Genomic DNA, 86,054 nt, shown 5'->3' on the forward strand with positions numbered 1-86,054 from the left:
CCTCGACCCGCCCCTGCCCACCCGCACGGTCACCCTCCTGCACCGCGAAGGCGGCTACCGCAGCGCCGCCGCCCACGCCTTCACCCGCCTCGCCCAGGACCTCGTCCGGGCCCGCGGCTACGCCCCACCGCCATAATCCCGCCGCACTCGGCCGGCTTCGGCACGTACGCTCCGCTCATGGACGACCCCGTGCTCACCGCCCGCGCACTGATTCGGGACCGCTTTCCCACCGCCCGGACGGTCTTCCTCGCCGGCAGCGTGCTGACCGAGCGCCGGACGCCGACGTCCGACCTGGACATCGTGGTCCTCCTGGACGGGCCGCCCGCCCCCAGCCGGGAGAGCCTGGTGTACCGCGGCTGGCCGGTGGAGCTGTTTCTTCAAACGGAGACCGTCTGGCACGACTTCGCAGACCGGGAGACCGCGAAGCGGAACTCGCCGCTGCTCGCCATGTGCGCCGACGGCATGCTCCTGGTGGACGCGGACGGGCTGGGCGCGTCGCTCCAGGACGAAGCGCGAAGGCGTTGGGCGGCGGGCCCGCCGCCGCTCTCGGACCGTGAGCGGGACCAGGCGCGGTACGCCCTGACGGACCTGCTCGACGACCTGCGCGGCTGCACGGACCGCGCGGAACGCCTGTACCTGGTCGCGCACATGCTTCAGCACGCCTCCGAGCTGGTTCTCCTCGTCGGCGGGCACTGGCTCGGCCGGGGCAAGTGGCTGTCGCGGCGGCTGGCCGCTGCCGACCCCGGCGTGCACCGTGCGCTGTCCGAAGCAGCCCCGCAGGCGATCGCCGGAGATTCCGAGGCCTTCGCCGCCGTCGTGACGGACGTGCTGGAGAGGGCGGGCGGCCCGTTGTGGGAGGGGTACGCCGGCCGATGAGTCGGCGTTTCGGCCAACCCGCTTACGGGACATAGGCGTTGCCGCACAGGGATGGGTGTATCCGCCATCACCCGGCACCGGCGCTGTTCCGGCGTTCCGGAGCGACTGAAACACCCCAGTCCGAGAGGGCGGACGGCTCGTTGAGCCTCACAACCGTGCCCGACGCATCCCTAGGTGATCACGTGCCGCTCTCCCGCTCCCACATCCGTGACACCGTCGCGGCGCACCTGGAACGGCACGCGGCGGAAAGCGGCGCCCTGTGCGGGCTGCCGACCGCTCTCGACGGCGTCGCCGAGCCGGCCGACCGCGCCGGAACGGTCTTCGACGACGGCCGTCTCACCGCGGCGCGGATCCGGCGCATCACTCTTGGTCCGCATGAACACGATGACGTATGTGTCCTGCCCCTGGCGGATTGGGAGGCCCTGATGCCCGCCCGTGACTTCGCGCGCCTGAGCGCGCTGGACCGGGCCCGCGGCACCGGTGAGGCCGCGTACGTCGGCGACTGGGACTGGGGGACCGCATGAGTCCGTGGTTGCGTTCCCGCGCCAGGAGCCGCACCCGTACCGCTCACGATGACGGGCCGTCCGCAGCCGAGCGCCGCCTCTTCGGCGACCGTCTCACCTACGATTTCGGGTTCGCCCGGCACGAACAGGTGGGATCCGAGGCCACATTGAGGCGGGTCGCGCGACAGATTCCGGCCATGCTGCTGCTCGCCTGCCGGCTGTCCTGGCGGGCCAACCGGCGGGCCCTGCTCGCCGTGGTCGCCGCCGAGACCGGCCAGGCGGCCGCCGGAGCGCTCGCGCTGGTGGCCACCAACCGGGTGCTGGCCCAGCTCGTCGGCGGCGGAAGCCCCGAGCAGATCCTGCACCGTGCCCTGGTGCCCCTTCTGGTGGCGGCCGCCGCGACCGGGGCCGTCAGCCTGCTGAACACCGCCTCCACCTGGGCGGCCGCGGTGCTGGAGCCGACGGTCGAGCGGGCCACCACGCTCACGCTCCTGCGGCACGCGGGCGGGGTGGAGCTCTCCGCCCTGGAGGACCCGGAGTTCAACCGCGTCCTGGAGTCGGCCCGCTTCGGGGCGGACTCCGTACGCCGGCTGACCTCCGAGGCCACCTCCGTCCTCGGCTCGCTGCTCACCATGGCCGCCACCGCCGGGGTCATCCTCTCGTTGCACGTGGCCCTGCTGCCCATGCTCGTGCTGATCGCCCTGCCCCGCGCCTGGGGGGCGGTACGCACGGCCCGGCGCCGGCACGCCTCATTGATGGCCTGGCTCACCCATGCCAGGGCGTCCAGCCTGATCAGCCAGCAGATGACCAGCACGCACACCGCCGCCGAGCTGCGGGTGCACGGGGTGGGCCGCATGCTGCTGGACGCGTACGACGACATGGCGCGGACCTCGGAGCGCGAACGGCACCGGCTGGCGCGCGGCGCCGCCGGAACCTCCGTCGGGGCGTCCGTCCTGTCCGGCGCGGCCTCGGCCGCCACCTTCGGGATGCTGGCCTGGCTCGTCGCCACCGGCCGGATGCCGGTGGCCGCCGCCGTCACCGTGGTCGTGGGCATCCGCAGCGGCGCCGCCTCCGTCTCCACCCTGCTGACCGGCGTCAACCGCATGTTCGAGGAGTCGCTGTACGTCCGGGACCTGGAGCGGCTCGGCGTCGAGGCCCGCGAGCGCGCGATCCCGGCCGGCGGCGCGGACCTTCCCGAGCACCCGGCCGTGATCCGTCTGGAGAACGTGTCCTTCACCTACCCCGGCCGGGACGAACCGTCGCTCAGGGACCTGACCCTGGACATCCCCCGCGGCCAGGTCGTCGCACTGGTGGGTGTCAACGGCGCCGGCAAGAGCACCCTGACCAAGCTGCTGTGCGGGCTGTACCAGCCCGACACGGGGCGGATCCGGTGGGACGACGTGGACGCCGGCACCGCCGACCGGGCCCAGGTGTTCGACTCCGTGGTGGTGCTGGCCCAGGACTTCGTCCGGTGGCCGTTCACCATCGGCGCGAACACGATCGCCGGGCGCCCGGAACGCGCCGGCGACAAGGACGCCCTGGACAAGGCCATCGACTTCGCCGACCTGGCCCCGCTCCTCGAACGCCAGCCGAACGGCCTCGACACCCTGGCGGCCAAGGGCTACACCGGCGGGGTCGAACTCTCCGGCGGCCAGTGGCAGCGCATCGGTGCCGCCCGTGCCGGCTTCCGCGCGGCCACCCGCGGTACGGGGGACCGGCCGGCGCACCTGGTGATCGCCGACGAGCCGACGTCCGCCCTCGACGCGGCTGCCGAGGTGGCCGCGTTCGACCGTATCCGCTCCCTGGCGGACGGCGGCCGGAGCGTCGTGCTCGTGACCCATCGCCTCGCGGCCAGCTCCGCCGCCGACCTGATCTACGTACTCGACGGCGGCCGTCTCGTCGAGCAGGGCACCCACGACCAACTCATGGCCGCGCGGCCCGGCCCGGACCGGCCGGGTGCCGGCAGCTACCGCACCGCCTACCTCCTCCAGGCCCAGCAGTACACCGCGCGGCCACCCCGCCAACGCACGGACCACGACACCGCTTCCGAGCAGAACAGCCCGGGAGCATGACGATCGCCGCCGCCTCCGCATCCGGCCGAGGCGAACCCCCACTGGACCCATGCGCAGAGGAGACGCCCCGATGAACACCACCCCCGCCGGCAACGACCAGCAGGACGGGCCATCCGAGGTACGCACCGGCGGCTGCCTGTGCGGCCGTGTCCGCTTCACGACCCGGGGCCCGGCCGTCTTCCCCCACACCTGTGCCTGCGGGCACTGTCAGAAACTGGGTGGCGCCCCGGTGATGTGGTGGGTTGGATTCGAGTCGGTCACCTGGAGCGGCGACACCGAGCCGACCTGGTACGAGACGTACGAAGGTGAGGCCAGGCGTGCGTTCTGTCCCACCTGTGGCAGCCGGCTCGCGGCCGTCGACAGCGACGTCCCGGAGACCGGTATCAACGTCACCGCCCTGGACGACACCAGTGGCCCGGACCTCGTGCCGGTCCACGCGTCGTTCCGTGACAACGCCGCGCCCTGGCTGTCCCCGGCCGCGGCGACCGACCGCGACGCGCAACCGACGCGACCAGGAGATGCCTCATGACCCGGAGCAGCCCGCCCGACGCCACGGATGCGGACACCACGCGGTCCGTGCTGAGCGAGGCCAACCGCGCACATGGCACCGGGTTCCGGCTGCTGCGCCGGTTCGATGACGGGGTCCAGTCGGGGGCCTGGCTCCTGACCGACGACTCGGATCGGCGGGCCGTACTGAAATGGAGCCCCGACCTCGCGTGGGCCGGCCGGATCGAGCGTGCCGCCGAAGGCGTCGCGAAGGTACGGGCTGCCGGGTACCCCACACCGGCCTGGCGTGCCGTCGGCACGAGCACGGACGGCTTCGGGTACCAGATCCAGGACTTCGCCGCCGGCCGCAGCCCGCACCAAGTGGCAGCAGCCGAGGCCCGGTTGCTGATCGGTCTCCTGGAGACGCACGCAGGGCTCGATCCCGATCCGCAGAGGTGCTGGTCGCGGTACGTGACGCACTGCATGTCCGACCGGAGTGCGGGGCTGTGGGCGCAGGCGGCGGCGACCGGCCCGGCCGGGCAGGCCCTCGTCGACGCGTGCGCACGCCTCCTCTCCGCCCACGGCCCCGTCACCCTGCCCACCGGCGACCTGGTCCACGGCGACTTCCGCCCCGGAAGCATCCTGATCCAGTCGGACCGGGTGAGCGCGGTCCTCGACATCGAGGCGCTGGGCAGCGGCACCAGGGTCTTCGACTACGCGACGCTTCTGAGCGCGCCCGACATCACCCCCGAGGCGTTGCGGATGCTCTTCGACGCGGGCGCGCGGGTCGCGGGCCCCGGCGTCCTCGCCCACTGCTTCGCCCATGTCGTGCTCGACCTGGCCGTCTTCGTCCACCAGCGAGAACTTCAACAAGGCATCCAGGGCCTCGGCACACTCCATGAGCGCGTACGGACGCTTCTGAACCGCTCTCCCTGAGATCGCGGGGCCGTCGGCGTGCCGTGCGGCGAGCCTTCGGCGGGCGCGTGTACAGATGGTGCGCGCCAACGAAGGAGTGAGATGACTCTTCAGCACCGCCCGGCTCCGGACGTCATCGTCGTCGGGGCGGGTCTCGCCGGACTGGCCTGTGCGCTGGATCTGTGCCGGTCCGGACGGCGGGTGGCGCTGCTGGAAGCGTCCGACGCCGTGGGCGGCCGGATGCGTACGGACCGGCGGGACGGGTTCCTGCTGGACCGCGGCTTCCAGGTGTTCAACACCTCGTACCCGCAGGTGAAGCGGCGGTTGGACCTGCCCGCTCTGCGGCTGCGGCCCTTCACGCCCGGGTTCGTGGCGCGTACGGCGACCGGCTCGGTGCGGGTCATGGATCCGACGCGGCGGCCGGCCGCGGGCGCGGAGCTGCTGCTGAGGCGGTCCGTGCCGCCTCGCGACCTGGTCGCGCTGACGGTACTCACCGCGCGCGACGCCCTCCTGCCCGCTCGGCTGCCCAAACGGCGCCCGGACCGCAGTACCGCGGACGAACTGGCCGCGGCGGGGCTGTCGGACGGGGTGACGGCCGAGCTCCTGCGTCCTTTCCTGTCCGGTGTCTTTCTCGAGGACCGGCTGGAGACGTCGGCGCGGTTCTTCCGGCTGGTCTGGCGGAGCATGGTGCGAGGAACGCTCTGTCTGCCCGCCGCGGGTATCGGGGCCGTACCCGCGCAGCTCGCCGAGGGGCTGCCCGCAGGCGTTCTGCGTCTGGAGACCCCGATCGCCGGGCTGACGGCGGAGGGGGTGCTGCTGGCCGACGGCCGGGAGCTGCCCGCGAGCGCCGTCGTCGTGGCGACGGACGCGGCGGCCGCGTCCCGGCTGCTGCCCGGCCTGGCCACACCGGCCGGGCGGACCGTCACCACGTACTATCACGCGGCGCCGGGCACGCCGTTCGCCGAACCGACTCTGGTCGTGGACAGCACGGGGCTCGTACTGAACACCTGTGTGCTCAGCGAGGTCGCCCGCACCTACGCGCCCCGTGGCAGAGCTCTGGTCTCCACCTCCGTGCTCGGCGGGGACGGGCCGGGCAGGGCGGACGACGTGCTCCGGCGTCTGGCCGAGCTGTACGACACCGACACGAGCGGCTGGCAGCAGATCGCCGCGTACACCGTCGAGGGGGCTCTGCCCGCGATGCCGCCGCCCTGGCCGCTGAGCCGTACGACCCGGTTCGCTCCGGGGCGCCATGTCTGCGGCGACCATCGCGCCACCGGGTCGGTGCAGGGGGCGCTGGCCTCGGGCACGCGCGCCGCCCGTGAGGTGCTGGCGGAACGGCCCGCCCGGTGAGCCGACGCCCCGACATCGCTTCGGACGTGGTCGTCGTGGGCGGTGGCGCGGCCGGGCTCAGCCTGGCGCACCGGCTGGCGGTGGACGGCACCGCCACGGTGACGGTCGTCGAGGCTCCGGACGGACCGCTGCGGCCGCCCGGACGCACGTGGTGCTACTGGGAGGAGGGCCCGGGGGACTTCGAGGAGGCGGTGGAAGCCTCGTGGACGCGTCTGCGGGTGCACGGCGCCGACGGGGGCGCCGTGACGGTCGCTCCGTTCCCGTTGCGGTACCGCATGCTGCGCTCCGAACGGTTCGAGCGGCTGGTCCACGCCCGGCTGGCGCGGAGCCCCGGGGCGCGGGTGGTGCGGGCGACGGCGGGCGCGGTGCGCGAGGAGGGCGACGGGGCGGAGGTGCTGTGTACGGGGCCCGACGGCGGGGCGTTGAGGCTGCGGGCCCGTCTGGTCTTCGACTCGCGGCCCGTGGCCGCCCTGCCGTCGGCCCGTACGCGGTTGCTTCAGCATTTCCGGGGCTGGTTCGTCCGCACGGCCGGGGACCGTTTCGATCCGGAGGTGGCGGACCTGATGGACTTCCGGGTGCCGCAGCCCCGTCATGGGCTGGCCTTCGGTTATGTGCTGCCGCTGGCCCCGGACCGGGCGCTCGTGGAGTACACGCAGTTCTCCCGTACTCCGCTGGACACCGACGCGTACGACGCGGCGCTGGACCACTACAGCCGGGAGGTCCTGGGGCTGGGGGCCTGGAGCGTCGAGGCGGTGGAGCAGGGCGTCATCCCGATGACCGACGGGCGGTTCCCGCGCAGGGTGGGGCGCCGCGTCTTCCGTATCGGCGCCGCGGGCGGCGCCACCCGGCCGGCGACGGGGTACACCTTCGCCGCGGTGCAGCGCCAGAGCCGGGCCGTCGCGGCCGGTGTCCGCGCGGGGCGGGCGGCCGTGCCGCCCGCCCATGGCCGGCGGGCGCTGGCGATGGACGCGGTGCTGCTGCGGGCCCTGGACACCGGCCGGATCGACGGCCCCGCCTTCTTCACCGGGCTGTTCCGGCACACACCCGCGCCGCGTCTGCTGCGCTTCCTGGACGGCGCCACCACTCCGTGGGAGGAATGGGGCATCGGACTGCGCTGTCCCGTGGGCCCGATGCTGCGCACCGCCGTGGAGCTTCCCTTTCTGCGCCGCCGCCCGCAGCCGGCGCCGGTCACCGTTGCCCCTCGCGAAAGGAGCCGTTGATGGATCTGCTCCACGACCGCGACCTGGCGGACGCCTTCGACGAAGCCGCCCCCGCCTACGATCTCCTCACCGCTCTGAATCCCGGCTACCGGGCCGATCTGGCCCGTTCGGCGCGCCGGCTGCAACTGCCGCGGGCGGGGGCGGGGTTGCATGTGCTGGATCTCGGCTGTGGGACCGGTGCCTCCACCCGCGCCCTGCTGCGGGCCGCGCCGCTCGCCCGCATCACCGCCGTCGACGCGTCGGCCGGCATGCTCCGTCGCGCCCGCGCCAAGCGCTGGCCGGCTCAGGTGCGCTTCCTGCACCGCAGCGCCGAGCAGCTGCCCGACCTGCGGGAAGGGCCTTTCGACGCGGTCTTCGCCGCCTATCTGTTCCGCAACGTCACGGATCCGGACCGGGTCCTGGCAGCCGTCCGCGACCGGCTGCGGCCCGGCGGGAGACTGGCCGTGCATGAGTACAGCCTGAGCGGTTCGGTCGTCCACCGTTCGCTCTGGACTGCGGTGTGCCAGGGCGTGATCCTCCCGCTGGGGACGCTCACCGGGGACCGCGCTCTGTACCGGCACCTGTGGCGCAGCGTGCTCGGTTTCGACACGGCCCCGGCCTTCGCCGGCCGCCTCTCGCGCGCCGGGTTCACCGGTGTGCGGGTCGCCCCGGCAGCGGGGTGGCAGACGGGCATCGTGCATACGTTCCTGGCGGGCAACGGCACCCGCGTCGGCGCGGGGCACTCCCGGTGACCGCCCGCCCGCTCGCGGCCCGGCGCGGCCGTGACCGCAAGGCCGAGGTGCTGATGCCCGCGGAGGGCCGTAGCCGGTTCTCCCGCGAGGATGCGCCGGCGGTGGCCGTGATCGGGGGCGGCATCGCCGGTCTGGCCGCCGCGACCGCGCTGGCCGAGCGCGGTGCGCGTGTCACGCTGTACGAGCAAGGGGAAGCGCTCGGCGGCCGGGTGAGCGGGTGGCGCACCCGCCTGGCCGACGGCTCCACGGCGACCATGAGCCGTGGCTTTCACGCCTTCTTCCGTCAGTACTACAACCTGCGCGGTCTCCTGCGGCGCACCGATCCCGCCCTCGCCCGGCTCACGCCCCTGCCGGACTATCCCCTGCGCCACAGCGGCGGACTCACGGACAGTTTCGCCCGTGTCCCCCGGACACCGCCGCTGAGCGCCCTCGGATTCGCCGCCCTGAGCCCGACGTTCGGCTGGCGCGATCTCGCCGCGATGAATCCCGGGGCGGCGCTGCCTCTCCTGGATGTGCGCGTACCGCAGGTCTACGAGCGCTTCGACTCGATCGGTGCGACGGCCTTCCTCGAACGGGTCCGCTTTCCGAAGGCGGCCCACCATCTGGCGTTCGAGGTGTTCTCGCGCAGCTTCTTCGCCGATCCCCGCACCTTGTCGGCGGCGGAACTCGTGCTCATGTTCCACATCTACTTCCTCGGGTCGGCCGAGGGGCTGCTCTTCGACGTGCCCGACGCCCCGTTCCCGCAGTGTCTCTGGGAGCCGCTGGGCGACTACCTCCAGAGCCTGGGGGCGGAGATCCTGACCGGAACGCCGGTGCGCGGGGTGCGGCCCGGGGACGGTGCGGGAGCCGAGGTACGTACGGACTCCGTCGTACGGCCGTACGACGCGGTCGTCCTCGCCCTCGACGCACGGGGGCTGCGCCGACTCGTGGCCGGGTCGCCTGGGCTGGGTGCCCCGGCGTGGCGCGATGACATCGCCGCTCTGCGCACGGCGCCGCCGTTCCTCGTCTCACGGCTCTGGCTCGACCGCCCCGTCGACCCCGGCCGCGCCGCGTTCCTCGGCACCAGCGGTTACGGAGGCCTGGACAACATCAGCGTTCTGGAACGCTACGAGGACGAGGCCGCCCGTTGGGCGGCGCGCAGCGGTGGTTCGGTGGTGGAGCTGCACGCGTACGCCGTCGACGGCGGTGCGGCACGCGGTGAGGTGGAGGCGCGGCTCGCCGGCCAGTTGCACGAGGTGTACCCGGAGACCCGGCGGGCCCGGGTGGTGGACGCCCGGCACGAGTGGCGGTCCGACTGCCCGCTGTTTCCCGTCGGCTCGTATCACCGGCGCCCCACGGTACGCGGACCGCACCGCTGGCTGACCCTCGCCGGTGACTCGGTGCGCTGCGACCTCCCCGTGGCGCTGATGGAACGCGCCGCCACCACGGGGTTCCTGGCCGCCAACGCCCTGCTCGCCGACTGGAACGTGCGGGGCCAGGTGCTGTGGACGGTGCCCCGGGCAGGGCGCTCGTCGTTGCTGCGCGCACTCGGCCGCCTCGCGGCGCGCTGACGCCGGCGCCGCGGCCGGGTCACCCGGGGAACCGGCCCGTGCTGCGCAGGGACCACCGCCGCTCCGCGTAGGCGAGGTCGTCGCGCCACAGACGGCCGGCGGTGCGGCGCATCAACGGCCGCAGCACGGGGGCGGCGGCCCGTGCCAGGGCGAAGCCCCTGCGGTCCGACGCGGCGACGACAGCCTCGACCACCGCCGTCCTCGGTCGTACGGCGTGGGCGGCAGTGAGCGGCGTGGCATGGGTCTCCACCACCGAGGAGGCGCCCTCCCCCTCGGTGATGCGCATAAGGACCGTACGCGGACCGGGTGCGGTGAACTCGGCTCGTACCGGCACGACCAGACGGGCCGTCACCCGGAAGGAGACGTCCACGACGAAGGCATCGTCGTCCTCGTCCCCCGTCGGCGCCCGCTTCACCGTCAGGTCCGCGAACGAGTAGGGGTGGAACCACGATCCGTGCCAGGGGTCGAGCCGGTTGGCCACGACATCCTGCGGTTCGCAGCGGCCGACCGCGGTGAACACGGCCTCCAGCGCGGTGCCCGGCGCGGGACGGTCCACCACGTCCGGGCGTTCGGTGGGTACTTCGCCCCCGACCCCGTCCAGCCGCACCCACAGCAGCACTCCGTCGTCGTGCACGGGGTACGGCTTCCAGCCGGCGTACGGGCGGCCGTCGAGCGCGAGTCCGTGCCAGTGGCACACCAGCGTGCCGCACACCACCCGGCTGTCGCGCAGCGGGGCGCCCAGATGGGGGCAGACGCCCGGCCCGGCATGCGGTTCGCCCTTGTCCGAGCGCCACAGCACCACTTCGACACCGCCGACGGTCCTGCCGTACGGGCCTCCGCCGGCCCGCACGTCCCGGGAGGCTCCCACGACGAACCAGTTGCCGGAGGGGCGCGCCGAGGCGCGTTCGAGCGCTGCGGAGATCAGGGCGGGGCGGGCCGCCTGCCAGGTGGGCGTCTGCGACGCCCAGCCGGGCCCCCGGCGCCGGCGCAACGGCGGTGTCCAGCGGGCCCGGTGCTCATGGTCCGTCACTGCCCCCGCCCTCCCGCCGGAACACCGGCCCCGGCGCGGGCGCGGCAGCGCGCTCCCACGGTGCGCAGGGCTCCGTACGCGGCTGTCGTCGCACGGCGCCCGCGGGACACCACGGCCCGGCGGTGCAGCACGGCGTAGTCCTGGCCGGCGATCGCGTCGAGGATGCCGCCGTACAGAGTGAACGCGGTGCGGATGCAGGGGCGCACCTGCGGATCGAGTATCGCGATGCCCGGCTCCGCCTCCCGGTACACGCCCCGCGTCAGGGCTTCGGCCGCGATCAGGGCGGCACGGATCCGGCGGTCGCGCCGTCCCGTTCGCCGGCTCCACTCCAGCAGCGCCCGGTCCACGCCGTGGGCGGCGAGCAGGTCGGCAGGGAGGTAGACCCGGCCCCGGTCCAGGTCCTCGCCCACGTCCCGGAGGAAGTTGGTGAGCTGGAAGGCCACGCCGAGAGCCGCCGCGTGCGGCGCCGCCTCCTCCCGGGGCCCGGTCGTGCCGAGCACCGGCAGTATCTGCAGTCCGATGACCGCGGCGGAGCCGTGCATGTAGGCGAGGAGGTCGGAGTAGGCGGGATAGTCGGTGACGCTCAGGTCGCTGCGCATGGAGACCATGAAGTCGGCGAACAGGCTGTGGTCGATGGCGTAGCGGGCGGCCGTGTCGGCGACGGCACGCACCACAGGTTCGTCGCCGCCGCCCGCACGCAGGCCGTGTGCCAGGTCGGCCTCCAGGCGTCGCAGCAGCCGGTCGCGCGCGGGCCCCGTCAGCCGGCGGTCGAGATCGTCGACGATGTCGTCCGCCCAGCGGGCGAAGCCGTACAGCGCGTGGACCGCGGAGCGGCGCTCCACCGGCAGCAGCCGGGCGGCCAGGAAGTAGGTTCTGCCGTGCCGGGCGTTGAGCTGCCGGCAGTGTGCGTAGGCGGCGCGCAGTGTGGGGTCGGTGATGCCTGCGGCGTCGAGTTCACGACGGGTCATGGACACCTCCCGCGAGGGCGGCGGGCGCGGCGTGGCGGACCGGCGCGGCGGACGGGGTGCGGCGGCTGCTGCCCACGACGCGCGCCGCGGCGAGCTTTCCGCTGATGAGCACGGTCGGCACCCCCACACCCGGAGTGGTGCCGCACCCGGCCAGTACGACGTTGTCCAGGCCGCTCACGAGGTTGCGGGGCCTGAACGGACCGGTCTGGGCGAACGTGTGGGAGACCGAGAAGGGGCTGCCCGCCGCGTGCCCCTGGGCGGCCCAGTCGAGGGGTGTCACGAGCAACTCCTCCTGGACGCTGTCCCGGAAGTGCTCCAGGCCACGGCGTTCCAGGGTCGCGGCCAGGTCGTCGCGGTAGCGGGGTCCGAGGGTCCGCCAGGCGGTGGTGGAGGGGCCCACTTCGGTGTTCGGGCAGGGAGCCAGTACGTAGTGCAGGTGCTTGCCGGGCGGTGCCAGGGCGGGATCGTGGGCCGTGGGGCGGGTGATGAGCAGCGACGGGTCGCTCATCAGCCGTCCGGTGCGGGTGAGCTCGTCGAAGGTCCGTTCCCACGCGGTGCCGAACGACAGTGTGTGGTGGGCGAGGCCGGGCCACGTGCGGTCGGTGCCGGCGTGGAGGACCACCGCCGAAGGCGCGTGGCGCAGCCGGACCGGGCGGCGCGGTGAGCGTCCCATGAGCCGGTAGGCGGAGGGCAGTTCGCAGGAGAGCACCACCGCGTCGCAGGCGATCCGCTCCCCGGTCGCCAGGTGCACGGCCCGTACCCGGCCGGCCCGCCGTTCCAGGGTGTTCACCTCGGCCGACCACCGCAGATCGGCACCGGCGTCGCGCGCGGCATCGGCCATCGCGCGAGGGAGCGCGTGCATGCCGCCCTTGGGGAACCAGACGCCGGCCACGGTGTCCATGTAGGCGATCACGGCGTACGCCGCGAGCGCCCGCGCGGGGGCGACTCCGGCGTACAGGGCCTGGAAGGTGAAGACACGGCGCAGCCGGGGGTCGGAGAGGAAGCGGCCGATGCGGCGGTCGAGGCGCCCGAAGCCGCCGAGCGCCGCCAGCCGGGCCAGATCCGGGTGGAGCAGCTGGAAGGGGGAGTCGAAGTTGGCGTCGATGAACCGCCGCATCTGCGCCCGGTGGAGCCGCTCCAGCCATGTGCGGAGTCTGCGGTAGCCCGCGGCCTGGGTCGGTCCGGCGAAGCGCCGGACCTCCTCCTCCATCGCCTCGCCGTCGGTGTGGACGTCGAGTGTGCTCCCGTCGGCGAAGTTCGCCCGGTAGGCGGGGTCCAGGGCGATCAGTTCCACGCGTGCGTACAGGCTGTCGCCCACGGCGGCGAAGGCCTCGTCCGCCAGGTGGGGCATGGTCAGCACGGTCGGCCCGGTGTCCAGCTGGAAGCCGCCGAGGTCCAGGCGTCCGGCTCTGCCGCCCGGCCCGGCGTCCCGCTCGACGACCGTGACCCGGCGTCCGGCGCCGAGCAGGTGGAGCGCGCAGGAGAGGCCGGAGAGCCCCGCGCCGACGACCACGACGTGATCGGTGGGCCCCGGGACCGTTCTCACCGCCCCTCCCGCATGGGGGGCGCCGCGCGCGCGTCGCGCGGCACGGTCGGGCGCTGCCGGTCTCGCCATGCTTCCGGTCATCTGCCCACCACCACTTCCGCCGCGAACCGAAGCCAGAATCCGCTGATTCCTGCTCGGTGGGCGTGGTGCCGGGCCCCCGCTCACGCGATCGGCCCAGTCGGCCCACGCTTCTGGCGGTGCGGTACCCGTCTGCGCGGCATGTCCGGGGCTGCCGGGGCCCCGTCAGCCCCGTTCGCTCCCGCTGCGGCTCAGGGGCCGCGCCAGACGTTGGCGAAGGCGGCGTTCTCGATCGTGCGCCGCTGGCGTACGGCTTCCAGCTCCATCACCGCGTCGTGGACGGCGGCCATCACGGTCGTCACCGCCTCGTCCTCGAAGCCGGGCTCGTCGCCGAGTCGTGCGCCGTCGACGCCGACGGCCGAGGCCAGGGCGGCGAGGACGGGCTCCTTCTCCGCCCAGCGCTCGGCGGCGCGCCTCCCCGTGGGCGTATCGGCCGGCTGCACGCGCTCCGCTCCGAGGGAAAGCCGGCCGGTTCGCTTGCGCGTCAGCTCGCCGTCCTCCTCCAGGGCGGCCTGATAGGTGGCCGCGAGGTCCCGGCCGCGTCGCCAGAGCCAGTCCTCCACCGGCTCGTGGGGTGCCTGCGGAACAAGCCCGCCGGCTGCTTCCCGCAGGAGCCGGTCGTCCGGCGCCGGGGACTCGCCCGGCACGATGCGGTCGCCGTCCACGACGACCGCGCCCGCTCCGGCGAGATCGATCAGCTCGGCTCCCGCCAGAGCGAGCGAGAGGTCGCCCTGCCCGACGGAGTGGTCCGGGTCCATGGCGATGATGAACAGGTCTTTCGCCGTGGTCATGAACGGCCCTCCTCGGGAACATCGACACAGGTCAGTGGCCGCCGGCCGGCCGGGCCCCTGCGGACCCGCCCGTGGAGACAGCCGTCACGATCAGTATCGCCCCGCGCCTCGCCGCCGCGTCACGTTTCGCGGACGACGGGGCCGCTCATCGCCGCCGCGTCACCTTTTGCGAACGACGGGGCCGCTCGGCTGCCGGGACCCGGACCTGGTGGCGGACGCGTAGCTCCGCGTGGGGAGCGGCACGCGACGCACACGCGTAGACAGGCTTCATGCAGACATTCCTTCCGTTTCCGGATTTCACGGAGTCGGCCCGCGTCCTGGACCCCAGACGACTGGGCAAGCAGCGGGTGGAGGCCCTGCAGGTGTTCCGCGGACTGACCGTGCCGGGGTACGGGTGGCGCCGGCATCCGGCGGTCCGTATGTGGGCGGGGTACGAGGAGGCGTTGGTCCGGTACGGGCTGGACATCTGCGCGGTCTGGACGGCCGAGGGGCGCGCCGACACCTGCGCGGACACCCTGGTACGGGACTTCCGGGCCCACCGGGCCGCCGTAACGGTCCGGTCCCAGGACCGGCTCGGCGCGGACGGAGATCTACCGCAGTGGCTGGGTACGACGGACTTCCACCGGAGCCACCAGTCGGCGCTGGTCCGCAAGGACCCGGAGCACTACCGCGACCGCTTCCCTCACGTACCGGACGACCTGCCCTACGTATGGCCGGCGTCGGACCGCTCCTCCGATGCGGGGCCGGGATGAGCCGGCCCGGGGCGTGCGCTCGCCGGCTTCCCCAGCGACGCGGGCCCGGTCGAGTCTCCGACGCTCCTGGAGTCGGCCCGTAGGGCGCCGGCGCAGACCATGCGGCCGACCCGACCACGGTGCAGGAGGTCTACGTCCGGACCGGCGGCGCGGGAGCGGCCAGGGCCGGGATCCAAAGCCCCGCCCCCGGTCCGGAAGGACCCGTACGCGACCGGAGCGGGAGCCGGTCGCACGGCCTCCTTCTCAGGGAGCCCGTCCCAGCCGGTGGGCGAGGTCCCGGCGGGAGAGCGCGCTCGTCTTCGCAGTGACGCGCGGGGGTACGCCCGACGCCGACCCGGCGTCACCCGGGCGAAGCCGAGCGGGTGGCGGGTGCGCGGCGCGAACAGCGTTCCCCGGAACCGAGTCGAGCGCCGACTCGCCCCTCGCGCGGCTAGCATTGCTCGCTCGCACGGATGAAGGCCTCGCAGTGCTCGTCGACTCCTGCCCTCCCGCGCCGCGCCCTCAGGGACACGTCCGACGCCAGTCTTCGCGAAAGCTCCCGCAACTCGCCCGGGGGCGCCGTTCCCTCCCCGTACTCCAGAAACGCCTGCAGTGCTCGCAGTTCTCCCCGGCGGAAGGCTACTTCGACGATCTCCTGCTGCCCCGCTGTCAGGGCGCTCACCGCCCTCGTCCGGTACGCGTCGGCACGCAGGCCGGCGAACCGTTCCTCGTAGGACGACGGCCCGGCCGCACCGTCGTCCGTGGCGAACACCGCGAGCCGTTCCAGCAACGCCTGCGGCTCCCTGTGCGCGGCGCGGTAGAAGGGCCGGTCCTCGCTGCCCGCGAAATCCGGATCCAGTTGCACCTCGGAGAAGAACGCGGCCACCCGGCCGGGTTCGGGGGTCAGTCCGCCACCCATCCACCGGGCGGATTCGATGAGGCCCTGGCCGGAGCCTTCGGGGACACGGAAGAAACACCAGCCCGACACACCGCACCACAGAAGGCCCGCGTCCCGGCCCTCGCCGAACATCGTCCGCCTGAAGGCACCGGTGAACTCCACGCTTCCTTCCACGTCCGCACCGAACTCGTCCTGGGTGTCGTCGTCATAGGCTCCGAACGCCGAGATCCCGGCCACGGGCAGACCCTCGTCCAGCAGCGTGCTCGCGACGGCCACCATGTAGTGCCCTATGCCGGCTTCGAGGTCGTCTCTGACCTGCTGAATGCAGTCCTGCGCGTCTGTCACGTTCGTTCTCCCGAGTCGACTCCGGTTGCGGACCTTGCCTCAGAGCCGTTCCCCGAGAACCTGCCGGTACACGCGGGAAACTCCCGACGAAATGATTTAACTACTTTTCATCCAAGGCCCATGGCACCGGAATTATTGCGCCACATACGACCGAACGGACTCTTTCGTGGCCTCCATCGACTTCTCTAGAATCGGTGGGCTGTCCGCTCGAATGGCCCGGGAGGTCATGTGAAGCCTGGAATCATGTACTGCTATACCTGCGATTCCGAAGAGAGGCACCGCCCTCTCACAGCCGACGAGAAGACCTGGCTGAAAGGCAAGACCGGACGCGGCAAGGTCGATGAGTTCCATATGTGCGAGGCGGAGGGGTGCCGCAACGTCCGGAGCGGGTACAACAAGCACCCCTTCGAGCCGGTCATCCGTGTCCCTCTGCCCTGAGGTGCGGGTCCCCGGACCGTGCGGGTGAACCACCTCCTCAGCCACGACGGCGCATCACCACTCGCCCGGCGGGCGCGGTGGCTCACCTGCGTTCATGTCGCGGTGCCGTGCGGGCGATGGCCCGTGACGACTTGTCAGTCCGGCAGGTTGCCGTCGCCACCGAGGTTGGCGACCATGCGGCGCAGCACGTTGATCGTGGTTGCGAAGTCGGCCGTGCCGACGCCTTCGTGCACCTGCTGGTGCACGCGCAGATTGCGGTCCCCGGCCCGGATGCGCCCGTCCTCCCCCGCCTCGGTCAGCGTCATGAGTCCCCTGTCCTCCGCCAGCCAGCCCCGGTCCACGAGGTCGTCGAAGACCTTGTCGAAGTCGGTACCGAGGTCGTCCCACTTCGCCAGCCGTACGGCCAGCGCCGCGCGGGTCCACGTACCCGGTTCCCCGGCCACGTGATTGAGCGTCCACCAATGCGGCTGTGTGAGGTCCTCCACCGCCAACTGCTCGCGAAGGGCTCCGACCACCAGCCTGCTCGCCATGCCCGCCCATGCCCCGATGGGCTGGGCGGCCAGCTCCTTCTGCGAGTACTCCCTGAGCGTCGTGCTCATGTGCCCCCCTCGTGATCAACGGAATGCGATCACCGTAAAACCTCAAGCCGAATTGAGGTCAAGGGAGTCTCCGGGGCGGCTCCCGGCGTGGTCGGCGCCCGCCTCAGGGGGTCGGGTCCCAGAGCCCGCCGGCCGCGCCCCGGGCGAGGTGTTCTTCGTAGACGCCGACCTTCCAGGCGATGACGGACCGGCACTCCTCCAGCGCCTGGATCTGCGCCTCGACGCGCTGTCGGTGCCCGTCGAGCAGTCGAAGGCGCTCCGCCTCGTTGCCCGGTCCGCGGCGGACCAGTTCGGCGAAGTGCCGGAGGTCGGCGAGGGGCATCCCGGATTCGCGGAGCTTGACGCAGATCAGCAGCCATTCGACATCGAAGGGGGTGTAGCGCCGTCGGCCGCCCGACGTGCGCCGGACCGGCCCGACGAGCAGGTCTTCGCGCTCGTAGAAGCGCAGGGCGTGCACGCTCAGTCCGGTTCGCTCGGCGACCTCGCCGATGCTCAGCTCCTGCTCGGTGGCGTCGGTGGCTGTCATTCCGCTCACTCCCGGACTTGATCCAGACCTCGCGTCAGATCGTAGCGTCAGCGACCGGACCGCTACTGATCAGCGGCCGCTCGGCCCCCGCGCATCGGCGAACGTCCGGACCGGCCACCCACCGCTGCGGGTACGTCGCCCTTGCCTGCGCGGCCTACCCGCTCCTGGCCGCGCGTACGGGCGGGCGACGCGGTTCGACGGCGGCTTCCGGGGCACCATGTTCCCGTGCGGTGAGCAGCCACTTCGTCCTCAGGCAGCGCCGCCGGGACGCCACGCGAGACGCATGTAGGGAACAGGAAATGACTCTCCCCGACCAGTCGAACGGCACCGACGGGAACGCCGCTCTCCGGCCCGTCCGCGGCCAACGCCCGATGCGGCGCGCGCGGGCCGCGGTTCTTCTGCTGCACGGAGGCCGCTCCGAGTCGCTGGAACCTCCGGCGGTCCTCAACCTGCCCGCTCTGCGCATGCGGCCCTTCGCCACGGCCATCCTGCGGGCCCTCGCCGACGAGGACGTCTTCGTGGGCCACGTCCGCTACCGCCACCGCGGCTGGAACGGCGGGAACGCCCATCCGGTCGCGGACACCCGTCGCGCGCTGAGCGAACTGTACGAGGCCACGGGCCCCGTTCCCGTCGTGCTCGTCGGCCACTCCATGGGCGGCAGGGCGGCACTGCGGGCGGCCGCCGACCCCCAGGTCAGGGGCGTGGTGGCCCTCGCCCCCTGGTGCCCGCCGCACGAACCGGCCGCCCACCTGAGCGGCCGCGCCGTCGTCGCCCTCCACGACGAGAGCGACCGCATCACCCGGGCTTCCGACACCTGGTCGTACCTCTCCCGCGCCCAGTCCGCCGGTGCCCGTGCCTACGGCCTCCGCATGCCCATCGGGGGCCACACCATGATCCGCGACGCCCGCCGGTGGCAGCGCATCGCCGCGGAGGCGACCACCGGCCTGCTCGGGATCACTCCCCTTCCCGCCCCGCTGGAGGAGGGCGCGACATGGTCGGGCGAACCGGTCGTCCGGCGGCCGTGACGAGCCGGCGGACCGACCCGGCCGGCCGGTCGTCATCGGCCTCCGGCCGGCTGACCGCGCCTCACCAGTCCCGGGTGGCGATCAGCTCCTCCGCGTCCGCGTCCTCGAACCCGTAGGCCGAGGCGATGAACCAGAAGTCCTCCGCGATCTCCTCCCGCGCCACGGTCTCGATCTCGCTCCCGGCCGCCTCGAACTTCGCCTCCAGGTCGTTGAACTCCTCCGTCGCGGCCCGGGTGAGCACGTACAGGGCCTTCAGATCCGACGGCTGTTCCGCCTCGATCCGTTCACACAGCCGGAGCAGGATCGTCCTGCCCTCGTCGAGGACGTGATCGGGGAAGTACTCGTCCTCGTACAGCGGTCGCAGGAACGCATGTCCCGCCACCTGCTCGTTCGTGACCGGCATGATGCCCCCAACCCTCGAAGTGAACTGTCCCGCCCATGGTGGACCGGACCACTGACAACGGGCCGTCACCGGTGCGACGGCGACACGGACCTGGGGACGTTCCTGACGAACAGCACCGGGGTGAGCGCCGTCGCTGCCGCGAAGAGCCCGAACGCGAGGCGCATGCCGCCCAGTTCGGCCAGGAGGCCCACCAGGGCTGCGCCCAGCGGCATGGCGCCGAAGTTGAAGAGGCGGGACGCCGCTCCGTAGCGGCCGAGCATCTCGTCGGGGACCCGCTGCTGGGTGAGGGTGCGGGCGTTGACCGACCAGAGGGTGCCGCCCATGCCGCCGAGGAAGGCGCCGGCCGCAACCGCCCAGAGGCTCGTGGTGAGCGCGGGCAGGGCCACCATCGCGATGGTGCCGATCAGGTCGGCGAACATCGCGCGGCGGGCGCCGAGGACCCGGTTCACCCAGGTCACCGTCAGCGCGCCCACCAGCCCGCCGACCCCGAGAGCGCTGAGCAGGATGCCGTACTCCCTGGATCCGAGCCCCATGGTCCGCTGGGCGTAGAGCGGCATGAGGGCCAGCCAGGCGCCCCAGACGGCGGAGAGGACGGCGACGATCACCGAGAGGGTGCGCAGCAGGCGGTCGTCCCAGAGGAATCGCACGCCCTCGGCGATGCGGCTGTTGACCGACGCCGGGGCCGCGCCGGGGGCAGGGGGCGCGGGACGGAAGCGGCCCACGAGGAGGAGCAGGGCGAGGGCGGCGAGGGCGTAGGAGACGCCTATGACGCCCAGGGCAAGGCTGGTTCCGGCGGCCAGGAGCAGCCCTCCGACGAAGGGGCCGGCGAACTCCTGGCCCACGGTCTCGGCACCCACCATCCAGGCGTTGGCGCGTTCACGCCCGGCCGGCGGCACCGCGGCCGGGACCAGGGCGGAGGCCGAGGTGGAGGCGGCCACATCGGCGACGCCGAGGATCGCGCCGGCGGCGAAGAGTTCGGTGAGCGTGATGCCGCCGGACACGGCCGAGCCGGTGAGCCAGCCCATCGCGGCCAGGCGCATGCCGTTCGCGGCCCAGAGCAGCCGGCGGCGGTCGAAGCGGTCGACGAGGACGCCGATGTGCAGGGCGATGAGCAGCCAGGGCAGCGTGAGGGTCAGCGAGACGGCGGTGACCTGCGCGGGCGAGCGGGTGAGCTGGGCGGCGAGCAGCGGCAGCGCCATCTTCATCACACCGTCCGCGAGATTGGTCGCGGCGGTGAAGGCGACCAGGACGGCGATGTTACGGCGCCCGGAGTCCCCGGTTCGTCGCGTGGCGGCCGTCCCCGGTATCCCGCCGACGTCCGCTTGTCCGGGCGCGGTTGTGGTCATGGCCATCCCCCTGGTCGGCTCAGCTGCACGGAATCTCACCGGCTAAAGCGTTAGCCGGTGAAAGCACTCTGCCTGACGCCACCGTCACCGCGCAACCGGTAAAACGGTTAGGCGGTAGAGTGGGAGGACGGGAAGGGGTGACACGTGCTGGAGCAACCGGCCTCGGCCGTCCTGGTCGAAGCCTTCGTCAACACGGTCGACGTGGAAGAAGCGAGCGACGCGATCGCCACCCCCGCCGGGCTGTCCGCCTGGCTCGCGGGCCGCGGCCTGCTCGACGGGACGACCGGGATCGCGGCGGACGTCCACGCGGACTACCTCGCCCTGCGCGCGGGGCTCCGGGAGGAACTGGGCGCGCACGTGGGCGACACCCCCGACCCGGAACTGCTCGCCGCGGCCGACCGGGTGCTCGCCGCGCACCCTGTGCTGATCACAGCGCGGGGTGCGCTCGCCGTCGCCCCGGGTCTCGCCCCGGAACGCGAGCCTCTGGCCTCCCTCGCGATCGCCTGGAACGAACTCACCACCACCGGCGACGCGACCCGGCTCAAGCGCTGCGCGGAGCACACCTGCGCATGGGCGTTCTGGGACATCTCGAAGAACCGCAGCCGCCGCTGGTGCTCCATGAGGGTGTGCGGCAACCGCAACAAGTCCCGCGCCTACGCCTCCCGGAAACGGCAGACCGCCTGACGAGAGCGACGGGCACGGCGGGGTCAGTCAGGAATCGAGAAGCACGGCCCGCCGGGGCGTACCTAGCCTGCTCGGCATGGACATCTCACAGACACGCAGTACCGCGCGGGGGCGTACGCCCGTCGAGCCGCAGCGCCTGACCGATGCGAAGCGGCTGCGCCGCATACGTGACCGGATCGACCGCGAGTACGCGAAGCCGCTGGACGTGGTGGCGCTCGCACGCGGGGCGGACCTGCCCGCCGGGCTGCTCGGCCGGGCGTTCCGGGCCACCTACGGGCAGTCCCCGTACGCCTATCTGACGGCGCGTCGCATGGACCGCGCGACGCTGCTGCTGCGCGGCGATCTCGGCGTCGACGCCGTCTGCTCCGCCGTCGGCTGCGCGACGCCGGGGATCTTCGTCACCCGTTTCGCCGAGCTGGTGGGCATGACGCCCGAGGCGTTCCGCGGCCTCGCGGCGGACGGCATCGAGGGGATGCCGGCATGTGTCGCGCAGCAGGTGGCGAGAGCGGTCAGGAATCAAGAAGCCCCGGCACCAGGAAGGCCTCTAGCGTGATGTTCATGGAAACCAACACCGCCACCAACGCCACGAGCTCCCTCTCCTCCGTCACCCTCGAGGTGGCAGACATCGAGGCGGCCCGCCACTTCTACCGCGCCTTCGGCGTGGACACGTACATCCGGCTGCGGGCCTCGGATGACCTGCCCGGCACCGGCTTCCGCGCCTTCACCCTCGCGCTGACCGTGTCCGGACCGGCCACCGTCGACGGCTTCGTCGCTGCCGCGGTGGAGGCCGGCGCCACGGTCCTGAAGCCGGCCGTCAAGTCGCTGTGGGGCTACGGCGGCGTCGTACAGGCCCCGGACGGGACGATCTGGAAGGTCGCCACCTCGGCCAAGAAGGACACCGGCCCCGCGACCCGCGAGATCGACGAGGTCGTGCTGCTGATCGGCGTCCAGGACGTGAAGGCCACCAAGCAGTTCTACGCCGATCATGGGCTCACCGTCGGCAAGAGCTTCGGCGGGAAGTACGCCGAGTTCACCCCCGGCGGCTCCGACCCCGTGAAGCTCGCCCTGTACAAGCGCCGCGCCCTGGCCAAGGACCTCGGCGTCGCCGACGACGACAGCAGCGCCCATCACGTCGTTCTCGGCAGCACCGGCCACGCCTTCACCGACCCGGACGGTTTCGCCTGGGAGCCCACCGCGTCCACCGACACCGACCGGGCCTGACCACCATCCCGCTTCCCCGCCCTTTTCCGTACGAGAGGAACCCAGCCATGGCATCCACGAAGTCCACCGAGAACTACAGCGGATTCAGCGCCGACGAGCGGGCCGCGATGAAGGAGCACGCGAACGAGGAGAAGAAGGCGGCCTCCCGGCGCGGCGCTTCCCGTGCGGAGAAGGATGCCGCCGCGGAGCAGGACGTCCTCGCGAAGATCGCCGAGATGCGGGACGGCGACCGCGCCCTCGCCGAGCGCGTCCACAAGATCATCAAGGAAGCCGCTCCCCAGCTCGCGCCCAAGCTCTGGTACGGCATGCCGGCGTACGCCAGGGACGGCAAGGTCGTCTGCCACTTCCAGAGCGCGGAGAAGTTCAAGTCCCGTTACGCCACGCTGGGCTTCAGCGACCAGGCGGCGCTCGACGACGGCGTGATGTGGCCGGCGGCCTACGCCCTGACGGACATGAGCGCCGCCGTCGAGGAGCAGATCACCGTGCTCGTCAAGAAGGCCGTGGGCTGAGGCAACCGCAGCCGGTCTCTGCCCCGGGCCGGGGCAGCGATGGCAGACTTGCGGCATGGACATGGGGCGGGAGTCGCGGTGGGAGAAGGACGCGATGACGGTGGAGATCGTTTTCGCCCTCGTCACCGCCTCCGTGCTGGCCGCGACGGTGTTCGCCGTGACCTTTGCCCTGGTCGTGGCGCTCGGCATCTCCGGACCGGCCCGGCACCCCGTGCTGACCTGCGGCGCGGCGCTCGGAGCGGCCGCCGGCGCATGGCGCGCGGTACGGGTGCTGCGGCGGTTCGACGCGCAGCGCCGTAAGGGCCACTGACCGCGCGGTGCCCCGGCGGGTTACGCCCCCGCCTGCAGCCGCAGCCCGGCCAGCGTGAGATCCAGTGCGGAGCGGAACTGGTCGACGTCGTCGTGGCCGTCGAACTCGTCGACGATCTCGTGCACGAAGGGGAAGTCCTCCGGGTCGAGTTCACGCCAGGTCCGGGCGAAGCGGCCGAGGTACTCGTCCCGGTCCACAGCGCCGTCGAGGATCTCCTGCGGCGGCTCCTGCCCGATGTCGACGGCGGAACCGACGACGACCCCGACGATCGCGGACACCGCGTGGAACCGCTGACGCGCGTCGAGCTTCAGGCGCAGCGTCTGCCGGCCGAGCTTCTCGTACAGGCGCAGCGAATTGCTCTGGAGCTCGGTGTTGCGCATGAAGTACGCGGCGAGCCAGGGCCGTTCCACGATCGCGTCGAACAGGGCGACGGCCATCGCGCGGAGGTTGTCGATGGGGTCTTCGCCGAGCTGCAGCTTCTCGATGTCGGCGAGCACCGCGCCCACCACGTGATCGGTGGCACGGTCCAGCAGCTCGTCCTTGCTCGCGACGTACCAGTAGATGCTGGCGACACCGCCGCCCAGGCGCTGCGCGAGCGCGCGGAACGTCAGCGCGGGCGCGCCCGCCTCGTCGAGCAGGGCCACCGCCTCGGTGAGCACCGACTCCATCGAGTGCGAAGCCCGGCGGCGTCCTCCGTCGGTGCGGCGCCGCTGCTGTGCCATGGCCTCTCCCTCTCGCTCTTTGCATCTCATCGAACGCTGTTCTATCGTAGCGCATCGTACGGCGTTCGATAGCCGAACGATGTTCGATCGAAAGGACCGCGCCATGACTACCGCCCCGCCCCGAACCGGGCCTCGCGCCTATCCCTCCCTGCGAGCCGCCTGGATACCCCTGGCCGCCCTGTGCCTGGCCTTCTTCGTCGAGATGGTCGACAACACGCTGTTGTCGATCGCTCTGCCCACCATCGGCCGCGACCTCGGCAGCGGGACGACCGCGCTGCAGTGGGTGACCGGTGCCTACTCGCTGACATTCGGTGGCCTTCTGCTCACCGCCGGGTCCATGGCGGACCGGCTCGGACGCCGCCGGGTGCTCCTGATCGGGCTCGGCGTCTTCGGCGCCCTCAGCCTGTGCGTCGTCCTCGTCAGCACCGCGGGCGAGCTGATCGCCCTGCGGGCCGCGCTCGGCGTGGCCGCCGCGGCGATGGCACCGATCACGAACTCGCTGGTCTTCCGCCTGTTCGACGACAAGGCGCTGCGGATGCGCGCGATGACCGTCATGATCATCGTCGGCATGTCCGGCTTCGTCCTGGGCCCGCTGCTGGGCGGTACGGCGCTGGCGCACGTGCGGTGGGAATGGCTGCTCATCGTCAACGCCCCGATCGCGTTGATCGCGTGCATCGGCGTCCGGCTCGGCGTACCCGCCGACCGGCCGGAGGACCTGACCAAGGACCGGCTCGACGTGCCGGGGGCAGCCCTGAGCGTCGCCGCCATCGGCCTCGCCTGCTACTCGCTGACCAGCGGCGTCGAGCACGGCTGGCTCTCCGCGATCACCCTGGCGTCGGTCGTGGGCGCCCTGGTGGCCGGGTTCGCGTTCGTCCGGCACGAGCGGCGCAGCGAGGCGCCCATGCTCGACCTGCGCGTCTTCTCCAACGGCACCGTCCGCGGCGCCACCATCGCGCAGATCGGGACGTCCATCGCGATGGCCAGCGTGATGTTCGGCCTGATCCTGCACTTCCAGTACGCGTACGGGTGGAGCCCGGTACGGGCCGGCCTGGCCAACCTGCCGATCATCGTGACGATGCTGATGGCCACGCCGCTGTCCGAGTGGCTGGCCCGCCGGTTCGGCCACCGCATCGCCTGCCTGGTGGGCGCGGCCTGTCTGGCGGGGTCGCTCGCCGGCCTCTCCTGGGGCGTCGAGCACGGTTACGCGGTCATCGCGGTGTGCATGGTGCTCATGACCGTGGGCCTGCGCACCGTGATGACGATCTGCGCGGTCGCCCTCGTCGACGCCATGCCGAGCAACCGCACCTCGATCGCCGCCGCCCTGAACGACACCGCCCAGGAGGTCGGCACCAGCGTCGGCACCGCCGTGGTCGGCACGCTGATCGCCGCGCTGGTCACCACGCAGCTCCCCGCCGGTGTGTGGAGCAGCGACCTTGTGTCCTCGTTCTTCCACGGTGAGCGGATCACCTACGCGCTGCTCGCCATCGTCGTCGGGCTCGTCGCGGCCGGCGGTGCGCTCAGCCTCACCGACTCCCGCTCCGTCGAGGAACACCCCGTCGAGGAACCGGCCTGACATGAGTCCCGGCAACCGAGTCCGTCGGTCCCGGACTCGGTTGCCGGGGCATCAGGCGGAACCAGCAGTCGCGAGAAGGGCGTTCGCCCGGCCCGCCGCTCCCTCGTTCACGGGCGCCCGCCGAAGTCCCAGTCGTGGACCTCGATGTCCGCGTACCGGTCCGCGGTGAGGACGGCACGTGCCTCGTCCCTGCTCGCGGCCGCGAGCAGCACGGCCGTGCCGAGCCAGGTCTCGCCGTCGTCGGCCAGCAGCGGCCCGTACGCGATCAACTCGTCCCGGGCGGGCGGCAGATCGAGGTCGGCGGCGGCGCCTTCGCCCAGGCCGAGCACAAGGTAGCGGTTGCCCGCTTCCGGATCTCCGGGGTACTGCCACATGGTGCGGCCCAGCACGTTGCGCCACCGGCGGATCAGCACGTCCCGGTAGGCACCGGCCTGGTAGTTGGGCTCGTCGAAGGCGAACGCGCGGACGGCGGCCGCATCGGGGAGGTCGACGATGTGCACGCTTCCGGTGGGCGTCTCACCGTCAGCGGCGAAGGTCGGCCCCCGGGCGATGAGTTCCTTCACGTACCGGTCCATGTAGGACCAGTGCTCCTCGATCAGTTCTTCACGCAGGGCGCGGGAGCCCGGCCGGTCTCGGTGGTAGCAGAAGTACTCCATGGGCACAGAACCTTCCCCGTTGACAGCGTGCGCCCCACCGGCTGTGGGCCGCGGTGCCCACCCACAGTAGGGCGCCCGTGAGTCGTCGGCCCGCCCTCACCCCTGCTCTCCGGCCACGACTCCGTGCAACGCGGCAGCCGACTCCGGCGTCAGCCGGTAGAACCCCTGCAGGCTGATCGAGTTCTCCAGGCGGCCGTCCACCACGTACTTCAGTACGCGTGTCCGTCCCCGGCGGTTCTGCCAGGTCAGTTGGGCGAGGAGGTCGCCGGGGACCGGCACGTCGAAGCGTACGGGCGTCGCGGCCACATGCACCGGCTCGGCGCCGCAGCCGTCGGAGCCGAGCATGGACCAGTCGTCGTGACCCGGATGGGCGGGGTCCTTCCAGGTGGCGGGAGGCGTGCCGCAGCAGACGCCCCGTTCCCTGTCGGTCACGCGCAGTTGGCTCACCACGTACACCTGGCGCTGGTTGACGTGCAGCGCGTACACCGTGTCCCCGGTGTTCGCGCCCGCCCACCTGGGCAACGAGGAGTGCACACCGCTGAAGGCGACCGGCGGGCGTTGGCCCGTCCGGCCCGCCTTGCGCAGCGCACGGCACACGTCTTGGGTCCACAGGACCGTAAAGGCATCGGACATGGCGTGATCGTACGAACGGACACTGACATCGGTGGTCGCGGGACATGGCGCACCGCCGCCACGTCGTGCCAGGGTGATCCACATGGACTGGCAGGCCGAGAGCCCCGAATTGTGGACCTTTCTGGAATCACTGCACAGCGGCGAGATACTCACGGGCACCGTCGCGGCGATCGAGAGGTTCGGGGTCTTCGTCGCGCTGGACGAGGGGCCGTGGCATCCCGTTTTTCCCGGCGTCGGATTCCTCACCGTGCCCGAGCTGTCGTGGCGGCGCCTCGACCGCCCCGAGGACGTCGTCCGGGTGGGACAGCGTGTCACGTGCGAGTTCCTCGGTTTCGACACCCACAACGCTGAGGCCAGGCTGTCCCTGTGCGCCCTGCAACCCGATCCGCTGAGGGCGTTCGCCTACCGCACCGAAGCGGGCCACGTACTGCGCGGGACGGTGACAAAGGTGTGTCCCATTGGCGTGTTCGTCGATGTCGGGGACGGGATCGAGGGGTTGGCTCCCTTCAGTGAGCATCTCGGTGTCACAGAGGTCCCCGGTGTCCGTCCGGCCGCCGGGCCGGAGGATTTCGAGGTCGGTGACGACGTCGTCATCGTCGTCCTGCACATCGACCTGTCGCGGAGACGCTTGCTGTTCGCCCTGCTGGACGACACCTGGCAGACGAGTGTCGCAGCGCCCGATCGGCAGACCGGCCGTGGAGCATGGACATCCGGCCGGCGATGAGTTTGCGCGCCGGCGGAGGTCACCACTGGGACACCCGCCAATCGTGAAGGGACAGTGCGATGACAAGCCTCATGGTGGACTTCATCATCTCGCTCGACGGATACGCGTCCGCTGAGGGCTGGCCCGGGTTCTGGGGCATGGAGGGGCCCGAATACCTCTCCTGGATCAACAGCGAGAGCGAGAAGCAGCACGTCAGCCTGATGGGCGCCACGACCTACCGGCTGATGTCGGGGTTCGCCGCGCAGATGGCCGACGACCCCGGCTTCGCCGAGCTGAACGCCCTGCCCAAGGTCGTCTTCTCGTCCACCCTCGAAGCGCCTCTGGCCTGGCAGCACACCGAGCTCGTCCGGGGTGACGCCGTCGAGACCGTGCGGGAGATGAAGAAGAGCGGGACGCGGCCCCTGCGGACCCTCGGCAGCCTCACTCTGTGCAGGTCGCTGCTGAAGGCCGGTCTCGTGGACCGCTTCCGGGTCGTGCTCTTTCCCGTGATCACCGGTGCCACCGGTCGCGAGAGGATCTTCGACGCGTACCCCGACGTACGCCTCGATCTCGTGGAGAGCCGCGTCTTCGACGGCCGGCTCCAGCTGCTGGAGTACGTCCCCACCGTCCTCGACGGGCCGCCCGGCGAGAGCGGCGGGAACGGCTGAATCCGGTGGTGAGCACGCATCCGTGACCCACAGGCTTAATTGCGCAGGCCAAGCTGCGCACTTTAGGCTGTACACATGACCGAGAACGAACAGGCCGTCTCCGAGACGGCCGCGCACGCGGCGCACGAGGTCCGCGTGGTGTACAGCCGGCTGCGGCGGCGTCTGCGCGAGACGTACGACCGTGCCGAGCTCACGCCCTCCCAGACCTCCGTCCTCAGTCGCCTCGACAAGGACGGCGAGGCGTCGGTCGTCGACCTGGCCGCCGCCGAGGGCGTCCGGCACCAGTCCGTGGCGAGCACCGTCGGCGCTCTCGTCGAGCGCGGCCTGGCCGACCGCCGCCGCGACCCCGAGGACGGCCGCCGCCAGCTGGTCCACGTGACCGAGAGCGGCCACGCGTTCCTGGAGGACCGCCGGCGCGCCGGTGAGGGCTGGCTCGCCCGGACCCTGGAGGAGCAGTGCACGGAGGAGGAGCGCCGCACCCTGCTCGCCGCGACCGCCGTGCTGGAGCGGATCGTCAACGCGTGAGTACGGCCCTGACACGCGCAGTCCGACGGTGGCGCCGCGGGCGGGACCAGGAGCCGGCGAACGGTTTCGACCGGCGGCTCCTCGCCCCGATGATGACGGGGGCGGCGCTCAACCCGGTCAACTCCTCGATCATCTCCGTGTCCCTGGTCCCCATCGGGGCTGCCTTCGGCGCACCGCCCGCCCGGACGGCCTGGCTGATCTCCGCCCTGTATCTGGCCACCGCGATAGGCCAGCCGGTGATGGGCCGGCTGATCGACCTGTTCGGGCCCCGGCGGCTGTTCCTGACCGGGGCCGCGCTGACCGGGGCCGCCGGGGTCGTCGGGATGCTGGCGCCCGATCTGGGTGTGCTCATCGCCGCTCGGGTCCTGCTCGGCTTCGGCACCTGCGCCGGCTATCCGGCCGCGATGTACCTCATCCGCAGCGAGGCGCGGCGGACCGGGGAGGAGAGCCCGGCCGCGGTGCTGACCGCGCTCGCCGTCACCACCCAGACCATCGCCGTCGTCGGCCCCAGCCTCGGCGGACTGCTCGTCGGTGTCGGCGGCTGGCGCGCCACGCTGGCCGTCAACATCCCGCTGTCGCTCCTCGGCCTGTACCTGGGCGCGCGCCGCATCCCGGCGCTGCCCGGGACGGGCCGCACGGACGGCGGCCATCCGCTGCGGAGCCTCGACCTGCCGGGGATGGGCTTGTTCGCCGTGGCGCTGCTGTGCCTGCTGCTCTTCCTGATGGACATCGACAGCGGCGCCTGGTGTCTGCTGGCGCTCGCCCTCGCGGCCGGTGCCGGTTTCATCCGGCGCGAGCTGCGTACGGCGGAGCCGTTCATCGACGTACGCGTGCTCGGCGGGAACCTGCCGCTCGTCGCCACCTACAGCCGCGCACTGCTCTGTTACGTCGTCACCTACGCCTTCCTGTACGGGTTCACCCAGTGGACCGAGCAGGGCCGCGGGCTGTCCGCGTCCCAGGCCGGGCTGGTCCAACTGCCCCTGTTCGCCACGGCGATCGTCGTCTCCACGCTCACGGGGCGGAAGCAGGCTGTGCGGGGGAAGCTCGTGGTGGGCGGCGTGGGGCAGATCGCGGCCTGCGCCCTGGTGCTCCTGCTGAGCACCGGCAGCCCGGTGTGGATGCTGCCGGCCGTGATGGTCGTCCTCGGTATCCCGCAGGGTCTGAACGGCCTCGCCCTCCAGAACGCCGTATACCACCAGGCCGACAGCGACCGCATCGGTTCCTCCGCCGGGCTGCTGCGAACCTTCGGCTACCTCGGCGCGATCACCGCGTCGGCCGCCAACGGTGCCTTCTTCGGCCAACGCGCCGACACCGGCGGGCTGCACCACCTGGCCTGGTTCATGCTCGCCGCCAGTGTCCTGTTCCTGTTGGTGACCGTCCTCGACCGCTCGCTGCGTCGCATCGGCGAGAACTGAGAAGGTCGTCTCGCTGCGGCAGGCTTCGCCCTCTCCTCGCATCGCAGCGGCAGACGGCACCCTGTGCGAGTTGCCGCATGCGGACCGTTACCTGCACCATGGGATTATCGTCCGGGTCGGCTCGTACGGCCCACCGCCAGGGACGGGATGGGTGCGGCTTATGGCCAGGTACTTCGAGAACGGCGCCGGGGAGCTCGTCACCGCCGCACTGTCCGGTTTCGCCCGTGCGCACGCGGATCTGGTGCGGTACGAACCGGCGGATGGATATGTCACCGCCCGGCACACCGCTCCCACGCGGCGGGTCGGGCTGCTGTCGGGGGGCGGGTCCGGGCACGAGCCGCTGCATGCCGGGTACGTCGGCGCGGGCATGCTGGATGCCGCGTGTCCCGGAAGGGTCTTCGCCTCGCCGCACAACCGGCAGATCTTCCGGGCGTCGCGCGCGGTGGCGCGGCCCGAGGGCGTGCTGCACATCGTCAAGAACTACACGGGCGACCGGATCAACTTCGGCATCGCGGCCGAGCGCCTCGCCGACGCGGGGATCGCCTGTGCGCGGGTCCTCGTCGACGACGATCTCGCGACCGACTCCGAGGACATCGCCGCCGGCCGGCGCGGTACGGGTGCCACGGTGCTGCTGGAGAAGGTGCTGGGCGCCGCCGCGGACACCGGCATGGGGCTCGACCAGCTGGTGAAGCTGGGCACGGGCCTGGCGGGCCGGTGCCGTACGCTCGCCGTCGCCTCCGCCGCCCACCACGCACCGGCCACCGGTGAGCCCGCGTTCGTCCTGCCGCCCGGCGAGCTGGAGTACGGCGTCGGAATCCACGGCGAGCGCGCCGCCCGCACCCGGGCGCAGGGAGCCGTGGGTGAGCTGGTCCAGGGGATGACGGAGGCTCTGCTCGACGCGGTGCGGCCCGGTCCCGAGGAGCCCGTCGTGGCCCTCGTCAACGGGCTCGGTTCGGTCACCCCGCTGGAGTTGTACGGCGTCTTCGGCGAGCTGGGACGGGTACTCGACGCCCGGGGAGTACGGCTCGCGCGGCAACTGGTCGGTGACTACGTCACGGCGCTGGACATGCGGGGGTTCTCGCTCACCCTCATGGCCGCCGACCGGGCCGCCCTGGAGCTCTACGACGCACCGGTGCACACCGCGGCACTACGGTGGTGACCGGTCCGCGCCACGCGACGGACGTACGAGGAGGGCCCATGAGCAACGCACTCGACGGCACACGGACCCGCGACTGGGCGGGGCACTTCGCGGAGTCGGTCGACGCCACCGAGGCCGAGCTGACCGCGCTCGACCAGCGGGCGGGGGACGGGGACTTCGGTGCCAATCTCGCCGCCGGCGTCCGGGCCGCCGGTCCGCTGCTCGACCGGTTGGACGCGTCGGCGGGCCCGGCGCAGTATCTCGGCGCCATGGCCACGGCCTTCCTCGACGAGGTCGGCGGAACCAGCGGCCCGCTGTTCGGCCTGCTGTTCCAGGCGCTCGGCCGGGCCGCCGGCCCGGGGCCGGAGCTGACGACGAGGGCGCTCGCCGAAGGTGCCGCCGAGGGCCTGGCGGCCATCCGGCGGGTGGGCGACGCCTCGCCCGGCGACAAGACGCTGGTCGACGCGCTGGCACCGGCCGCCGACGCGCTGCGGGCGGCCGGGCAGGCACCGGCCGCCGACGCCCTGGCCGCGGCTGCGGAGGAGGCGTGGCGGGGTGTGCGCGAGACGGCCTCGCAGGCGGCGCGGATGGGGCGCGCCAGCTACCTGGGCGAGCGCGCGACCGGAGTGCCGGACCCGGGTGCCGTGGGCATCGCACTGTTCTTCGCCTCCGCCCTCGGCACGGTGCGGTCGCTGGCACCCCATCTCGCCGGCGACTGAGCATGGGTCCGGAACACCCGTTACGCACCGAGGCGGCTACGGGCCCAGCTGAGCAGGTCCGGGTCGGCGAGGCTCCCGACCCACAGGTCGGCCCGGTCCGCCTCCGGGCCCGACGGGCGTGTCCCGAGGCCGATGACGCGGAGGCCCGCCCGGCGGGCCGACTCCATCCCGGTCAGCGAGTCCTCCACGGCAAGGGCCTCCTCGGGCGGTACGCCGCAGAGGCGGGCGGCGACTCTGTAGACGTCCGGTTCCGGTTTCGGCCGCACCTCCACGTCCGCGACCACGATGTGCTCGAAGCAGCTGAGGAGTCCGGCGCGGTCGAGGCACGACTCCACCGTGACCCGGGGGCAGTTGCTCGCCACCGCGAGCGGACGGTGGCGGGCGGCCAGCCGGACCAGCGCGGCGGCCCCCGGCATCGTCACCGGGTCCTCCTCGACCAGCGTGGTGAAGGTGCTCAGCAGCGTGCCGGCCAGCTCGTCCACCAGTTCCGGTTTACCGGTCTCCTGGGCCATGAGGGCGCCGCATTCCGTGTAGTGGACGCCCTTCGCCCGGTCGGCGAACCCTGCGGGAGGGGTGAGCCCGAACAGCCGGAAGGTGATGGTGCGGGCGTCCTGCCAGTGCCTTTCCGTGTCCATCAGCGTGCCGTCGCAGTCGAAGACGATGGCGGACGGGGACCAGGAGAGGATTCGATGAGCTGTCATGTAACCGCCGTTCTCGAAGGCTGCGCCGACCGGTTCGGCAGAAGGGCGCAGACGCGTGCCGGGAGGCACACCTGTGGAAGGGAGGTATCGGACGCGGGCGTCGTCTCGCGGCTGCTGCGGCCTGACCGGAACCGCTGAGTGCACCGCGGCGGACTTGGACCCTCAGGATCAGCCCGTCCGAAACATCATGGTCGTTACGTTAATTTGGCGGCTTCGCATTTCGCAATCACCAATTCGAGTGCACCGAAAATCCCGGTGATGCGTCGAAGGAGTTCGCGGGGCACCCCGGCCGGGACGGTGACATCGCACCGGTGAAGGCGCCGAACGCCCTGGTGGGCGGCGCATTCGGAGGGGGTTCCGGTCGCGGACGGGGCCATGACCCGCGTACTCCCCGAAACGATTCTTCCGACCTGACGACGGATTGGACGGAGCCACCCACACACACGGCCGGACGATGAATAATAAGATCTTCGCGCGATGCGACTGCACCCTCCATCGAGGGGGCGGAATGGACTTTCACGTCGCGGCGCCAGCACGTATGAGCGAAGGTGGAACAAGTGCAGGACAGAGCGCGCGCAACCCGCAAAGTGCTGCTGGAATCGGCGGCACATCTATTCGTCGAACGGGGATATGCGGGAACGAGTGTCAATGACATAAGCGACCACTCGGGAAAGACGAGCGGGGCCATCTATTTCCATTACTCCAGCAAGGAGAAGCTCGCGCTGGCCGTCGTCCGCGCGCAGTTCGCCACCTGGCCGCAGCTCGCCGCCGCCTACGCCGCGCCCGGAGTCCCACCGCTGGAGAAGCTGGTCGTCCTCAGCTTCCGCGTCGCCCAGTCCCTCAGCGAGGACGTCCTGGCGCGGGCCGGCGCACGGCTGTGGGCGGAGCGCCGCGCCATCGAGGCTCCCGTGCCGACACCGTTCAACGCCTGGGCGCTGGCCTGTGCCCGGCTCCTCGCCCAGGCCCGGACGCGGGGCGAACTCGCCGAAGGGGTCGAGCCGTCCGCGGCCGCCGTGGCGCTCGTCTGCGGGTTCTACGGGCACTGCACCCTCACCGACGAGATGCCCGGCAAGTGGGGCTGGACCGAACGGCTGGAGCAGTGGTGGGGCATGGTCCTCGCCTCCCTCCAGGCGGACCCCGATCCGGCGGGTCTGCTCGCGCGGGCACGGGCCCGGATTCCCGCGCAGTCCGACGCGTCACGCTCCGGCGCCCTCCCGGCTGAGCGGCTGAGCGGCTGAGCGGCTGAGCCCACCACGGCCGGGCACCGGCCGTTGGCGGCACGTTGGTGCGCCGTTGGCGTGCCCCGGCACAGTGATCGACACCAGGAACGGGACCCCGGCTGCTCCGCGCATCCGCCGTCCCCGCGCTGACGATCGCGCGGCGGGTGCGGGCAGCACGGGGGTGTGCCCGCACCCGCCCCCGGCGTGCCGTTTTCACGTCTCCGCACGGCTTACGATGTTCCCCAGCCGGTCCCTCGTCCATAGAGATACCGACCGTTGACGCTGGTGGGGGACGTGGTGCTGAGGTTCGGACTGCTCGGGCCGCTGGTGGTCGACGACGGGGTGGCGCTGCGGCCGGTCACCGGACTCAAGGTCCGGGTGCTGCTGGCCACCCTGCTGCTCGCGCCGAACCGGGTGGTGTCCAAGGACACCCTCATGGACGCCATGTGGGGCGAGCACCTCCCCTCCAGCGCCGGGGCCTCCTTCGCCAACCACGCGACCCGGCTGCGCCGCATCCTCTCCCCGGCCGGCGACGACCGCCTGCGGACCGTACCGCCCGGCTACCAGCTGCTCGTGGCCGAAGGGGACCTGGACATCGAGGTGTTCGAGGCCCGAGCGCGTGCCGCGGGCCTCGCCCATCAGGCGGGCGACTGGCCCACGGTCCGAGAGGAGAGCGCGGCGGCACTGGCTCTGTGGCGCGGCGCGCCGCTGTCCGACCTGCCCGGGTTCCGCGACCAGCGGGCGCCGTCGCTGCGCGTCCACCAGCTCGATCAGCTGCGCCTCCAGGTCCGCGAGTGGGCCTTCGACGCCGGCCTCCGCCTCGGGCACCACCGCGAGATCCTCGATGAACTCGGCGTCCTGGCCGCGGAGAACCCGTTGCGCGAGGAACTGCACCGCCAGCTCATGGTCGCCCTGCACCGGACGGGGCGCCAGGCCGAGGCGTACGAGGTCTTCCACACCCTGCGCCGGGAACTCGTGGAGGAGCTGGGCACGGAACCCGGCGCCACCGTCCGCCGGACGTACGAGGAACTGCTCAACGGGGAGGACTCCCCCGCACCTCCCGGCACCCCGGCACCGGCCGTCGGTGACGTCGCCGTCGCGCCACGGGCCCCGTACCAGATCCCGTCGTCCGTACCGGAGTTCACCGGCAGGGACACGGAGGCGGCCGCTCTGGTGGCGCTGCTGCGCCGGGCGGCGGCCGGGCCGGCCCGGAAAGCCGGGGACGCACCCGATCCCCTGCGGCCGGTCGTCGTCTCCGGGATGGGCGGCATCGGCAAGACCGCTCTCGCCGTGCAGGCCGCGCGCCTGGTGCGGGAGGAGTTTCCCGACGGCACCCTCTACGCGGACCTGCGCGGGTTCAGCAGCGGCGGACCGCGCAGCGCCCACGATCTGCTCGCCCGGCTCCTGGGCGACCTCGGGGCGCGGCCGGCCGCACTGCCGGACGACACGGACGACCGGGCCGCCCTGTTCCGGTCGGCGGTGGCCGGCCGTCGTGTGCTGCTGGTCCTGGACAACGCCCGGGACGCGGCGCAGGTCGTCCCGCTGCTGCCACCCCACGGCCCGAGCGCGGTCCTCGTCACCAGCCGCCACCTGCTGGCCGAGCTGCCCGGCGTGGAGCTGATGCCCCTTCACCCCCTACGCCCCGACGAGCAGTTGGCACTGTTGTCCCGGTTGTGCGGCGCCGCCCGGATCGAGCGCGAACCGGCGGCGCTGGCCGGCATCCTGGCGGCGTGCGGCGGTCTTCCGCTGGCTCTGCGGATCGTCGGCGGCCGGCTGGCCTCCCGCCCCTCCTGGCCGCTGGAGCTGCTGGCGGAGCGGCTCACCCCGACCTCCGGCCGGCTGCGGGCGCTGGCGATGGGCGCGGTCGCCGTGCAGGACACCTTCGACATGAGCTACCTCGCGATACGCGACAGCGGCAACGCGCCGGAGCAGGCGGCGGCGCGGACGTTCCGGCTGCTCGGGGTGTGGAAGCCGCACACGTTCAGCGTCGGGTCGGCCGCGGCACTGCTGGGGGTGCCGGAGGGCGACGCGGCGGCCGCCCTGGAGCTGCTGGTGGACGCGAACCTGGTGCACAGCCCGGAGCCGGGCCGGTACGCGCTCCACGATCTCCTGGGCGAGTACGCGGCCGGGCGCGCGGCGGAGGAGGAGCCCGCGCCGGAGCGGGAGGCCGCGGTCGTCCGGATGCTCACCTGGTACGCCCGCGCCGTGGTCGCGGCCAGCGCCCTGGCCAGCCACGAGACGCAGTCGCCGCCACCGCTCGACGGGCCCGCGAGCCCGGACCTGCCGCGCTTCACTGAGGACGCCCAGGCCATCGAGTGGACCAGGAACGAACTGCCCACGATCCGGGAGGCGATCGGCCGGGCCGGGCGCATCGGGCGCTCCGACATCGCCTGGCGTCTGGCCACCGGGCTGTTCGGCTATGCCACCACCCACTGGTGGACCGGTGAGTGGGACGCGTGCCTGCGCCAGGCCATGGAGATCGCGGTGGCCCACGAGGACATGCTCGGCCGGGCGTGGCTGCATCGCCGGTTCGCCGTCGCCCACGGAATGGCCTCGCGCAACGCGGAGTGCCTGGAGCATCTGCGCGCGGCCCTGGGTTTCTTCACCGAGGCCGGGGACACACTGGCCCAGGCCTCCATCCTCGGCAACATGGCGGCGGTGCACACCCAGTCCGGGGACGGTGCGCAGGGGCTGGTCCTCGCCGAACGGTCCTACGAGCTGTACCGCCGCTCGGCCAGTGACCGCAGTGAGGCGCTGGCGCTGAACCGGATCGCGGAAGCCCATGACCTGCTGGGGGACCACGCGCTCGCCGCGACGTACCACCGGAAGGTCATCCGCATGCTGCGCGAGCAGCGCCACGGGGTCTTCCTGGCCACCTCGCTCACCAACCTCGGGGACTCCCTGCGGAAACTGGGCGACAGGGAGGCGGCGTTGAAGGCGCAGACGGAGGCCCTGTCCATCCGGCGGGAGATGCGCGACCCGGGCGGCACGGCCGACTGCCTGGCCTCCATGGCCCGCACCCACCTCCATTTCGGGGACCGCGAGGCGGCCCGCGCCCGCTGGGAACAGTGTCTGGAGCTGGCGCTCCGGCACAACATGACCCAGCACATCGAGGTGACCCGCGAAGGGCTCGCCTCGCTGTCCTGACCAGGGACCGGTGACGCGGGTCACATGCTCCCGCCTCTTGACGGCCTCTTTCCAAACCGGTTTGGTTGACCCCGTTCGAGCAGTCAAACCGGTTTGAAGACCTGTCGTCTTCGGCCCACCGGCAAGGAAGTCCAGGCACATGGCACGCAAGCCCACCATCGCGGATGTCGCCCGGCGTGCCGGTGTCTCACGCGCCACGGTCTCCTTCGCACTGAACGACCGGCCCGGTGTCGCCGAGGAGACGAAGCTGCGGATCCTCGCGGCGAGCCGGGAGCTCGGCTGGACCCCCAGCCGTCAGGCGCGGGCCCTCTCGCTCGGCAAGGCCGGCGCCTTCGGGCTCGTCCTGGCCCGCGACGCGGAGCAGGTCGGCGCCGATCCCTTCTTCCCGGCGTTCATCGCCGGTGTCGAGGCCGTGATCGGGCAGCGCGGTGACGGGCTCATGATCCATGTGACCGCGCCGGACCAGGAGCAGGGCGTCTACCGGCGGCTCGCCTCGGAGCAGCAGGTGGACGGGGTCTTCCTCACCGACCTGCGGCGCGACGATCCGCGTCCCGCGCTGCTGCGGGAGCTCGGTCTTCCGGCCGTGGTGGTCGGTCAGCCCGAGTGGGGTGACGGCCTGACCGCGGTGAGTCTGGACGACGAGCCGGCCTACACGGCCGCCGTCCGGCATCTCGCGGAACTGGGTCACCGGCGCATCGCCCACGTCGAGGGGCCGCAGGAACTGCTGCACGCCCACCGGCGCCGGACCGCGTGGGAGCAGACCCTGCGCGCGCTCGGCCTGCCCGAAGGGCCCGTACTGCCCGGCGGGTTCACGCCCGAGGGCGGTGCGCAGGCGACCAGGCGGCTGCTGGCCTCGGCCGAGCCGCCGACCGCGATCGTCTACGGCAACGACCTCGCCGCCATGGCGGGGCTCTCGGTCGCCCAGGAGCTGGGTATCCGGGTGCCCGGCCAGTTGTCGCTGGTCGGCTACGACGACGCTCCCCTGACGCGGTACAGCTTCCCGCCGCTCGCCTCCGCCCGTGCGGATGCCCGGGGCTGGGGCGAGGCGGCGGCGCGCGCGCTCGACGCGGTCGTCGCCGAGGGCGCCGCCGACCATGTGCGGCTGCCTCCGGCGCAGTTCGTGCCGCGTGCGTCGATGGGGCCCGCGCCCCGCCCGTGACGTAACGGGGGCCATCGACCGGTCGTGCTCGCGCCGACCGGGAATTCCGCGCGGCGACGAGGCCGTGCGTGAACAGTTCGGAGATCAATCATGCTGAGGAGAACGGCGTACGCGCTGCTCGTGCTCGCTCTCGCGGGCACGGCGACGGCCTGCGGCCGGTCGGCTCCCGATCCGGCCGCCGCCGCCGAGGCGCGCGGCCCGATCACGGTCTGGCTTTCCAACAACGCGCAGGAGGTGCAGTGGGGCAGGGCGATGGTCGCCGCCTGGAACAAGGACCATCCCGGCCAGCACGTCACCGCGCAGCAGATCCCGGCGGGCAAGACCTCCGAGGAGGCCATCAGCGCCTCGATCATCGCGGGGACGACGGCCTGTCTCGCCTTCAACACCTCGCCGGCGGCCGTGCCGACCTTCCAGAAGCAGAACGGCCTCGTCTCCCTGAGCGACTTCCCGGACGGCGAGTCGTACATCTCCGAGCGCGGCGGCGCCCTCACCGACCAGTACCGCTCGACCGACGGCGGTTTCTACCAGCTGCCGTGGAAGAGCAACCCGGTCATGATCCTCTACAACAAGAAGCTGTTCGCGAAGGCCGGCCTCGATCCCGAGCACCCGAAGCTCGCCACGTACAAGGACTTCCTCGACACCTCCCGGAAGCTCGTGCGCAGCGGTGCCGCGAAGGCGGCGATATGGCCCTCGCCGAGCAGTGACTTCTTCCAGCCCTGGTACGACTTCTACCCGGCGTTCGCCGCGCAGAGCGGCGGCAGGCAGCTGATCGAGAACGGCAGGCCCCAGTTCGACTCGGCGGCGGGACGGCAGGTCGCGGCGTTCTGGCGCACGCTGTACGCGGAGAAGCTGGCGCCCCAGGAGCAGTACCCGGGCGACTCTCTCAACGACGGCAAGGCCGCCATGGCGACCGTGGGCCCGTGGGCTGTGGCCGCGTACAAGGACAACGTGGACATCGGTGTGGCACCGGTGCCGACCGCCGACGGCGGGAGCGGCAAGCACTCCTTCAGCGACGAGAAGTCCGCGGCGATGTTCAGCTCGTGCGAGAACCGGGCCACCGCCTGGGACGTGCTGAAGTTCGCCACCTCCGCCGCCCAGGACGGGAAGTTCCTGGAGGCCACCGGGCAGATGCCGATGCGCGAGGACCTGACCGCCAAGTACCCCGCCTACTTCGCGAAGAACCCCATGTACAAGGCCTTCGCCGACCAGGCGGAGCGCGTCGTCGAGGTGCCGAACGTCCCGGGCTCCATCGACATCTGGCAGGCCTTCCGCGACGAGTGGACGAAGTCGGTGGTGTTCGGCCGCGAGTCCACGGACGCGGGGCTGCGCAACGCGTCGTCCGAGATCACCCACCTGCTGAACGAGTACGGGGACCCGTCATGAGTGTGAACCTGGATGCGGCGCCCCGCGCCATGGGCACGAGTGCACCCGCTCCTCGCGGCAAGGCACGGCGCGGTCTGTCGCGGGCCGGCGCGCTGTTCGTGTCGCCGTACGTGCTGTTCCTCGTGGTGGTCTTCGCGGTCCCGCTGGTCTACACGGTGTGGATCTCCTTCCACCGCTTCTACTTCACCGCGCCGGGCACGGACATCGACTCCCCGTGGGTGGGTCTGTCGAACTACCGGGACGTGTTCACGGACCCGGTCGTCGGGCAGGCGTTCCTCAACATCCTGATCTTCCTCGTCATCAACGTGCCGCTCACGGTGGGCCTCTCGCTGGTCCTGGCGGCGGCGCTGAACTCGAAGATCCGGGGGCGTGGGTTCTTCCGGGCGGCGTTCTACGTGCCGTATGTGACGGCGAGCGTGGCGCTGGTCGCGGTGTGGCAGTTCCTCTTCGGCTCGGACGGGTTCGTCAACCATCTGCTGGGCTCGCACGCCCCGGACCCGTCGTGGCTGGTCAACTCGCATCTCGCGATGCCGATGATCGCCGTGTTCGTGACCTGGAAGCAGCTCGGCTTCTTCGTGATGCTGTACCTGGCCTCGCTGCAGAACGTCGGCAAGGAGCTGTACGAGGCATCCGCCATGGACGGCGCGGGCAAGGTCCGGCAGTTCTTCTCGGTGACGGTCCCGGGCGTACGGCCGGCGACGACGCTCGTCGTGATCTACGCGATCATCACCGGCGCCAACCTGTTCAGCGAGCCGTATCTGCTGACCGGCGGCGGTGGCCCCGACCACGCGTCGACCTCGCCCGTCCTGCTGATGTACCAGAAGGGCATCGAGCAGGGTCACCCCGACTTCGCGGCGGCGCTGGGCGTCGTCCTCGTCGCCTTCGTGATGGTCGTGTCGATCGCCGCCCGCAAGCTGACCGAGAGGGGCGACTGACATGAGCGCCACCACACCGAGGCCCACCCGTCGCGTCTGCGTCGGCAGCGTCGTCCGCTACGTCCTGCTGTCGCTCGGCGCCGTCGCCTTCCTGTTCCCCTTCTACTACATGATCGTCGGCTCGCTGCGCGGGCAGACGGTCGGTGATCTGTCGGCGGCGGTCCCCTCGGGGCTGACCGGCGACAACTATGCGGCGGTCAACAGCGCGATCTCGCTGGGGCGGTCCCTGCTCAACTCGGGGATCATGACCATCGGGGTGCTGCTCTGCACGCTGGTGTTCGGCGTGCTCGCCGGGTACGCGCTGGCGCAGCTCCGCTTCCGGGGCAAGGGCGCGGTCTTCGCCGCCCTCCTCCTCGTCCAGATGATCCCGTTCCAGCTGCTGACCCTGCCGCTGTACGTGCTCGTCGTCCGCGACTACGGGCTCGGCGACAACTACGTGGGCATGATCCTGCCGTTCGCGATCAACTCGACGGCCGTGTTCCTGTTCCGCCAGTTCTTCGCGCAGATGCCGCAGTCCCTCTTCGAGGCGGCGCGCATCGACGGCGCGAGCGAGCTGCGCATCCTGTGGCGGATCGCGCTGCCGATGGCCCGGCCCGCCGTGCTGACCGCACTGCTGCTGACGTTCATCGGGCCCTGGAACGAGTTCCTGTGGCCGTTCCTCGTCACCAAGGACGCGAACATGCAGCCGCTGGCCGTCTCGCTCGCGAGCTTCCTCTCCAATCTTCAGGGCACGGTGGCCAACCCGGCCGGTGCCCTGCTGGCCGGCGCCTGTGTGCTGGCCCTCCCTGCGGTGGTCCTGTTCCTCCTGTTCCAGCGCCACTTCACCTCTACCGACATCGACTCCGGAGTAAAGGGCTGAACCCCATGAGCACCACCACCGCCACCCGCATCCCGTACCGCATGGTCCGCAAGGGCGTCGTCATGTCCCCCCTGGCCGGTGAGGCGAACGAGGTCGAGGGTGTCCTGAACCCCGCCTCCGGCCGTACCCCGGACGGCACCCTGCACCTGCTGCCGCGCCTGGTCGCCGAGGGCAACGTCTCCCGTGTCGGCCTCGCCGAGGTGACCTTCGACGAGGAGGGCGTGCCGAACGGCGTCGAGCGCCGCGGCACCGTCCTCTCCCCGGACGAGGGCTGGGAGCGCGGCAAGAACAACGCCGGCGTCGAGGACCCGCGCGTCACCTGGATACCGTCGCTCGGCAAGCACGTCATGAGTTACGTGGCCTACGGCCCCCTCGGCCCGAAGCCGGCGCTCGCCGTCTCGGAGAACCTCACCGACTGGACCCGCCTCGGCCCGATCCAGTTCGCCTACCAGCCGGACCTGGACACCGACCTCAACCTGTTCCCCAACAAGGACGTCGTCCACTTCCCCGAGCCGGTCCCGGGCCCGGACGGCGAGCCGGCATACGCGATGCTGCACCGCCCGATGTGGGACCTGGGCTGGTTCCGCCCGGGTGAGGGCGTCCACCTGCCCGCCGGGGTCACCGACGAGCGGCCCGGCATCTGGATCAGCTACGTCCCGGCCGCCGAGGTGGAGGCCGACATCACCGCGCTGACCCGGCCGCGCGACCACCGGCTGCTGGCTCTGTCCGAGTTCCCCTGGGAGTCCCTGAAGATCGGCGGCGGCCCCGCCCCGATCCGGGTCCCCGAGGGCTGGCTGCTCATCCACCACGGCGTGTCGGGCTCCATCGAGGACCCGTGGGCGCAGAACCAGGACGTGTCGTACGCGGCCGGCGCGATGATCCTCGACCCCGCCGACCCGTCCCGTGTCCTCGCCCGCTCGGACCAGCCGCTGATGGCGCCGGAGACCGAGGAGGAGCGCTCGGGCACCGTCCCGAACGTCGTCTTCCCGACGGCGATCGAGGAGATCGACGGCGAGCTGTACGTGTTCTACGGCATGGCCGACGCGCACATCGGCGTGGCCCTCCTGGAGCGCACGGCATGACCGACGGCGCCCTCGGAATCGGCCTGGCCGGCTGCGGCGGGTTCGCGGAGTTCGTCCTGGACGCGATCGCCGGGCTGCCCGGTCTGCGGCTCGCGGCGGTCGCCGATCCGTCGCGGGAGCGGGCCCGGCTGCTCGGTGAGCGGCACGGCGTCCCGGCGCTCGGTTCGCTGGACGAGCTCCTTCAGCGGGACGACGTGGCGGCCGTGCTGATCGCCACCCCGCCGGCCACCCATGCCGCGATGGCCACGGCCGCGCTGCGCGCGGGGCGCCATGTCTTCTGCGAGAAGCCTCTCGCCACCACGACCGAGGACGCCTCGGCGGTCGTCCACGAGGCGCGGCTCGCCGGGCGCGCCCTGGTCGTGGACCATGTGCTGCGCTACAACCCGCTGCTGCGGGCCGTGAAGCGGCTGACCGGACGGGGGCTGCTCGCACCGCCGCGCCGGTTCCTGTTCGAGAACGACGCGTCCGACGAGGACCTGGGGCCCGGTCACTGGTTCTGGGACCCGGCGCACAGCGGCGGCGTCTTCATCGAGCACGGCGTCCACTTCTTCGACGCCGCCCGCGCGCTGCTGGGCTCCGACCCGTTGAGCGTGCGGGCCACCGCGGTCGCCCGTCCGGGCGGCCCGGTCGACATGGTCAGCGCCGATGTCGTGCACCCCGGGGGCGTGCTCGCCTCGCACCTGCACTCCTTCACCCATGCCCATCGCGCCGAGCGGCAGCTGATGCGCCTGGACCACGGGTTCGCGGAAACGCGGATCACCGGGTGGATCCCCGTGTACGCGGAGATCACTGCGTGGGTGGACGAGGCGGGTGCCCGTGCCTGGCAGGAGCTGCCGCGGCTGCGGGACGACCTGCTGGCCGTCGAGGGGTTCCGGCCCGGCGGCGGTGAGCGGATCACCGTGCACGTGGAGCGGAACGCCGGGTCCGCCGCGCCGGCCCGGGGCCGGGGCGAGGAGCGGACCGTCCCGCACCGGGTCACCGCCGTCCTCGACCTCGGCGGCGAGGCGCGCAAGCCGTACGTGTACGCGCAGAGCGTGCGCGCGGCGATGGCCGACCTGGTGCGCTCGGCCCGGGAGGGTACGGCTCCGGTGGCCGGCCCGGTCAGCGGGTTCGCGGCGGTCGCGGTCGCCGAGGCGGCCACGATCGCCGCCGCGACGGGCACCGGGCAGAGCGTCCTGTCCCCCGGCCCCGCCCTCTCCCAGGGAGTGTCCGCATGAGCTGGTGGCAGGACATGGTGTGCTACGAGGTCCACCCCCGGGCCTTCGCCGACGCGAACGGGGACGGGACCGGCGATCTGGCGGGCCTGACCGCGCGCCTGGAGCACATCAGGGACCTGGGCGCGGACGCCGTGTGGTGCACCCCGTTCTATCCGTCCCCGCTGGCCGACGGCGGCTACGACATCTCCGACCACACGGGGGTGGCGCCGGACCTGGGCACCGGCGCGGACGCCGCCCGGCTGACCGCCCGCGCCCATGAGCTGGGCCTCAAGCTGATCGTCGACCTCGTCCCGAACCACACCTCCGACCGCCACCCGTGGTTCCTGGGCGCCCTCGCGGCGGGCCCGGGATCGGCGGAGCGGGAGAGGTACCTGTTCCGGGCCGGCCGGGGCGAGACCGGCGAACTGCCGCCCAACGACTGGCAGTCGGCGTTCGGCGGGCCCGCCTGGACGCGCGTCGCGGACGGTGAGTGGTACTGCCATCTGCACGCCCCCGAACAGCCCGACCTCAACTGGCGGGACCCGAAGGTGCGCGACGCCTTCACGGAGGTGCTGCGGTACTGGCTCGACCGGGGCGTGGACGGCTTCCGGGTGGACGTGGCACACGCCCTGTTCAAGGCGGAGGGCCTGCCGGACGCGGGACCCGGGCAGCACACCGACCCGCTGCGCAACCACCTCATGCCGTACTACGACCAGGAGGAGCTGCACCCGCTCTACCGCGAGTGGCGGGCGCTGCTCGACACCCATCCGGCGCCCCCGGGTGCGGTGGCACCGCACGACCGAGTGATGGTCGCGGAGTCCGCCGTCTTCGACCCGGAACGCCTCGCCCGCTACATCAGGCCCGACGAGATGCACCAGGCCTTCAACTTCGCGTTCCTGGAGGCGGCGTGGGACCCGGCGGAGCTGCGCCGCGTCATCGACGACTCGTTCGGTGTGCCGGGCGCGGCCGTCACCTGGCTGCTCTCCAGCCATGACGCGGTGCGGCCGGTCACCCGGTACGGCTCCCTCGCGCGGGCCCGTGCCGCCGCGCTGCTGATGCTGGCGCTGCCGGGATCCGCGTACCTCTACCAGGGCGAGGAGCTGGGCCTGCCCCAGGCCGAGGTGCCCGTCGACCGCATCCGCGACCCGCTGTGGGAGCGGTCGGGCCGCACGGAGCGCGGGCGCGACGGGGCGAGGGTGCCCCTGCCCTGGTCCGGTGAGCGGGCACCGTACGGCTTCACCACGGCGGACGCCGGGGACACCTGGCTGCCGCAGCCCGCGGACTGGGCCGGACTCACCGTCGCCGCGCAGGAGGCGGACCCCGGCTCCACGCTCGCCCTGTACCGGGCGGCTCTGCGGCTGCGGCGCACCCATCGCGCACCGGACCCGGCGGCCCCGCCCGTCTGGCTGTCGGCACCGGGCGCGCCCGTACCGGCCTTCCGGCGCGGAGAGTTGGCGTGTGCGGTCAACCTGGGTGCCGAGCCCGTACGCGTGCCCGGCCGGCCGCTGCTCAGCAGTGGACCGCTCAACGGGGGCGCGCTGCCGCCCGACACGGCCGTGTGGTTCCTCGCCCCGGCTTCTTCCCGTACCGCTCATGGAGACACCGATGACGACGCACGCGACTGACCCGACGCCCCGGACCGACCTGTCCGGGCTCGTCAAGGCGTACGACGTGCGCGGGGTGGTGCCGGACCAGTGGGACGAGTCGACGGCGGAGCTGTTCGGTGCCGCGTTCGTGCGGGTCACCGGGGCCGGGGCGATCGTGACCGGGCACGACATGCGACCCTCCTCCCCCGGTCTGGCCCGAGCCTTCGCCCGCGGCGCCACCGGGCAGGGAGCGGATGTCACGGAGATCGGCCTGTGCTCGACGGACCAGCTGTACTACGCGTCCGGGTCGTTCGGGCTCCCCGGCGCCATGTTCACCGCCTCCCACAACCCGGCCCGCTACAACGGCATCAAGCTGTGCCGGGCCGGTGCCGAGCCGGTGGGCCAGGACACCGGCCTCGCCGGGATCCGGGCGCTCGTGGAGCGGTGGACGGACCACGGCGCGCCGGCCCAGGCCGCCCGCGCGGGACGCGTCACCGGGCAGGACACCCTGGCCGGATACGCCGCGTATCTGCACTCCCTGGTGGACCTGTCGTCGATCCGCCCGCTGAAGGTGGTGGTGGACGCGGGCAACGGCATGGGCGGCCACACGGTCCCGACGGTGCTCGCGGGGCTGCCGCTGACGGTCGTGCCGATGTACTTCGAGCTCGACGGCACGTTCCCGAACCACGAGGCCAATCCGCTGGAGCCGGCGAACATCGTCGATCTCCAGGCCCGGGTGCGCGCCGAGGGCGCCGATCTCGGGCTCGCCTTCGACGGCGACGCGGACCGCTGCTTCGTCGTCGACGAGAACGGCGGCCCGGTCCCGCCGTCGGCCGTCACGGCCCTGGTCGCCTCGCGCGAGCTGGCGCGGCACCCCGGTGCCACGGTCATCCACAACCTCATCACGTCCCGCGCGGTACCGGAGGTGATCCGTGAGGCGGGCGGCACCCCGGTCCGCACGCGGGTCGGCCACTCCTTCATCAAGGCGGAAATGGCCCGCACCGGGGCCGTGTTCGGCGGCGAGCACTCCGCGCACTACTACTTCCGCGACTTCTGGAACGCGGACACGGGCATGCTGGCGGCCCTGCACGTCCTCGCCGCCCTCGGCACCCAGGACGGCCCGCTGTCGTCACTGACCAGCCACTTCGAGCGGTACGCCGCGTCGGGAGAGATCAACTCCACGGTCACCGACCAGCCCGGCCGCACAGCCGCCGTACGCGCGGCGTGGGAGTCCCGCCCCGGCGTCACGGCGGACACCCTCGACGGCCTCACCATCGGCGGCGCGGACTGGTGGTTCAACCTCCGCCCGTCCAACACGGAACCGCTGCTGCGGCTCAACGTGGAGGCGCGCACGGAAGACCTCATGTGCGCGGTGCGGGACGAGGTGCTGGCAACAGTACGGGAGGGCTGACCGGCCGGGCACAATGCGGCCCGTGAGCCCGCACCACAAAGTCGTCCTCACCTGCTTCCTGCGCGACGACGGTGCTGAACGCCACGTTCGGGGACGGCGTGACGCGCCCCGGTCCCCGCTACTCGGCGCCGTCGGTCAGCGTGACCGTGAGGGAGTCCTCGTCGCGGGTGAGGTGCTCGATGGTGATCGAGCCCTCCGCGCCGTCGTAGTTTCCGGTGCCGCCGGTGACGGCGAACTCGTGGGTCCACTGCCGTGAGTTGGCGGGCAGTTCGGTGACGGCGGGGAGCGGCCGCTGGAAGGCGGTGGCGGCCGTGATCATGCCGTCGTCCAGGCTCAGGACCAGGGTCGCCATGACGTACGAGCCGTCGGGCCCGACGTTCACGGGCAGGCAGTGCGCGTTCTCGGTGCCCACGCTGCGGCCCTCGGCGTCCGTCAGGTCGTAGCGCACGTAGTACGGGACGCCGGCCGTCAGGATGTCCGGGATGTTCGCGCCCGTGCGCGTGCCCTTCAGGGCGAGCAGCCGGTCGGCCCTCGGTGCCGCGTGGGCGGTCGTGGCCGTCCCGGCCACCAGTCCCCCGGCGATCGTCGCCGCCGAGGTCAGCTGCAGCATGCTCCTGCGGTCCATGTCGGTCATCCCGTGCCTCACACCCTTGCTCGTCGTGTACGTGGATGCGCACTCGCACCCCACGGCCAACGGCACCGGGGGCCGGATGGGATCGCCCCGTGGCGGAAGATCACTGGAACGCAGGAGCGCCGCGTCGTACCGCCGTTCAGCCGGCCGGTCCGAACCGGTCGGGGGCCAGTGACTTCAGCAGGGCGGTGAGTACGAGGTCCGTCGAGGCGGCCATGTCCACGGAGCCGGGCGCCAGGAGCCATTGCACCTGCAAGCCGTCCATCACGGCGATGACGGCGTTGGCCGCGTTCTCGACCTTCTGCGTCTCGTCGTCGGGGAGGTCGCACGCCTCGCGGAGGGCGTCGGCGACGAAGGTCCGCAGGCCGTCGTAGCGGTCCCGGAAATAGGCCTGCGCCGGATGGTCGTCCGTGACGGACTCGGCCGACAGGACGGCGTAGAGACGGACGATGCCCTCGCGTTCGGCGTTGCGGGTCGCCGTGTCGACGAGGTGGCGCAGGAAGGCGAGGCCGTGCGGGCGGTCCGGGCCCAGTTGCCCGATGTCCGACTCGTCGCGGAGTTCGAGGACGCTGGTGAGCAGGAGCGCCTTGGACCGGAAGTAGTGCAGGACGCCGGCCTGGGTCAGGCCGGCCCGGTCGGCGATCTCGGCGAGCGAGGCGTTGTTGTAGCCACGGGCGGCGAAGGTGTCCATCGCGATGTGCAGGATGTCCCGCTGCCGCTGTTGCGCCTCCGGGCTCCGGGGCGTGCGGGGCCTGGCCGAACGGCCGGGCTTGCCTGCTGACTGGTTGCTCACCGGCACAGCTTAGACCGGCCGTAATGCCGGGCGGGCGGGGCCTCGGACGCGCTGACCTGGGCCCGTTCGGGGTGCGGGGAACGCCGTGCGGCAAAGCCGTACCGACTACTTACTAACCACTTAGTGGGTGTGCTTTCATAGCGCCGTCATCCCAGGGAGCCACGCCCCGCCACGGCTCCGCCGGATGCGCCATGTCCTCCCCCAGGCATGACCGAAGGAGAGCCGCACATGTCCCACGACAGTCCCCCGCGCCCCAGGGCGCGTGCCGCATGCGCCGCCCTGGCCATGGCCGTCGCGGCCATCGGCCTGGCCGGCAGCGGAACGGCCGCCCAGGCCGCCGACCCCACCGCGCAGGTATGGGTCACCACCCCCGACGGCGCGAAGAAGCTGTCCGCCGAGGGCACCGTCGCCTTCACGGGCTCGCCGCAGAGCGTCGACATCCGGGTCGACGGCACCAGCAAGGGCCAGCGGTTCACCGGGGCGGGCGCCTCGGTCACCGGGGCCTCGGCCCATCTCATCCAGGGCCTGTCGCAGGACAAGCGCAACGCGCTGATGACCTCGCTGTTCTCGTCCGCCGGCGACGGGATCGGGCTCAGCTATCTGCGCCAGCCGCTCGGCAGCAGCGACTTCAACGCGGACAGCAGCCTCTACACCTACGAGGACAGTCCCGGGTCCTTCTCCATCGACCGGGACAAGGCCGAGATCATCCCGGTCCTGAAGCAGGCCACCTCCGTCAACCCGGCCATCCGCTTCATGGGCACCCCCTGGTCGCCGCCCGCCTGGATGAAGACGAACAACGCCCTCAACGGCGGCAGCCTCAAGCCGGAGAGCTATCAGGCGTACGCCGACTACCTGGTCAAGGCGATCAAGGCGTACGGGCAGCAGGGCATCACACTGACGGACCTCACCGTCCAGAACGAGCCGGAGTTCGCGGCGAGTTACCCGTCGATGACCATGACGTCCTCGCAGCAGGCGGACTTCTTCAAGGTGCTCGACCGCACACTGACGGCCGCGAACCTGCCGACGAACCTGCTGGCCTTCGACCACAACTGGGACCACCCCAACTACCCGTTGGAGGTGTTCAACGGGACCCCGGGCATGAGCCGGGTCATCGGTGCGGCGTTCCACTGCTACGGCGGCAACCCCTCCGCCCAGCAGCAGGTCGTCAATGCCGGCAAGCGCGTCTTCTTCACGGAGTGCTCCGGCACCGAGAGCGCCGACCGGTCCACCACGTTCGCCGACACCCTCAAGTGGCACGCCGAGAACCTCGTCGTGCAGAACATGCGCAACGGCGGCGAGACCGTCGTCGACTGGAACCTGGCGCTCGACCAGAACGGCGGCCCCCACCAGGGCGGTTGCTCCGACCGCTGCAACGGGGTCGTGGAGATCGCGAACGGCAATGTGACGCGCAACGCCGAGTACTACGTGCTCGGGCACGTCGCCAAGTTCGTCAAGCCCGGTGCCACCCGCATCGGCTCCACCAGCCAGGGCAGCGGCGGCGTGGAGAACGTCGCCTTCCAGAACCCCGACGGCACCCGTGCCGCTTACGTCGTCAACTCCGCCACGAGTTCCCAGCAGTTCTCGCTGACCGACAACGGCAGGTCACTCGTCTACACCCTGCCCGCCGGCGCGGTCGCCACCTTCGTGTGGAGCGGCACGGACGGCGGTACGACGGAGCCGCCCGCGGGCTCCATCGACTCGTCGGCCTGGTACCGCGTGAAGAACGCCAACAGCGGCGCCTGCCTCGACGCCGCCGACTGGGGCACCGCCGACGGAACCGCCCTCCAGCAGTGGAGCTGCTCCACCGGCGCCAACCAGAGCTGGCAGTTCCGGCCCGCCGGCGACGGCACCTACCAGGTCGTCAACCGGCACAACACGAAGGTGTGGGACGTCGACGGCGGACCCGGCGCCACGGCCGCCGGTACCAAGGTGCACCTGTGGTCGTACGTGGGCGGCACCAACCAGCAGTGGCGCGCCGAGCCCTCCGGCGCGGCCGGCCAGTTCCGTTTCGTCGCCCGCAACAGCGGCAAGTGCCTGGCCGTGGACGGGGCTTCCACGGCCAACGGGGCGCACCTGTCGCAGCAGCAGTGCGACGGATCGACGGCGCAGAGGTTCTCCCTGAACAGCTGAGCCGCCCGGCCCCGCCCGACCGGGGCCGGGAGAACCGTGCGGCGCCCCCGCGAGCGGTCTGCTCGCGGGGGCGTCGCGCGTCCCCCGGGCGCGGGCGCCGCCGCATAGGTGCGAGGATGCCGCCGCATGGTCCACGGAGGAGCGGAGCAGGACATGGAACTGACGATCGTGGTGCAGAACCTGGCACACGGAGGGCTGCGCAACGGCGTGGGTGACCCGGAGAACCGGTGGCCCCGACTGGCTGAGCGGATAAGGAGTGCGGGCACACCCGACCTGGTGCTCCTGCAAGAGGCGGCCGACTGGGGGAAGTACGGTCACCGGCAGTTGGGGCAGGCGATGCGGGACCTGGACATGGACGCCCTGCCGCTTCCGCCGTGCGGTTCCGGGATGCCGCCGGCCGTGCTGTACCGGCGCGAGACGGTCGGCCGGTGGCTCAACTGGAACACCGACTTCGCGCAGGAGACGTTGCACGGCTTCGGTGTCGCCGTGTTCGACGTCGGCCTGCCCGCCCCGCTCGCGGTCGTATCGGCGCACCTGAATCCGTTCGTCGCCGACAAGGCGCGCGACGAGGCGAAGCTGATGGCGACCCGGGCGCTGCGCTACGGCCCGTACGGCATCGTGGCCGGCGACATGAACTACCCGCCGGCGGACCCGGACAGCCCCGCCCCCGACTACGCGGCGATGCTGCCGTACAACCGGTCGGCCCGGACCCGGCTGCCCTCCGAGTCGGGCGGACGGCTGGTGCCCGACCGCCGGGTGACGGAGGTACTGGCGTACACGGGCTTCGTCGACGCGGCGGCCAGGCTGTACGAGGAGCGGGGCGAGAAGGAGCTGCTGCGCAGGACCGCGTCGGACGACCGGATCGACCAGCTCTGGGTGTCGGCACCGCTGCGCGACACCGTGGTGGACTACGCCCTGCTGGACACCCCGGAGGGCGCGTCGGACCACCACGGCCTCGTGGTGCGGCTGGACCTCGGCCGCGCGGCCCGCGACAACGTGTGGGAGTACCGGTAACGGTCAGCCGAGACCGCGGTGGGCGGCCCACAGGGTGCCGGCGCGGCTCGCCGCGTCGGCGACCAGGGCCGCCAGTTCCGGCCGGTCCGGCACCGGGAACGACACATAGGCGCCCCGCCCGCCCTCCACCGGCCGTCCGTACGCCTTCACGGCGAGGTGGCCGTCGGGGAGGAGGCGGACGTTGAGGGTGCTGAGGAGGAACGTGGTGTCGCGCCGGGTGTCGGTCCAGCGCAGGTCCGGCGGGACCGTGACGTTGATCGCCAACGCGCTCACTTCCAGATCGCTGCTCATCCCCGCATGATCCCACGGTGCTTCCCTGCGCCGGGGTGTGCGGCGCATTGCGCGTGAGGGCCGTGCTCCCGGGGGGTCCCGCGCGCTCTACCGGGGCCCGTGGGCGGCGGAAATGATGAGCACACCGCAGGTCGACGAGGTGATCCGCACCTCAGCGGTGGAAGGAGCCCATGGTGTTGCTTCTCATCTCTCCGGACAGCGTCGAGGAAGCCGTCGACTGTGCGAAGGCGGCGGAGTACCTCGACATCGTCGATGTGAAGAAGCCCGACGAAGGGTCGCTCGGCGCCAACTTCCCCTGGGTGATCAGGGAGATCCGGGAAGCCGTGCCGGCCGGCAAGCCGGTGTCCGCGACCGTCGGAGACGTCCCGTACAAGCCCGGCACGGTGGCGCAGGCGGCGCTGGGTGCCGCCGTCTCCGGGGCCACGTACATCAAGGTGGGGCTCTACGGGTGCACCACGCCCGACCAGGGGATCGACGTCATGCGGGCGGTCGTGCGGGCGGTGAAGGACTACCGTCCCGAAGCACTGGTCGTCGCCTCGGGGTATGCCGACGCCCACCGCGTCGGGTGCGTCAACCCGCTCGCCCTGCCCGACATCGCGGCCCGGTCCGGCGCCGACGCGGCCATGCTCGACACCGCCATCAAGGACGGGACGCGGCTGTTCGACCACGTACCGCCGGACGTCTGCGCCGAGTTCGTCGGGCTCGCCCACGCCTCCGGTCTGCTCGCCGCCCTCGCGGGCAGCGTCAAGCAGGCCGACCTGGCGACGCTGACCCGGATCGGGACGGACATCGTGGGTGTGCGCGGGGCGGTCTGCGAGGGCGGCGACCGCAACGCCGGACGGATCCAGCCCCATCTGGTGGCCGCGTTCCGGGCGGAGATGGACCGGCACGCCCGGGAGCACGCGGCCGGCGTCACCGTCGCGGGCTGACCGCCGGTGCCGGCCTTCGATGCGGTGGCCGGGGCTCACGCGCCCGGCCGGACCGCCGGGTTCGCCGTCGTCGACCCGGCCACCGGGGAGACCTTCGGCGAGGCCCCCGACATGCGCCCGGACGAACTGGACGCGGTGATCGGCCGGGCCCACCGGGCCTGGCCCGGCTGGCGGGCCGACCCCGCCGCCCGGACCCACGCGCTGCTCGGCGCGGCCGACGCCGTGGAAGCGGCGGGCGACAACCTCGCTCGGCTGCTCACCCGGGAACAGGGCAAACCACTGTCCGAGTCGTACGCGGAGACCGCCCGCACGGCGGCCCGGCTGCGGTACTTCGCGGAGCTGGCGCCGAGGACCAGGCGGATCAGCGACGGCCGGCCCGTGCGCAGCGAGATCCGCTGGCGTTCGCTGGGGCCCGTCGCCGCGATCGTCCCGTGGAACTTCCCGCTGCAACTGGCGGCGGCGAAGTTCGCGCCCGCGCTCGCGGCGGGCAACACCGTGGTCCTCAAACCGTCCCCCTTCACCCCGCTCGCCACCCGGCTGCTGGGGTCCGTCCTCGCCGCCGTCCTGCCCGAGGACGTACTGACCGTCGTCACCGGACGCGAACCGCTCGGTGCGCGGCTGGCCTCCCATCCGGGCATCCGGCACGTCACCTTCACCGGTTCGGTGCCCACCGGGCGGGCGGTCGCCGAGGGGGCGGCGGCCTCCCTCGCCCGGGTCACCCTGGAACTGGGCGGCAACGACGCGGCGGTCCTGCTGGACGACGTCGATGTGGAGGGGATCGCGGACCGGCTGTTCTGGGCCGCGTTCCGCAACTGCGGGCAGGTCTGCATGGCGGTGAAGCGCGTGTACGCCCCCGCCCGGCTGCACGCGGACGTGGTCGAGGCGCTCGCCCGGCGGGCGAAGTCCGTCGCCGTCGGCAGCGGGCTGGACCCGGCGACCCGGCTGGGCCCCGTCAACAACGCCCCGCAGCTGGCACGCGTGGAGGAGGTCACCGAACGGGCGCTGGCGGACGGAGCCAGGGCCGCGGCCGGCGGCCACCGGCTGGACGGACCGGGCTATTTCTTCGCTCCGACGATCCTCACCGATGTCCCGCCCTCCAGCGCGGTGGTGACGCAGGAGCAGTTCGGGCCGGTGCTGCCGGTGCTGCCGTACGGGAGCCTCGACGAGGCCGTGGACGCGGCCAACGGCACGGGCTTCGGGCTCGGCGGCTCCGTCTGGGGCACCGACCTGGACCGGGCCGAGGCGGTCGCGGACCAGCTGGAGTGCGGGACGGCCTGGATCAACCATCACGCCGAGTTGTCCCTCGCCCAGCCCTTCGCCGGGATCAAGGACAGCGGGGTCGGCGTGGCGGGCGGGCCGTGGGGGCTGTACGGCAACCTGCGCCCGTTCGTCGTCCATCGCCCGGAGGACGCATGACGACGAGATTCCGGGCGGCGGTGCTGCGCGCGTACGAGGAGCCGTTCGCGGTCGAGGACGTCGTCCTGGACACGGAACCGGCGCCGGGCGAGATCCTGGTCGAGATCGCGGGCGCCGGGATGTGCCGGACGGATCTCGCGGTACGGCGGTCGGCCGGCCGCAGTCCGTTGCCCGCGGTCCTCGGCCACGAGGGGGCCGGGGTCGTCGTCCGGACGGGCGGCAGCCCGGACACGCAGATCGGTGTCGGCGACCACGTCGTGCTGAGCTTCGACTCCTGCGGGCACTGCCGGAACTGCCGGGGCGCGGCCCCCGCGTACTGCGACTCCTTCGCCGCCCTCAACCTCTTCGGAGGGCGGGCGGACGAGCCGCCCCGGCTGACCGGCGCGGACGGAAAGGCGCTGGCTCCCCGGTGGTTCGGCCAGTCGTCCTTCGCCGAGTACGCGCTCGTGTCCGCCCGTAATGCCGTGCGCGTGGACCCGGCGCTGCCCGTGGAACTGCTCGGGCCGCTCGGCTGCGGCTTCCTCACCGGAGCCGGGGCGGTGCTGAACACCTTCCGCGCCGGACCCGGCGACACGCTGCTGGTGCTCGGGGCCGGGGCGGTGGGGCTGGCCGCCGTCATGGCGGCGGGAGCGGCCGGTGTGCCGGTCGTGGCGGTGGACCGGTATCCGAGGCGGCTGGAGCTCGCCGAACGGTTCGGCGCGGTCCCGCTCGCCGCCGACGCGTCCGGGCTGCCGGAGCGCGTCCGCCGGCTGACCGACGGCGGCGCGCGGTACGCGCTCGACACGACGGCGTCGCCGCCGCTCATCAACGACGCGCTCCGGGCACTGCGCCCGACCGGCATCCTGGGCCTGGTGGCGCGCCTGCACAGCGCGCTGCCGCTGGAACCGGGGACGCTGGACCGGGGCCGGAGCGTCCGCCACATCTGCGAGGGGGACGCGGTGCCGGGGCTGCTGATCCCCGTACTGACGCGGCTGTGGCAGGCCGGCCGCTTCCCTTTCGACCAGCTGATCCGCACCTATCCCCTGGCCGACATCAACGAGGCCGAACGCGACTGCGAGGCGGGCCGGGTGGTCAAACCCGTCCTGCTCCCGGAGGGAAGAACCCGATGAACGAGGCAATCGGCACCACGGAATCACCACGGCCGGACACGGAGGGGGTGGACGGGGGCGTGGGCCTGACCGCACTGCTGGTCGCCGCCTCCCGGGCGATCGAGAGTAACCGCCGCGACAGCCTGGCCCAGGACGTCTACGCCGAGCACTTCGTACGGGCCGCACCGGCGTGCGCCGAGTGGCCGGTGCGTATCGAGCAGGTCCCGGACGGGGACGACAACGCTCTGTGGGGGCGGTTCGCCCGCTACTTCGGTCTGCGCACCCGGGTCCTCGACGACTTCGTCGTACGGTCGGTGCTCACCGGGGCCCGCCAAGTGGTGCTGCTGGGAGCCGGTTTGGACACCCGGGCGTTCCGGCTGGACTGGCCGTCCGACTGTGTTTTCTTCGAGATCGACCGGGCCGGTGTGCTCGCGTTCAAGCACCAGGTGCTGACGGAACTGTCCGCCGCGCCGAGGGTGAAACGCGTGCTGGTTCCGGTCGATCTGCGCGATGACTGGGTCTCCGCGCTGACGAGTTCGGGCTTCGACCCGGCCGCGCCGAGCATCTGGCTGGCGGAGGGCCTGCTGTTCTATCTTCCGGGCCCCGCCGAGACGTATCTCGTGGACACCGTGGACCTGCTGGCCACCGAGGGCAGCGCCCTGGCCTTCGAGGCGAAGCTGGAGGCGGACCTCATGGCGTACCGCGACAGCGCGATCTACACGGCGACGCGGGAACAGATCGGCATCGACCTGCTCGACCTCTTCGACAAGGGCCCGCGTCCCGACTCGGCGGGCCGCCTCGCCGCCCGGGGCTGGTCCGCGTCGACGCACACACCGTTCGAGTTCACCCGGCGGCACGGACGCGGTCCGCTGCCGGAGCCGAACGACGCGCTGGAGGGAAACCGGTGGGTGTTCGCGTACCGGAGACGGAGGTGAGGGCTACGGCAACTCGCTTGTGAGCCAGACGACTTCGCCGTTCTCATCCATGGACAGGTGATCCCGTACGAAGTCGAGCTTCTCCAGGACGCGGAGTGAGGGGGCGTTCCACGTGGCGACGGCCGCCCCCCGCTCCCGCGAGGGTCCTCCCGGCTCAGGCCTCCGGCGAGGAGGCGAGCCGGAGCGCGCGGCCGGTCAGCGAGGTGGCGTCGTCGAGCAGGGCGGCGGGGGTGCCGGTGAAGACGATCCGCCCTCCGTCGCTGCCGGCGCCGGGTCCGATGTCGATGACGTGGTCGGCGCGGGCGACGACGCGGAGGTTGTGTTCGACGACGACGAGCGTGGCACCGGCGTCCAGGAGGTCGTCGAAGAGCACGTTGATCCGGTCCACGTCGCTGGGGTGCAGTCCGGTGGTCGGTTCGTCCAGGACGATCCGCTCGCCGGCCATGTCATCCACCTGGCTGAGGTGGCGTGCCAGGAGGAGCCGCTGCTTCTCGCCGCCGGAGAGGGTGTCGAGGGACTGGCCGACGGCGATGTAGCCGAGCCCGACGCGTTCCTGCCAGGACATCGCGGCGGTGATGTCGGGGTCATCGGGGAACTGCTCGGCGCACGCGTGTGCCGCCATGCCGAGCACATCGGCGATGCTGCTGCCGTTGACGGTGACGCCGAGGGCGGTGTCGTTGAAGCGCCGGCCACCGCAGACGTCGCACGGGGTGGAGACGTCGTCGAGGAAGGCCAGTTCGGTGGTGAGGTGGCCCTTGCCGCGGCAGGCGGGACAGGCCCCCTTGGAGTTGAAGCTGAACCAGGACGGGTCGAGGCCCGACGCGCGGGCGAACGCGCCCCGGACGTGGTCGGCCACCCCGAGGACGGACAGCGAGGTGGACCGCACCCCGCCGCGCAGCGGGTCCTGGCCCACAACGGTGAACTCGGGGTGCTGGGAGGGGAGTTCAAGGGTGGCGAGTGAGCTCTTGCCGGAGCCTGCGACCCCGGTGACGGCGGTGAGGACGCCGTGGGGGATCTTGACGTCGAAGCCGGTCAGGTTGTTGGCCCCGGCCTTCCGGACGCGGGTGGAGCCGTGCCACGGGCGGGCGGTGGTCGCGACCTCCAGCGGGGTCCCGAGCAGGCGCCCGGTCACCGTGCCGCTCGTGCGGAGCGCGTCGGGTGTGCCCTCGAACTCGATCCGCCCGCCGTCGTTTCCGGCGCCGGGGCCGACGTCGATGACATGGTCCGCGATGCCGATCATCTGCCGGTGGTGCTCGACGACGAGCACGGTGTTGCCCGCGTCCCGCAGCTGGAGCAGCAAATGGGTGAGGAGGTGGACGTCCACGGGGTGCAGGCCGACCGAGGGCTCGTCGAACACATAGGTGACGTCGGTGAGGGCGCTGCCCAGATGCCGGACGATCTTCACGCGCTGGGCCTCGCCGCCGGAGAGGGAGGACGAGGTCCGGTCCAGGGACAGGTAACCGAGGCCGACGGAGCGCAGGGCGTCGAGGGTGGCGCGGATGCCGTCGAGGGCGGGTTCGACGCGCGGGTCGTGGGTGTCCTCCAGCAGTTCCCGCAGCCGGGTGACAGACAGGGCCGACCAGTCCGGGAGGGAGCGGCCGTCGATCAGGCTGGCACGGGCGGCCTCGTTGAGGCGGCTGCCCCGGCACTCCGGGCAGGTGTGGCGGGTGGTGATGCGGTCCAGTTCCTCGCGGACCTGCGCGGAGATCTTCGTCGGGTGGTTCTTGACGAACGTGTCGCGCATCCGGGTGATGACTCCGTCGAAGCGGGCGGTCTTCGGGAACTCCGGGTCCGGGTGCGGAAGCTTCATCTGCTCCGCGTGCAGGAAGAGGTCCATCTCCTCGTCCGTGTAGTCCTTCAGCGGCTTGTCGCGGTCGAACAGACCGCTGTACGCGAACCGCTTCCACCGGTACCCGCCGCGCCGGAACAGGCTGAACCGCACGGGCCCTTCGTCGATGGACTTCTCGGGATCGATGAGTTCGCCGGGGTCGATGTCGACGACGGTGCCGATGCCCTCGCACTCGGGGCACATCCCGGACGGGTCGTTGAAGGAGTACGCGGGCGTGTAGCCGGCCGAGGGTTCGCCGATCCGCGAGAACACCAGCCGCATCAGCGGCGCGACATCACAGGCGGTCGCCACGACCGAGCGGGCGTTCCCGGTGAAGCGGCGCTGGTCGATCAGTGCGGTGAACGTGAGTCCGTCCATCGACTGGACCTCGGGCGCGGGCAGCTGGGGCAGCCGGTTGCGTACGAACGTCGGGTAGGCGTCGTTGACCAGCCGTTGGGCCTCGGCCGCGATCGTGTCCAGCACCAGCGACGACTTGCCGGAGCCGGACACCCCCGTGACGACCGTGAGCGCCTTCTTGGGCACATCGACGGTGACGTCCTTGAGGTTGTTCGTCGCCGCGCCGATCACGCGGATCACCCCGGCCGCATGCTCATCGTTCACCTGGCGATCGTACTCAGCCGCCTGCGCCTTCACGGGTCGGCGCCCGGCATCTCGCGTGCCGGGCACCCCCGGAAGGTCAGCCGGTGGCGGCGTTGAGCAGGTCGAGTGCGCTCTGCTGGCAGCCGTAGTCGGTGGTGCCACCGCCTCCGTTCCAGTGCGGGCCGTACTGGTCGAGGGCGTTGCGGTCGCGGGTGTAGGCGCTGTCGGCCCAGCGGGTGAGGGGCGCGGCGTACGGGTGGTCGGACAGCGCACGGTTGAGGACGCCCAGGCCGCGCACATAGGCGCCCTTGAAGCTCGGGCCGTCTCCCGAGCAGCCGTCGCCCTCGCCGGGTTCGCGCAGGACACCGTCGGTCTGGAGCCGGACGGTGGAGGCGTCGGCCAGGCCGCGCGCGGTCGTCAGGAGGCCCGCGTCACCGGTGGCGCGGTGCAGTTCGGTCAGGGCGCCCAGGATGACGCCCTGGTTGTAGGTCCAGGTCGGCTGGCCGTTGTTGGCGCAGTTGCCGTCGAGACCGTCGTTGATCATGCGGTCCCCGTTGATCATGCCGCTCTGCCGGAACCAGTCCCACTCGTTCTTCGCCCGCTCCAGGTACACGGTGTCGCCCGGGATGCGGTTGTGCAGGGCCGCCGTGAGCCGGAGGAAGAGTTCGTTGGTGATGGCGTTCTTGTAGTTGCCGCCGGTGTTCCACCGGACCCCGCCGCCGCAGGTGCCGTTCCAGTTGGCGAACATGTGGTCCGCGTCGGCCCGTGCGGTGTCGAGGTAGCGGCTCTCCCCCGTCAGGTCGTACGCGGCGATCCAGGCGAGGCCCCACCAGCCGGTGTCGTCCAGGTACTCGTTGCGGAACTGGCCGCCCTGGGCGTTGATGTTCTTCTCGTACGTGTCCGCGATGGCGTAGCGGTAGCTGCCCATGCCGGTGATCCGGATGTTGTCGACGACGGCGGTCAGCGCGTTGGCGGCCGTCCACCAGCCGTTGCCGCCGAAGAGCTTGGTGCCCCGGTCGTACGACATCATCAGGGCGGTCGCGGCGGCGGTGCTCCTGCTGCCCGCGTTCCAGGTGGCGCGGGCCCAGGGGGTGCACGCGATGGCGCCTCCGCCGGCCGGCTGCCCGCAGGCCCGGAGCGCGCCGACACCCTGGGTGTTCCAGTCGTCCACGTTGTACATCTGGGTGCGCCAGCCCCGTCCCCCGGCCGGCACGGCGGTGTCGCCCAGCTTGCTGCCCGACGCCCAGGTCCTGCCCCCGTCCATGGACCGGTCGAGCCAGACGTGGTCCCCCTCGCCCCCGTTGTCGATGGAGCCCCAGCCCATCGCGTCGGTGTCGTCGATATGGAGGGCGATCGTGCGCGAGGAGACCGTGGCGGTGACGGGGATCCGCTCCTGCGGACTGAGCGACGGGTCGCGCGCGTCGCAGTACTTGTTGCACACCGCCGCCTCCGGCGCTGCGGCGGCCGGCACAGCACCAGCGAGAAGGGCGGACAACGTTGTCAGCACGGCACCGAAGAGGGCTGCCCTGGATCGCGCAGGCTTCATGGGAGGACTCCCGGAACGTCTGGGGGGTGACGGAGGGCGCTCCGCCGGCGAACAGGAGAACGCTCTCCGACGCTAGCGAAGCGCCATGGGCACGTCAACGGCCCGTGGTGCCGGGCCCTGTCACCCCCGCACGGGGCCGGTCGCGTACGCCAGCGGGGGCGCGATCGCCTGGGCGTCCGCGCCCTCGCCGACCCAGAGCCCGATGAACAGCGCCGCCGTGGCCTCCAGGAGTCCCGCGCGCTCCAGCCCGCCGCCCGGCACGGGTTCGCACCCGGTGTCCCGTACGAGCCGGCGCACACGCGCGAGGGACGGTTCGTCGTCGCCGCACACCGGTACGGCCAGCGGCCGGCCGTCGAAGACGGGCGGGGCCATGCGCCACACGTCCTCGTGGCACAGGTTGAACGCCTTGACCACATGAACTCCCGGTGCCGCGCCGGCCAGTCGCTCCGCCGCGGAGCGGCCGTCGCGGGTCAGCAGCCGGAAGCCGGGGCCCACCGGGTTGGAGCAGTCGATCAGCGCCTTGCCCTCCAGGGGCCCGCACAGCTGCCCCACCACCCCGGCCCCGGCATCGAAGGGCAGGGCGGCCAGCACCACGTCACCGAATGCGGCCGCCTCGCGGAGCCCGGCGGCCTTCGCGCCGCCGCCGAGCCGCGTCGCGAGCCCCTCCGCCCTACTGACCCGGCGCCGGCCCGCCCAGGACCCCGCCCGCAGCACCGCACCTCATCGCATCGCACCCGCACAGGAGACCTCCATGCAGCCGACCACTCCCACCACGCCGACCGCCGCGATCACGACGACGACCCTCTCCCTCACCGTCGACGACGTCACCGCGTCCCAGAAGTTCTTCACCACCTACCTCGGCTACACGGAGCAGGCCGCCGCCGAGGGCTTCGCCTCCCTCACCCGCCCGGACGCGGCAGCCGACATCGTGCTGCTCGCCCGGGGCACGGAGATCCTGCCGCCCGAACAGCGCGACCGGCGCGCGACGGGGCTGATCCTGGCCCTCACCCTCGCCACCGGCATCAAGGACGAGGAGCGGCGGTTGCGCGAGGAAGGCGTGGAGATCACGATGCCGCTGCGCGAGGAGCCCTGGGGCGAACGCCTCTTCCAGGTCACCGACCCGAACGGCGTGATCATCCAGTTCGTGGAATGGGCCGCCCCGCAGGAGGCCTGAACGTCCGGGGCGTCCCTCAGTCGTGCTGGGCCTCACGGGCGGAAAGCAGGCCGATGCCGGCGGCCGCCCGGACCACGGGCCGACGGACGGCCGCCATGCCGGGAGCCAGCCCCTGGTGAGCGTGAGGGAGGCGAGTTCACCGATACTTCAGCGGGCACGGTACGCAACGGAGCTTCCGCCGCCCCACGACAGGATGTCCCTCAGGAAGGCTGAACGCGGTGACGACCGTCGCTTATCAGGGTGAACCCGGCTCCAACTCGGCGACCGCCGCGCACACCCTCTACCCGGACGCCTCGGGACACCCGTGCACCGGCTTCGAGCAGGCCCTGGACGCCGTGGCCCTGGGCGACGCCGACCTCGCCGTGATCCCGGTGGACAACTCCGCGGCCGGACGCGTCGCCGACGTGCACCACCTGCTGCCGGAGTCCGGGCTGTTCATCGTCGGCGAGTACTTCCTCGCCATCCGTTTCGACCTGATGGGTGTCCCCGGCGCCACCCCGGACCAGGTGGAGTGCGTCCGCAGCCACGTGCACGCCCTGGGGCAGTGCCGCAAACTGCTGCGGGAGGGTGGCTGGCGGACCCTGGTCTGCGACGACACCGCCGGGGCAGCGCGTGAGGTGGCCGAACTGGGCGACCCGCGGCACGCGGCCCTCGCGCCTCCCGCCGCCGCCGGGCTGCACGGCCTCGACGTCCTGCGCGCCGGCGTCGAGGACGACCCGGAGAACACCACACGGTTCGTGGTCCTCTCCCGCACGCCCGCGCCCGCCCCGGACCCGGGACAGCCGACCATGACGAGCCTCTTCTTCAGCGTGCGCAACATCCCGAGCGCGCTCTACAAGGCACTCGGCGGCTTCGCCACCGGCGGGGTGAACCTCACCAAGATCGAGAGCTATCAGATCGGCGCGGGGCTCAACGCCAGTCGCTTCTACGTCGAGGCCGAGGGCCACCCCGACGAACAGCGGGTCGCCCTCGCCCTGGAGGAACTGCGGTTCTTCTCCTCCGAGGTGCGCGTCCTGGGCGTCTACCCGGCCCATCCGCACCGGTTGAAGGGAGGTGGTCGGCGTCGACCACGGCCTGGGCGAAGGCGGTGGGCGCCTCCTGCGGCAGATTGTGGCCGATGTCCGCGATCGTGCGGTGCGCGTAGGGGCCGGTGAAGTGGAACCGGTAGCCCGAACCGTCCCCGGGCGGCGCGGTGAAGGGGTCGAGCGCGGCGTCGAGGGTGACGGTGGGCACGTGGATGGCGGGCTGAGCGGCGAGCAGCTTCTCGTGGCGCGCGTACCGGTGGTCCGTGTCGACCAGGCCGATGCGCCAGCGGTAGTTGAACAGCACGACGGCCGCGTAGTCCGGGTTCTTGAACGCCTCCGCCGTGCGGTTGTACGTGGCGTCGTCGAAGGCCCAGTTGGGGGAGACCAGGGTCCACACGTAGCGGCACAGCGCGAGCCGGCTCGTCTCGTCCTCCATGGCCGCCTTGCCCCGGGGGGTGGCGAAGTACCACTGGTACCACCACGTGCGCTCGACGGCCGGGTCGGCGGGTGCGGCCTGCATCTTGCGGTCGGTGATGAGGTAGCCGCTGGTGGAGACCAGGGACGTGACCCGCTCCGGCCACAGGGCGGCGATGATGTCGGCGGTGCGCGAGCCCCAGTCGAAGCCGGCCAGCACGGCCTTCTCGATCTTCAGCGCGTCCATCAGGGAGATGACGTCCAGCGCGATGGCGGACTGCTCGGCCGTGCGCGGGGTGTGGTGGGACAGGAAGGTGGTACTGCCGTGTCCGCGCAGGTACGGGACGATCACCCGGTATCCCAGGTCGGCGAGGAGCGGGGCGACGTCGACGTAGCTGTGGATGTCGTACGGCCAGCCGTGCAGCAGCATGACCACGGGGCCGTGGGAGGGCCCGGACTCGGCGTAACCGACGTTCAGGACACCGGCCTTGACCTGCTTGATCTCGCTGAATGAGGTGTGGGTGCCCGGGGTGATGGCCGGGACGGTGGGAGCCTGCGAGCCGCCGCCCGGCCGTGCGTGCGGGGCGGCGGAGGCGGAAGCGTCGGTTCCCAGGCCCGACAGCGAGACCGCGGTCGCGCCGGTGCCCAGTCCGACGGCCTTGCTGAAAGTGCGCCTGTTGATCATGTCAAACCTTCCGTCATGCGTGCATGCAGTGTCCGGCTCGTGCCCGCCGCGCCGTTTGCACCTGCCGTGCGGGAGTACGGGGCTGCGGGGGCACCGTGACCCTTGCACAGAAGGCTGTCACCTGTCCAGCAGGTGATGCGATGCGCGTGGCGAGGTCGACGCCCATGCTAGGGCTCCTGGGGTAAGGATTTCGTCACCTGTTTGACAGGTGGCGGTGGGCGGTAGATGCTGGCATCAGTCGCCCGGAGCGACGATGCGGGACACGATCCACGACCGAAGAAGTGGGGCAGGGGCATGGACAAGGAACTCGCCATGGACGCCGACGCTGCGGTGAGGCACATGCGCTTCGGCAAGCTCCCCGAGCGGATCCGCCGCGAGGACATGACGGCGGAGGTGGAAGCCGCACCGGGGGACGGGGGAGGCGCCTACAACCCCGAGAACTCGTGGAAGTTCTACTCGTGCGTCGCCCTCGATCTGGGCCTGTAGCTTCACCGATCGATCCCTTCGCCCCGCGCGGCGGGAGTGCGTGCCAGGCGTCGCGCGGCAGAGGGGAGTTTGACGACAGGCCCTAGCCGCGGGCGAGCAGAGCGAGGTTCCTACGGCGGGGCAGGAGGCGCGTGGTCAGGGTGAGGAGGCGGTTGGGCCTGGCCGGGACCGTGGTCGGGGCGTCGTCCTCGCGCAGGGCGCGCAGGGCTGCCGTGACGACCTGTTCGACTACTTCGCCCGCGCGTCGGAGGCCTACCAGGCCGCCGCCGAGCAGCTGCGTTCCGGCTGAACGGGCGTCACGTACGGGCGGCGTCACGTACGGGCGACGTCACGGCTCGCCCCGCCGGGGCCCGCGGGTGAGGCCGGCCGCGGAGGTGTGCAGGAAGGCCGTGAGCTCCAGGGCGAGTGCGGTGGGGCGCCGGCGCTGGACGATGCTGATCTCGCGGGCCGGAGCCGGACCGCGCAGCGTACGGACCGACACCCGGGAGCGGTCGGCGCCCGCGAGCAGGCTGCCGGGGACGAGCGCGATGCCCAGACCGGCGCCGACCAGCGCCAGGATGACGTGGTAGTCGGCGGACTCGTACGCGACGCGCAGCTCGACACCGGCCTGGCGGGCGAGGGTTTCCAGGCAGACGCGGTTCGGTACGCCCGGAGCGCCGGAGATCCACGTCTCCTCGCCGAGCCGGCCGAGGCCGATGCCGCGGTCCGCCGGTCCCCCGGCGAGGCGGTGGCCGGCGGGCAGCACCAGGTCGAGCGGGTCGTCGAGCAGCCGCTGCCGGTCGAGCCCCGGATGGGGCGTCGGGGTCACGCCGGGATAGCGGTGGGTGATCAGCATGTCCAGGTCGCCCGAGGTCACCAGCCCGTAGCCCTCGGGCGGTTCGATGTCGACCAGCGACAGCTCGGCCCGCGGATACCGGTGCTGGAGCGCGGCCAAGGCCGTCGGTACCAGTACCTGCGCCGCCGTCGCGAACGAGCCCAGCGCGAGACGCTGCGGCTGCGCCTCGATCGCGGCCTCGACCGCGGCGCGCGCCTGCCGGAGCTCCCCGATCACCCGCTCCGCGTGGTCCACCAGCACGGCGCCGACGGGCGTCAGGGTGACGCCCGTCGGGCGGCGTTCGAGGAGGCGGGCACCCAGCTCCGCCTCCAGCTTGGAGATCTGCTGCGAGAGCGCCGAGGGCGTGAAGGAGAGGGTGCGGGCGGCCTCGGCGATGGAGGCGGCGTGAGCCACTTCCATCAGGACCCGCAGGCGGTTGACGTCCAGTTCGCGCATCACCGCCATCGTAAGCGCTGCTAATGGGCCCCCAATGATCGTTGCTGGTGCTAATGGGCGAGCCGGTGAAGCATGGAGCCGTGAAGAACCCACCCCATGCCCTCGCCCCCGCTCCCGGTGACGTCCACGCGGCCGCCGACAGGATTCGTCCCTACGCCCGTCGCACACCGCTGCTCGATCTGGAGATCGACGGCCGGCGCGTGCTGCTGAAGCTGGAGTACCTCCAGCGCGGCGGCTCGTTCAAACTGCGCGGCGCGCTCAACGCGATGCTTTCCATGTCCCCGGACGACCATGTCGTGGCGGCGTCCGGCGGCAACCACGGCCTGGCGGTGGCGACGGCGGCCTCGCTGCTCGGCAGGGCCGCGACGGTCTACGTACCGGAGACGGCTCCGGAGGCGAAGGCCCGCCGTATCGAGGCCGCCGGGGCGCGGCTCGTCCGGCACGGCGCCGCCTTCGCCGAGGCCGCGTCGGCGGCGCTGGACGTCGCGGCGCGGCCGGGGCACCGGTTCGTTCACCCGTACGACGACCCGGCGGTGATCGTGGGTCAGGGCACGGTGGCGGCCGAGGTCGTGGCCGACGAGCCCGATGTCGACACGGTCGTCGCAGCCGTCGGCGGAGGCGGACTGGCGGCCGGTACGGCGCTCGCGGTCGCCGGCCGCCGTGTCGTCGCCGCCGAACCGGAGGACTGCCGCTGCCTGCACGACGCGCTCGCCGCCGGGAAGCCGGTGGACTCGGCCGTGGGCTCCGTGGCCTCCTCCGCGACCGGTGCGAGCCGGGTCGGCGAGATCGCCTTCGACGTCCTGACCGCACACGACGTGACGTCCGTTCTGGTCAGCGACGACGAGATCCTTCAGGCGCGCGACCGGCTCTGGGAGGAGTGCCGGATCGCCGTCGAACCGGCCGCGGCCATCGCGTTCGCCGCGTGGCTGGCGGGCCGGGTCCCCGGGAAGCTGCCGTGCCTGATCGTGTGCGGCGCGAACGCGGACTGGGTGGCGCGGTGAGGCCGGAGGCGTTCAGCCGAGGATGAGCGGGAGCCTCGCCGCCAGGTCGCCGAGCTCCGCCGTCTGCGCGGGGGTAGGTGTACTGCGGCCGGTGCCGATCCGTAGCGCGTCGGCGTCCGGGAGCGAGGCGGGGAACGCCGCGCCGGCGACGGACTCCAGCGCGGTACGCGCCACCGTGAGGGTGTCGGCGGGCGGTTCGGGGGCCGAGGGCAGGTGCGCCACCAGGTCGAGGTGGTGGAGGGTGCCTTCGAGGACGTACGCCGCCAGGTAGTCGGCGACGGTGAGGACCATGTCCTGGGTACCGACGAGGGCGGCCGGGTCGGCGAGCCCCGCCGCCCGGACGGCCGCCGAGCCGACGTCGTCGATGTGGTGCTTCAGCCACCTCGGTTCCCCGTACGCCGCCGCCAGCCGCGGGATCAGCGCGTCCAGCGGGTCGTCGCCCGACGGGGGCTCGGGCAGCAGCGTCCAGTAGCCGGAAGCGTCGGCCGTGGCGGGCGCGTCGGCGGGGGTGACCAGGGTGATCAGGACGTCCTGCGCGTCGATGACCAGGTGGCACACCAGGTCCCGGACGAGCCACCCCGTACAGCCGGAAGGTTTGCCGAAGTCCTCGTCGGGAAAAGCGGCCACGGCGTCGAGCAGCGCTGTCCAGGAACGTGAAAAGGGATGCATGCCCCCACGCTAGAGGCTGTCCGCACGCCTCATCCGTAGTGGCGGAGTTGCGGCCACATCTCGGCCCACGGGTGACGGGGGCCTGTGCACAGGTAGACGTGACCGCCCCATTCCACGTTGTGCACGCCGTACGGGTTGGTGAGGCCGGCGGCCACGGTGACGTGCCGGAAGTACCGGCGCAGCTCGGCGGCGTAGCCGGGGGCGTGCTCCGGACCGGGGGACACGGCCAGGACGGTCGTGGCCGCCGGGTTGCCCCCGCCCCACCACCAGTCGGTGTTGTGGGCGCTCACCGCGTGCGGCAGGGCGGTGCCGCGGCCGAGTTCGTTGATGGCGCCCGCCTCGCCGTAGTCGGCCGTGAAGATCACCGTGTCGGCGCGCTGCTCCCGCGGAAGGCCGTCCCACACCTGGCGTACGGTGCCGACGAGTTGGGGCCAGCCCAGGGTCTCCCCGGTGTTGGTGCTGACCCCGTACGTCCAGGCGACCGCCGTGGGCGGCAGGACCGGCAGGACGATCACGGCGAGCAGCGCGGTCGAGACGGCGGTCGCGGTCATGAGGGAGCGCAGACGGTCGCGACGGGCGTACAGCCACGCGTCGAGCCCGACGGCACCGGCCGCCAGCAGACATACGTACAGCCCGCCCAGGTAGTAGATCTGCGCGCCCGTGGTCACCGCGAAGAGGATGAACAGCACGGCGTACGCGGCGACCAGGCACTGCCACAGGGGCCGGCCGGAGCGCCACAGGAAGCGCAGGCCCCCGAACCAGAGGACCGCCGTGGCGAACCCGGCCGTGGCGAGCTGGCCGACGATCCAGGTGGGGATGTTCCCGGGGCCGCCGTTCTTCTCGTTCAGCGCCCGGGTCATCTCGAACATGGCCCAGTCGTGGTGCGCCTGCCACCACAGGTCGGGCAGGACGAGCAGCACGGCGAGCGCGGCACCGGCCAGAAGCCACCGGTCGGCCGCCGTGCGGCGGGCGGGGCCGAGCAGGACGGCGGCCAGCAGGACGATCCCGAAGATGCCGGCGAGGTGGTTGAACTCGGCGCCGACCCCGACGAGCGCTCCCACGGCGAGCCACCAGCGAGTGTCGCCGGTGCGGCCGATCCGTACGACCACGAGCGCGATGGCCGCCCAGGCCAGCACCTCGTACGCCGTGGTGTTGGCGATGTGCGCGCCGCCCAGGAGCACGGGCATGGCCGCGGTCGCGACCGCCGCGAGGAGCTGGGTCCGCCGGGCGCCGCCGAACTCACGCGCCGTCAGCCCGCCCACGACGACCGTGCCCGCCGCGGCGAGCGCGGGCCACAGACGCAGACCGGCCTCCGAGACGCCGAACAGCGACAGCGAGACCCGTGCCAGCAACGGGGCCAGCAGCGGCTGATCCACGTAACTCGCCTGGAGGTGCCGGGCGGAGTCGAGGAAGTACAGCTCGTCGATGTGGAAGCCGTAGCGCGTGGACAGCGCCATGAGTACGGCGAAGACCCCGCCGGCGACGGCGAGGACGCGCCGGTCCGGCGGCGGGAGGGGGCGGGCCGGCTCCCCGGCCGGGGCGGGGCCGGCGGTGTCCGGTCGGGGAGCGCCCGTTCCGGCCGTGTCCGTCTCGTCCGCCATGTGCATCCGCCCCCGGTTCCCCGCCTTCCCGGGTACGTCGTGTGCGACCCGGGCGGCCCACTCGCCGCGGGCCGCCCACACCCTAATCCCGTTCCCTGTCAGGGGGGTTGAAGGATTCAGGCGTCCTGCGGGGCGGCCCGTTCCACGAACCGTCGCCCGGCTGACCCCAGGACGAGACCGTCTCAACCGTCACCGGCTTGACGGGTGACGCAGGCGCCTGTCATGATTCCGTCACCGCCTCAACCGGTGACGGAACGGAAATCCCGGTCAGGAGGTGCCGTCAAACGTTTCTCGAACCGGACCAGGGAGCACCAGCCATGGCAGTCACCTACACCGCCGTTGTCGATGTCGACGGAGAGGGCCGCAACGGCGGTCGCGTCAGCTCCTCCGACGGTCTGCTGACGACCGCCCTCGCCATCCCCAAGGAGCTGGGCGGCGCGGGCGGCGCCACCAACCCCGAGCAACTCCTCGCGGCCGGGTGGGCGGCCTGCTTCCTCGGCGCCCTGCGCCGCGCCGCGGCCGAGCGCAAGGTCCGGCTGACCAGCACGACCATCACGGCGGAGATCACCCTCACCCACGGCGACGACGGGGAGTTCTCCCTCTCCGCGGTCCTCAACCCCGTCCTCGGCGGCGTCGACCAGGCCACCGCCCAGCAGCTCGCCGACGCCGCGCACCAGATCTGCCCGTACTCCAAGGCCACGCGCGGCAACATCCCCGTCAGCATCCGCGCTGCCGCGGCCTGACCCCCCGAACGCGGGTCCCGCATCCCTCCAGGCCCCCCGGATGCGGGACCCGCAATCTCCTCCGGTGGGGCTCACACCACTCACGGCGAGCAAGGACAGCAGATGACCCTCAGGAGACATCCACGTCGCGCCGGTGACGGCGGGGCCCCCGGCCGTACCGCCGCCGGGCCCACCGACGTCCAGGTGTGGCACTGGGCGCAGAGCGCGGTGTTCGGGGGATACGGCCCGTCCGCGTCGAGCTTTCAGCCGGCCTCACCGCTGTCGGAGGCCCCCCGGACACCGGCGGACCGCCTCGCACCGTGACACGTATCCCGGCCCGCCGCGCCGCCGGCGGAACGAGCGCGGATCAGGCGTCCGCCCCCGTCTGCGGCACCGACGGCACCGAGGCGGCGCAGGACGCCCTGATGGCCGGGCTGCTGCTGCGCCGTCTCGCGCCCGAACACCGTCGATGAGGGACGGCGCGCAGCCCGGTTCCACTCGGGATCCTGTAGCCCCCTGCCGTGAACCCCGCCCGCGCCCGCGATCCGTCAGCTCGCGGTACCCGCCGCCGCGGTCTTCTTGCGGGCCCGGTAGGCGGCGGCCTTGTACTTGTTGCCGCAGGACTCCATGCCGCACCACTGCCGCCGCATGCCCCGGGACCGGTCGATGTAGACACGCGTGCACTCGGGGTTGCCGCACTCCTTCAGCAGGGGCACGTCCGGGCCGCTGAGCAGCTCGACCGTCTGCCGGGCGACGGTGGCCAGGGCCTGGGCGGGCGTTGCGTCGGTGTGCCGGCCCGCCCGGGTGAGCTGGGGCGTTACGGGAAGCTCGCGTGCGGCCCCGTTGAGCACGGCGAGCGCCTCGCGGTCGAACTCCTCGCCGAGGCGGCGGTCGGTGATCAGCCGGTAGGCGGCCTCGCGTACGGTGACCGCTGCCCGGACGTCGTCCTCGTCGCCGGGAGTGATCGTGTCCACGAGCCCGGACTCCAGGTACCAGGCGTTGAGCCGGTCCGGGGTCACGAACATATCGAAGCGCGTGGAGCGCCGGGCCCGGAGGGTGGCCGCGAAGTCGAGCGCCGGATTCCCGCAGACGAAGACGTGGTTAAGATTCACGTCACCATTCTGACAGGTGACCCTGTCGGGGTGCAAGAACTCGTCCCCGTCCGGGCCTGTTCCCCTGGTCAGGGGCCGCCCGGCTCTCGCGCGCCGCCACCGGGCTGCGGGCCGTCCGCGCACGTCGCAGGTCGCCCGGGGCCCATCCGGCCGGGAAGTTCAACGCGGGTGAGAAGATCTACGCGGGCTGGATCGCCGGAGCCGTGCTGGTGATGATGTTCACCGGCCTGCTGATGTGGTTCATGGGGCTGAAGTCCCGGCAGATGCGCACCCGCACCGCCTGACGGATCCCCTACCCGAGGTACCGTCCCGGCCCGCGCCCCGTGGCGCGGGCCGGCCGCACGTCCTCTTCCCGCGCCCCGGAGACGGACCGACGTTCACGCCGCGTGCGTGTCCGGCCCGCCCAGTACGTCCCGCAGGAACCCGTCCCAGTCGAGTGCGGCCATCTCCCTCTCCGTCGTGCAACCCTTGCCTTGCTCGCCAACGGCAACGCCCTGCACTACGGCGCCCACTCCAGCACCCGCGCGGCGCGCGCCGCCTCCAGCCACTGGGGGAACTCCTGCAGAAGCTGGTCGAACAGCTGATCGTCGTCGACTGCCCCCGGAGTGCGGCCCGCGTGGAAGAAGCCGGCGTTGTCGACGACGCGACGGGCCGGAACAGCGAGGGTGTCAAGCTTGCGCAGGAACGCGAACTCGTTGTCCTCGGGATCACCGAACCCGATGAACTGCCAGAACAGCGGCAGCCGGGCCGCTTTGCAGAGATACCGTTCGGCGGCGAACCTGCTGGTCGGCCCGCCGTCGGTCTGGAAGACGACCAGGGCCGGGGCACTGCTGTCCGAGGCCATGTAGTGGTCTATGACCGCGTCCATCGCCCAGTGGTAGTTCGTACGGCCCATGTGACCGAGACTCTCGTGCATCGAATTGACATGCCCGTGGTGCCGGCCCAGCTCCAGATCGGTGGACCCGTCGACATCCGTGGAGAAGAACACCACCGGGACGACACCGTCGTCGTCGAGGTGCGCCGACAACGACAACACCTGCTCGGCCAGGCGCTGCATGGTGCCGTCCCGGTAGTAGGGCCGCATCGACCCGGAACGGTCCAGCACCAGATAGACGGCGGCCCGCGTGCCCTCCAGCCCGTGCGCACGCACACTGCTGCCCGCTGCCTCGTAGAGGGGCACCAGATCGGGCGCGTACTCGATCACCTTGGACAGACTGATGGCCGGATCGGATTCCCGGCTGTTCGATGAACTCACGTCCCCATCTTGAGGCCAGGCCGCCGGAGACCACCCTCCCCGTTCCCGGTCACCCGTTCGGGGGAACCCGCGTCCCGTCCGAACGCCCTGGCATATTCTGCGATGTCGCGGGCACGGCCCGCGGGACCGGAACGAGGAACAGCTGTGTCGTTGCATGTGCACCGTTCGAACCACACCCGGCTTCTGCGCCGCACGGCCGCCGACCGCTGCAAGTACTGCGGCACACCGATCGAGTGGTTCGAGCGGTACGACACGCTCAGGATTCCGCTGTCGCCGGAGTTCCCGGCGCACCCGGTCCCGCCGAGGATGCACTGGCACCTGTTCAAGGGGGTCGCCTACCCGGGCAAGGACCCCGTGACCGGATACTGCCGCATCCCGCACCCGGCCATCTGCCCCGCCGCCGAACACCCCGATCTCCCGGAGGAACTGCGGGACGTGGTGGCCCGCCTGGCCACCCGGATGCGAGGCCGCATCGACCGGGGCGAGTTCGTCCCGTACGTCGAGCCCGTCATCGAGGAACAGGTCGCCACGCCCGACCCCGAGAAGGTCCAGGAACAGCGGCACGTCATCTCGTACTACGGCACGCTCCGCCTGGCACCCTGCGAGGTGCACGAACTGCAGTGCATCTCGACGGACACGCGGAACGGGGAGCGCTGCCGGAACGGTGTCTTCGACGTCGAAGAAGGCAAGTGGGAGGAAGTGGACGTCCCGCACGCCCCCGGCCGGCAGGGGCAGCAGATCCTCTCCCTCACCGGCGGCCGCATGTGGGCCTGGGTCATCAAGGACTTCAACTGCCTGCGCCGCTGGTGGAAGCAGCAGTGCGTCGACCACTTCGGCTCCGGCGCACCGGACCACGTCGCCTTCGAGCTGATCCAGTTCCAGCCGCTGCTCCACGACCAGTACATCCTGACCGAGCGGCCCGAGGGCTACGACCCCGCGCCCGTCGGGCAGGACATCGTCATCCACGACGGCCCGACCGGGGACAGCACCGTATGCGCCGGCCCCGGATGCTGGCACTCGACCATGGGCAAGCAGCCCGCCGGATGGCGGTGCTGGGACTGCGAGCGGCGGGAACGCCGCAGGGCCCGCACCCGCCGCAAGTGGACGCGCCCCCAGGCCTGACCCTCCTCCGCACCGCCCACCCGGCCGCCGCCCTGATTGACACAGCTGCTCGGTGGATCCTTGCGCGTGCGAAAAAAGGCATCTGCACCACTAAACGGTGAACATCGCCGCTATGTCCCTTGAAAGGGCGCCGAGTTGGAAAGTGTGGCCCTGCTCCTCAAAGAGGCGCACGGCCAACCCAAGGAGATGACCTTGAAGCGTGTCCCGTTCCGCCGGTCCGCAGCACTGATGGCCGCAGCCGCGGCCCTGATCGCAGGTCCCGCACTCTCCGCCCACGCCATGACCCCCGCCGCCCCGGGCGGGCAGCAGACCTACGCCGGACAGGCGCGTGCCGTCGGCCTCACCGGCCAGCAGGCCGGGGAGCTCCAGCGGCAGGTCGACGCGGTTCTCGCCCAGCAGCCCGGGGCCCGCCAGACGTCGGCGAACACCCTCGCCATCCCCGGCGGCACCCTCACGCTCCCCGCCCCCGGACAAGCCGAAACCCGCGACCTGGCCTCTCCCCGTACGGCCCTGGCCTGCGCCAACGGCCACCTGTGCATCACGGACGGACGCGGCGTCAACTACGACTTCTACCGCTGCGGCTACTACGACTTCAACGGTGTCGGCGACGGCACCTTCAACAACAACCAGACCTCCGGCACCCGCGCCCGCTTCTACAACAGCGACGGCAGCGAACGCTGGTCCCACGTGGCCAAGGGCACCGGCACCGCCTCCTGGACCCCCGTCTTCCACATCCGCCCCTGCTGATCCCCGCCGCTGCCCCCACCCCCCTTCCGGCGGTGGGGGCAGCCGCATGAGCGAGGGCTACGCGTCGCCGTTCCGGTCGCGCAGCGAATCGGTCATGCTCCGCAGAATCCGCAACGCCCCCGACTGCTCGGCCTCGGTCATACCGGCCAGCATCCGCACCTCGACGGACCGCACCGCCGCGCTCGCCTGCTTCAGGCTCTGCCGGCCGCGCGGAGTGAGCCGTGCGGGAAGGGCCTTGCCGACAGGCGCCTCCGCAGGCCTGGTCACGTAGCCCTCTCGCTCCAGGGTCTGGAGCAGTACGTTCATCGACTGCCGCGTCACGAAGGCGCCGCGCGCCAGCTCGGAGTTCGACAGGCCCGGCCGTTGGGCCAGCAGCTCCAGGCAGGAGTAGTGCGTCACGCTCATCCCGAGCGGCCGCAGCACCTCGTCCATGGCGGTGCGCAGAGCACTCGAAGCCTCTTTCAGCAGGTAGCCCAGTGAAGTGTCGAGGTCCACGCCCGCGCCGTCTTTGCTCATGTCAGGATTCTGACATACCGTGGGTGTGTCAGTAATCTGACACGAGCGAAGGAGCACCCTCATGCCCGCCACCGGCCCCGACTTCATCTCGCTGCAAGTGCGCGACCTCGACGCTTCGCAGGCGTTCTACGAGCAGTACCTCGGCCTCATCCGTTCGCCGGCCGGGCCCCCGCACGCCGTCGTCTTCGAGACGAAGCCGATCGCGTTCGCACTCCGGGACATCGTTCCCGGCACCGATCTCGCATCCGCCGCCCGGCCCGGCATCGGTGCCGCGATCTGGCTCAACGCCACCGACGTCCAGGCCATCCACGACGCGCTCGTCGCCGACGGCCACACCATCGCCTCCGCGCCGGTCGACGGCCCCTTCGGCCGGACCTTCACCTTCGCCGACCCCGACGGCTACCACGTCACGCTCCACGACCGCGCCTGAGCGGGCGGCCCACTCCGTATCCGAGCACCCCCCGAACTGTCACCGAACACGCTTACCCCACCATCTCTTCACCTGATGGTCACATTTATAGGTAGGCTCCGGGACGCTGCATCCGCACCACAGAGGGGGGACTCCTCATGCGTATCCGTCATGCCCTGGCCGCCACCGCGACCGCCGCTTCGGTCATCTCGCTCGGCCTTGTGGCCGGCGCCCCGGCCCAGGCGGCCGAGTACTCCTCGGCCCTGAAGATCAAGGGCGTCCAGTACGACGCCCCGGGCCGCGACTCCAACAAGTGCTCGGGCGGCAACGCCGCGAGCGAGTACCTGACGATCAAGAACTACTCGCGCACCGCGACGGTCAACCTCAAGGGCTACGTCGTCAAGGACGCCGCAGGCAACAAGTTCACCTTCAAGTCGACCCACAACCTGCAGCCCGGCGACTACATCAAGCTCCGCGGCAACCGCGGCACCGACTCGGACGCCAAGAACGTCGTCTACCGCCAGAACTGCAACTTCATCTGGAACAACGACAAGGACACCATCTACCTCTACAAGCCCTCCGGCGCCCGCGCCGACGTCCATTCGTACACCAAGAAGGCCAACGACCGCGACGGCAACGGCTACATCACCTACCACGGATAGACCCGGCAGACGGCGGAGCCCTCAGCGGTGACGGCCACCGCGAGGCGGGGAGCCCCCGAGGGCTCCCCACGCCCGCAATGTCGGCCACGCCGCCCGGAATCCGCTCATCCCGGCCCCCACTCCTCCAGGACCGCGGCGCATCACAGCCGGGCGTCCTCGCGTTCGTCGAAGTCCTCGCGTGCGCGCTCGATGGCGGGCATGTGCCGCGAAGTCCAGGCCAGCAGGACGTCGATGGGCTCCCGCAGGGTCTTCCCGAGTTCCGTGATCCGGTACCTCACGGCCACGGGGCGCGTGGAGACGACCTCACGCTCGATCACACCGTTGCGTTCGAGCCGCCGGAGCGTCGTGGTCAGCGACTTCTGAGTGACCTGAGGGATGGCCCGGCGCAGCTCGTTGAAGCGGCACGGGCGCTCGCAGAGGTCGTTGAGGACGGCGAGTGACCACTTGTCGAGCACCTGGTCGAGTAGTTCGCGGCGCGGGGCCGTGGGCACCGGGACCAAGCACGTACACGTCAGCGGCCAGATCGCGCGCAGGCCCGACGGAACCCCCGTCGCGCCCGGCGATCTGGCCGGACAGATCGCTCAGGCACTGCGCAACACCGCCATCGGACTGGCGGGCGCCGACGCGACCTTCGCGGACGTGCTGCGCCTGACGTTCTACGTGACCCAGTGGGCCCCGGAGAAGATCGGCGACTTCATGGCCGGAGTGGAGGCCGTCGCCGAGGAGATCGGGCTCCCGGCCCCCCTGCCTCCGGCCTCGCTCATCGGCGTCGACTACCTCTTCGAGCCGGATGTGCTCGTCGAGGTCGAGGCGACCGCCCTCCTGGCCTGACGGCCCGCGCGCGGATCAGCGGGCGATCGAGACCGCGAACGGCGCGAACCCGCTCGCCCGGATCACGTGCGGCACGAAAAGTATCGCGGCCTCGGTGGCGCGGGCGGTCCGGATCCCACCGAGATCGGTGATCCACTCCTCGCGCCAGCCGAGGTCGCCCAGCAGCTCACGTACGGCCTGCTTGGCCTGCGCGTCGTCGCCGGACAGGAAGGCGTCGGGCGCCTGCGCCAGGGCGCCGGGCGCGGTCATCACCGGGAAGAGCATCGTGTTGAGTGTCTTGACGACACGTGTCTCGGGCAGCGCTTCCTGGAGCTGCTCGGCGAGGCTGGAGCCGGGATGGATCAGGTCGGCGGGCAGTCCGTCGGGCCCGTCGGTGGTGGCGTTGGAGACGTCGACGAGGATCGTGTCGCGCAGTTCCTCGCGCAGCGCGGTGAGCCGCTCCAGCGAGCCGGCGCCCGGGGTGGCGTTGATGACGACCTGGGCCGTCCGCGCCGCCGACGCGGCGGCGCCCGGTGCGCGGCCCACGGCCGTCACGTCGTGCCCTGCCTTGGTGAGGGCGGTGGCGAGGTTGCCGCCGACGCGGCCGTTTCCGAGAACTGCGATCGTGCTCATATTGATCAGGTCCTTCCTTGTGCGCGGATGATCAGCGGGAGAGTGTGGTGACGGCCTGGGCGTGGACGCCGGGCGCGGCGGCCAGGAAGCTGTCGCTCTGCGGGGTCCAGGGGCGGCCCTCGGCGTCGGAGATCCGTCCGCCGGCCTCGGTGACGAGCAGCGCCCCGGGCAGCAGGTCCGCGCGGGCTCCGGCGAACTGCCAGAAGGCGTCGATGCGGCCCGCGGCGACGTTCACCAGATGCAGGGTCGCGGGCACGGAGGTCCGCACGACGAGCGCGTCGAACAGCATCGCGGTGATCGAGGAGCCGACGCGCCGCACGACCTTCTCGTCCTCGTCGGGGCGGGCCTGGCTGGTGGCCACGAGCCCCAGACCCAGGTCCGTGGCCGGCGAGACACGCAGCGGCCGTCCGTCGAGATGAGCGCCCCCGCCGTCGAGCGCGGTGTACGTCTCCCCCGTCAGCGGCACATGGACCACCGTGAGCACCGGCCGGTTCTGCCGCACGAGGGTGGCGGTCACCGCCCACTCCGCCAGGGCGTGCAGGTGGTTGACGTTGCCCTCGGCCGGATCCACGACCCACCACTCCCCGGGCGGCAGCGCCCCGCCCTCGAGCTCGTCCTCCACCCACCCGGCATCCGGCCGCAGACCCGTCAGGGCGGGGCGCAGGATGCCGAGCGCCGCATCGTCGTTGACGGCGAGCGCGCTCATGAGCTCCTCCCGGGTCTCGTAACGGACGACGTCACCGAACCGCTCGCGCAGTACCGACCCGGCCTTGCGTACGGCCTCCACGGTCAGGCGGAGGAGGTCTGAGTCGGGAAGGGTTTCGGACATGGCTGTACTCCCGTGTGCAGAAGGTGAGTTGAGGCGATCGGCCCGAGCTGTTCGCTCCGTCCCGCGCTCTGCTTTCGACGGTATAGAGGCCCATGATTAACTTCAAATGCATGTCAGGCACGCCTGGCATTACTCTCATGCAAGTGAAACCGGGCTACGGCGCGGCGTACCCGACCCGGGGGCGAACGCCACCCGGCCGAGGTCCGCGATCTCTGACGTCCCGTTCGGCGAGCGCTGCCTCCAGAGCGTGAACCCCCTTCGGGGAACCCGGACGCGCAGTGAACGCGGTGCCGGCATGACCCTTGCGGGAGCGACTGAGGCCGCCTGGGTCGGAGACCGACCACAAGAGGGTGCCTACATATCCGGCGACGGGGTACAGGGAATTCACTTTCGATGAGAGGGGCTTGTCATGCTCGGCATAGTTGCGGCAGTGCTGTTCTTCGTTTCGTTCCTGATCAACGCGGCGGATATCAGTACCAACGATGTGTTCTCTTCCACGAACGTGATGCTGCTGGGCCTTACGGCCCTGGCCCTGCACATAGCGGGGGTGGGCCACGGCTGGGCCCGCAGGCGGTGACTTCCCCCTGTGGCCTGCCCGAGACGGTGGGCTCGGTCGACGACGAGGCAGCCGTTGCGCGACGTGTTCTCGAAGAGAGGCACCGGAGGAAATAGTGGTGGGGCGGGGCGCGCAGAAGTCGACGGCGGCCTTGTGCCACGCTCGCGTTGTCCTGCCCGGCCCATCCCTCGCGCAGCACAACGCCAGGACATACAGGAGTCTCCATGACCAACTTTGTGATCACCGTCCCCGGCACGTTCGTCATCGACATCACTCACTCCACGCGGTCGGCTCTGGAGAGTGCGCTGGCCTCACAGCACACGGACGTGAGCAGGAGCGAGGGCCTGGACCTGCTCTCACTCAACGAAGACGGCACCTTCTCCGTCCGCCTGGAAGTCGAAGCACCGGATCGATACGAGGCCGAACTGAATGCCAGCAGGATTCTTGCCGCAGCCCTGAAGAAGGCAGGAATCGAAGAAGCGGACGCCCCGCTCGGCCCGCCCGCAGTGACCGGAATCGACAGCGACCTCTGAGTCGTGGCACTGCCCGGCTTCGCGGCCCGGCCGGAATTTCTGCGGGGTAGGAGACGCACATGACTTTATCGAAGCCTTTGAAGTACGCACTCGTTGTTCTCGGCGTTTACATCGCCGGAGCGCTGTACCTGCGGTTCGGGAACCATGAGAGCTGGGGCAAGGCGTTACTGATCTCCTTGTTCTGCACACCGGTCGTGTTGTTGTGGTGGTGGGTCCGGGACCGCTTGATGGATCGAGCCCGCCGGGCCGGTGAGCGGCACAGGCTGAGGGCCGCAGCGCCCCGCTCCAGGGACTGAGCAGGGCGCAGGTCGGCTCTGTCCACGAGAACCGGCTCCGGCCCAGCTTCCGCAGGCGTACGCACAGATGTCGCCGTCAACTCCCTGCGGAACCGCAACACGCGGCCGACACCATGCTGGTTCTGACAGGATCTGATCGCATGGACTGCACCTTCTGCCGACTGATACAGGACGACGCCGCCCGGTGGGTGACGCGCGGGCCCGTGGTCAGCGCGTTCGCTCCGCTGGATCCCCTCGCGCCGGGGCACACCCTGGTGATCCCCACGTCCCACTGGGCGGACATCTTCGACACTCCACCGGAGGTCTTGGCGCAGGCAGTGGCGCTGGTCCAACGCCTTGCCGGGAAGATGCGGAGCGAACTGAAGGCCGGCGGCGTGAACATCCTGAGCGCAAGCGGCCCCGACTCGGAGCAATCAGTACCTCATCTGCACTTCCACGTAGTCCCACGCTGGTCCGACGACGCGTTCACCACCTGGCCCGCAGAACGCTCCCGTCACCGGATCGACGGTGACCCTGTCACCCAGCTCGCCAAAGCCATGGCGGCTCAAACAAAGTGACAGCACAACAAAAGCCGTGCCAGAACCGGTTCTCATGGACAAGACCACGCCGGCCCATCTGCGGCCGGCAGTGGCCCGAACAGCGACCCGGTCCCGACCATCTCCCCGCGAACCCGCCGCCGAGCGGCGCGCGATACCCGGCCCACAACCCGGTGACCTGCACGCGCATGCCCGGGGCTCCGGGCTGGCGGATCCGGCCTCACGCCGACCGCTGCCGCTGTCGGTGAATAGGTGGTCATGAGCGGCGGGGCAGGCATTCGTACGAGTTCGCCACCACTCCACTAAATACCCTCTGACCAGGGCTTTTGTCTCGTTCGAAGGTCTACCCGGACGTGTATGCGTGACCCGGCGCGTCGGCGCTCCGCAGGGTCTAGGGTGGGGCCCTTCCACGACCCTGCTCCGGAGGTGCCTGCCCGGTGACGGACAGCTTTGTTCACTTGCACAACCACACCGAATACTCGATGCTCGACGGCGCGCAGCGGCTCAAGCCGATGTTCGCGGAGGTGGCCCGACAGGAGATGCCGGCCATCGCGATGAGCGATCACGGCAACATGTTCGGTGCCTACGAGTTCCAGCAGGTGGCCAAGGGCTTCGACGGCGTCAAGCCGATCATCGGGATCGAGGCGTACGTCGCACCGTCCTCCCGCCGCAACCGCAAGCAGGAGTTCTGGGGGCCGGGCGGTGTCCGGGCCATGGCCGATGACGGCGAAGGCTCCAAGGACGTCTCCGGCGGCGGACGCTTCACCCACATGACGATGTGGGCCCGCAACGTGCAAGGCCTGCAGAACCTCTTCTATCTCTCGACCGAGGCCAGCTACTCCGGACAGTTCCCGGCAGGCAAGCCGCGCATGGACATGGAACTGATCTCCGAACGCGCGGACGGGATCATCGCAACGACAGGATGCCCCTCCGGAGCGATCCAGACCCGCCTGCGCCTGAACCAGTACGCCGAGGCCCGCGAGGTCGCCGCCTCCTACCAGGACATCTTCGGGAAGGAGAACTACTTCCTGGAGCTCATGGACCACGGCCTGGACCTCGAGCGCAACGTCCGCGCGGACCTGCTGCGCCTGGCCAAGGATCTGGGCATCCCGCTGCTGGCCACGAACGACGCGCACTACGTCCACGAGAGCGACGCGGACGCGCACGACAACCTGCTGTGCATCGGGGTGGGGAAGAACAAGGACGACCCGAAGCGGTTCCGCTTCAACGGCAGCGGCTACTACCTCAAGACCGCCGCCGAGATGCGTGAGCTGTTCTCCGAGCTGCCCGGGGCCTGCGACAACACCCTGCTGATCGCGGAGCGCGTCGAGTCCTACGAGGAAGTCTTCGCCCACGAGGACGAGATGCCGCAGTTCCCCGACGTCCCCGAAGGGGAGACGCAGGAGTCGTGGCTGCGCAAGGACGTCCTCAAGGGCCTGGAGATGCGCTACGGCAGCCCCGTCCCCGACGAGGTGCTGGAGCGCTTCGAGACCGAGATGACGGTCATCGGCCCCATGGGCTTCTCGTCCTACTTCCTCGTGGTCGCCGACATCTGCCGCTACGCCCGCGACAACAAGATCCCGGTCGGGCCGGGCCGTGGCTCGGCCACCGGTTCGATCGTCGCCTACGCCACCCGTATCACCGAGCTGTGCCCGCTGGAACACGGTCTGCTTTTCGAACGGTTCCTGAACCCCGAGCGCATCAACCCTCCGGACGTCGACCTCGACTTCGACGACCGCAAGCGCGACCAGATGGTCCGCTACGTCGTCGAGAAGTACGGCACCGAGTACACGGCGATGGTGAACACCTTCGGCAAGCTGAAGGCCAAGAACGCCATCAAGGACTCCTCGCGTCTGCTGGGCTACCCCTTCGCGCACGGCGAGCGGATCACGAAGGCGCTGCCGCCCGACGTGATGGGCAAAGGCATCAGCATCGACGGCATCTTCGACTCCGCCCACCCCCGCCACAGCGAGGCCGGCGAGGTCCGCACGATGTACGAGAACGAGCCGGACGTCAGGAAGGTCATCGACTCCGCCAAGGGCGTCGAGGGCCTGATCCGCGGCACCGGTGTGCACGCCGCCGCGGTGATCCTTTCCAAGACGAAGCTCACCAACCGCATCCCGCTGCACATGCGTGCCAAGGACGGGGTGAAGATCACCGGGTTCGACTACCCCTCATGCGAAGACATGGGGCTCGTCAAGATGGACTTCCTCGGACTCCGCAACCTCGGCGTCATCGACCAGGCCATCCAGAACGTGCGAACCAACCGCGGCGTCGACCTCTCGACCGAGACGATCCCCCTCGACGACAAGAAGACCTACGAACTCCTCGCCACCGGCAACACCTTCGGCATCTTCCAGCTCGACGGCGCCGGCATGCAGACCCTGCTCAAACTGATGGAACCCACCCGCTTCGAGGACATCGCAGCCGCCCTCGCCCTCTACCGGCCCGGCCCCATGGCCGCCAACGCCCACACCAACTACGCCCACCGTAAGACCGGCCGCCAGAGCATCGAACCGATCCACCCCGAACTCCGCGACGCCCTGGAACCCATCCTCGGCAACACCTTCCACCTGCTCATCTACCAAGAGCAGATCATGGCGATCGCCCGCCGGCTCGCCGGCTACACCCTGGGCGGCGCCGACCTCCTGCGCCGCGCGATGGGCAAGAAGAAACCGGAGGTCCTGGCCGCGGAGTGGGAGAAGTTCCACGGCGGCATGCGCGACAACAAGTACTCCGAGGAGTCGATCAAGGCCCTCTGGGACGTCATGCTCCCCTTCTCCGGCTACGCCTTCAACAAGTCCCACACCGCCGGGTACGGACTCGTCTCGTTGTGGACCGCCTACCTCAAGGCGAACTACCCCGCCGAGTACATGGCCGCCCTGCTGACATCGGTCGGCGACGACAAGGACAAGGCCGGCATCTACCTCGCCGATGCCCGCAAGGCCGGGGTGACCGTGCTGCAGCCCGACGTCAACGAGTCGTTCGCGGAGTTCACCGCCATCGGCGACGACGTGCGCTTCGGCCTGCAGTCCGTGCGCAACGTCGGGGAGAACGTCATCGCGTCCATCGTCGACGGGCGCCAGACCAAGGGAAAGTTCGCCGACTTCCCCGATTTCCTCGACAAGGTCGACCTGCCGGCCCTGAACAAGCGGGCTGTTGAATCACTGATCAAAGCCGGCGCGTTCGACTCCCTCGGACACACCCGCAAGGGCCTGTCCGCCGTCCACGACAGCGCGATCGACTCCGTCATCCCCGTGAAGAAGGCCGCGGCCATCGGCCAGGACGACCTCTTCGGAGACCTCGCCGGCACCGGCGAGGAAGGCGGCGGCTTCGGCCTGGCCTTCGCCATCGCCGAGGACGAGTGGCCCCGAAAGGCCCTGCTGGCCACCGAACGCGAAATGCTCGGCCTCTACGTCTCCGCGCACCCCCTCGACGGAACCGAGCACGTCCTGGCCCAGCACCGCGACACGACCATCCCCGACCTCATCGCCTCCGGCCGCACCGAAGGCGTCGTACGGCTGTCCGGACTCATCACCGGCGTCCAGAACAAGATCACCAAACAGGGCAACACCTGGGCCCTGATCAACCTCGCCGACCGCGACGGCACCATCGAAGTGCTCTTCTTCCCCGCCGTCTACCAACTCGTCGCCGCCGCCCTCCTCGAAGACAGCGTCATCAGCGTCCAGGGCAGGATCAACGACCGCGACGGCGCGCTCAGCATCTTCGGCCAGGAGATCCAGGTACTCGACATCTCCTCCGCCGAGCGCTCCGGAGCAGCCCCCATCCACCTGCGACTGCCCTACCACCGCGTCAACCAGCAACTCATCACCGAGCTGAAGCGGATCATGCAGGCACACCCCGGCGAAAACCCCGTACGCCTGTCCGTCAGAGGACCGAGCAAGACCACCGTCTTCCAACTCGCATCCAACGTCAACGCCCACACCATCGCCTCCGACATCAAGGGCACGTTCGGCATGGACACCTGGCAGGGAGTGTCGTAAGAGCTCGTAACACGATCTTGTTGATGACGGCTGGTGGGGCGTAGCCGGTGTGACGATTCGGCCGTTCGTGAAGGTGTGGTTACTCGACCGTGGATCGTGGACGATGAGTTGTGGGCGTTGATCGAGCCGTTGTTGCCGCCGTGGTCGGAGACTTCGCCGAGGTCTCGGCCGGTGTCGGACGGGCTCTGTCTGCAGGGCATTCTGTTCGTCCTCTACAACGAACCAGCCTGGCAACTCCTGCCGATGGAGCTGAGGTTCGGCTCAGGGCAGACGTGTTGGCGTCGCCTGGACCGATGACAGGAGGCAGGGGGCCTTCGACCGGCTGCACGGGGCCCTGCTTGCCGAGCTGAACGCGGCCTGCGGACTCGACTGGTCGCGCGCGTGCGTGGACGGCTCCCGCATCCGAGCGAAAAAGGGGGAGCCGACACTGGTCCGTCGCCGGTCGGCCGGCGGAAGACAGGCAGCAAACGCCACTTGGCTTGCGACGGACGCGGCACCCAGCTGTGTCAGTCCAGCTGTCTCAGCCACGAGTCGAGAGCCGCGAAGTCGCTGGCAGTCAGGCCGTGGCGGGGATCGACCCGATGGAGCAGGGCTTGCCCCTGATGGTGGGCAGCGACCCAAGACCGATCGGTGTCGGTGACCTCGTCGTCGACCCAGGCGAACGGGCGTCCCTCAGCCCATTCGACAAGGGCACGGGTCTTCCAGTGCAATCCGTTCCGCTCGTCCTGCTCATCAATGTCGGACGGCTCCGGCCAGACCACCACGGGCAGCTGCGGCAGACCGATGCGGGGCGCGATGCACTCGTTCGCGTCCGTCATCCATGTCGTTGCCCAGACCACCTCGCACGGGAGTGCCGCCAGCCGGGGGCCGTGCTCGGGATTGATCCTGGTCAAGAGCGGATTCGCATCGGCACCATGCAGTCCGGGGCCAGCCGCATAGGTCGGATACGTCTGGGACGCCGCGCCGAACGGGATGAGCGGCCCGTCAACATCGAGAAACAGCAGTGCACGCTGCACGGAACCGGTCACGGAAGCACGATAGCGGCGGATCCCACCCGCGACCGCCTCGATGACCCGGGCCCGACCCGCTTGCTGCTATCTCGCGTGAACATCCACGTGCTCCAAGATCCGCAACTGCTGACCAGGCCCAGTGCGATCGGCGGGGAGACACCGGTGACGGTGACCCTGGCCAGCTCGTTGCCGAGGCCGGGCATGAGGCGGCCGAGGCCGAGTCCGGCCGCCATCGCGAGAAGGATCCATGCGGCGAGATACCGGTCGAGGAAGGACAGCCGTCCTGTGACCGGCGCGGTCGGCTCTGCCGCAGGGGCGGCTGGTCGGTCACGAGGCGGCCCCGGCTGATGTCTTCGCGGGCAACGGCTGCCCGGCGGGACGGGTAAGGACCGAGGCGAGCCGGTCGGTCGTCTGCGGCAGCAGGCGGTAGTACACCCAGGTCCCGCGCCGCTCGGAGTCGATGAGTCCGGCCTGCTTCAGCAGCTTCAGGTGGTGGGAGATCGTCGGCTGCGACAGGTCGAAGGCCGGGGTGAGGTCGCAGACGCAGACCTCGCCGCCCGCCCGGGAGGCGATCATCGAAAGCAGCCGCAGGCGCACCGGATCGCCCAGCGCCTTGAAGATCTTTGCCAGATCGGCCGCCTGGTCCTCGTCCAGCGGGGCGGTCAGCAGCGCTGGGCAGCAGCCTTCAACGTCGTCCTGACCGAGTACTGCAAACTCTTGTTTTGACATACTTCTATATTGACGTTCTCCGATCCAGGGCGCAAGGTTGCATCGACAGGCATCGAATCAACCTGATCGGGGAGACCGCCATGTCCCGTGTCCAGCTGGCCCTCAACGTCGCCGACCTCGACGCCTCGGTGACCTTCTACTCCAAGCTCTTCGGGGTCGACCCCGCCAAGCGCCGCCCCGGCTACGCCAACTTCGCGATCACTGAGCCGCCGCTCAAGCTCGTCCTGATCGAGGGGGAGCCCGGCCAGGACACCCGCCTCGACCACCTCGGCGTCGAAGTCGAATCCACTCAGACGGTCACCGCCGCCACCGACCGCCTCAAGAAGGCCGGCCTCGCCACGTTCGAGGAGACCGACACCTCCTGCTGCTACGCCCTTCAGGACAAGGTCTGGGTCCACGGCCCCGGCAGGGAGCCCTGGGAGGTCTACGTCGTCAAGGCCGACGCCGACCAGAGGGGCAAGAGCCCCGCACTCGACGGCGCAGACGCCTGCTGCACCGACCAGCCGGCACCCGAAACCGCGCCAACGACCACCGGCTGCGCATGCGGCAGCTGAGGCACCGCATCCGCGGTACCGACCGGTGGGCCTGAACGTGTCCGCCGGGCAGCGCGTACACGCCCACGCGCGAGGGGCCAGCGTGCACCAAAAATCGAACAGGTGCTCTAATCGGTGGATGGACTCCCTCCGCTTCCCCGATGGCCTGGTCCGTGCGCAGCAGGCATGGAACGCCACCTATGACGCCCTCGCCGTACCGAACCCCCGCCACTTGACCGTGCTGCGCCGACGTCTGCTGCGCCTGTCGGTCCTCCTGCACACGCACCCGTTCTGGGCGACCACCCCTGGCGGAGCGCCGGCGGCCCGGGTGGAGCTGCGCCGCCGCGCCCGTGCGTCTGGGCAACGACGTGATGAGCGATCGGCGTGAACCCGGCCGGGTTGTCGCCGCGGCAGGAGGCCGTCCTGCGCGCGGTGCGGGAGTGGATCGCCGAGCACGGTGAAGGTCCGTCGGTCCGGGAGCTCGGTGCCCGGGTCGGTCTGTCGAGTACGAGCTCGGTCGCGTACCAGCTCGGGCGCCTGGAGGTGCTCGGGCTCATCAGCCGGACCGGCCGGCGCTGGCAGACCTGCCGCCTGCGCCCGTGACCAGGGTGCTGGGTCAGCGGTCCGGGCACTGCGCGGGCCGGTCCAGAAGTGACGGCATGCCGTCACCGGTGCTCTGAGCTGCGAGGGTCAGCGTTTGGGTCAGCGTTTCAGCGCCCGGCTGATGCGGTTCATGGGATGTCGCTTTCCCAGACGAATGGACCATTCGCGGCGCCGGGGGCGGGTGCGTAGGAAGCGCGCCCGCCGGGGTAGGCGCTGTACGGGGCGATCAGGAACGCCCCGGTCTCGATCTGCTCGTCTTGAACGGGGTCCAGCCGCCCCGGCGGCGGGGTGAGTTCTAGATCTCGTCGCTCCAGCCGGCGACATCGAGC

The 86,054-nt window shown here is 71.5% G+C and carries 91 protein-coding genes and 4 pseudogenes; 60 read left to right on the forward strand and 35 right to left on the reverse strand.

Annotated features, from left to right (window positions below; genetic code table 11):
• Window positions 1-177 precede the first annotated feature (177 nt).
• From EAO73_RS14125 to EAO73_RS14165, 9 genes are all read left to right on the forward strand, one after another.
• The gene (locus EAO73_RS14125; protein WP_147971869.1) at window positions 178-876 is read left to right on the forward strand and encodes a nucleotidyltransferase domain-containing protein; all 699 of its coding nucleotides are present in this window, start codon (window positions 178-180) and stop codon (window positions 874-876) included.
• A 182-nt stretch (window positions 877-1,058) separates the two neighbouring features.
• A complete protein-coding gene (locus EAO73_RS14130; protein ID WP_147971870.1) occupies window positions 1,059-1,400 on the forward strand; it encodes a hypothetical protein in 342 nt (113 codons plus the stop codon).
• Window positions 1,401-1,576: 176 nt separating this feature from the next.
• A complete protein-coding gene (locus EAO73_RS14135; protein WP_191134059.1) occupies window positions 1,577-3,451 on the forward strand; it encodes an ATP-binding cassette domain-containing protein in 1,875 nt (624 codons plus the stop codon).
• A 70-nt stretch (window positions 3,452-3,521) separates the two neighbouring features.
• Window positions 3,522-3,980: a GFA family protein gene (locus EAO73_RS14140; RefSeq protein WP_147971872.1), complete on the forward strand. Its 459-nt coding sequence runs from the start codon at window positions 3,522-3,524 to the stop codon at window positions 3,978-3,980.
• On the forward strand, window positions 3,977-4,873 hold the full coding sequence (locus tag EAO73_RS14145; RefSeq protein WP_147971873.1) for an aminoglycoside phosphotransferase family protein: 897 nt from the start codon (window positions 3,977-3,979) through the stop codon (window positions 4,871-4,873). The genes EAO73_RS14140 and EAO73_RS14145 overlap by 4 nt, the downstream gene beginning before the upstream one ends.
• Window positions 4,874-4,954: 81 nt before the next feature.
• Window positions 4,955-6,202: an NAD(P)/FAD-dependent oxidoreductase gene (locus tag EAO73_RS14150; protein ID WP_147971874.1), complete on the forward strand. Its 1,248-nt coding sequence runs from the start codon at window positions 4,955-4,957 to the stop codon at window positions 6,200-6,202.
• Window positions 6,199-7,422, forward strand: a complete 1,224-nt coding sequence (locus EAO73_RS14155; RefSeq protein ID WP_147971875.1) for a lycopene cyclase family protein — start codon at window positions 6,199-6,201, stop codon at window positions 7,420-7,422. The genes EAO73_RS14150 and EAO73_RS14155 overlap by 4 nt, the downstream gene beginning before the upstream one ends.
• On the forward strand, window positions 7,422-8,153 hold the full coding sequence (locus EAO73_RS14160) for a methyltransferase domain-containing protein (RefSeq protein ID WP_147971876.1): 732 nt from the start codon (window positions 7,422-7,424) through the stop codon (window positions 8,151-8,153). The genes EAO73_RS14155 and EAO73_RS14160 overlap by 1 nt, the downstream gene beginning before the upstream one ends.
• Window positions 8,154-8,206: 53 nt before the next feature.
• Window positions 8,207-9,703 (forward strand): FAD-dependent oxidoreductase, encoded by a 1,497-nt coding sequence (locus tag EAO73_RS14165; protein WP_147972017.1) that lies wholly within the window; start codon window positions 8,207-8,209, stop codon window positions 9,701-9,703.
• A 19-nt stretch (window positions 9,704-9,722) separates the two neighbouring features.
• Here EAO73_RS14165 and EAO73_RS14170 read toward each other — a convergent pair whose 3' ends face one another.
• From EAO73_RS14170 to EAO73_RS14185, 4 genes are all read right to left on the reverse strand, one after another.
• Complete coding sequence (locus EAO73_RS14170) at window positions 9,723-10,733, reverse strand: DUF5914 domain-containing protein (RefSeq protein WP_224756292.1); 1,011 nt, start codon at window positions 10,731-10,733, stop codon at window positions 9,723-9,725.
• A complete protein-coding gene (locus EAO73_RS14175) occupies window positions 10,730-11,701 on the reverse strand; it encodes a phytoene/squalene synthase family protein (RefSeq protein WP_147971877.1) in 972 nt (323 codons plus the stop codon). The genes EAO73_RS14170 and EAO73_RS14175 overlap by 4 nt, the downstream gene beginning before the upstream one ends.
• Window positions 11,688-13,247: a phytoene desaturase family protein gene (gene crtI / locus EAO73_RS14180; protein ID WP_147971878.1), complete on the reverse strand. Its 1,560-nt coding sequence runs from the start codon at window positions 13,245-13,247 to the stop codon at window positions 11,688-11,690. The genes EAO73_RS14175 and crtI overlap by 14 nt, the downstream gene beginning before the upstream one ends.
• A gap of 269 nt (window positions 13,248-13,516) precedes the next feature.
• Window positions 13,517-14,116, reverse strand: coding sequence for a GOLPH3/VPS74 family protein (locus EAO73_RS14185; protein WP_147971879.1), 600 nt, complete (start codon window positions 14,114-14,116; stop codon window positions 13,517-13,519).
• Window positions 14,117-14,385: 269 nt separating this feature from the next.
• Between EAO73_RS14185 and EAO73_RS14190 the strand changes: the two genes are divergently transcribed.
• Window positions 14,386-14,868 (forward strand): MSMEG_6728 family protein, encoded by a 483-nt coding sequence (locus EAO73_RS14190; protein ID WP_147971880.1) that lies wholly within the window; start codon window positions 14,386-14,388, stop codon window positions 14,866-14,868.
• A 430-nt stretch (window positions 14,869-15,298) separates the two neighbouring features.
• Here the strand turns inward: EAO73_RS14190 and EAO73_RS14195 are convergent, their stop codons facing one another.
• Window positions 15,299-16,090, reverse strand: coding sequence for a hypothetical protein (locus EAO73_RS14195; protein ID WP_147971881.1), 792 nt, complete (start codon window positions 16,088-16,090; stop codon window positions 15,299-15,301).
• Window positions 16,091-16,333: 243 nt separating this feature from the next.
• Here EAO73_RS14195 and EAO73_RS36550 point away from each other — a divergent pair, with 243 nt between their 5' ends.
• Window positions 16,334-16,528, forward strand: coding sequence for a hypothetical protein (locus EAO73_RS36550; RefSeq protein ID WP_147972019.1), 195 nt, complete (start codon window positions 16,334-16,336; stop codon window positions 16,526-16,528).
• A gap of 134 nt (window positions 16,529-16,662) precedes the next feature.
• Here the strand turns inward: EAO73_RS36550 and EAO73_RS14205 are convergent, their stop codons facing one another.
• On the reverse strand, window positions 16,663-17,127 hold the full coding sequence (locus EAO73_RS14205; protein WP_147971882.1) for a MarR family transcriptional regulator: 465 nt from the start codon (window positions 17,125-17,127) through the stop codon (window positions 16,663-16,665).
• A 103-nt stretch (window positions 17,128-17,230) separates the two neighbouring features.
• Window positions 17,231-17,653: a MerR family transcriptional regulator gene (locus EAO73_RS14210; RefSeq protein ID WP_147971883.1), complete on the reverse strand. Its 423-nt coding sequence runs from the start codon at window positions 17,651-17,653 to the stop codon at window positions 17,231-17,233.
• 371 nt (window positions 17,654-18,024) lie between these two features.
• On the opposite strand from EAO73_RS14210, the gene EAO73_RS14215 reads away from it, so the two are divergent.
• On the forward strand, window positions 18,025-18,678 hold the full coding sequence (locus EAO73_RS14215; protein WP_147972020.1) for an alpha/beta fold hydrolase: 654 nt from the start codon (window positions 18,025-18,027) through the stop codon (window positions 18,676-18,678).
• Between the two features lie 61 nt (window positions 18,679-18,739).
• On the opposite strand, the gene EAO73_RS14220 is transcribed toward EAO73_RS14215, so the two are convergent.
• Both EAO73_RS14220 and EAO73_RS14225 read right to left on the reverse strand, forming a co-directional pair.
• Window positions 18,740-19,081, reverse strand: a complete 342-nt coding sequence (locus EAO73_RS14220) for a DUF5713 family protein (protein WP_147971884.1) — start codon at window positions 19,079-19,081, stop codon at window positions 18,740-18,742.
• Between the two features lie 65 nt (window positions 19,082-19,146).
• Window positions 19,147-20,433: an MFS transporter gene (locus EAO73_RS14225; protein ID WP_147971885.1), complete on the reverse strand. Its 1,287-nt coding sequence runs from the start codon at window positions 20,431-20,433 to the stop codon at window positions 19,147-19,149.
• A gap of 138 nt (window positions 20,434-20,571) precedes the next feature.
• Between EAO73_RS14225 and EAO73_RS14230 the strand changes: the two genes are divergently transcribed.
• The 5 genes from EAO73_RS14230 (at window position 20,572) to EAO73_RS14250 (ending at window position 23,151) form a co-directional block, all read left to right on the forward strand.
• Window positions 20,572-21,111 (forward strand): CGNR zinc finger domain-containing protein, encoded by a 540-nt coding sequence (locus EAO73_RS14230; RefSeq protein WP_147971886.1) that lies wholly within the window; start codon window positions 20,572-20,574, stop codon window positions 21,109-21,111.
• 76 nt (window positions 21,112-21,187) lie between these two features.
• Window positions 21,188-21,664, forward strand: a complete 477-nt coding sequence (locus tag EAO73_RS14235; protein WP_224756294.1) for a helix-turn-helix transcriptional regulator — start codon at window positions 21,188-21,190, stop codon at window positions 21,662-21,664.
• The gene (locus EAO73_RS14240) at window positions 21,664-22,332 is read left to right on the forward strand and encodes a glyoxalase (RefSeq protein ID WP_224756317.1); all 669 of its coding nucleotides are present in this window, start codon (window positions 21,664-21,666) and stop codon (window positions 22,330-22,332) included. The genes EAO73_RS14235 and EAO73_RS14240 overlap by 1 nt, the downstream gene beginning before the upstream one ends.
• A gap of 47 nt (window positions 22,333-22,379) precedes the next feature.
• Window positions 22,380-22,841, forward strand: a complete 462-nt coding sequence (locus EAO73_RS14245) for an iron chaperone (protein WP_147971888.1) — start codon at window positions 22,380-22,382, stop codon at window positions 22,839-22,841.
• A gap of 55 nt (window positions 22,842-22,896) precedes the next feature.
• On the forward strand, window positions 22,897-23,151 hold the full coding sequence (locus tag EAO73_RS14250; RefSeq protein WP_147971889.1) for a DUF6332 family protein: 255 nt from the start codon (window positions 22,897-22,899) through the stop codon (window positions 23,149-23,151).
• A gap of 20 nt (window positions 23,152-23,171) precedes the next feature.
• Here EAO73_RS14250 and EAO73_RS14255 read toward each other — a convergent pair whose 3' ends face one another.
• Entirely contained in the window at window positions 23,172-23,819 is a 648-nt protein-coding gene (locus tag EAO73_RS14255) for a TetR/AcrR family transcriptional regulator (protein WP_147972022.1), read from the reverse strand.
• 157 nt (window positions 23,820-23,976) lie between these two features.
• On the opposite strand from EAO73_RS14255, the gene EAO73_RS14260 reads away from it, so the two are divergent.
• Window positions 23,977-25,446 (forward strand): MFS transporter, encoded by a 1,470-nt coding sequence (locus EAO73_RS14260; protein WP_147971890.1) that lies wholly within the window; start codon window positions 23,977-23,979, stop codon window positions 25,444-25,446.
• Between the two features lie 107 nt (window positions 25,447-25,553).
• Here the strand turns inward: EAO73_RS14260 and EAO73_RS14265 are convergent, their stop codons facing one another.
• Together EAO73_RS14265 and EAO73_RS14270 are read right to left on the reverse strand one after the other, a co-directional pair.
• Window positions 25,554-26,102, reverse strand: coding sequence for a YciI family protein (locus tag EAO73_RS14265; RefSeq protein WP_147971891.1), 549 nt, complete (start codon window positions 26,100-26,102; stop codon window positions 25,554-25,556).
• Window positions 26,103-26,198: 96 nt separating this feature from the next.
• A complete protein-coding gene (locus tag EAO73_RS14270; protein WP_147971892.1) occupies window positions 26,199-26,735 on the reverse strand; it encodes a hypothetical protein in 537 nt (178 codons plus the stop codon).
• Between the two features lie 82 nt (window positions 26,736-26,817).
• On the opposite strand from EAO73_RS14270, the gene EAO73_RS14275 reads away from it, so the two are divergent.
• The 6 genes from EAO73_RS14275 to dhaL all read left to right on the forward strand — a co-directional run bounded on the left by EAO73_RS14275 (window position 26,818) and on the right by dhaL (window position 31,903).
• Window positions 26,818-27,459: a S1 RNA-binding domain-containing protein gene (locus EAO73_RS14275; protein WP_147971893.1), complete on the forward strand. Its 642-nt coding sequence runs from the start codon at window positions 26,818-26,820 to the stop codon at window positions 27,457-27,459.
• Window positions 27,460-27,518: 59 nt separating this feature from the next.
• Window positions 27,519-28,106: a dihydrofolate reductase family protein gene (locus EAO73_RS14280; protein WP_147971894.1), complete on the forward strand. Its 588-nt coding sequence runs from the start codon at window positions 27,519-27,521 to the stop codon at window positions 28,104-28,106.
• A gap of 75 nt (window positions 28,107-28,181) precedes the next feature.
• Entirely contained in the window at window positions 28,182-28,631 is a 450-nt protein-coding gene (locus EAO73_RS14285) for a MarR family winged helix-turn-helix transcriptional regulator (RefSeq protein ID WP_147971895.1), read from the forward strand.
• Window positions 28,628-30,046, forward strand: a complete 1,419-nt coding sequence (locus EAO73_RS14290) for an MFS transporter (RefSeq protein WP_147971896.1) — start codon at window positions 28,628-28,630, stop codon at window positions 30,044-30,046. The genes EAO73_RS14285 and EAO73_RS14290 overlap by 4 nt, the downstream gene beginning before the upstream one ends.
• 160 nt (window positions 30,047-30,206) lie before the next feature.
• Entirely contained in the window at window positions 30,207-31,205 is a 999-nt protein-coding gene (locus EAO73_RS14295) for a dihydroxyacetone kinase subunit DhaK (RefSeq protein WP_147971897.1), read from the forward strand.
• A gap of 38 nt (window positions 31,206-31,243) precedes the next feature.
• The gene (gene dhaL / locus EAO73_RS14300; protein ID WP_147971898.1) at window positions 31,244-31,903 is read left to right on the forward strand and encodes a dihydroxyacetone kinase subunit DhaL; all 660 of its coding nucleotides are present in this window, start codon (window positions 31,244-31,246) and stop codon (window positions 31,901-31,903) included.
• A 20-nt stretch (window positions 31,904-31,923) separates the two neighbouring features.
• Here dhaL and EAO73_RS14305 read toward each other — a convergent pair whose 3' ends face one another.
• Window positions 31,924-32,604: an HAD family hydrolase gene (locus EAO73_RS14305; RefSeq protein ID WP_147971899.1), complete on the reverse strand. Its 681-nt coding sequence runs from the start codon at window positions 32,602-32,604 to the stop codon at window positions 31,924-31,926.
• 557 nt (window positions 32,605-33,161) lie between these two features.
• Between EAO73_RS14305 and EAO73_RS14310 the strand changes: the two genes are divergently transcribed.
• The 10 genes from EAO73_RS14310 to EAO73_RS14355 all read left to right on the forward strand — a co-directional run bounded on the left by EAO73_RS14310 (window position 33,162) and on the right by EAO73_RS14355 (window position 46,582).
• On the forward strand, window positions 33,162-33,842 hold the full coding sequence (locus EAO73_RS14310; RefSeq protein ID WP_224756295.1) for a ScbR family autoregulator-binding transcription factor: 681 nt from the start codon (window positions 33,162-33,164) through the stop codon (window positions 33,840-33,842).
• Between the two features lie 267 nt (window positions 33,843-34,109).
• Complete coding sequence (locus EAO73_RS14315; RefSeq protein WP_224756318.1) at window positions 34,110-36,971, forward strand: AfsR/SARP family transcriptional regulator; 2,862 nt, start codon at window positions 34,110-34,112, stop codon at window positions 36,969-36,971.
• A 139-nt stretch (window positions 36,972-37,110) separates the two neighbouring features.
• On the forward strand, window positions 37,111-38,130 hold the full coding sequence (locus EAO73_RS14320) for a LacI family DNA-binding transcriptional regulator (RefSeq protein ID WP_147971900.1): 1,020 nt from the start codon (window positions 37,111-37,113) through the stop codon (window positions 38,128-38,130).
• Window positions 38,131-38,220: 90 nt separating this feature from the next.
• Window positions 38,221-39,513: an extracellular solute-binding protein gene (locus EAO73_RS14325; protein ID WP_147971901.1), complete on the forward strand. Its 1,293-nt coding sequence runs from the start codon at window positions 38,221-38,223 to the stop codon at window positions 39,511-39,513.
• Entirely contained in the window at window positions 39,510-40,448 is a 939-nt protein-coding gene (locus tag EAO73_RS14330; RefSeq protein ID WP_147971902.1) for a carbohydrate ABC transporter permease, read from the forward strand. The genes EAO73_RS14325 and EAO73_RS14330 overlap by 4 nt, the downstream gene beginning before the upstream one ends.
• A gap of 1 nt (window position 40,449) precedes the next feature.
• Window positions 40,450-41,307, forward strand: a complete 858-nt coding sequence (locus tag EAO73_RS14335) for a carbohydrate ABC transporter permease (protein ID WP_147971903.1) — start codon at window positions 40,450-40,452, stop codon at window positions 41,305-41,307.
• A gap of 5 nt (window positions 41,308-41,312) precedes the next feature.
• Window positions 41,313-42,389 (forward strand): glycosidase, encoded by a 1,077-nt coding sequence (locus EAO73_RS14340; RefSeq protein WP_147971904.1) that lies wholly within the window; start codon window positions 41,313-41,315, stop codon window positions 42,387-42,389.
• Window positions 42,386-43,606 (forward strand): Gfo/Idh/MocA family protein, encoded by a 1,221-nt coding sequence (locus tag EAO73_RS14345; RefSeq protein ID WP_147971905.1) that lies wholly within the window; start codon window positions 42,386-42,388, stop codon window positions 43,604-43,606. Before EAO73_RS14340 ends, EAO73_RS14345 begins: the two co-directional genes overlap by 4 nt.
• On the forward strand, window positions 43,603-45,210 hold the full coding sequence (locus EAO73_RS14350) for a glycoside hydrolase family 13 protein (RefSeq protein WP_147971906.1): 1,608 nt from the start codon (window positions 43,603-43,605) through the stop codon (window positions 45,208-45,210). Before EAO73_RS14345 ends, EAO73_RS14350 begins: the two co-directional genes overlap by 4 nt.
• The gene (locus EAO73_RS14355; protein WP_147971907.1) at window positions 45,191-46,582 is read left to right on the forward strand and encodes a phosphomannomutase/phosphoglucomutase; all 1,392 of its coding nucleotides are present in this window, start codon (window positions 45,191-45,193) and stop codon (window positions 46,580-46,582) included. Before EAO73_RS14350 ends, EAO73_RS14355 begins: the two co-directional genes overlap by 20 nt.
• A 118-nt stretch (window positions 46,583-46,700) precedes the next feature.
• On the opposite strand, the gene EAO73_RS14360 is transcribed toward EAO73_RS14355, so the two are convergent.
• Entirely contained in the window at window positions 46,701-47,207 is a 507-nt protein-coding gene (locus EAO73_RS14360; protein ID WP_147972025.1) for an allene oxide cyclase barrel-like domain-containing protein, read from the reverse strand.
• 145 nt (window positions 47,208-47,352) lie between these two features.
• Window positions 47,353-48,006 carry a TetR/AcrR family transcriptional regulator gene (locus tag EAO73_RS14365; protein ID WP_263576301.1) on the reverse strand — a complete coding sequence of 218 codons (654 nt, stop codon included), beginning with the start codon at window positions 48,004-48,006 and terminating at the stop codon, window positions 47,353-47,355.
• Window positions 48,007-48,234: 228 nt separating this feature from the next.
• Here EAO73_RS14365 and EAO73_RS14370 point away from each other — a divergent pair, with 228 nt between their 5' ends.
• Window positions 48,235-50,136, forward strand: a complete 1,902-nt coding sequence (locus EAO73_RS14370; RefSeq protein WP_147971908.1) for an RICIN domain-containing protein — start codon at window positions 48,235-48,237, stop codon at window positions 50,134-50,136.
• Between the two features lie 126 nt (window positions 50,137-50,262).
• Window positions 50,263-51,150, forward strand: coding sequence for an endonuclease/exonuclease/phosphatase family protein (locus EAO73_RS14375; protein ID WP_147971909.1), 888 nt, complete (start codon window positions 50,263-50,265; stop codon window positions 51,148-51,150).
• A gap of 3 nt (window positions 51,151-51,153) precedes the next feature.
• Here EAO73_RS14375 and EAO73_RS14380 read toward each other — a convergent pair whose 3' ends face one another.
• Window positions 51,154-51,441 carry a hypothetical protein gene (locus tag EAO73_RS14380; RefSeq protein ID WP_147971910.1) on the reverse strand — a complete coding sequence of 96 codons (288 nt, stop codon included), beginning with the start codon at window positions 51,439-51,441 and terminating at the stop codon, window positions 51,154-51,156.
• A gap of 173 nt (window positions 51,442-51,614) precedes the next feature.
• Here EAO73_RS14380 and EAO73_RS14385 point away from each other — a divergent pair, with 173 nt between their 5' ends.
• The 4 genes from EAO73_RS14385 to EAO73_RS14400 all read left to right on the forward strand — a co-directional run bounded on the left by EAO73_RS14385 (window position 51,615) and on the right by EAO73_RS14400 (window position 55,809).
• Window positions 51,615-52,370, forward strand: a complete 756-nt coding sequence (locus EAO73_RS14385; protein ID WP_147972027.1) for a (5-formylfuran-3-yl)methyl phosphate synthase — start codon at window positions 51,615-51,617, stop codon at window positions 52,368-52,370.
• Window positions 52,371-52,481: 111 nt separating this feature from the next.
• The gene (locus tag EAO73_RS14390; RefSeq protein ID WP_318153263.1) at window positions 52,482-53,786 is read left to right on the forward strand and encodes an aldehyde dehydrogenase family protein; all 1,305 of its coding nucleotides are present in this window, start codon (window positions 52,482-52,484) and stop codon (window positions 53,784-53,786) included.
• Window positions 53,783-54,895, forward strand: a complete 1,113-nt coding sequence (locus EAO73_RS14395) for an NAD(P)-dependent alcohol dehydrogenase (protein WP_147971912.1) — start codon at window positions 53,783-53,785, stop codon at window positions 54,893-54,895. The genes EAO73_RS14390 and EAO73_RS14395 overlap by 4 nt, the downstream gene beginning before the upstream one ends.
• Window positions 54,892-55,809, forward strand: coding sequence for a class I SAM-dependent methyltransferase (locus EAO73_RS14400; protein WP_147971913.1), 918 nt, complete (start codon window positions 54,892-54,894; stop codon window positions 55,807-55,809). The genes EAO73_RS14395 and EAO73_RS14400 overlap by 4 nt, the downstream gene beginning before the upstream one ends.
• Window positions 55,810-55,812: 3 nt before the next feature.
• On the opposite strand, the pseudogene EAO73_RS36555 reads toward EAO73_RS14400, so the two are convergent.
• The 4 genes and pseudogenes from EAO73_RS36555 to EAO73_RS14420 form a co-directional block, all read right to left on the reverse strand.
• Window positions 55,813-55,935: pseudogene (locus tag EAO73_RS36555) on the reverse strand (alanine acetyltransferase); the annotation flags it as partial.
• A 28-nt stretch (window positions 55,936-55,963) separates the two neighbouring features.
• Entirely contained in the window at window positions 55,964-58,258 is a 2,295-nt protein-coding gene (locus EAO73_RS14410; RefSeq protein ID WP_147971914.1) for an excinuclease ABC subunit UvrA, read from the reverse strand.
• Window positions 58,259-58,334: 76 nt separating this feature from the next.
• On the reverse strand, window positions 58,335-59,708 hold the full coding sequence (locus EAO73_RS14415) for a glycoside hydrolase family 76 protein (RefSeq protein ID WP_147971915.1): 1,374 nt from the start codon (window positions 59,706-59,708) through the stop codon (window positions 58,335-58,337).
• 195 nt (window positions 59,709-59,903) lie between these two features.
• On the reverse strand, window positions 59,904-60,497 hold the full coding sequence (locus EAO73_RS14420) for an NADPH-dependent F420 reductase (RefSeq protein WP_412074594.1): 594 nt from the start codon (window positions 60,495-60,497) through the stop codon (window positions 59,904-59,906).
• A gap of 37 nt (window positions 60,498-60,534) precedes the next feature.
• Between EAO73_RS14420 and EAO73_RS14425 the strand changes: the two genes are divergently transcribed.
• Both EAO73_RS14425 and EAO73_RS14430 read left to right on the forward strand, forming a co-directional pair.
• Window positions 60,535-60,957 (forward strand): VOC family protein, encoded by a 423-nt coding sequence (locus tag EAO73_RS14425; protein WP_147971916.1) that lies wholly within the window; start codon window positions 60,535-60,537, stop codon window positions 60,955-60,957.
• 218 nt (window positions 60,958-61,175) lie between these two features.
• Window positions 61,176-61,943 (forward strand): annotated as a pseudogene (locus EAO73_RS14430) (prephenate dehydratase); the annotation flags it as partial.
• Here the strand turns inward: EAO73_RS14430 and EAO73_RS14435 are convergent.
• Window positions 61,867-63,081: an alpha/beta fold hydrolase gene (locus EAO73_RS14435; RefSeq protein ID WP_224756297.1), complete on the reverse strand. Its 1,215-nt coding sequence runs from the start codon at window positions 63,079-63,081 to the stop codon at window positions 61,867-61,869. The pseudogene EAO73_RS14430 and the gene EAO73_RS14435 overlap by 77 nt on opposite strands.
• 294 nt (window positions 63,082-63,375) lie before the next feature.
• Here EAO73_RS14435 and EAO73_RS14440 point away from each other — a divergent pair, with 294 nt between their 5' ends.
• The gene (locus tag EAO73_RS14440; RefSeq protein ID WP_147971918.1) at window positions 63,376-63,567 is read left to right on the forward strand and encodes a hypothetical protein; all 192 of its coding nucleotides are present in this window, start codon (window positions 63,376-63,378) and stop codon (window positions 63,565-63,567) included.
• 82 nt (window positions 63,568-63,649) lie between these two features.
• Here the strand turns inward: EAO73_RS14440 and EAO73_RS14445 are convergent, their stop codons facing one another.
• Both EAO73_RS14445 and EAO73_RS14450 read right to left on the reverse strand, forming a co-directional pair.
• Window positions 63,650-63,883, reverse strand: coding sequence for a hypothetical protein (locus EAO73_RS14445; RefSeq protein ID WP_147971919.1), 234 nt, complete (start codon window positions 63,881-63,883; stop codon window positions 63,650-63,652).
• A gap of 12 nt (window positions 63,884-63,895) precedes the next feature.
• On the reverse strand, window positions 63,896-64,837 hold the full coding sequence (locus tag EAO73_RS14450) for a LysR substrate-binding domain-containing protein (protein WP_147971920.1): 942 nt from the start codon (window positions 64,835-64,837) through the stop codon (window positions 63,896-63,898).
• Between the two features lie 80 nt (window positions 64,838-64,917).
• Between EAO73_RS14450 and EAO73_RS14455 the strand changes: the two genes are divergently transcribed.
• On the forward strand, window positions 64,918-65,838 hold the full coding sequence (locus EAO73_RS14455) for a serine/threonine dehydratase (RefSeq protein WP_224756298.1): 921 nt from the start codon (window positions 64,918-64,920) through the stop codon (window positions 65,836-65,838).
• A 12-nt stretch (window positions 65,839-65,850) separates the two neighbouring features.
• On the opposite strand, the gene EAO73_RS14460 is transcribed toward EAO73_RS14455, so the two are convergent.
• The gene (locus tag EAO73_RS14460; RefSeq protein ID WP_147971922.1) at window positions 65,851-66,507 is read right to left on the reverse strand and encodes a maleylpyruvate isomerase N-terminal domain-containing protein; all 657 of its coding nucleotides are present in this window, start codon (window positions 66,505-66,507) and stop codon (window positions 65,851-65,853) included.
• 29 nt (window positions 66,508-66,536) lie between these two features.
• Window positions 66,537-68,108 carry a glycosyltransferase family 39 protein gene (locus tag EAO73_RS14465; protein WP_147971923.1) on the reverse strand — a complete coding sequence of 524 codons (1,572 nt, stop codon included), beginning with the start codon at window positions 68,106-68,108 and terminating at the stop codon, window positions 66,537-66,539.
• 317 nt (window positions 68,109-68,425) lie between these two features.
• Here EAO73_RS14465 and EAO73_RS14470 point away from each other — a divergent pair, with 317 nt between their 5' ends.
• Together EAO73_RS14470 and EAO73_RS35935 are read left to right on the forward strand one after the other, a co-directional pair.
• On the forward strand, window positions 68,426-68,851 hold the full coding sequence (locus EAO73_RS14470; RefSeq protein WP_147971924.1) for an organic hydroperoxide resistance protein: 426 nt from the start codon (window positions 68,426-68,428) through the stop codon (window positions 68,849-68,851).
• A 299-nt stretch (window positions 68,852-69,150) separates the two neighbouring features.
• Complete coding sequence (locus tag EAO73_RS35935) at window positions 69,151-69,303, forward strand: hypothetical protein (RefSeq protein ID WP_191134061.1); 153 nt, start codon at window positions 69,151-69,153, stop codon at window positions 69,301-69,303.
• A 75-nt stretch (window positions 69,304-69,378) separates the two neighbouring features.
• On the opposite strand, the gene EAO73_RS14480 is transcribed toward EAO73_RS35935, so the two are convergent.
• Complete coding sequence (locus tag EAO73_RS14480) at window positions 69,379-69,942, reverse strand: CGNR zinc finger domain-containing protein (RefSeq protein ID WP_147971926.1); 564 nt, start codon at window positions 69,940-69,942, stop codon at window positions 69,379-69,381.
• Window positions 69,943-70,046: 104 nt separating this feature from the next.
• Between EAO73_RS14480 and EAO73_RS36560 the strand changes: the two are divergent.
• Window positions 70,047-70,214 (forward strand): annotated as a pseudogene (locus EAO73_RS36560) (formate dehydrogenase); the annotation flags it as partial.
• A gap of 227 nt (window positions 70,215-70,441) precedes the next feature.
• Here the strand turns inward: EAO73_RS36560 and EAO73_RS14490 are convergent.
• A complete protein-coding gene (locus EAO73_RS14490; RefSeq protein ID WP_147971927.1) occupies window positions 70,442-71,197 on the reverse strand; it encodes a vWA domain-containing protein in 756 nt (251 codons plus the stop codon).
• Between the two features lie 144 nt (window positions 71,198-71,341).
• On the opposite strand from EAO73_RS14490, the gene EAO73_RS14495 reads away from it, so the two are divergent.
• Together EAO73_RS14495 and EAO73_RS14500 are read left to right on the forward strand one after the other, a co-directional pair.
• Entirely contained in the window at window positions 71,342-72,319 is a 978-nt protein-coding gene (locus tag EAO73_RS14495) for a DUF6083 domain-containing protein (protein ID WP_147971928.1), read from the forward strand.
• Window positions 72,320-72,505: 186 nt separating this feature from the next.
• The gene (locus EAO73_RS14500; protein ID WP_224756299.1) at window positions 72,506-73,066 is read left to right on the forward strand and encodes a hypothetical protein; all 561 of its coding nucleotides are present in this window, start codon (window positions 72,506-72,508) and stop codon (window positions 73,064-73,066) included.
• Window positions 73,067-73,123: 57 nt separating this feature from the next.
• On the opposite strand, the gene EAO73_RS14505 is transcribed toward EAO73_RS14500, so the two are convergent.
• Window positions 73,124-73,582: a MarR family winged helix-turn-helix transcriptional regulator gene (locus tag EAO73_RS14505; RefSeq protein ID WP_147971929.1), complete on the reverse strand. Its 459-nt coding sequence runs from the start codon at window positions 73,580-73,582 to the stop codon at window positions 73,124-73,126.
• A 61-nt stretch (window positions 73,583-73,643) separates the two neighbouring features.
• Here EAO73_RS14505 and EAO73_RS14510 point away from each other — a divergent pair, with 61 nt between their 5' ends.
• Together EAO73_RS14510 and EAO73_RS14515 are read left to right on the forward strand one after the other, a co-directional pair.
• Window positions 73,644-74,012 carry a VOC family protein gene (locus EAO73_RS14510; RefSeq protein WP_147971930.1) on the forward strand — a complete coding sequence of 123 codons (369 nt, stop codon included), beginning with the start codon at window positions 73,644-73,646 and terminating at the stop codon, window positions 74,010-74,012.
• A gap of 137 nt (window positions 74,013-74,149) precedes the next feature.
• Complete coding sequence (locus tag EAO73_RS14515) at window positions 74,150-74,653, forward strand: lamin tail domain-containing protein (RefSeq protein WP_147971931.1); 504 nt, start codon at window positions 74,150-74,152, stop codon at window positions 74,651-74,653.
• Between the two features lie 140 nt (window positions 74,654-74,793).
• On the opposite strand, the gene EAO73_RS14520 is transcribed toward EAO73_RS14515, so the two are convergent.
• Complete coding sequence (locus tag EAO73_RS14520; protein WP_224756300.1) at window positions 74,794-75,144, reverse strand: winged helix-turn-helix transcriptional regulator; 351 nt, start codon at window positions 75,142-75,144, stop codon at window positions 74,794-74,796.
• Between EAO73_RS14520 and EAO73_RS14525 the strand changes: the two genes are divergently transcribed.
• Window positions 75,077-75,484: a RidA family protein gene (locus EAO73_RS14525; RefSeq protein ID WP_147971933.1), complete on the forward strand. Its 408-nt coding sequence runs from the start codon at window positions 75,077-75,079 to the stop codon at window positions 75,482-75,484. The two genes, EAO73_RS14520 and EAO73_RS14525, sit on opposite strands and share 68 nt — an antisense overlap.
• 15 nt (window positions 75,485-75,499) lie before the next feature.
• On the opposite strand, the gene EAO73_RS14530 is transcribed toward EAO73_RS14525, so the two are convergent.
• A complete protein-coding gene (locus EAO73_RS14530) occupies window positions 75,500-76,096 on the reverse strand; it encodes an NADPH-dependent F420 reductase (protein WP_147971934.1) in 597 nt (198 codons plus the stop codon).
• Between the two features lie 31 nt (window positions 76,097-76,127).
• The gene (locus EAO73_RS14535; protein WP_147971935.1) at window positions 76,128-76,925 is read right to left on the reverse strand and encodes an inositol monophosphatase family protein; all 798 of its coding nucleotides are present in this window, start codon (window positions 76,923-76,925) and stop codon (window positions 76,128-76,130) included.
• Between the two features lie 409 nt (window positions 76,926-77,334).
• Here EAO73_RS14535 and EAO73_RS35940 point away from each other — a divergent pair, with 409 nt between their 5' ends.
• The 5 genes from EAO73_RS35940 (at window position 77,335) to EAO73_RS37315 (ending at window position 83,147) form a co-directional block, all read left to right on the forward strand.
• On the forward strand, window positions 77,335-77,502 hold the full coding sequence (locus EAO73_RS35940; protein WP_191134062.1) for a hypothetical protein: 168 nt from the start codon (window positions 77,335-77,337) through the stop codon (window positions 77,500-77,502).
• 203 nt (window positions 77,503-77,705) lie between these two features.
• The gene (locus EAO73_RS14540) at window positions 77,706-78,014 is read left to right on the forward strand and encodes a hypothetical protein (protein ID WP_147971936.1); all 309 of its coding nucleotides are present in this window, start codon (window positions 77,706-77,708) and stop codon (window positions 78,012-78,014) included.
• A gap of 436 nt (window positions 78,015-78,450) precedes the next feature.
• Complete coding sequence (locus EAO73_RS14550) at window positions 78,451-78,867, forward strand: HIT family protein (RefSeq protein WP_224756301.1); 417 nt, start codon at window positions 78,451-78,453, stop codon at window positions 78,865-78,867.
• A 416-nt stretch (window positions 78,868-79,283) separates the two neighbouring features.
• Window positions 79,284-82,850, forward strand: coding sequence for a DNA polymerase III subunit alpha (gene dnaE / locus EAO73_RS14555; protein WP_147971938.1), 3,567 nt, complete (start codon window positions 79,284-79,286; stop codon window positions 82,848-82,850).
• Between the two features lie 96 nt (window positions 82,851-82,946).
• Window positions 82,947-83,147 (forward strand): transposase, encoded by a 201-nt coding sequence (locus EAO73_RS37315; protein ID WP_191134063.1) that lies wholly within the window; start codon window positions 82,947-82,949, stop codon window positions 83,145-83,147.
• Window positions 83,148-83,356: 209 nt separating this feature from the next.
• Here the strand turns inward: EAO73_RS37315 and EAO73_RS14565 are convergent, their stop codons facing one another.
• The 3 genes and pseudogenes from EAO73_RS14565 to EAO73_RS14575 all read right to left on the reverse strand — a co-directional run bounded on the left by EAO73_RS14565 (window position 83,357) and on the right by EAO73_RS14575 (window position 84,589).
• Complete coding sequence (locus EAO73_RS14565; RefSeq protein ID WP_147971939.1) at window positions 83,357-83,878, reverse strand: HAD domain-containing protein; 522 nt, start codon at window positions 83,876-83,878, stop codon at window positions 83,357-83,359.
• A 110-nt stretch (window positions 83,879-83,988) separates the two neighbouring features.
• Window positions 83,989-84,138, reverse strand: a pseudogene (locus EAO73_RS36565) (arsenical-resistance protein); the annotation flags it as partial.
• Window positions 84,139-84,187: 49 nt separating this feature from the next.
• On the reverse strand, window positions 84,188-84,589 hold the full coding sequence (locus EAO73_RS14575; RefSeq protein WP_147971940.1) for an ArsR/SmtB family transcription factor: 402 nt from the start codon (window positions 84,587-84,589) through the stop codon (window positions 84,188-84,190).
• Between the two features lie 80 nt (window positions 84,590-84,669).
• Here EAO73_RS14575 and EAO73_RS14580 point away from each other — a divergent pair, with 80 nt between their 5' ends.
• From EAO73_RS14580 to EAO73_RS14590, 3 genes are all read left to right on the forward strand, one after another.
• Complete coding sequence (locus EAO73_RS14580; protein ID WP_147971941.1) at window positions 84,670-85,143, forward strand: ArsI/CadI family heavy metal resistance metalloenzyme; 474 nt, start codon at window positions 84,670-84,672, stop codon at window positions 85,141-85,143.
• A gap of 118 nt (window positions 85,144-85,261) precedes the next feature.
• Complete coding sequence (locus EAO73_RS14585; RefSeq protein ID WP_147971942.1) at window positions 85,262-85,510, forward strand: hypothetical protein; 249 nt, start codon at window positions 85,262-85,264, stop codon at window positions 85,508-85,510.
• Window positions 85,507-85,725: a LexA family protein gene (locus EAO73_RS14590; RefSeq protein WP_147971943.1), complete on the forward strand. Its 219-nt coding sequence runs from the start codon at window positions 85,507-85,509 to the stop codon at window positions 85,723-85,725. Before EAO73_RS14585 ends, EAO73_RS14590 begins: the two co-directional genes overlap by 4 nt.
• A 128-nt stretch (window positions 85,726-85,853) precedes the next feature.
• Here the strand turns inward: EAO73_RS14590 and EAO73_RS36570 are convergent.
• A partial coding sequence (locus EAO73_RS36570; RefSeq protein ID WP_147971944.1) for a hypothetical protein occupies window positions 85,854-86,054 on the reverse strand: 201 nt, incomplete at its 5' end.

This window comes from Streptomyces sp. col6 (assembly GCF_008042035.1).
GTDB lineage: Bacteria > Actinomycetota > Actinomycetes > Streptomycetales > Streptomycetaceae > Streptomyces.

What these genes read in the sequence shown, in the direction of transcription:
- EAO73_RS14390 (WP_318153263.1), top strand. Translation starts at nt 52,482, where the DNA reads ATGCGCCCGGACGAACTGGACGCGGTGATCGGCCGGGCCCACCGGGCC.
- EAO73_RS14345 (WP_147971905.1), top strand. Translation starts at nt 42,386, where the DNA reads ATGACCGACGGCGCCCTCGGAATCGGCCTGGCCGGCTGCGGCGGGTTC.
- EAO73_RS14160 (WP_147971876.1), top strand. Translation starts at nt 7,422, where the DNA reads ATGGATCTGCTCCACGACCGCGACCTGGCGGACGCCTTCGACGAAGCC.
- EAO73_RS14330 (WP_147971902.1), top strand. Translation starts at nt 39,510, where the DNA reads ATGAGTGTGAACCTGGATGCGGCGCCCCGCGCCATGGGCACGAGTGCA.
- EAO73_RS14280 (WP_147971894.1), top strand. Translation starts at nt 27,519, where the DNA reads ATGACAAGCCTCATGGTGGACTTCATCATCTCGCTCGACGGATACGCG.
- EAO73_RS14380 (WP_147971910.1), bottom strand. Translation starts at nt 51,441, where the DNA reads ATGAGCAGCGATCTGGAAGTGAGCGCGTTGGCGATCAACGTCACGGTC.
- EAO73_RS14575 (WP_147971940.1), bottom strand. Translation starts at nt 84,589, where the DNA reads ATGTCAAAACAAGAGTTTGCAGTACTCGGTCAGGACGACGTTGAAGGC.
- EAO73_RS14550 (WP_224756301.1), top strand. Translation starts at nt 78,451, where the DNA reads ATGGACTGCACCTTCTGCCGACTGATACAGGACGACGCCGCCCGGTGG.
- EAO73_RS14580 (WP_147971941.1), top strand. Translation starts at nt 84,670, where the DNA reads ATGTCCCGTGTCCAGCTGGCCCTCAACGTCGCCGACCTCGACGCCTCG.
- EAO73_RS14375 (WP_147971909.1), top strand. Translation starts at nt 50,263, where the DNA reads ATGGTCCACGGAGGAGCGGAGCAGGACATGGAACTGACGATCGTGGTG.
- EAO73_RS14470 (WP_147971924.1), top strand. Translation starts at nt 68,426, where the DNA reads ATGGCAGTCACCTACACCGCCGTTGTCGATGTCGACGGAGAGGGCCGC.
- EAO73_RS14425 (WP_147971916.1), top strand. Translation starts at nt 60,535, where the DNA reads ATGCAGCCGACCACTCCCACCACGCCGACCGCCGCGATCACGACGACG.
- EAO73_RS14225 (WP_147971885.1), bottom strand. Translation starts at nt 20,433, where the DNA reads ATGGCCATGACCACAACCGCGCCCGGACAAGCGGACGTCGGCGGGATA.
- EAO73_RS14305 (WP_147971899.1), bottom strand. Translation starts at nt 32,604, where the DNA reads ATGACAGCTCATCGAATCCTCTCCTGGTCCCCGTCCGCCATCGTCTTC.
- EAO73_RS14175 (WP_147971877.1), bottom strand. Translation starts at nt 11,701, where the DNA reads ATGACCCGTCGTGAACTCGACGCCGCAGGCATCACCGACCCCACACTG.
- EAO73_RS14245 (WP_147971888.1), top strand. Translation starts at nt 22,380, where the DNA reads ATGGCATCCACGAAGTCCACCGAGAACTACAGCGGATTCAGCGCCGAC.
- EAO73_RS14135 (WP_191134059.1), top strand. Translation starts at nt 1,577, where the DNA reads ATGCTGCTGCTCGCCTGCCGGCTGTCCTGGCGGGCCAACCGGCGGGCC.
- EAO73_RS14275 (WP_147971893.1), top strand. Translation starts at nt 26,818, where the DNA reads ATGGACTGGCAGGCCGAGAGCCCCGAATTGTGGACCTTTCTGGAATCA.
- EAO73_RS14505 (WP_147971929.1), bottom strand. Translation starts at nt 73,582, where the DNA reads ATGAGCAAAGACGGCGCGGGCGTGGACCTCGACACTTCACTGGGCTAC.
- EAO73_RS14395 (WP_147971912.1), top strand. Translation starts at nt 53,783, where the DNA reads ATGACGACGAGATTCCGGGCGGCGGTGCTGCGCGCGTACGAGGAGCCG.
- EAO73_RS14335 (WP_147971903.1), top strand. Translation starts at nt 40,450, where the DNA reads ATGAGCGCCACCACACCGAGGCCCACCCGTCGCGTCTGCGTCGGCAGC.
- EAO73_RS36550 (WP_147972019.1), top strand. Translation starts at nt 16,334, where the DNA reads ATGTACTGCTATACCTGCGATTCCGAAGAGAGGCACCGCCCTCTCACA.
- EAO73_RS14215 (WP_147972020.1), top strand. Translation starts at nt 18,025, where the DNA reads ATGCGGCGCGCGCGGGCCGCGGTTCTTCTGCTGCACGGAGGCCGCTCC.
- EAO73_RS14235 (WP_224756294.1), top strand. Translation starts at nt 21,188, where the DNA reads ATGGACATCTCACAGACACGCAGTACCGCGCGGGGGCGTACGCCCGTC.
- EAO73_RS14530 (WP_147971934.1), bottom strand. Translation starts at nt 76,096, where the DNA reads ATGAGCACGATCGCAGTTCTCGGAAACGGCCGCGTCGGCGGCAACCTC.
- EAO73_RS14360 (WP_147972025.1), bottom strand. Translation starts at nt 47,207, where the DNA reads ATGGACCGCAGGAGCATGCTGCAGCTGACCTCGGCGGCGACGATCGCC.
- EAO73_RS14370 (WP_147971908.1), top strand. Translation starts at nt 48,235, where the DNA reads ATGTCCCACGACAGTCCCCCGCGCCCCAGGGCGCGTGCCGCATGCGCC.
- EAO73_RS14295 (WP_147971897.1), top strand. Translation starts at nt 30,207, where the DNA reads ATGGCCAGGTACTTCGAGAACGGCGCCGGGGAGCTCGTCACCGCCGCA.
- EAO73_RS14510 (WP_147971930.1), top strand. Translation starts at nt 73,644, where the DNA reads ATGCCCGCCACCGGCCCCGACTTCATCTCGCTGCAAGTGCGCGACCTC.
- EAO73_RS14465 (WP_147971923.1), bottom strand. Translation starts at nt 68,108, where the DNA reads ATGGCGGACGAGACGGACACGGCCGGAACGGGCGCTCCCCGACCGGAC.
- EAO73_RS14190 (WP_147971880.1), top strand. Translation starts at nt 14,386, where the DNA reads ATGCAGACATTCCTTCCGTTTCCGGATTTCACGGAGTCGGCCCGCGTC.
- EAO73_RS14285 (WP_147971895.1), top strand. Translation starts at nt 28,182, where the DNA reads ATGACCGAGAACGAACAGGCCGTCTCCGAGACGGCCGCGCACGCGGCG.
- EAO73_RS14535 (WP_147971935.1), bottom strand. Translation starts at nt 76,925, where the DNA reads ATGTCCGAAACCCTTCCCGACTCAGACCTCCTCCGCCTGACCGTGGAG.
- EAO73_RS14150 (WP_147971874.1), top strand. Translation starts at nt 4,955, where the DNA reads ATGACTCTTCAGCACCGCCCGGCTCCGGACGTCATCGTCGTCGGGGCG.
- EAO73_RS14270 (WP_147971892.1), bottom strand. Translation starts at nt 26,735, where the DNA reads ATGTCCGATGCCTTTACGGTCCTGTGGACCCAAGACGTGTGCCGTGCG.
- EAO73_RS14460 (WP_147971922.1), bottom strand. Translation starts at nt 66,507, where the DNA reads ATGCATCCCTTTTCACGTTCCTGGACAGCGCTGCTCGACGCCGTGGCC.
- EAO73_RS35940 (WP_191134062.1), top strand. Translation starts at nt 77,335, where the DNA reads ATGCTCGGCATAGTTGCGGCAGTGCTGTTCTTCGTTTCGTTCCTGATC.
- EAO73_RS14260 (WP_147971890.1), top strand. Translation starts at nt 23,977, where the DNA reads ATGACTACCGCCCCGCCCCGAACCGGGCCTCGCGCCTATCCCTCCCTG.
- EAO73_RS14450 (WP_147971920.1), bottom strand. Translation starts at nt 64,837, where the DNA reads ATGCGCGAACTGGACGTCAACCGCCTGCGGGTCCTGATGGAAGTGGCT.
- EAO73_RS14325 (WP_147971901.1), top strand. Translation starts at nt 38,221, where the DNA reads ATGCTGAGGAGAACGGCGTACGCGCTGCTCGTGCTCGCTCTCGCGGGC.
- dhaL (WP_147971898.1), top strand. Translation starts at nt 31,244, where the DNA reads ATGAGCAACGCACTCGACGGCACACGGACCCGCGACTGGGCGGGGCAC.
- EAO73_RS14165 (WP_147972017.1), top strand. Translation starts at nt 8,207, where the DNA reads ATGCCCGCGGAGGGCCGTAGCCGGTTCTCCCGCGAGGATGCGCCGGCG.
- EAO73_RS14540 (WP_147971936.1), top strand. Translation starts at nt 77,706, where the DNA reads ATGACCAACTTTGTGATCACCGTCCCCGGCACGTTCGTCATCGACATC.
- EAO73_RS14320 (WP_147971900.1), top strand. Translation starts at nt 37,111, where the DNA reads ATGGCACGCAAGCCCACCATCGCGGATGTCGCCCGGCGTGCCGGTGTC.
- EAO73_RS14255 (WP_147972022.1), bottom strand. Translation starts at nt 23,819, where the DNA reads ATGGAGTCGGTGCTCACCGAGGCGGTGGCCCTGCTCGACGAGGCGGGC.
- EAO73_RS14500 (WP_224756299.1), top strand. Translation starts at nt 72,506, where the DNA reads ATGACCTTGAAGCGTGTCCCGTTCCGCCGGTCCGCAGCACTGATGGCC.
- EAO73_RS14220 (WP_147971884.1), bottom strand. Translation starts at nt 19,081, where the DNA reads ATGCCGGTCACGAACGAGCAGGTGGCGGGACATGCGTTCCTGCGACCG.
- EAO73_RS14515 (WP_147971931.1), top strand. Translation starts at nt 74,150, where the DNA reads ATGCGTATCCGTCATGCCCTGGCCGCCACCGCGACCGCCGCTTCGGTC.
- EAO73_RS14185 (WP_147971879.1), bottom strand. Translation starts at nt 14,116, where the DNA reads ATGACCACGGCGAAAGACCTGTTCATCATCGCCATGGACCCGGACCAC.
- EAO73_RS14145 (WP_147971873.1), top strand. Translation starts at nt 3,977, where the DNA reads ATGACCCGGAGCAGCCCGCCCGACGCCACGGATGCGGACACCACGCGG.
- EAO73_RS14250 (WP_147971889.1), top strand. Translation starts at nt 22,897, where the DNA reads ATGGACATGGGGCGGGAGTCGCGGTGGGAGAAGGACGCGATGACGGTG.
- EAO73_RS14340 (WP_147971904.1), top strand. Translation starts at nt 41,313, where the DNA reads ATGAGCACCACCACCGCCACCCGCATCCCGTACCGCATGGTCCGCAAG.
- EAO73_RS14440 (WP_147971918.1), top strand. Translation starts at nt 63,376, where the DNA reads ATGGACAAGGAACTCGCCATGGACGCCGACGCTGCGGTGAGGCACATG.
- EAO73_RS14140 (WP_147971872.1), top strand. Translation starts at nt 3,522, where the DNA reads ATGAACACCACCCCCGCCGGCAACGACCAGCAGGACGGGCCATCCGAG.
- EAO73_RS14205 (WP_147971882.1), bottom strand. Translation starts at nt 17,127, where the DNA reads ATGAGCACGACGCTCAGGGAGTACTCGCAGAAGGAGCTGGCCGCCCAG.
- EAO73_RS14240 (WP_224756317.1), top strand. Translation starts at nt 21,664, where the DNA reads ATGTTCATGGAAACCAACACCGCCACCAACGCCACGAGCTCCCTCTCC.
- EAO73_RS14355 (WP_147971907.1), top strand. Translation starts at nt 45,191, where the DNA reads ATGACGACGCACGCGACTGACCCGACGCCCCGGACCGACCTGTCCGGG.
- EAO73_RS14435 (WP_224756297.1), bottom strand. Translation starts at nt 63,081, where the DNA reads ATGATCAACAGGCGCACTTTCAGCAAGGCCGTCGGACTGGGCACCGGC.
- EAO73_RS14265 (WP_147971891.1), bottom strand. Translation starts at nt 26,102, where the DNA reads ATGGAGTACTTCTGCTACCACCGAGACCGGCCGGGCTCCCGCGCCCTG.
- EAO73_RS14210 (WP_147971883.1), bottom strand. Translation starts at nt 17,653, where the DNA reads ATGACAGCCACCGACGCCACCGAGCAGGAGCTGAGCATCGGCGAGGTC.
- EAO73_RS14585 (WP_147971942.1), top strand. Translation starts at nt 85,262, where the DNA reads ATGGACTCCCTCCGCTTCCCCGATGGCCTGGTCCGTGCGCAGCAGGCA.
- EAO73_RS14400 (WP_147971913.1), top strand. Translation starts at nt 54,892, where the DNA reads ATGAACGAGGCAATCGGCACCACGGAATCACCACGGCCGGACACGGAG.
- EAO73_RS14350 (WP_147971906.1), top strand. Translation starts at nt 43,603, where the DNA reads ATGAGCTGGTGGCAGGACATGGTGTGCTACGAGGTCCACCCCCGGGCC.
- EAO73_RS14125 (WP_147971869.1), top strand. Translation starts at nt 178, where the DNA reads ATGGACGACCCCGTGCTCACCGCCCGCGCACTGATTCGGGACCGCTTT.